This window comes from Vogesella sp. EB (genome assembly GCF_001037925.1).
GTDB lineage: Bacteria > Pseudomonadota > Gammaproteobacteria > Burkholderiales > Chromobacteriaceae > Vogesella > Vogesella indigofera.
Genome location: NZ_LFDT01000013.1, coordinates 1 through 83,979, shown reverse-complemented (window position 1 = coordinate 83,979; position 83,979 = coordinate 1). Strand labels below are relative to the sequence as shown.

At 64.3% G+C, this 83,979-nt stretch carries 77 protein-coding genes, 2 tRNA genes and 1 pseudogene; 56 read left to right on the top strand and 24 right to left on the bottom strand.

What is annotated here, in order from left to right; genetic code table 11:
- On the bottom strand, positions 1-814 hold an 814-nt coding region (locus tag ACG97_RS09660; RefSeq protein WP_047967145.1), incomplete at its 3' end, for an AAA family ATPase.
- A 139-nt stretch (positions 815-953) separates the two neighbouring features.
- Between ACG97_RS09660 and ACG97_RS09655 the strand changes: the two genes are divergently transcribed.
- Positions 954-1,628, top strand: coding sequence for a MarC family protein (locus ACG97_RS09655; protein ID WP_053068126.1), 675 nt, complete (start codon positions 954-956; stop codon positions 1,626-1,628).
- 30 nt (positions 1,629-1,658) lie between these two features.
- Here the strand turns inward: ACG97_RS09655 and ACG97_RS09650 are convergent, their stop codons facing one another.
- Complete coding sequence (locus ACG97_RS09650; RefSeq protein WP_047967143.1) at positions 1,659-1,940, bottom strand: SemiSWEET transporter; 282 nt, start codon at positions 1,938-1,940, stop codon at positions 1,659-1,661.
- A 173-nt stretch (positions 1,941-2,113) separates the two neighbouring features.
- Here ACG97_RS09650 and ACG97_RS09645 point away from each other — a divergent pair, with 173 nt between their 5' ends.
- Positions 2,114-2,872 carry a TSUP family transporter gene (locus ACG97_RS09645; RefSeq protein ID WP_047967142.1) on the top strand — a complete coding sequence of 253 codons (759 nt, stop codon included), beginning with the start codon at positions 2,114-2,116 and terminating at the stop codon, positions 2,870-2,872.
- Positions 2,873-2,876: 4 nt separating this feature from the next.
- Here the strand turns inward: ACG97_RS09645 and ACG97_RS09640 are convergent, their stop codons facing one another.
- Together ACG97_RS09640 and ACG97_RS09635 are read right to left on the bottom strand one after the other, a co-directional pair.
- The gene (locus ACG97_RS09640; RefSeq protein WP_238377305.1) at positions 2,877-3,215 is read right to left on the bottom strand and encodes a cysteine-rich CWC family protein; all 339 of its coding nucleotides are present in this window, start codon (positions 3,213-3,215) and stop codon (positions 2,877-2,879) included.
- A complete protein-coding gene (locus ACG97_RS09635; RefSeq protein WP_053068124.1) occupies positions 3,208-3,807 on the bottom strand; it encodes a HutD family protein in 600 nt (199 codons plus the stop codon). Before ACG97_RS09635 ends, ACG97_RS09640 begins: the two co-directional genes overlap by 8 nt.
- Positions 3,808-4,190: 383 nt before the next feature.
- On the opposite strand from ACG97_RS09635, the gene ACG97_RS09630 reads away from it, so the two are divergent.
- Positions 4,191-5,399 (top strand): amino acid aminotransferase, encoded by a 1,209-nt coding sequence (locus tag ACG97_RS09630; protein WP_047967153.1) that lies wholly within the window; start codon positions 4,191-4,193, stop codon positions 5,397-5,399.
- 76 nt (positions 5,400-5,475) lie between these two features.
- On the opposite strand, the gene ACG97_RS09625 is transcribed toward ACG97_RS09630, so the two are convergent.
- The 4 genes from ACG97_RS09625 to ACG97_RS09610 all read right to left on the bottom strand — a co-directional run bounded on the left by ACG97_RS09625 (position 5,476) and on the right by ACG97_RS09610 (position 11,362).
- The gene (locus ACG97_RS09625; protein WP_047967140.1) at positions 5,476-6,243 is read right to left on the bottom strand and encodes an ABC transporter substrate-binding protein; all 768 of its coding nucleotides are present in this window, start codon (positions 6,241-6,243) and stop codon (positions 5,476-5,478) included.
- A gap of 129 nt (positions 6,244-6,372) precedes the next feature.
- Complete coding sequence (locus tag ACG97_RS09620; protein WP_047967139.1) at positions 6,373-8,163, bottom strand: aminopeptidase P family protein; 1,791 nt, start codon at positions 8,161-8,163, stop codon at positions 6,373-6,375.
- A 155-nt stretch (positions 8,164-8,318) separates the two neighbouring features.
- Positions 8,319-9,500, bottom strand: a complete 1,182-nt coding sequence (locus tag ACG97_RS09615; RefSeq protein ID WP_047967138.1) for an acetyl-CoA C-acetyltransferase — start codon at positions 9,498-9,500, stop codon at positions 8,319-8,321.
- Positions 9,501-9,595: 95 nt separating this feature from the next.
- Entirely contained in the window at positions 9,596-11,362 is a 1,767-nt protein-coding gene (locus ACG97_RS09610) for an alpha/beta hydrolase (RefSeq protein ID WP_047967137.1), read from the bottom strand.
- 444 nt (positions 11,363-11,806) lie between these two features.
- Between ACG97_RS09610 and ACG97_RS09605 the strand changes: the two genes are divergently transcribed.
- The 3 genes from ACG97_RS09605 to ACG97_RS09595 all read left to right on the top strand — a co-directional run bounded on the left by ACG97_RS09605 (position 11,807) and on the right by ACG97_RS09595 (position 14,106).
- Positions 11,807-12,457 (top strand): fumarylacetoacetate hydrolase family protein, encoded by a 651-nt coding sequence (locus tag ACG97_RS09605; RefSeq protein ID WP_047967136.1) that lies wholly within the window; start codon positions 11,807-11,809, stop codon positions 12,455-12,457.
- Positions 12,454-12,867 (top strand): RNA-binding S4 domain-containing protein, encoded by a 414-nt coding sequence (locus ACG97_RS09600; protein WP_047967135.1) that lies wholly within the window; start codon positions 12,454-12,456, stop codon positions 12,865-12,867. The genes ACG97_RS09605 and ACG97_RS09600 overlap by 4 nt, the downstream gene beginning before the upstream one ends.
- A 78-nt stretch (positions 12,868-12,945) precedes the next feature.
- Positions 12,946-14,106 (top strand): MFS transporter, encoded by a 1,161-nt coding sequence (locus ACG97_RS09595; protein ID WP_047967134.1) that lies wholly within the window; start codon positions 12,946-12,948, stop codon positions 14,104-14,106.
- Positions 14,107-14,138: 32 nt separating this feature from the next.
- Here ACG97_RS09595 and ACG97_RS09590 read toward each other — a convergent pair whose 3' ends face one another.
- Complete coding sequence (locus tag ACG97_RS09590) at positions 14,139-14,924, bottom strand: helix-turn-helix transcriptional regulator (protein ID WP_082133712.1); 786 nt, start codon at positions 14,922-14,924, stop codon at positions 14,139-14,141.
- A gap of 211 nt (positions 14,925-15,135) precedes the next feature.
- Here ACG97_RS09590 and leuC point away from each other — a divergent pair, with 211 nt between their 5' ends.
- From leuC to accD, 14 genes are all read left to right on the top strand, one after another.
- Positions 15,136-16,542: a 3-isopropylmalate dehydratase large subunit gene (gene leuC, locus ACG97_RS09585; protein ID WP_047967133.1), complete on the top strand. Its 1,407-nt coding sequence runs from the start codon at positions 15,136-15,138 to the stop codon at positions 16,540-16,542.
- Between the two features lie 25 nt (positions 16,543-16,567).
- Entirely contained in the window at positions 16,568-16,690 is a 123-nt protein-coding gene (locus ACG97_RS17265) for an entericidin A/B family lipoprotein (protein WP_082133711.1), read from the top strand.
- Positions 16,687-17,325: a 3-isopropylmalate dehydratase small subunit gene (gene leuD / locus ACG97_RS09580; RefSeq protein WP_047967132.1), complete on the top strand. Its 639-nt coding sequence runs from the start codon at positions 16,687-16,689 to the stop codon at positions 17,323-17,325. The genes ACG97_RS17265 and leuD overlap by 4 nt, the downstream gene beginning before the upstream one ends.
- A gap of 64 nt (positions 17,326-17,389) precedes the next feature.
- A complete protein-coding gene (leuB, locus tag ACG97_RS09575; RefSeq protein WP_047967131.1) occupies positions 17,390-18,454 on the top strand; it encodes a 3-isopropylmalate dehydrogenase in 1,065 nt (354 codons plus the stop codon).
- Between the two features lie 156 nt (positions 18,455-18,610).
- Positions 18,611-19,717 carry an aspartate-semialdehyde dehydrogenase gene (gene asd, locus ACG97_RS09570; RefSeq protein ID WP_202902735.1) on the top strand — a complete coding sequence of 369 codons (1,107 nt, stop codon included), beginning with the start codon at positions 18,611-18,613 and terminating at the stop codon, positions 19,715-19,717.
- A 67-nt stretch (positions 19,718-19,784) separates the two neighbouring features.
- The gene (locus tag ACG97_RS09565; protein ID WP_047967129.1) at positions 19,785-20,801 is read left to right on the top strand and encodes an aspartate-semialdehyde dehydrogenase; all 1,017 of its coding nucleotides are present in this window, start codon (positions 19,785-19,787) and stop codon (positions 20,799-20,801) included.
- A 195-nt stretch (positions 20,802-20,996) separates the two neighbouring features.
- Positions 20,997-23,126, top strand: coding sequence for a FimV/HubP family polar landmark protein (locus ACG97_RS09560; RefSeq protein WP_162199004.1), 2,130 nt, complete (start codon positions 20,997-20,999; stop codon positions 23,124-23,126).
- 21 nt (positions 23,127-23,147) lie between these two features.
- Positions 23,148-25,289, top strand: a complete 2,142-nt coding sequence (locus tag ACG97_RS09555) for a FimV family protein (protein ID WP_047967127.1) — start codon at positions 23,148-23,150, stop codon at positions 25,287-25,289.
- 2 nt (positions 25,290-25,291) lie between these two features.
- Complete coding sequence (locus ACG97_RS09550; RefSeq protein WP_053068122.1) at positions 25,292-25,903, top strand: hypothetical protein; 612 nt, start codon at positions 25,292-25,294, stop codon at positions 25,901-25,903.
- Positions 25,900-26,688: a tRNA pseudouridine(38-40) synthase TruA gene (gene truA, locus ACG97_RS09545; RefSeq protein ID WP_047967126.1), complete on the top strand. Its 789-nt coding sequence runs from the start codon at positions 25,900-25,902 to the stop codon at positions 26,686-26,688. The genes ACG97_RS09550 and truA overlap by 4 nt, the downstream gene beginning before the upstream one ends.
- 1 nt (position 26,689) lies before the next feature.
- On the top strand, positions 26,690-27,313 hold the full coding sequence (locus tag ACG97_RS09540) for a phosphoribosylanthranilate isomerase (RefSeq protein WP_047967125.1): 624 nt from the start codon (positions 26,690-26,692) through the stop codon (positions 27,311-27,313).
- 52 nt (positions 27,314-27,365) lie between these two features.
- Positions 27,366-28,565, top strand: coding sequence for a tryptophan synthase subunit beta (trpB, locus tag ACG97_RS09535; RefSeq protein ID WP_047967124.1), 1,200 nt, complete (start codon positions 27,366-27,368; stop codon positions 28,563-28,565).
- 94 nt (positions 28,566-28,659) lie between these two features.
- On the top strand, positions 28,660-29,454 hold the full coding sequence (trpA, locus tag ACG97_RS09530) for a tryptophan synthase subunit alpha (protein WP_047967123.1): 795 nt from the start codon (positions 28,660-28,662) through the stop codon (positions 29,452-29,454).
- 79 nt (positions 29,455-29,533) lie between these two features.
- Positions 29,534-30,409 (top strand): acetyl-CoA carboxylase, carboxyltransferase subunit beta, encoded by an 876-nt coding sequence (gene accD / locus ACG97_RS09525; protein WP_047967122.1) that lies wholly within the window; start codon positions 29,534-29,536, stop codon positions 30,407-30,409.
- Between the two features lie 82 nt (positions 30,410-30,491).
- Here accD and serA read toward each other — a convergent pair whose 3' ends face one another.
- On the bottom strand, positions 30,492-31,721 hold the full coding sequence (gene serA / locus ACG97_RS09520; RefSeq protein WP_047967121.1) for a phosphoglycerate dehydrogenase: 1,230 nt from the start codon (positions 31,719-31,721) through the stop codon (positions 30,492-30,494).
- 79 nt (positions 31,722-31,800) lie between these two features.
- On the opposite strand from serA, the gene ACG97_RS09515 reads away from it, so the two are divergent.
- On the top strand, positions 31,801-33,189 hold the full coding sequence (locus ACG97_RS09515; RefSeq protein WP_047967120.1) for an FAD-binding oxidoreductase: 1,389 nt from the start codon (positions 31,801-31,803) through the stop codon (positions 33,187-33,189).
- Between the two features lie 117 nt (positions 33,190-33,306).
- Here ACG97_RS09515 and astE read toward each other — a convergent pair whose 3' ends face one another.
- Together astE and ACG97_RS09505 are read right to left on the bottom strand one after the other, a co-directional pair.
- The gene (gene astE / locus ACG97_RS09510; RefSeq protein ID WP_047967119.1) at positions 33,307-34,320 is read right to left on the bottom strand and encodes a succinylglutamate desuccinylase; all 1,014 of its coding nucleotides are present in this window, start codon (positions 34,318-34,320) and stop codon (positions 33,307-33,309) included.
- Between the two features lie 263 nt (positions 34,321-34,583).
- On the bottom strand, positions 34,584-35,372 hold the full coding sequence (locus ACG97_RS09505) for an alpha/beta fold hydrolase (protein WP_047967118.1): 789 nt from the start codon (positions 35,370-35,372) through the stop codon (positions 34,584-34,586).
- A gap of 136 nt (positions 35,373-35,508) precedes the next feature.
- Between ACG97_RS09505 and ACG97_RS09500 the strand changes: the two genes are divergently transcribed.
- From ACG97_RS09500 to speA, 6 genes are all read left to right on the top strand, one after another.
- Positions 35,509-37,314: a GGDEF domain-containing protein gene (locus tag ACG97_RS09500; RefSeq protein ID WP_082133710.1), complete on the top strand. Its 1,806-nt coding sequence runs from the start codon at positions 35,509-35,511 to the stop codon at positions 37,312-37,314.
- A 487-nt stretch (positions 37,315-37,801) separates the two neighbouring features.
- Positions 37,802-38,926, top strand: coding sequence for an ABC transporter ATP-binding protein (locus tag ACG97_RS09495; RefSeq protein WP_047967117.1), 1,125 nt, complete (start codon positions 37,802-37,804; stop codon positions 38,924-38,926).
- Between the two features lie 11 nt (positions 38,927-38,937).
- Positions 38,938-39,855, top strand: a complete 918-nt coding sequence (locus tag ACG97_RS09490) for an ABC transporter permease subunit (protein ID WP_047967116.1) — start codon at positions 38,938-38,940, stop codon at positions 39,853-39,855.
- The gene (locus tag ACG97_RS09485) at positions 39,848-40,699 is read left to right on the top strand and encodes an ABC transporter permease subunit (protein ID WP_047967115.1); all 852 of its coding nucleotides are present in this window, start codon (positions 39,848-39,850) and stop codon (positions 40,697-40,699) included. The genes ACG97_RS09490 and ACG97_RS09485 overlap by 8 nt, the downstream gene beginning before the upstream one ends.
- A gap of 145 nt (positions 40,700-40,844) precedes the next feature.
- On the top strand, positions 40,845-42,146 hold the full coding sequence (locus ACG97_RS09480; protein WP_047967150.1) for an FAD-binding oxidoreductase: 1,302 nt from the start codon (positions 40,845-40,847) through the stop codon (positions 42,144-42,146).
- Between the two features lie 498 nt (positions 42,147-42,644).
- The gene (gene speA, locus ACG97_RS09475; protein ID WP_047967114.1) at positions 42,645-44,525 is read left to right on the top strand and encodes an arginine decarboxylase; all 1,881 of its coding nucleotides are present in this window, start codon (positions 42,645-42,647) and stop codon (positions 44,523-44,525) included.
- Positions 44,526-44,650: 125 nt separating this feature from the next.
- Here speA and ACG97_RS09470 read toward each other — a convergent pair whose 3' ends face one another.
- Positions 44,651-45,841 (bottom strand): NnrS family protein, encoded by a 1,191-nt coding sequence (locus ACG97_RS09470; RefSeq protein WP_047967113.1) that lies wholly within the window; start codon positions 45,839-45,841, stop codon positions 44,651-44,653.
- A 334-nt stretch (positions 45,842-46,175) separates the two neighbouring features.
- Here ACG97_RS09470 and ACG97_RS09465 point away from each other — a divergent pair, with 334 nt between their 5' ends.
- The 11 genes from ACG97_RS09465 (at position 46,176) to ACG97_RS09415 (ending at position 58,022) form a co-directional block, all read left to right on the top strand.
- A complete protein-coding gene (locus ACG97_RS09465) occupies positions 46,176-47,396 on the top strand; it encodes an aspartate aminotransferase family protein (protein ID WP_047967112.1) in 1,221 nt (406 codons plus the stop codon).
- A gap of 114 nt (positions 47,397-47,510) precedes the next feature.
- Positions 47,511-48,551 (top strand): arginine/ornithine succinyltransferase subunit alpha, encoded by a 1,041-nt coding sequence (gene aruF, locus ACG97_RS09460; protein WP_047967111.1) that lies wholly within the window; start codon positions 47,511-47,513, stop codon positions 48,549-48,551.
- Positions 48,548-49,582, top strand: coding sequence for an arginine N-succinyltransferase (astA, locus tag ACG97_RS09455; RefSeq protein ID WP_047967110.1), 1,035 nt, complete (start codon positions 48,548-48,550; stop codon positions 49,580-49,582). Before aruF ends, astA begins: the two co-directional genes overlap by 4 nt.
- Complete coding sequence (gene astD / locus ACG97_RS09450) at positions 49,583-51,043, top strand: succinylglutamate-semialdehyde dehydrogenase (protein ID WP_047967109.1); 1,461 nt, start codon at positions 49,583-49,585, stop codon at positions 51,041-51,043.
- Positions 51,040-52,389 (top strand): N-succinylarginine dihydrolase, encoded by a 1,350-nt coding sequence (astB, locus tag ACG97_RS09445; RefSeq protein WP_082133709.1) that lies wholly within the window; start codon positions 51,040-51,042, stop codon positions 52,387-52,389. Before astD ends, astB begins: the two co-directional genes overlap by 4 nt.
- 511 nt (positions 52,390-52,900) lie before the next feature.
- Positions 52,901-53,830, top strand: coding sequence for a branched-chain amino acid ABC transporter permease (locus ACG97_RS09440; RefSeq protein WP_047967107.1), 930 nt, complete (start codon positions 52,901-52,903; stop codon positions 53,828-53,830).
- Positions 53,831-53,849: 19 nt separating this feature from the next.
- Positions 53,850-54,914, top strand: a complete 1,065-nt coding sequence (locus ACG97_RS09435; RefSeq protein ID WP_047967106.1) for an ABC transporter ATP-binding protein — start codon at positions 53,850-53,852, stop codon at positions 54,912-54,914.
- Positions 54,915-54,917: 3 nt separating this feature from the next.
- Positions 54,918-55,688: an ABC transporter ATP-binding protein gene (locus ACG97_RS09430; protein WP_047967105.1), complete on the top strand. Its 771-nt coding sequence runs from the start codon at positions 54,918-54,920 to the stop codon at positions 55,686-55,688.
- Positions 55,685-56,395, top strand: coding sequence for an ABC transporter ATP-binding protein (locus ACG97_RS09425; protein ID WP_047967104.1), 711 nt, complete (start codon positions 55,685-55,687; stop codon positions 56,393-56,395). The genes ACG97_RS09430 and ACG97_RS09425 overlap by 4 nt, the downstream gene beginning before the upstream one ends.
- A gap of 89 nt (positions 56,396-56,484) precedes the next feature.
- Positions 56,485-57,267: a YdcF family protein gene (locus tag ACG97_RS09420; protein ID WP_047967103.1), complete on the top strand. Its 783-nt coding sequence runs from the start codon at positions 56,485-56,487 to the stop codon at positions 57,265-57,267.
- Positions 57,264-58,022, top strand: a complete 759-nt coding sequence (locus ACG97_RS09415) for a molybdopterin-binding protein (protein WP_047967102.1) — start codon at positions 57,264-57,266, stop codon at positions 58,020-58,022. The genes ACG97_RS09420 and ACG97_RS09415 overlap by 4 nt, the downstream gene beginning before the upstream one ends.
- Positions 58,023-58,183: 161 nt before the next feature.
- Here ACG97_RS09415 and nadC read toward each other — a convergent pair whose 3' ends face one another.
- Entirely contained in the window at positions 58,184-59,023 is an 840-nt protein-coding gene (nadC, locus tag ACG97_RS09410; protein ID WP_047967101.1) for a carboxylating nicotinate-nucleotide diphosphorylase, read from the bottom strand.
- 102 nt (positions 59,024-59,125) lie between these two features.
- On the opposite strand from nadC, the gene ACG97_RS09405 reads away from it, so the two are divergent.
- Together ACG97_RS09405 and ACG97_RS09400 are read left to right on the top strand one after the other, a co-directional pair.
- A complete protein-coding gene (locus tag ACG97_RS09405) occupies positions 59,126-59,785 on the top strand; it encodes an energy-coupling factor ABC transporter permease (protein ID WP_053068121.1) in 660 nt (219 codons plus the stop codon).
- Between the two features lie 16 nt (positions 59,786-59,801).
- Positions 59,802-60,182, top strand: coding sequence for an MAPEG family protein (locus ACG97_RS09400; protein ID WP_047967100.1), 381 nt, complete (start codon positions 59,802-59,804; stop codon positions 60,180-60,182).
- 76 nt (positions 60,183-60,258) lie between these two features.
- Here ACG97_RS09400 and murB read toward each other — a convergent pair whose 3' ends face one another.
- The 3 genes from murB to ACG97_RS09385 all read right to left on the bottom strand — a co-directional run bounded on the left by murB (position 60,259) and on the right by ACG97_RS09385 (position 63,035).
- Positions 60,259-61,275, bottom strand: coding sequence for a UDP-N-acetylmuramate dehydrogenase (gene murB / locus ACG97_RS09395; protein WP_047967099.1), 1,017 nt, complete (start codon positions 61,273-61,275; stop codon positions 60,259-60,261).
- 10 nt (positions 61,276-61,285) lie between these two features.
- Positions 61,286-62,674, bottom strand: a complete 1,389-nt coding sequence (locus ACG97_RS09390; RefSeq protein WP_047967098.1) for an MATE family efflux transporter — start codon at positions 62,672-62,674, stop codon at positions 61,286-61,288.
- A gap of 73 nt (positions 62,675-62,747) precedes the next feature.
- Complete coding sequence (locus ACG97_RS09385; protein ID WP_047967097.1) at positions 62,748-63,035, bottom strand: hypothetical protein; 288 nt, start codon at positions 63,033-63,035, stop codon at positions 62,748-62,750.
- Positions 63,036-63,435: 400 nt separating this feature from the next.
- On the opposite strand from ACG97_RS09385, the gene pcnB reads away from it, so the two are divergent.
- From pcnB to rraA, 7 genes are all read left to right on the top strand, one after another.
- Positions 63,436-64,794 (top strand): polynucleotide adenylyltransferase PcnB, encoded by a 1,359-nt coding sequence (gene pcnB, locus ACG97_RS09380; protein ID WP_047967096.1) that lies wholly within the window; start codon positions 63,436-63,438, stop codon positions 64,792-64,794.
- Positions 64,791-65,276, top strand: a complete 486-nt coding sequence (gene folK / locus ACG97_RS09375; protein WP_047967095.1) for a 2-amino-4-hydroxy-6-hydroxymethyldihydropteridine diphosphokinase — start codon at positions 64,791-64,793, stop codon at positions 65,274-65,276. The genes pcnB and folK overlap by 4 nt, the downstream gene beginning before the upstream one ends.
- Before the next feature lie 37 nt (positions 65,277-65,313).
- Positions 65,314-65,952, top strand: coding sequence for a deoxynucleoside kinase (locus ACG97_RS09370; RefSeq protein ID WP_047967094.1), 639 nt, complete (start codon positions 65,314-65,316; stop codon positions 65,950-65,952).
- A 113-nt stretch (positions 65,953-66,065) separates the two neighbouring features.
- On the top strand, positions 66,066-66,857 hold the full coding sequence (gene panB, locus ACG97_RS09365) for a 3-methyl-2-oxobutanoate hydroxymethyltransferase (RefSeq protein ID WP_047967093.1): 792 nt from the start codon (positions 66,066-66,068) through the stop codon (positions 66,855-66,857).
- Between the two features lie 9 nt (positions 66,858-66,866).
- Positions 66,867-67,700: a pantoate--beta-alanine ligase gene (gene panC, locus ACG97_RS09360; protein WP_047967092.1), complete on the top strand. Its 834-nt coding sequence runs from the start codon at positions 66,867-66,869 to the stop codon at positions 67,698-67,700.
- Between the two features lie 37 nt (positions 67,701-67,737).
- The gene (gene panD, locus ACG97_RS09355; RefSeq protein WP_047967091.1) at positions 67,738-68,118 is read left to right on the top strand and encodes an aspartate 1-decarboxylase; all 381 of its coding nucleotides are present in this window, start codon (positions 67,738-67,740) and stop codon (positions 68,116-68,118) included.
- A gap of 83 nt (positions 68,119-68,201) precedes the next feature.
- Entirely contained in the window at positions 68,202-68,681 is a 480-nt protein-coding gene (gene rraA, locus ACG97_RS09350; protein ID WP_047967090.1) for a ribonuclease E activity regulator RraA, read from the top strand.
- A 75-nt stretch (positions 68,682-68,756) separates the two neighbouring features.
- Here rraA and lolA read toward each other — a convergent pair whose 3' ends face one another.
- A complete protein-coding gene (lolA, locus tag ACG97_RS09345; RefSeq protein ID WP_047967089.1) occupies positions 68,757-69,359 on the bottom strand; it encodes an outer membrane lipoprotein chaperone LolA in 603 nt (200 codons plus the stop codon).
- 63 nt (positions 69,360-69,422) lie between these two features.
- Positions 69,423-71,015, bottom strand: a complete 1,593-nt coding sequence (locus ACG97_RS09340) for an NAD+ synthase (RefSeq protein WP_047967088.1) — start codon at positions 71,013-71,015, stop codon at positions 69,423-69,425.
- A gap of 145 nt (positions 71,016-71,160) precedes the next feature.
- On the opposite strand from ACG97_RS09340, the gene ACG97_RS09335 reads away from it, so the two are divergent.
- A tRNA-Ser gene (locus ACG97_RS09335) sits at positions 71,161-71,251 on the top strand.
- A 48-nt stretch (positions 71,252-71,299) separates the two neighbouring features.
- Positions 71,300-71,390 (top strand) — tRNA-Ser (locus tag ACG97_RS09330).
- 46 nt (positions 71,391-71,436) lie between these two features.
- On the opposite strand, the gene ACG97_RS09325 is transcribed toward ACG97_RS09330, so the two are convergent.
- Complete coding sequence (locus tag ACG97_RS09325) at positions 71,437-71,886, bottom strand: LEA type 2 family protein (protein WP_238377304.1); 450 nt, start codon at positions 71,884-71,886, stop codon at positions 71,437-71,439.
- 147 nt (positions 71,887-72,033) lie between these two features.
- On the opposite strand from ACG97_RS09325, the gene ACG97_RS09320 reads away from it, so the two are divergent.
- Entirely contained in the window at positions 72,034-72,384 is a 351-nt protein-coding gene (locus ACG97_RS09320) for a hypothetical protein (protein ID WP_156168006.1), read from the top strand.
- A gap of 96 nt (positions 72,385-72,480) precedes the next feature.
- Here the strand turns inward: ACG97_RS09320 and ACG97_RS09315 are convergent, their stop codons facing one another.
- Together ACG97_RS09315 and ACG97_RS09310 are read right to left on the bottom strand one after the other, a co-directional pair.
- The gene (locus tag ACG97_RS09315) at positions 72,481-73,071 is read right to left on the bottom strand and encodes a YigZ family protein (RefSeq protein WP_047967087.1); all 591 of its coding nucleotides are present in this window, start codon (positions 73,069-73,071) and stop codon (positions 72,481-72,483) included.
- Positions 73,072-73,385: 314 nt separating this feature from the next.
- Positions 73,386-74,003, bottom strand: coding sequence for a LysE family translocator (locus tag ACG97_RS09310; RefSeq protein ID WP_047967086.1), 618 nt, complete (start codon positions 74,001-74,003; stop codon positions 73,386-73,388).
- 232 nt (positions 74,004-74,235) lie between these two features.
- Between ACG97_RS09310 and putA the strand changes: the two genes are divergently transcribed.
- Positions 74,236-77,850 (top strand): trifunctional transcriptional regulator/proline dehydrogenase/L-glutamate gamma-semialdehyde dehydrogenase, encoded by a 3,615-nt coding sequence (putA, locus tag ACG97_RS09305; protein ID WP_047967085.1) that lies wholly within the window; start codon positions 74,236-74,238, stop codon positions 77,848-77,850.
- A gap of 114 nt (positions 77,851-77,964) precedes the next feature.
- Positions 77,965-79,191 carry a branched-chain amino acid ABC transporter substrate-binding protein gene (locus ACG97_RS09300; RefSeq protein ID WP_047967084.1) on the top strand — a complete coding sequence of 409 codons (1,227 nt, stop codon included), beginning with the start codon at positions 77,965-77,967 and terminating at the stop codon, positions 79,189-79,191.
- Positions 79,192-79,608: 417 nt separating this feature from the next.
- Here the strand turns inward: ACG97_RS09300 and fabI are convergent, their stop codons facing one another.
- Positions 79,609-80,397: an enoyl-ACP reductase FabI gene (fabI, locus tag ACG97_RS09295; protein ID WP_047967083.1), complete on the bottom strand. Its 789-nt coding sequence runs from the start codon at positions 80,395-80,397 to the stop codon at positions 79,609-79,611.
- 186 nt (positions 80,398-80,583) lie between these two features.
- On the opposite strand from fabI, the gene trxA reads away from it, so the two are divergent.
- From trxA to ACG97_RS09275, 4 genes are all read left to right on the top strand, one after another.
- Positions 80,584-80,913 (top strand): thioredoxin TrxA, encoded by a 330-nt coding sequence (trxA, locus tag ACG97_RS09290; protein ID WP_047967082.1) that lies wholly within the window; start codon positions 80,584-80,586, stop codon positions 80,911-80,913.
- Positions 80,914-81,070: 157 nt separating this feature from the next.
- Positions 81,071-82,327, top strand: a complete 1,257-nt coding sequence (gene rho / locus ACG97_RS09285; RefSeq protein ID WP_047967081.1) for a transcription termination factor Rho — start codon at positions 81,071-81,073, stop codon at positions 82,325-82,327.
- A gap of 64 nt (positions 82,328-82,391) precedes the next feature.
- A complete protein-coding gene (locus ACG97_RS09280; RefSeq protein WP_202902734.1) occupies positions 82,392-83,042 on the top strand; it encodes a trimeric intracellular cation channel family protein in 651 nt (216 codons plus the stop codon).
- Entirely contained in the window at positions 83,042-83,647 is a 606-nt protein-coding gene (locus ACG97_RS09275; protein ID WP_047967080.1) for a CoA pyrophosphatase, read from the top strand. The genes ACG97_RS09280 and ACG97_RS09275 overlap by 1 nt, the downstream gene beginning before the upstream one ends.
- Before the next feature lie 73 nt (positions 83,648-83,720).
- Here the strand turns inward: ACG97_RS09275 and ACG97_RS17765 are convergent.
- Positions 83,721-83,979: pseudogene (locus ACG97_RS17765) on the bottom strand (hypothetical protein); the annotation flags it as partial.

The window sequence follows — 83,979 nt, the reverse complement described above, 5'->3', positions numbered from 1 at the left end:
GGGAAAGCCAGTACAGTGCGGCGTCGGGGTTGGAGCCACGCACCGATTTATGCAGCGCGGAGATCTGGTCGTAGAAGGCGTCGCCACCCTTGTCGAAGCGGCGCGCGTTGACGCTGAGCACCTCGCCGAGAAAGGCGCTGTCGATGCGGCCAACCTTGCGTGCCAGTGCCGCGGTGCGGGTCTGTTCCAGCAGGTTGAGGAAGCGGCGCGCGTCACCGTCGGCGTAGCCGGCCAGTGCGTCGCGGGCGTCGTCGTCAAACTGCAGTCCGTCCAGCGCGCCCTGCGCCGAGGCGCGACGGAACAGCGCCAGCAGCTCGTCCCGGCTCAACGATTGCAGCACGTACACCTGCGCCCGCGACAGCAGCGCGGCGTTGACCTCGAACGACGGGTTTTCGGTGGTGGCGCCGATGAAGGTCAGCAGCCCGGATTCGACGAAGGGCAGGAAGGCATCCTGCTGGCTCTTGTTGAAGCGGTGCACCTCGTCAACAAACAGGATGGTGCGGCGGTCGCTGCGCTGTAGTGTGGCATGGGCGCGTTCCACCGCCTCGCGGATGTCCTTGACGCCGGACAGCACCGCCGACAGCGGGATGAAGTCGGCGTCGAAGGCGCCGGCGAGGATGCGCGCCAGCGTGGTCTTGCCGACGCCGGGCGGCCCCCACAGGATCATCGAATGCGGCACTTGCGCCTCGATCGCCATGCGCAGCGGCTTGCCGCTGCCGATCAGGTGTTGCTGGCCGATGACGTCGTCGAGCGAGCTTGGGCGCAGCGCTTCGGCCAGCGGCTTGTGGGGTTCTTTGGCAAACAGGTCGTTCATACGCTGATTTTACGTGCAAACCGCTATTTGTGCCGCGCTGATCGCGTGGTCATGCACGCCGCTGGCATGGCGGTGGGCAAGCAATGCTAGAATCCGGCGACTGTACCCCCACCCTGCGAGTTTTCCGGCCATGACCCCGATGTTGTCCCTGTTTGTGAGCAAATACCTGTTTGTGCTGGCGGCGCTGCTGCCGATCATCAATCCGCCCGGTCTGGTGCCGTTTTTCATCTCGCTGACCTCGCACAACAGCAATGCGCAGCGCGCATTCTTGGCGCGGCGGATTGCGATCTACTGCTTCCTGCTGCTGCTGGGCAGCATGTATATCGGTGGCGTGGTGCTGGAATTCTTCGGCGTGTCGCTGCCGGTGGTGCAGGTGTCCGGCGGCCTGCTGATCACCATCGCCGCCTGGCGCATGCTCAACGACGCGCCGGCGGAGGCATCGCCGCAGCTGGCGCAGGGCGAGCATCGCGAGGCGCTGAAGCAGCGCGCGTTCTATCCGCTGACCTTCCCGCTGACGGTGGGGCCGGGCTCGATTTCGGTGGCGATCACCATTGGCGCCTCGCTGACCGGCACCGGTTCCGCGCTGGCGCGCTACACCATCGCGCCGGTGGCCAGCCTGGCGGCGGTAGCCACCATTTGCCTCGCGATCTGGGTGTGCCTGCGCAATGCCGACAAGCTGTTCCGCTATCTGGGGCAGACCGGCTCGGTGGTGTTCCTGCGCCTGACCGCCTTCATCCTGCTGTGTCTGGGGGTGCAGATCATCTGGATGGGGCTCAGCGGCCTGCTGGAGCCATTGCTGGCGGTGCGGCGCTAAAGCTTGGCCGCACGGTGACGACAAGGCGCGCTACGGCGCGCTTTTTGCTGTGCGGGTGCGCACTACCTCGTGCAGCTTCATGACCAGAATCACCGACGACAGCAGCATCGACAGCGCGTTGGCGAGCACCACCGGCAGCGCCGCGATGGAGAGCCCGTACAGCAGCCAAGTGCCGGTGCCGCACACCAACATCAGGTACATCGACAATGAAATACTGCGCGTGTCGCGGGTGCGCAGGGTGTGCAGTACCTGCGGCAAAAAGCTGCCGGTGGTGAGAAGGGCGGCGAGGTAGCCCAGTTGCGTGGTATCCATGGCGTGCTACCGGAGAGATCGGGAGGTGAGTGAAGGCTTGCCGTCCATTCTGCGGCAGTGGGCGTTGGAAGCGAAGCACTATATCGCCACGGCATATCCGGAACAGGCTGTTCTGTTGCGGCGCCGGCAGCAAGGCGTACAATGCGCGGCTTGCCTCGTCCGGAATGCTATTGATGTTGACTTTGTCGTTTTTGTGCGCGTTTGCGTTTCTTGCCGGCCTGATCGACGCCGCCGTCGGCGGTGGCGGCCTGATCCAGATCCCGGCGCTGTTCAATGCGCTGCCGAATGCCTCGGTGCCGGCGCTGTTCGGTACCAACAAGATGGCCTCGGCGATGGGCACGCTGTCGGCGGCCCGTTCCTACCTGCGCCAGGTCACCATTCCGTGGCGGCTGGTGCTGCCGGCGGCGGCGGCGGCGTTCGTGATGTCGTTTGCTGGTGCGGCGGCGGTGAGCCTGATCCCGGCTTCGGTGATGCGGCCGCTGGTGCTGGTGTTGCTGATCGTGATGGCGGTGTACACCTTCCGTAAGAAGACCCTAGGCGCGGTGCACGCGCCGGTGGCGATCGGTCGTCGCGAGCTGGTGGTCGGTGTGCTGATCGGCGCCGCCATCGGCTTTTACGACGGTCTGTTCGGGCCGGGTACCGGCAGCTTCCTGATGTTCCTGTTCGTGCGCTTTTTCGCGTTTGATTTCCTGCACGCGTCAGCCTCGGCCAAGGTGGTCAACCTGTCGACCAATATCGCGGCGCTGAGCTTCTTCATCCCGACCGGCAACGTGCTGTTCGGCTATGCGCTGCCGATGGCGGTGTGCAATGTCGCCGGCGCCATGGTCGGTTCGCACATCGCGATGCGCAAAGGCGCCGGCTTCGTGCGCATCCTGTTCCTGCTGCTGGTCAGCGTGCTGATCCTAAAACTGGCCTACGACATGCTGAAGTAAGCGGTTAGCGCGGGGCGGCCAACTGCTGCAGGCAGGTCGGGCACAGGCAGTCGCCGCCGCCGTCGGCGCTGGCAAGCGGCGGCAGGGTCATGCACCAGCAGCCGCCGTTGTCGCCGCCGCTGCCGCACTGGAAAGGTTGGCCGCAACGGCGGCAGTTCAGCTCGCGCAGCGGCAAGGGCTGGCGCAGGCTGGCGATGCGCTGCAAGGCCGCCTGTTTCTGTGCGTTGCTGGCCGCTGCCCAGCCGCTGATCTCCGCCAGCGTGCGCAGGCAGCCGGTGCAGTAGCGGCCGCTGGCATCTAGCTGGCATTGCTTGACGCAGGGCGAGGCGATGTCGTCAGGCATCGCCGTTGCTCCTCTCTCCAGCAAACACGACATGCGCCAGCAACAGCTGGCAGGCGCTGTCGCTGTGCAGTTGCAGCGTGCCGGCGTGCTCCAGCCACAGCAGGTCGAACTGCTGCAGCGTGTCGCTGGCCCCGTCGCTACTCACCGTCACCGCGTCCCCCTGTGCCACGAACAGCAGCAGCGGGCCGGCGTGCGCCAGTGTCAGGCTGCCGTCGAGTGACAGCCGTTCGGCACGGTGGTGGCACTGGCTGCGACGGGTCATGATGTTGAAATCACGCACCTTGCCGGCCAGGCGCTGGCTGCTGATCGGCCATTCGCCGGCAAAATGCAGTAGCGGGCTGTCCGCTTGCAGTGTGGCCAGTGGCGCACCGTCGCGCTGCAATTGCAGGCCGCCGCCTTCCAGCAGCGTCAGGGAGCGGTCGATGCCGTCAAAGCGCGAGAACGGGCCGTCGCTGTCGACATCGGCGACGCTGACGCGCAGCGCAAAGTCGTCAAGGTTGGCCGCAGCGGGGCGGATCAGCAGCTGGCGGGTGACGCCGCCGCCGTTCTTCCACGGGCTGGGCTGGCAGGCGGCAAAGCGTACGATGTGCATGAGGGTCGGGGCCGGACAGGGAAAGGCGCGATGGTAGCACGCGTTCACCGCCGGCCGCAGCGGGCAGGGTGCCGCCGCGCAAGGTTGGCCGCAACGGTCGCCGCGCCGGCTGGCATCGCCCCGACCGGGCGGAATTGACACAATGCTGCCCCGCTGTGGCTATCGGCTGCGCGCGGCCGGCCGGCATCGCCGCCATCATGGCAGGATGTGCCGCCATGACGCGTATCGGCGCAAGCCTGCCGCACAAACGTCAAGCTGCTTGCCGCAGCGCGGCGCGATGCCTCGTGATAGACTTCTGCATCCGGATTTTGTCACCCTGTCTGCCGGCCGGTGGCTACCCGTACACCGCCGGCAGCAAGCAATTCAACACTTTGGAGCCCCGCATGTCCTCTTCGATCTTCGCCGCCGTGGAAATGGCGCCGCGCGACCCGATTCTTGGCCTGAACGAAGCCTTCAACGCCGATACCCGTCCGACGAAAGTCAACCTGGGTGTCGGCGTTTATTACGACGACAACGGCAAGATCCCGCTGCTGGCTGCCGTGAAGGCCGCCGAAAAGGTGCGCCTGGAAGCGATGCCGCCGCGCGGCTACCAGCCGATCGAAGGCCCGGCCACGTATACCTCCGCGGTACAGAACCTGCTGTTCGGCGCCGACAGCGCGCTGACCGCCGCCGGCCGCGTGGTGACTGCCGAAGCGCTGGGTGGTACCGGTGCGCTGAAGATCGGTGCCGACTTCCTCAAGCGCCTGAATGCCGATGCCAAGGTCTACATCAGCGACCCGTCGTGGGAAAACCACCGCGCGCTGTTCGAATCCGCCGGCTTCATCGTGGAAAACTATCCGTACTACGATGCCGCCACCCGTGGTGTGAACTTCGAGGCGATGAAAGCCTTCTTGCTGGGCCTGGACGCCGGTTCCGTGATCGTGCTGCACGCCTGCTGCCACAACCCGACCGGTGCCGACATGTCCGACGCCCAGTGGGCGGAAGTGGTGGAAGCCTGCCGCAGCCGCGGTCTGGTGCCGTTCCTCGACATGGCCTACCAGGGCTTTGCCGACGGCATCGAGCCTGATGCCGTCGCGGTACGCCTGTTCTCCGCCTCCGGCCTGCAGTTCTTCGTGTCCAGCTCCTTCTCCAAGAGCTTCTCGCTGTACGGCGAACGCGTCGGCGCGCTGTCGATCGTGACCGACAGCAAGGAAGAGTCGGCCCGCGTGCTGTCGCAGCTGAAGCGCGTGATCCGTACCAACTACTCCAACCCGCCTATCCACGGTGGTGCGGTAGTGGCGGCGGTGCTGTCCAGCCCGGAACTGCGCCAGCAGTGGGAAGACGAACTGGCCGGCATGCGCGAGCGCATCCGCGCCATGCGCGTGGCACTGGTGGAAGCGATCCAGGCCCAGGGCGTGGAGCAGGACTTCAGCTTCGTGATCAAGCAGCGCGGCATGTTCTCCTACACCGGCCTGACCGTGGCCCAGGTCGAGCGCCTGAAGGAAGAGTTCGGCATCTACGCCGTCTCCACCGGCCGTATCTGCCTGGCGGCACTGAACAGCAAGAACATCGGCTACGTCGCCGAAGCGATTGCCAAGGTGGTCAAGGCCTGATCACGCCGGCCGGCATCGCCACAAAAAACCCCGCGGTCTGACCGCGGGGTTTTTTCATGGCTGTTGCGTGGCGGGCCTACGGTTCCAGCCCGACACGCAGCACCTCCAGTGGCGGTGCGCTGAGCGGGAACCAGCGCTTGTGGATGGCCTGGAAGCTGCCGTCACGCTTCATGTCGCGCAGCGCCTGCTCCCATGCCAGCACCTGCTGCCGCGATGTGCCCTTGGAGAAGGCGAGGTACAGCGCCAGCGATTCCAGCGTGGCGATGCGCTCCACCGCGCTGTCGGCCACTCCCAGCCGCTGCAGCACCTGCGGCACCACGATATTGCCCTCCGCCCACAGCCGCACGCGGCCGGCCAGCAGCATCTTGGCCGAATGCTGCGGGTCGGTGGTGGCGGTGACGTTGTAGCCGTGCGCCCGCGCGGTGCTCTCGAAAATGCTGCCGCGATAGGCCGCGGTCGGCAGCCGCCGCCTGACGTCGCCCATGTCACGCAGCTGCTGCGCCTGTTCGCGCAGCGCAAACACGTCGGTGCTGGAGATCGCTACCGGCCCTAGCAGCGTCATCTTTCCTTCGCGCTCGGCATTGCGGCCCACGGTGAACAGCAGCACGTCTGGTTCGCTCAGCAGGTGGTGATAGGCGCGCGCCCATGGCTGCACCTGGATGACGCTGCGGTTGCCGGTGCGCTTTTGCAGCGCCTGCACCACTTCCACCGCCATGCCGGCGGCACCGTCCTGGCTGTTGCGGAAGCTGAGCGGCGGCCAGTCTTCGGTGTAGATCGCCAGCGCGCGGCTCAGCTGGCTGCAGCCTGCCAGCAGCAGGAACAGCACAAGGAGGGGGTATCGCATATGAATATCCTGACGGGCTGGAGCGCCAGTTTACTACAGCCGGTGCCGGGGATGGCGCTACGGCTTGTGCCGGAAACAAGGTTGGCCGCAGTGTTGCGGCCAAGCTTGGACGGCAGGGGGCTGCTGCTGTTACAGCGCGTGGGTGTGCTGCTGCAGCCAGGCCAGTGCCGCGCCGTCCAGCTGTGGTGCCAGCTGTTCGCGCACGCGGCGGTGGTAGTCGTTGAGCCAGTCGATTTCTTCCTGATTCAGCAGCGTGCGCTCGATGCAGCGCAGGTCGATCGGGCACAGGGTCAGCGTTTCGAAGCAGAGGAAGTCGCCGAATTCGTTGCTGGTGGCGGCCACGTTCAGCAGCAGGTTCTCGATGCGCACCCCCCACTGTCCGGGGCGGTAGATGCCCGGCTCGTTGGAGGTGATCATGCCGGGCAGCATCGCCATGGTCGCGTCCGGCTGCGAGCGCGAGATGCTTTGCGGGCCTTCGTGCACGTTGAGGAAATAGCCGACGCCGTGGCCGACGCCGTGGCCGAAGTCGATGCCGTGCTGCCAGATCGGCGCCCGTGCCAGCGCGTCCAGCATCGGCGACAGCGTGCCCTGCGGAAACTGCGCGCGCGACAGCGCGATCATGCCCTTCAGCACCAGCGTGAAGTCGCGTTTCTGTTCGGCGCTGGGCTGGCCCACCGCCACCACGCGGGTGATGTCGGTGGTGCCGCCCAGGTACTGGCCGCCGGAGTCGATCAGCAGCAGGCCGTCGCCCTCGATCGCGGCGTGGTGCGCCTCGGTGGCGCGGTAGTGCGGCAGCGCGCCGTTGGCGTTGAAACCGGCGATGGTGGCAAAGCTGGGCGACACGAAGCCGGGGCGGCGCGCGCGTGCGGCGGTGATCTGCTCGTCGATGGTCAGCTCGGTGATGGTTTCGCGGTTGACCGCGCCCTCGAACCAGGCAAAGAACTCGGCCAGCGCCACCCCGTCCTGCACCATGGTGTCGCGCACGTGCTGCGCCTCGGCCTCGCTCTTGCGCGACTTGAGCAGGGTGCTGGGGTTGATGGTCTCGAGCACGGCAACGTTGGCCGCGACCGCGGCGCGCAGGCCGAGAGTGACGCGGCGCGGGTCCAGCAGCAGGCGGCTGTCTGCCGGCAGCGCCGTCAGCGCGGCCTTGGCCTGCTCGTAGCCGGCGACGGCGATGCCGTCTGCGGCCAACCTTTGCACCAGCGCGGCGTCGACCTTGCCGTCACCGACGAACAGGGTGCCGCCGCTGCCGTTCAGCAGCAGGTGGCTGATGAACACCGGGTTGTAGTTGACGTCGCCGCCGCGCAGGTTCAGCAGCCAGGCGATGTCGTCCAGTGTGGAGATGAAATGGTGGCTGGCGCCGTGCTGCTGCATCGCGTGGCGCACCGCGGCCAGCTTGTCGGCGCGGGGAGTGGCGGCGAATGGCGGCAGGTGCTCGTACACCGGCTGGCTCGGCAGCGGCGGGCGCTCAGGCCACACCGCCTGCAGCAGGTCGAGGTTGCTGCGCAGCGTGATGCCGGCGGCGAGGAGCTTGTCCTGCAGCGCGCGGGCGCTGGCCAGGCCGAGCACGTCGCCATCCACCGCCAGTACGTCGCCGGCGCTAAGGTTGGCCGCAAGCCAGTCCAGATGCAGCGGCTGCGCCACGGTCTGGATCTTCATCAGCGCGATGCCACTGCCGGCCAGCTCCTGTTCCGCCTGCACCCAGTAGCGGCTGTCGGCCCACAGGCCGGCAAAATCGGCGGTGACGATCAGGGTGCCGACCGAGCCGTGAAAGCCGGACAGCCAGCGCCGGCCCTGCCAGTAGGATGGCAGGTACTCGGACAGGTGCGGATCGGAGGACGGAATCAGGCAGGCGGCGATGCCTTGCTGTTGCATGTGGCGGCGTAGTGCGGCCAGGCGGGTAGGGATGGAGTGCGTCATCGTGCTTCTCGGTGGGAGATTGTATGCATTCTGCGATGGCGGGGTTTTTTGTGCAAATTATTTTGCCAATTGGCGCAATAGTCTGTCTTTTTGTAAATGAATAGGGCATGAAAAAAGCCGGAGCAGGCTCCGGCTTGGTTTTGCGTGCGGCAGGCTTACTTGCGTTCTACCGCCAGCGCCACGCCCATGCCGCCACCGATGCACAGTGTCGCCAGGCCTTTCTTGGCATCGCGACGCTGCATTTCGTGCAGCAGGGTGACCAGCACGCGGCAGCCGGAAGCGCCGATCGGGTGACCCAGCGCAATGGCGCCGCCGTTGACGTTGACCTTGTCGGCACCCCAGCCCAGCTCTTTTGCCACGCCCAGTGCCTGTGCGGCGAAGGCTTCATTGGCTTCCACCAGGTCGAGGTCTTCCACTTTCCAGCCGGCCTTGTCCAGCGCCTTGCGGGTGGCGGCTACCGGGCCGATGCCCATGATTTCCGGCGCGCAGCCGGTCAGTGCGTAGGACTTGATGGTCGCCAGTGGCGTCAGGCCTAGTTCGGCGGCCTTGGCGGCGGTCATCAGCATCACCGCGGCGGCGCCGTCGTTGATGCCGGAGGCGTTACCGGCGGTCACGGAACCGTCTTTCTTGAACGCCGGGCGCAGCTTGGCCAGCGATTCGGCGGTGGTGCCAACCTTGATGTATTCGTCGCTGGCGAAGGCAACCGGATCGCCCTTGCGCTGCGGTACCAGCACCGGCACGATTTCGTCGGCAAACTTGCCGGCTTTTTGTGCTGCTTCGGCGCGGTTCTGCGACGCCAGTGCCAGCGCATCCTGCTCGTCACGACTGATCTCGTACTTGGCTGCCACGTTTTCGGCGGTGATGCCCATGTGGTACTGGTTGTAGACGTCGGTGAGGCCGTCGGCGACCATGGTGTCCACCAGTTGGGCGTTGCCCATGCGGAAACCGTCACGCGAGCCCGGCAGGATGTGCGGCGACAGCGACATGCTTTCCTGGCCACCGGCGATCACGATTTCGGCATCGCCGTTGGCAATGGCCTGGGTACCCAGGTGCACGGCGCGCAGGCCGGAGCCGCACACCACGTTGAGGGTGGAGGCCGGGGTCGACACCGGCAGGCCGGCCTTGATCAGTGCCTGGCGCGCCGGGTTCTGGCCGGCGCCGGCGGTCAGCACCTGACCGAGGATCACTTCGCTCACTGCTTCCGGCTGCACGCCGGTCTTTGCCAGCAAACCCTTGATAACGGTTGCACCCAGCTCCGGCGCCGGGATTTTGGACAGCGAACCACCAAAGCTGCCGACAGCGGTACGCAGGGCGGCAACGATCACGATATCTTGCATGAGAGTTTCTCCACGAGTGTGTTTGCTTATTATTGGCTACAGTGCTGTTGTGCGACGCACAAGAAACACTGTAGCACAATCATGAACCGGGTTGATTACTGCATGGCCGCCAGTTGCGGCATGGCTTTGGCCTGCACGTACAGACCCGGTGCCGGGCACAGCGGCGGCAATTCCTTGCTGCCCATTGCCTTCGGTGCGGCCACCTTCTTGCCGGACTGCGGTGCCAGCCAGCCGTCCCAGTCTTTCCACCAGCTGCCGGGCATGCTCTGCGCGGTTTCCAGCCAGGTATCGGCATCGGCGGCCAGGGTTTCATTGACCCAGTAGTTGCGCTTGTCCTTGGTCACCGGGTTGATGGAGCCGGCGATGTGGCCGGAAGCGCCGAGGATGAAGCGGCGCGAGGCGGCGCCTTCCAGGAACTTGACGCCGTCGAAGGCCGATTTCCACGGCACGATGTGGTCTTCACGCGCGGCGAAGATGTACACCGGCACCTTGATCTTGCGCACGTCGATGCTGACGCCGCACAGCGTGATGCTGTCCGGCTTGGTCAGCGCGTTGCGGTCGTAGAACTCGCGCAGGAAGAAGGTGTGCATCGGCATCGGCAGATCCACCGCGTCGTTGTTCCAGTACAAGAGGTCGAACGGTGGCGGCGTCTTGCCCAGCAGGTAGTTGTTGACCACGTAGTTCCACACCAGGTCGTTGGCGCGCAGGCTGGCAAAGGTACGGCCCAGCTCCTTGCCGCTGACGATGCCGCCGTTGCCGGCGGCCAGTTTGGCGGCGCGGCCCTTGAAGAAGTTGTCATCGAGGAACACCTTGATCTCGCCCGGATCGGTGTGGTCGATCAGCGAGGTCATGAAGGTGGCGGAATCGATGTAGTTCAGACCGCGCGCTTCCATCACGCACAGCGCGGTGGTGAGAATCACGCCACCGATGCAGAAGCCCAGCGCGTTCATGCTGCTCTGCTTGGTGATTTTGCGCACCGCTTCGGCCGCGGCGATCACGCCTTCCTCGATGTAGTTGTCCCACTGGTACTGCCGCATCTCCGGCGTCGCGGATTTCCAGCTGACCAGGAACACGCGGTAACCCTGGGCCACGAAGTGGCGCACCATGGAGTTGTCCGGCTGCAGGTCCATCAGGTAGTACTTGTTGACGCACGGCGGCACGATCAGCAGCGGCTTTTCGTACACTTCGCCGGTGGTCGGCGTGTACTGGATCAGCTCCATCAGGTCGTTGCGGAACACCACTTCGCCCGGGGTGCAGGCGATGTTCTTGCCGATCTCGAACTTGGTTTCGTCCGACATCGAGATGTGACCCTTCTGGATGTCTTCCATCATGTTCTTCATGCCTTCGACCAGGCTCTCGCCCTTGGTCTCGATGGCCTGCTTGATCACTTCCGGATTGGTCAGCATGAAGTTGGTCGGCGCCATGGCGTCGACGTACTGGCGGGTAATGAACGCCAGCCGTTCCTTGTCTTCGCCTTCCAGATGGGTCTGGTCGGCGAGGTCGGTCATCCATTTCGAGGTCAGCAGGTAGCTTTGCTTGATGAAGCTGTAGAACGGATGCTCGTTCCATTCCGGTGCCGAGAAACGGCGGTCAGTGCTCGCCGCCGGGGCAGCGGCAGCACCGTTCTGGCCCAGGAACTGCATCCACAGGTTCATCTGCTGCTGGTACAGGTTGTTCTGCATCGCGATGAACTGGGTGGCGTTGTTGACCATCTGGTTCCAGGCGCCGGCCATCGGGTTGGCGGCATCTTGCGGCGTCAGGCCGCTGCTCATGGAGTTGACGAACTGCTGCATCCACTTTTGATTGGCCTCGGACAGATTGGCAAAAAAGCTGTCCAGCGGGTTGGGGGTTTCCTGGCTCATTGGTTCTCCTTCGAAAGTGGAAAGACGATCAAGCACCATCCCGCCCTGCATGCAGGCTGTTTTCTTGCTGGCACTGTCGGTAGATGGTTACGACTGTACCACCGCTTTATGACAAAACACAGCGCCTTATTGTTGCAGCGCAGGAATATCGTTGCGGGCTCGCAAACGCCATGCCAGCAGCGGCAAGGGCAGCCGTCTGGGCGGGTGGTGCGGATGATGGCAGCAGTATAACTTGTCTCATGCTTTTGGTATGTTGCGATGCATCAATCGCTGGCCCAAGGCGAGCTGGCGAGGTTGGCCGCAGTGGCGGCAAGGTTGCCCTGTGGCGACAGGAAAATCATACTGCAACCGTGGCTGTGCTTTGCCTGTCGCTGGCCCGTTCTGCATGGCGGCATTACCGCTGCCGGCAGGCCACCCATACCCATTTCAGAAAAGGAAACATTCATGCACGTGCAGCTGTCGGGGACCGCGCAGCGGGTGAATACGGTGTTCTGCATCGGGCGCAATTACGCCGCCCATGCCGCCGAGCTTGGCAATGCGGTGGAAAGCGAACCGGTGGTGTTCCTGAAGCCGAACGCGGCGCTGCTGCACGAGGGCAGCCCCATCGTGCTGCCGGACTACTCGCAGGAGGTGCACTACGAGTGCGAGCTGGTGCTGCTGATCGGCAAGGACGCCGACCACGTCGACGAAGCCGACGCGCTGTCCTGCATCGCCGGCTACGGCCTCGGCCTGGACCTGACCGCGCGCGACGTGCAGTCGGAGGTGAAGGCCAAGGGACTGCCGTGGACCAAGGCCAAGGGCTTTCGCGGCGCCGCCTGTGTGTCGGATTTCGTTGCGGCCAACCTGGTTGCCGATCCGGCGCGGCTGCAGTTCAGCCTCCACATCAACGGCGAGTTGCGCCAGCACGGCGATAGCGCGCTGATGCAGTTCCCGGTGGCAACCATCGTCAGCTACCTGTCGCGCATCTACGGCCTGCGTGCCGGTGATCTGGTGTTTACCGGTACGCCGGAAGGGGTGGGTCGGTTGCAGGGCGGTGATCGGCTGCAGCTGGAACTGCCGGGGCTGCTGCAGGCGGCGTGGCAGGTGGCGCCATGAGCAAGGCAAGGTTGGCCGCAGGTGCGGATGACGACAAGGTGCGGCTGGACAAGTGGCTGTGGGCGGCGCGCTTTTACAAGACGCGGCAGCTGGCGCACGAGGCGCTGGAGCTGGGGCGGGTGCTGGTCGGCGGCGAGCGGGTCAAGGGCTCGCGGGTGGCGAAGGAGGGCGACCAGCTGCTGATCCGCATCGAGCGGCTGGAGTACAAGGTCACCATCTTGGCCTTGGCGACGCAGCGACGGCCGGCCAGGGAGGCGCAGCTGCTGTACAGCGAGAGCGCAGAGTCGGTGACCGCGCGCGAACACCAGATCGCGCTGCAAAAGGCCGAACACGCCAGCTACCCGCACGGCGACGGCCGGCCGACGAAAAAGGCGCGCCGCGACATCTCCCGTTTCAAGGACAGCTGGTGAGCGATAGGCGGGGGCCGGCAATGGCGCTATCATGCCGCCCCGCGCCTGTTTTTGCCCTTGCCTGAAAGAAAATCCGCCATGCCCGCCGTTGCCGACCTGCGTCCTTTCGCCGCGTTCTACTTCAGCTATTTCGCCTTCCAGGGGCTGTTCGGCCCGTTCTGGGGGCTGTACCTCGAATCGCTGTCGTTCAGCACTGTGCAGATCTCGGTGCTGATGGCGCTGTCGACGCTGGCACGCATCGTGGCGCCGGGGCTGTGGGGCTGGCTGGCCGACAGGCGTGGCCGGCGGCGCAGTATCATCCTGTCGACCTCGCTGCTGTCGGCGCTGGCGTTTGCCTTTGTCGGGCTGGACAACGGCTTCTGGTGGGTGTTCGTCAGCCTGGCGGTGTCGCACTTCTTCTGGGCGGCGGCGCTGCCACTGGTGGAGGCCAGCACCGCGCACCTGACGCGCGCCACACCGGGGCGCTACAGCCGGGTGCGGGTGTGGGGCTCGATCGGTTTTGTCACGCTGTCGCTGGTCGGTGGTGCCTTGCTGGAGCTGCTCGGGCTGGCCAACCTGCCGTGGGCGGTACTGACGCTGCTGCTGCTGATCGCGCTGGCGGCCTGGTTCGTGCCGGAGGTGCACGCCGCGCCGCGCAGTACATCGCGACAGTCGATTGCCGGCACCCTGCGGCGGCCGCAGGTGCTGGCGCTGTTTGCCTGCTGCTTCCTGCTCGCCTTCGGCATGGGGCCGTACTACACCTTCTATTCGATCGGCCTGCAGCAGGCTGGCTACGGCAAGAGTGCCATCGGCTGGCTGTGGTCGGTGGGGGTGATCTGCGAGATCGGCGTCTTCCTGCTGATGCCGCGGCTGATGGCGCGCTTCACGCTGGAGCAGCTGATGCTGGCATCCTTGCTGGTGACCGCGCTGCGCTTCGTGCTGATTGCGCTGCTGCTGGCGCAGCCGGCGGTGGCGGTGTTCGCGCAGACGCTGCACGCCTTCACCTTCGGCGTGCACCACGCGGCGGCGGTGGGGCTGATCCACCGCTACTTTGCCGAGCAGCACCAGGCGCGCGGCCAGGGGCTGTACGTGATTGCCTCCTTCGGCATCGGCGGCAGCGCCGGCGGCCTGCTCGGCGGCGTGCTGTGGCCGTATGGCGGGGTGACGCTGACCTTTGCCGTGTCCGCGGTGGTGACCTTCATCGGCGTGCTGGTGAGCTGGCGCTGGCTGCGCACGCCGTCTGCAATGGCGCATGGCTGAGCAAGGTTGGCCGCAGTCGCCGTGCGGCGTGCTTACGCCGACAGCAGCATCACCAGCTTCAGTCCCGGCGCGTTGGCCAGCCGCAGCGTCAGCTGCTGGTAACTGACCCGTCCCAGCTGTGCGTGGTTGAACGCGCGCTCGCCGCCTTCGCGGCCCTGAACGTCCTGCTGCCGCCACAGGCTGTCGAAGTCGCCGCTCTGCCGGCGCAGGCCGTCGAGCAGGGCGCCGACTTCGCCGTCATCACGACGGGCGCTGATCTCGGCGCGGAATTCCGCCACCATGCGGCGCGCCCGCGTCGGCCAGTCGTCGACTAGCTGCGGCGCCAGCGGGTGCAGGAACATGAAGTGCAGCAGGTTGTGGCGCGGCTCCGGCTGGTCCAGCCAGCCGCGGAACAGGGTAGCGGCCTGCGCGTTCCATGCCGGCACGAACCATAGCCCGTCCAGCACATAGGCCGGGCCGTCGATTTTTCCGACCGCCAGCGCCAGTGCCTGCTGTGCCTCCGGATCGCTGGCGAGGTGGGCGTCGTCCGGGTTCTTCTGCCCGGCGAGGTTGAACAGGTAGTCGCGTTCGGCGCGGCTCAGCAACAGCGCGTCGGCCAGCCGTGCCAGCGTGGCGGCCGATACCGACTGGGTGCGACCCTGCTCGATCCAGGTCAGCCAGGTGGGGCTGATGCCGCACAGCGCGGCGACTTCCTCGCGGCGCAGGCCCTTGGCGCGGCGGCGGCTGCCGGCGGGCAGGCCGGCCTGCTGCGGAGAGACGCGCTCGCGGTGGCTGCGGATGAATTCGCCCAGCGGGCTGGTGTTGCGCTCGTCGTTCATGGTGCGATCGGCTTATCTTGGTAGTGTCACTACTAGTATAAATGCTTATCTTGTACTAGGAACCGGCTTGGTCAATGATAGGGCCACTATTCACGGTCGGCGGCCTGTCCAAGGTTGGCCGCAACGGCTTGTTCCGCCCCCGGCGGACGTGACAGAATGACCGGATCCACTGCCGGAATGTTGTCGGCAAACTCATCGGGAAAACAGAACCATGACCGCACAGACCCTCTACGACAAGCTGTGGAGCAGCCACGTGGTGCACGAAGAAGCAGACGGCACCGTATTGCTCTATATTGACCGTCACCTGGTCCACGAAGTGACCAGCCCGCAAGCCTTCGAAGGCCTGAAGCTGGCCAATCGTCCGCTGTGGCGCGTCGATTCGGTGGTGTCGACCGCCGACCACAATACGCCGACCGACCACTGGGACGAGGGCATCAAGGACCCGATCTCGCGCCAGCAGGTGGAAACGCTGGACGCCAATATCAAGGCCTTCGGCGCGCTGGCCTACTTCCCGTTCAAGGACAAGGGCCAGGGCATCGTGCACGTGATGGGGCCGGAGCAGGGCGCCACCCTGCCTGGCATGACCGTGGTCTGTGGTGACAGCCATACCTCCACCCACGGTGCTTTCGGCGCACTGGCACACGGCATCGGCACCTCTGAGGTCGAGCACGTGATGGCGACCCAGACGCTGGTGGCGAAGAAATCCAAGAACATGCTGGTGCGTGTCGACGGCAAGCTGCCGGCCGGCATTACCGGCAAGGACGTGGCGCTGGCGATCATCGGCAAGATCGGCACCGCCGGCGGCACCGGCTACGCCATCGAGTTCGGCGGCGAAGCGATCCGCGAGCTGTCGATGGAAGGCCGCATGAGCCTGTGCAATATGGCGATCGAAGCCGGTGCCCGCTCCGGCCTGGTGGCGGTGGACCAGAAAACCATCGACTACGTGAAGGGTCGTCCGTTCGCGCCGAAGGCCGAGCAGTGGGACGCCGCCGTGGCGTACTGGAACACCTTGCACAGCGACGACGGCGCGCAGTTTGACGAAGTGGTGGTGCTCGATGCCGCCGCCATCCAGCCGCAGGTGACCTGGGGCACCTCGCCGGAAATGGTAACCGACATCAACGGCCGCGTGCCGGACCCGGCGCAGGAAAGCGATCCGGTGAAGAAGGGCTCCATGGAGCGCGCGCTGGCCTATATGGGCCTGCAGGCCAATACCCCGATCAACGAGATTCCGGTGGACATCGTGTTCATCGGCTCCTGTACCAACAGCCGTATCGAAGACCTGCGCGAAGCCGCCGCGGTGGCCAAGGGCCGCAGCAAGGCGGCCAACGTCAAGCAGGTGTTGGTGGTGCCGGGCTCTGGTCTGGTCAAGGCGCAGGCCGAGGCCGAGGGGCTGGACAAGGTATTTGTCGCCGCCGGTTTCGAATGGCGCGAGCCGGGCTGCTCGATGTGTCTGGCGATGAACGCCGACCGCCTGCAGCCGGGCGAACGTTGCGCGTCCACCTCCAACCGCAACTTCGAAGGCCGTCAGGGCCAGGGCGGCCGTACCCACCTGGTCAGCCCGGCGATGGCCGCGGCCGCCGCGGTGGCCGGCCACTTCGTCGACATTCGCGCGCTGTAAGCGGGCCAGAGCTAGGAGAACAGACATGACAATGCGACTTCTGACTGCGCTGGCCTTGCTGGCGGCAGTCACCGGATGCAATACCGTGGCCGGTGTCGGCCAGGATCTCAGAAACGCAGGTTCCGCCATCGAAAGGGCAGCACAATGAAGGCATTTACCACCCTTGACGGCCTCGTGTGCCCGCTGGACCGCGCCAACGTCGATACCGACGCCATCATTCCCAAGCAATTCCTGAAGTCGATCAAGCGTTCCGGCTTCGGTCCCAACCTGTTCGACGAATGGCGCTACCTCGATCACGGCGAGCCGGGCATGGACAACAGCCAGCGGCCGCTGAACCCGGACTTCGTGCTCAACTTCCCACGCTACGCCGGTGCGCAAGTACTGCTGGCGCGGGAGAACTTCGGTTGCGGCTCTTCGCGTGAGCACGCGCCGTGGGCACTGGAAGACCAGGGCTTCCGCGTGGTGATTGCGCCGTCGTTTGCCGACATCTTCTTCAACAACTGCTACAAGAACGGCCTGTTGCCCATCGTGCAGCCGGCGGAAGTGGTCGACCAGCTGTTCCGCGAGTGCGAAGCGGCCGAAGGCTATACGCTGCAGGTGGATCTGCCGACGCAGACCATCACCACGCCGTCCGGCAAGGTGTTTGCCTTCGACATCACCGAGCATCGCAAGCATTGCCTGCTCGGCGGTCTGGACGAGATCGGCCTGACGTTGAAGCACGAAGCCGAGATCAAGGCTTTTGAAAGCAAGCACCGCGCGGCGCAGCCGTGGCTGTTTGCCTGAACCCACTATCCAAGGTTGGCCGCAATGCGGCCAACCTTGTCCTCCACGCTACGGGATAAAGATCATGAAAATTGCAGTCTTGCCAGGTGACGGCATCGGTCCGGAAATCATTGCCCAGGCGCAGCGCGTGCTGGAAGTGTTGCGCAGCGACGGCCTGCCGATCGAGATGGAGCAGGCGCCGCTGGGTGGCGCCGCCTACGACGAGTTCGGCCATCCCTACCCGTCGTTCACGCAGAACCTGTGTCGCGATGCCGACGCGGTGCTGCTCGGCGCCGTCGGCGGTCCGCAGTACGACAACCTGGAGCGCGCGCTGCGTCCGGAACGTGGCCTGCTGGCGATCCGCAAGGATCTCAACCTGTTCGCCAACCTGCGTCCGGCGATCCTGTACCCGGAGCTGGCCAACGCGTCGACGCTGAAGCCGGAAGTGGTGTCCGGCCTCGACATCATGATCGTGCGCGAACTGACCGGTGACATCTACTTCGGCCAGCCGCGCGGCATCGCCGTCAACGAGCTGGGCGAGCGCGAGGCGTACAACACCATGCGCTACAGCGAGGGCGAAATCCGCCGCATCGCCCACGTCGCCTTCGGCATCGCGATGAAGCGCGGCAAGAAGCTGTGCTCGGTGGACAAGGCCAACGTGCTGGAGACCACCGAGTTCTGGAAAGAAATCATGATCGACGTGGCGCGCGAGTACCCGCAGGTGGAGTTGTCGCACATGTACGTCGACAACGCCGCGATGCAGCTGGTGCGCAACCCGAAGCAGTTCGACGTGATGGTGACCGGCAACATCTTCGGCGACATCCTGTCCGACGAGGCCTCGATGCTCACCGGCTCCATCGGCATGCTGCCGTCGGCGTCGCTGGACCAGAACAACAAGGGCCTGTACGAGCCTAGCCACGGCTCGGCGCCGGACATCGCTGGCAAGGACCTGGCCAACCCGCTGGCCACCATCCTGTCGGCGGCGATGATGCTGCGCTACACCTTCAACCAGGAAGCCGCCGCCCAGCGCGTGGAAAACGCGGTGAAAACGGTGCTGGCGCAGGGCTATCGCACCGCCGATATCTTCGAGACCGGTTGCGAGAAAGTCAGCTGCTCCGGCATGGGCAATGCGGTGGTTGCGGCCTTGTAATTTGCATCTTTAATGTTGTTTGAATAAAAAACGTCAGCCCCATTGTGCGTGCCGCTGTTGCCCTGCACAATGGGGCTGATCACTACATAAAGCCGGTCTGTCAAGAGATGGCTGGCGAGACAGTTTCAAACACCCAAGACATTCAGGAGAATTATCGTGCGAGTAGGTTTTGTTGGCTGGCGCGGCATGGTCGGTTCCGTGCTGATGCAGCGCATGCTGGAAGAGAATGATTTTGCCGTTATCGACGAACCGGTGTTTTTCACGACCTCCAATGTCGGTGGTACCGCCCCCAACGTTGGCCGCGACGTACCGCCGCTGAAAGACGCGCGCAATATCGACGAGCTGAAGGCGATGGACGCCATCGTCACCTGCCAGGGCGGTGACTACACCACCGAGGTGTACGCCAAGCTGCGCGCCGCCGGCTGGAACGGCTACTGGATCGACGCCGCCTCCACGCTGCGCATGGAAGACAACGCCATCATCGTGCTCGACCCGGTCAACAACAACGTGATCGAAGCCGGCCTCGCCAATGGCGTCAAGGATTTCATCGGCGGCAACTGCACCAACTCCATCATGCTGATGGGTATGGGCGGGCTGTTCCGCGAAGGCTTGGTAGAGTGGGTGTCCTCGATGACCTACCAGGCGGCCTCCGGCGGCGGTGCCAACCACATGCGCGAACTGCTGAAGGGCATGGGCGTGGTGCACGCCGCGGTGGCCGACGAGCTGGCCACGCCATCGTCCGCCATCCTCGACATCGACCGCAAGGTTGCCGCCACCATCCGTGAAGACGTACCGACCGAGTTCTTCGGCGCGCCACTCGCCGGCGGCCTGATCCCGTGGATCGACAAGCAGCTCGACAACGGCCAGTCCAAGGAAGAGTGGAAGGGCCAGGCCGAGGTCAACAAGATCCTCGGCAATACGGAGATCATCCCGGTCGACGGCCTGTGCGTGCGCATCGGCGCCATGCGCTGCCATAGCCTGGCGCTGACCGTGAAGCTGAAAAAAGACCTGCCGCTGGAAGAGATCGAGGCCATCATCAAGTCCGGCAACGACTGGGTGAAGTGGGTGCCGAACGACCGCGACATCACCGTCAAGGAATTGACACCAGCCGCCATCACCGGCGGTCTGCAGATCGGCGTCGGTCGCGTGCGCAAGCTGAACATGGGCGGCGAGTACCTGTCGGCCTTCGTGATCGGCGATCAGCTGCTGTGGGGTGCGGCCGAACCGCTGCGCCGTATGTTGCGGATCCTGATTGAACGCTAAAATAGTGCGATACTGTTAGCCAAGGGCGCCAACGGCGCCCTTTTCGTTTTCTAGAACTGGATAAAGAATGTCTGAAACCCTGCGTATTGCTGTTGTTGGTGCCACCTCGCTGGTTGGCGAGGCCGTGCTTGAATTGCTGGCCGAACGTGCATTGCCGATCGGCCGCGTGTTTGCGCTGGATGTGGCGGAAAAGGACGGCGAAACCGTGTCGCTGGGCAATCTCGAGCTGGATGTGGCCACGGTGGATGACTTTGACTTTGCCAATGCCTCGCTGGCGATCTTTGTCGGCGGCAGTGAACTGTCGCGCCGCTTCGTGCCGGAAGCACGCAACGCCGGTTGTGCCGTGATCGACTTCAGTTCGGTATACCGGCTGTCCGAGGACGTGCCGCTGGTGGTGCCCGGCATCAACGACGCCGCGCTGGATGATCTCGGCGAAGGCCTGCTGCTGGCGGTGCCGAACTGTACTGTGACACCGGTCGCCAAGGCGTTGGCCGCACTGCAGGCCAGCGGTCTGGAGCGGGTCACCATCGCCAGCTACCAGTCGGTCTCCGGTACCGGCCGCGCCGCACTGGAAGAGCTGGCCAACCAGACCACCGCGCTGTTTGGCGCCCGTGACATCGAGCTGGAGGTCTACCAGAAGCGCATCTCCTTCAACGTGCTGCCGCTGATCGGCGACGTCGACGAGCAGGGCAGCAGCGAAGAAGAACAGTCGCTGGTCGACGAGCTGCACAAGGTGCTGGCCGAGCCACAGCTGCGGGTCGAAGCCAGCTGCGTGCGGGTGCCGGTCTTCTTCGGTCACGGCTGGGCGGTGACACTGCAGACCCGCGACCCGTTGAATGCGGACAAGGCGCGCGAACTGCTGGCCGCCGGCGGTCTGCAAATCGTTGACGATCCGCGTGGCGAACTGCCATATGTCACACCACTGGAAGCGTCCGGCAACGAGGCGGTCTGGGTCAGCCGCGTGCGGCAGACGGCGGGTGGTACCGTGTCGTTCTGGCTGGCGGCCGACAATGTCCGCGCCGGTGCCGCAGAGCCTTGCGTGGCGCTGGCCGCAGCCCTGATGAAGCGTGGCTATTTTGCCTGAGCCGGAATCTCAAGGTACTATGTCGCTATACTGATTTGGCTATTCGCTTGCAAGATTTATCAGACCGGTTTAAAAATCGGCCGTCACCACGCTTATGCAAATGGTGGATAAATGAGCGGCAACGGCGCTAGAGCAAAACAACACACCGAAAGGTAGCAAAAAAGAATGCTGGCCAAGAAAAAACTGAGCGTATTAATGCTGTCAGTGGCATTTTCTTCTGCAGCCTGGGCGGGTTTGGGGGGGGTCGTCGTCAAGTCCAATCTTGGCGAACCGTTGCGTGCCGAAATCGAGCTGAGCAGCTCGGATGGCGATGTGCAGCGGGTTGGCCTGGCCACCCTGGATACCTTTCGCGAGTTGAAAGTCGATTACGCGCCGCTGCTGAGCAGCTTGCGCTTCACGCTGGCCCAGCGTGCCAACGGCCGGCCGTATATCCGGGTCACGTCGCTGGCGCCGATCAGCGAGCCTTATCTGCGCTTTGTGGTGGAAGCGAAAATGCCGAGCAGCCGTTCGGTGCGCGAATATACCGTGCTGCTGGATCCGGTCGATTATGCGTTGCCGGCCAATCCGGCACCGGCACCGGTTGCGGCCCGTCCGCCGAGCGAGCGGCTGGCACCGGCGCCAAGGCTACCGTCTCCGCCGCGTGCCGCGCGCGAAATCGTCAATCGTGCGCCGCCGGACCGTATCAGCGTGCGCTCGGGGCAGACCCTGCACCAGCTGGCGGCGTCATTGGCGCTGCCCAATGTTTCGCTGCGCCAGGTGATGGCTGCACTGCTGGAGGCCAATCCGCAAGCCTTCGTCGCCGGCAATCCCGACCAGTTGCGTGCCGGTGCCCGCCTGAAGGTGCCGCCACTGTCACAAATCCGTGCCCTCGGGCGTGAGCGCAGCAACAGCCTTCTCGCCGCCGATCGTGCCCCGCAGCTTACTGCGGCAGCACCCGTTGCCGCCGCAGCGGCTGTGGCGCCGGCAGTGGCACCCGCCAAACCGGCTGCCCCTACGGAACAGCTGGTGAAGCTGGAGCCTGTGACCGCTCCCGCCTCGGCGCCAGCGGTTGACGCCTCCGCCGTGGTCTCCGAACAGGCGCTGCAACTGCAGCAGGCGCAACAAAAAATCACCGAACTGGAAAAACGCCTCAATGCGCTGCAGGCGGCGGCGTCGCCGCAACCGGCACCGGCCGCCGAGGAGCGCGGCGAGCCGTTGCTGGACCAGATCATGGCCTATCTGCCGCTGATTGGCGGTGCGCTGGCCGCGGTCTTGCTGGGGTTGGCGGCCATCATCATGCTGCGCCGCCGTCGTGCCGCGGGTTCGGGCCACGCTGGCGTGGCCAGCACCCTGCGCAAGCAGTCGCTGCACCAGCCCAATACCGAGCCGATGACCGCCGGCAATACCTTCCTCACCGACTTCACCCGTAGCGGTACCGGCGGCGCCGAGGCCGGCGATGTCGACCCGATCGCCGAAGCCGAGGTCTACCTCGCCTACGGCCGCGACCAGCAGGCCGAGGAAATCCTGAAAGAAGCACTGGCGAAAGACCCGACCCTGCACGAGGTGCGCGCCAAGCTGCTGGAAATCTACGCGTCACGCCAGGATCGGGTCGCCTTCGAACCGCACGCCAGAGCGCTGCACGACGCGCTGGACGGGCAGGGCACGCTGTGGGACAAGATCGCCAAACTGGGTCGCGGCATCGATCCCGCCAATGCCCTGTATGGCGGTGTTGCCGTCGCCGGCGAGGCGGTGGCCGACAGTGCCTTCACTGCGTCACCTATGGACATCGACCTCGACAACGAACTGATGGGTAGTATACCGGCCGCCGCTGCGGCAGTGGCAGAACCGGTCGCGCCGGCCGTGGATGATGATCCACTGCGTGCGGCCCTGCTCGGCGACGATCCGTTCGCCGTGGATGCGCCACCCAAGGCGCTGGCGCCGGAGCTGGATATCGAAAGCCTGCTGGCCAGCGCCGAGCAGGTGGTGGCGGAACCGGCACCGCCCGAACCGGAGCCGGAGGAGAACAAGCACATGCTGGACTTCGATTTCCAGCTGGACGAGCCGGTGAACACCGCGAGTCCGCTGGAAACGTTGGCCGCAGCCGAGCCGGATGCCAATAGCGTCGATTTCGACTTCGGTCTGGACAGCCTGGGCGCGGAAACGCCGGCAGTCAGCACCGAAGGCATGTCGGTGTCGGACGATCCGCTGTCGACCAAGCTGGATCTGGCACGTGTCTATCTGGACATGGGGGACAAGGATGGCGCGCGCGAAGTGCTGGAAGAGCTGGTGGCCGAGGCTGGCGGTTCGCTGAAGCAGGAAGCCGCCAACCTGCTGTCCTCGCTTTGATGCCAGCGCTGGCCTTCGCCGATGAAAACCAACGCTAGTCACCCACGTTTTGCCCTGCGCCCGGTGCTGGCCGGCCTGCTGACCGCCTGCGCGGTGTTGCCGGCCTGGGCCGGCCTCGGCGCGCTGCGGGTGCTGTCGGTAGCCGACGAGGCGTTTTATGCCGAGGTGGCGGTCGAGCCGGAGGCCGGGCTCAGCGCGCCGACGGCGTCGCTGGCGTCGCTGGAGCGTTATCCGATGCTGGGGCCTTACGCCGAAGCGGTGCGCCAGCTGGCGATCCGCACCAGCGAGGTGTCGCCCGGCCGCTACCTGATTACCTTGTCCGGGCCGGTGCTGCCCCGTGAACAGGGCCTGCATTTTGCCCTTGAGCTGTCATGGCCTTCCGGCCGTGCCATTCGCGAATACCACCTGCCGGCGTCCGGGCAGTGGCCGGTGACGCCCGACAAGAAACCTTCGCCGCACAGTGCCTTGCCGGCGGAAAAACCGAGTTTCATCACTGGTGCTGCCACGCCCGCCTTCGGTGCTGGGCGTTTGCTGTCGGTACGCGGGCTGCCGCTGCGCATGGAAGTCGAGCTGCTGGGCGACTGGCCGGCGGCCGATCACGCCAGCCAGTTCCAGCTGGCGGCGCTGCACGGGCTGGGCGATGCGCAAGCGGTACGCTTTGCGCTGCGCAGCCGTGGCGGGCGTCAGTTCTTGCGGTTGCATCATCCTCAGTTGGTGACCAGCAGCCGCATCGGTTTTGAATTACAGGCCCGGCTGGGCGAGGCCGAGGTGGTGCGCCGTTTCAGTGTTGCCGTGCCGAAGGCCGGCCAGCGCTATCGCAAGCACGTAGCCCCGTCGGCGCAGGCGCTGCCGGTGGACGGCTATCGCGTCAAGGCGGGGGACAGCCTTAATCGGCTGGCGCAGCGCTACGCCCCGGCGGCGCGGCAGTCCTGGATGGCTGCGGTGCTGGCACGCAACCCGCAGGCCTTTGCCGGCGGTGACCGCGACCTGTTGTTTGCCGGTGCCTGGCTGGTGTTCCCGGAACACAAGTCGGCGCCCACTGCCAGCACGCACGACTCGTCGGTGACCGCCCCGGCCAAGGCTGCGGCGACACCTCCGGCTTCAGTCGCGCCGCCGGTCCCGGGCGCCTCTGCGCCGTCAGTCGCAGCGGCGGTGCCGTCCGAGCAGATCGGCCAGCAGTTGAAGGCGGCGCAGCAGCGAATGAAATGGCTGGAAGCGGAAATCAGCCGGCTGGAGGCCAGCCCGGCGCCCGCGGTGGCGGTCAGTGCCGCACCGGCCATGCCGCCGTTGTCGGACAGCGAAGCGGCGTTTCTTGATGGCCGCTTGACGGAATGGGTGCTGACCGGTGTCGGCGGTATTTCCGTGGCCAGCCTGCTGGCGTGGATGCTGCTACGGCGCCGCAAGCAGAAACCGGCGGACAGCGCTGCGGAAACCGGCCAGACACCGGCCGCGACGCCGCCCGTGGTGGCGGTAGCGTCCGCGCTCGTGCCGCCGCCCGCGCCGGCCGAGGAGATCCGGCTCGATACGGTCGACGTACTGGCCGAGGCGGACGTGCTGCTGGCTTATGGCCGCAGCGAGGCGGCCGAGAGTTTGCTGCGCAATGCCCTGCGCGCCGAGCCGGAGCGCGAGGATCTGCGCATCAAATTGCTCGATCTGATCGCCGCGCAGGGCAATCGCGGCGAGTTCGAGGCGGTGGCGCTGGATGTGCTGGCGGTGTTCGGTCCGCTGAGTGGGCTGTGGACGCGGGTGCAGCAGCTGGGCGCCACGCTGGACGCGGACAACCCGCTGTATCGCGCCATCGAACGCCCGATGAGCGAGCCCGTGGTGCTGGCATCCGCGCCGGCCGAGGTCGAGGCGCCCGAGGTGCCGTTGCCGGCGGCCGCTGCGGCGATTGCAGAGCCTCTGCCGCCGTCGGCGCCAGTGGCGCCGGAGCCGGAGTTTCCTGAGTTCGCGGCGCCTGAGCCGGTGGTAGCGCGCCGTGTCACCGACTTCGCCGCCAATGACCGGCAGCCGGTATCGGTGGCCGGTGAGCTGTCGGAGCAGGCGGCGATTGCCGAGCTGGCGCAGCTGTATCGCGAGATGGGTGACAGCGAGATGGCCGATACCCTGCTGCGTGATGCCGGGCTGCTGGAAGCGCCCAAAGAAGCGGTGGACGGTTCCTGATCGTGCGCGGCCATCCCGCGCTGGCGCTGGTAGCGTGGTTGCTGCTGGCGCTGGTGCTGCAAACCTGGTCCTGGCCGGCGCTTTCCCTGTTGTTCCTGTTCTGCCTCCCCCTGTTATGGCGCCAGCTGTGCCTGGCGTTGCGGCGCATGCGCTGGCTGCTGCTGACCCTGCTGCTGGTTACCGCCTGGTCGGTGCCGGGTGATGCGCTGCTCGCCGCCACGTGGTCGCCGTCGCGGCAGGGGCTGACCCTGGCACTGCAGCAGCAGTTGCGGCTGCTGTTGCTGATGGCGAGCCTGCGCTGCGTCTGGCTGCAATTGGGGCAGCAGGGCATGCTGCAGGCGCTGGCGTGGCTGCTGCAGCCGTTGGCGCGGCTCGGCCTGCCGCTGGAGCGCGTGCTGCTGCGGCTGGGGCTGACGCTGTTTTATGCCGAGCACTGGTTGCAGCATCCACCGGCGCTGAGCCTGGCGGCGTGGCGTACGGCGCTGGCGGCGCAACTGACACAAGCCCCGACGGATGAGGTAAAGTTAGGCTTTTCGCCGTGGACCATGCGTGACACGTTGGCCTTGTTGCTGCTGTTGCTGTTGTCCGGCTTACTCGTGAAAGTGGGACAATGAGAGTTGCGTTGGGTGTGGAGTATGACGGCCGTGCGTTTTCCGGCTGGCAGACGCAACCCGGTGGTAACACCGTGCAGGACAAACTGAACCAGGCGCTGTCGCGCATTGCCGGCCATCCGGTGACGACCCTCGCCGCCGGCCGTACCGATGCCGGCGTGCATGCGCTGATGCAGGTAGTGCACTTTGACAGTGATGCCATCCGCCCGCTCAATGCCTGGGTGCGAGGCGTCAATGCCCACCTGCCACCCGAGATCGCCGTGGTGTGGGCGCGGGAAGTCAGTGACGAATTTCATGCGCGCTTTTCCGCGTTTTCCCGCTCTTACCGTTATTTCCTGCTGACGCACCCGGTGCGCCCCGGGCTGACCGCCGGCCGCGTCGGCTGGTACCACCAGCCGCTGGACGTGGCCGCGATGCGCGCGGCGGCGGCGGTACTGCTGGGGCGACACGATTTTTCCAGCTTCCGCGCGGCGGAGTGCCAGGCCAAGTCGCCGCTGAAAGACCTGCAGCAGCTGGACATCAGCGAAGTCGACGGCCTGCTGCGCTTCGACCTCACCGCCGACGCCTTCCTGCACCACATGGTGCGCAATATCGTCGGCGCGCTGCTGTATGTCGGCAGGGGCAAGCTCGATACTGCCGGCATGGCGGCCTTGCTGGCGGCGACGGACCGTACCAAGGCGCCGCCGACCTTCATGCCCGATGGCCTGTACCTGACCGGTGTCGGCTACCCGGCGCAGTTCGAACTGCCGTCGCAGGCCCAGGCCGCGCGCCTGACCCTGTGGAGATAAGATGAGCGTTCGTATCAAAGTCTGTGGCTTTACCCGTGTCGAGGATGCGGTAGCTGCGGCCAACCTTGGCATCGACGCCATCGGCTTGGTGTTCTACGACAAAAGCCCGCGCCACGTCGGCATCGCGCAGGCGCAGGCCATCATCGCCGCGCTGCCGCCGTTCGTGACCGTGGTGGCGCTGTTCGTCAACGCCACGCGCGAGGAAATCGAAGCCGTGCTGGCGCAGTGTGCCATCGACGTGCTGCAGTTCCACGGTGAAGAATCGCCGGCGTTCTGCCGCAGCTTCCACCGTCCGTACCTGAAAGCGGTGCGGGTGCAGCCGGGTACCGATCTGCAAACGTTGGCCGCACAGTACCATGACGCGCGCGGCCTGCTGACCGATGCCTTTGTCGAGGGCGCGCACGGCGGCACCGGCAAGACCTTCGACTGGACGCTGATCCCGGCGCAGCTGCCCTTGCCGCTGATCCTGTCCGGTGGCCTGGACGAGCACAATGTTGCCGATGCCGTGCGTCGCGTACGCCCGGCGGCGGTCGATGTCTCCAGCGGTGTCGAGGCCGGCAAGGGCATCAAGAGCCCGCAGCGGGTGGCGGATTTCGTCGCCGCGGTGCGGGCGGCACAGAATTAACACGGCGCGCCACCGCGTGCCGCTACCATCATCAAACCATCAGGAGCATTCCATGAGCAGTTATGACTTCCCCGATGCACGCGGTCACTTCGGCCCGTACGGCGGTGTCTATGTAGCGGAAACATTGATGGCAGCACTGGACGAGCTGAATGCCGAGTATGCCCGTGCCAAGGCTGATCCGGCGTTCTGGCAGGAATATCACTACGAACTGAAACACTTTGTCGGCCGCCCGAGCCCGATCTACCACGCCAAGCGCTGGTCGGAGCAGCTCGGCGGCGCGCAGATCTACTTCAAGCGCGAAGACCTCAATCACACCGGTGCGCACAAGGTCAACAACACCATCGGCCAGGCGCTGCTGGCGCGGCGCATGGGCAAGAAGCGCGTGATCGCCGAGACCGGCGCCGGCCAGCACGGCGTGGCCTCGGCCACCGTCGCCGCCCGCTACGGCATGGAGTGCGTGGTGTACATGGGCTCGGAAGACGTGAAGCGCCAGGCGCCGAACGTGTTCCGCATGAAGCTGCTCGGCGCCACCGTGGTGCCGGTGGAGTCCGGCTCCAAGACGCTGAAGGATGCGCTCAACGAGGCGATGCGCGACTGGGTGACCAATATCGACAGCACCTTCTACATCCTCGGCACCGCCGCCGGCCCGCATCCGTACCCGATGCTGGTGCGCGACTTCCAGCGCATCATCGGCATCGAGGCCAAGGAGCAGATGCAGGAGATGGTTGGTCGCCAGCCGGACATGGTGGTGGCCTGCGTCGGTGGCGGCTCCAACGCCATCGGCATTTTCCATCCCTATGTCGAGGTGGACGGCGTGCGCCTGGTCGGCGTGGAAGCCGGTGGTGACGGGGTGGCCACCGGCCGCCACGCGGCACCGTTGTCGGCAGGCAAGCCGGGCGTGCTGCACGGCTTCCGCAGCTACCTGATGCAGGACGAGAACGGCCAGATCATCGAGACCCACTCGGTGTCCGCCGGCCTCGACTACCCGGGCGTCGGCCCGGAGCACAGCCTGCTGAAGGACATCGGTCGCGCCGAATACGTGGCCATCAACGACGACGAGGCACTGAAGGCGTTCGAGGACTGCTGCCACCTGGAAGGCATCATCCCGGCGCTGGAATCCAGCCACGCGCTGGCCTATGCTGCCAAGATCGCGCCGACCATGGCCAAGGATCAGATCATTCTGGTCAACCTGTCCGGCCGTGGTGACAAGGACATCAACACTGTCGCCGGTCTGATGGGCCTGACCCTGTAAGGTGGCCAGGGTTGGCCGCACTGCGGCCAACCTTTGCCGCTCCCCGATGATACCGGCCTGACTGATTGTCAGGCCGGCTGCAAGGAAACGCGTGATGAGCCGTATTGCTGAAACCTTTACCCGCCTGCAAGCCGCCGGCGAAAAAGCCCTGATCCCGTTCATCACCGCCGGCGATCCCGATCCCGGCCTGACCGTCAGCCTGATGCACGGTCTGGTGGAGGGTGGTGCCGACGTGATCGAACTGGGCATCCCGTTCTCCGATCCGATGGCCGACGGCCCGGTGATCCAGCGTGCCAGCGAGCGCGCGCTGCTGCACAAGGTCGGCCTGCGCAACGTGCTGGACATGGTGCGCGAATTCCGCCGCAGCAACCAGCAGACCCCGGTGGTGCTGATGGGCTACCTCAACCCGGTACACGTGCTGGGCTACGAGGTGTTTGCGCAGGAAGCCGCCGTCGCCGGTGTCGACGGCGTGCTGACCGTGGACTGCCCGCCGGAAGAAGCGGCCGAGCTGTCGGCAGCGCTGATCGCCGCCAAACTGGATCCGGTATTCCTGATTGCACCGACCACGCCGATGGCGCGGGTCAAGCAAATCGCCGCGCTGGCACGTGGTTATGTCTACTATGTGTCACTTAAAGGCGTGACCGGTGCCGGAAATCTGGACATTGACGACGTAGCGCGTAAAATTGCCGCCCTTAGAGAATTTATTGATGTGCCGATCGGTGTCGGCTTCGGAATCCGCGATGCCGAAACGGCGCGCGCCATCTCCACCGCCGCGGATGCGGTAGTGGTCGGTAGCCGTCTGGTGCAGGAAATCGAAGCGGCGACCCCCGAAACTGCCAAAGAGCAGCTTACCCGTCTGGTGGCATCGCTGAAGGATGCCATCCGTTAGAACAATGCTGGTCACCCGTGCCAGCACCCTGCGGCCAACGTTACCGTTGGCCGCAACGTATTGATTCAAGGAGTCAGCAATGAGCTGGTTGAATAAACTCCTGCCGCCGAAGATCAAGCGCGATCCGCGCACGAGCAAGGCGTCGGCGGTACCGGAAGGTTTGTGGAGCAAGTGCCCCGCTTGTGAGGCGGTGCTGTACCACACTGACCTGCAGGCCAATTTGCAGGTATGTCCCAAGTGTGACCATCACCACTCGCTGAATGCCCGCGAGCGGCTGGACATGCTGCTGGATGCGGAAGGCCGTCGCGAGATCGGCGCCGAGGTCAAGCCGATTGACATCCTGAAGTTCAAGGACAGCAAGAAGTACCCTGACCGTCTGGTTGCCGCGGCGGAAAGCACCGGCGAGGACGACGCGCTGGTAGTGATGCAGGGCAGTATCCACAATATGCCGGCGGTGGTCGCCGCCTTCGAGTTCCGCTTCATCGGCGGCTCGATGGGTTCGGTGGTCGGCGAGCGCTTCGTGCGCGGCGTGCAGGCTGCGGTCGAAGCGCGTGCGCCGTTCATCTGTGTCGCCGCCTCCGGTGGTGCGCGGATGCAGGAAGGCCTCAACTCGCTGATGCAGATGGCGAAGACCTCCGCCGCGCTGCAGCTGCTGTCCGACTACCAGCTGCCGTTCATCTCCATCCTCACCGACCCGACCATGGGCGGCGTGTCCGCCTCGTTCGCCTTCCTCGGCGACGTGGTGATCGGTGAGCCGGGTGCGCTGATCGGCTTTGCCGGCCCGCGCGTGATCGAGCAGACCGTGCGCGAGACACTGCCGGAGGGCTTCCAGCGCTCCGAGTTCCTGATCGAGAAGGGCGCACTGGACATGATCGTCGACCGCCGCGAGCTGAAGCTGCGCGTGGCGACGCTGGTGGCGCTGCTGATGAAGGAAGCGCAGCCGGTCAGCGCCTGACCTTCGCTGCGGCCAAACAAAACGCCACGGCTAGCCGTGGCGTTTTTGCGTTTGCGGCCAACGTTGGCCGCAGCGGGTGGTCCTAGTACAACACGCGGCAGCGCAGGGTGCCGGGAATCTGCTGCAGTGCCTCCAGCGCCGGCTGGCTGGCGGCGCTGTCGGTCTCGATCACCACGTAGCCGATCTCGTCGCTGGTCTGCAGGTACTGTGCGGCGATGTTGATGCCGAGCTTGGAGAAGGCGTCGTTGATACGCGCCAGCACACCGGGCTGGTTCTTGTGGATGTGCAGCAGGCGGCACTTGCCGGGGTGGGCCGGCAGCGAGGCCTCGGGGAAGTTGACCGCGGTCAGCGTCGAGCCGTTGTCGCTGTACTTCACCAGCTTGGCGGCGACTTCACCGCCGATATTGGCCTGCGCCTCCAGCGTGCTGCCGCCGATGTGCGGCGTCAGGATCACGTTGTCGAATTCGCGTAGCGGCGAGAGGAATTCCTCGCCGTTGCCCTCCGGCTCCACCGGGAACACGTCGATGGCGGCACCGGCCAGGTGCTTGCTGGCCAGCGCGGCGGCCAGCGCCTCGATCACCACCACCGTGCCGCGCGACGCGTTGATCAGGTGGCTGCCGGCCTTCATCGCCGCCAGCTCGGCGGCGCCGAACATGTCCTTGGTCTGCGCCGTTTCCGGCACGTGCAGGGTGACCACGTCGGATTCGGCCAGCAGATCGTGCAGCTTGCCGATCTGGCGCGCGTTGCCCAGCGGCAGCTTGTTCTCGATGTCGTAGAACACCACCTTCAGGCCCAGGCTTTCCGCCAGCACGCCGACCTGGGTGCCGATGTGGCCGTAGCCGACGATGCCCAGCGTCTTGCCGCGCACTTCGAAGCTACCTTCTGCCGATTTCAGCCAGCCGCCGCGATGGGCGAGGGCGTTTTTTTCCGGAATGCCGCGCAACAGCATGATGGTCTCGGCGATTACCAGCTCGGCCACCGAGCGGGTGTTGGAGAACGGCGCGTTGAAGACCGGGATGCCGCGGCGGGTGGCGGCGGCGAGGTCGACCTGGTTGGTGCCGATGCAGAAGCAGCCGACGGTGATCAGCTTTTTCGCCGCCTCCAGCACGTCATCGGTGAGCTGGCTGCGCGAACGGATGCCGACGATGTGGGCATCGGCAATGCGCTCCTTCAGCTCGCTATCGGCCAGCGCCTTCTTGTGATACTCGATGTTGTGGTAACCATTGTCACGGAAGGTGTCGAGTGCACTCTGGTGCACACCTTCCAGCAGCAATACCTTGATCTTGTCCTTGGCGAGCGATACGGTTTGCATGATACGAATGGCCCTTTGTTGACTAAATTTATCGGGTATTATGACTCCGATTGCCGTTTTTTGACTAGAGAGAGCGCACATGCTTGCACCGCAACAGCTGGCCGAACTGGGCCGCCTGCTGGCCGCCGACCGCGTGGCCACCGATACCGATACCCTGACGCGCTATGGCCTAGACTGGACGCGCTATTTCACGCCCGATGCCGCCGCGGTGCTGTTCCCGAAAACGGTGGAGGAGGTGGTGGCGCTGGTGCGCTGGGCGCAGCGCGAGCAGTTTGCGCTGGTGCCGTCCGGCGGCCGTACCGGCCTGTCTGGCGGCGCGGTAGCGCGCAACGGCGAGCTGGTGGTGTCGTTCGAGCGCATGAACGCGATCCTGGAGCTGGACAAGGTTGGCCGCACCGTGCGCTGCCAGGCGGGGGTGATCACCAAGACGCTGCAGGAGTTCGCGTTGGCCAACGGCCTGTACTACCCGGTGGATTTTGCCTCCAGCGGCAGCAGCCAGATCGGCGGCAATATCGCCACCAACGCCGGCGGCATCAAGGTCGTGCGCTACGGCATGACCCGCGAATGGGTGGTCGGGCTGAAGGTGGTCACCGGCGAGGGCGAGGTGCTGGAGCTGAACCACGGTCTGGCCAAGAACAATACCGGCTATGACTTCCGCCACCTGTTCATCGGCTCGGAGGGTACGCTCGGCTTCATCGTCGAGGCCACGCTGCGGCTGGCGCGGCCGCCGGCGGAGCTGGCGGTGATGGTGCTGGCGGTGCCGAATCTTGCCGACATCATGAATATTTTCAACGCCTACCGCGACAAGCTGGACCTGACCGCATTCGAGTTCTTCTCCGAGCAGGCGCTGCGCCACGTGCTGGCACGCGGCACGGTGCAGCGGCCGTTTGACGAGGCCGCCGACTACTACGTGCTGCTGGAGTTCGAGAAGATCGCGCCGGACACCGAGACGCAGGCGCTGGCGCTGTTCGAATACTGCGCCGAGCAGGGCTGGCTGGTCGACGGCGTGCTGTCGCAGTCGCAGCAGCAGGCGGCGGAGCTGTGGCGCCTGCGCGAGGACATCAGCGAGTCGATTACCCCGTACAAGCCGTACAAGAACGACATCGCGGTGGTGGTCAGCAAGGTACCGGCTTTTGTCGCGCAGCTGGACGAGATCCTGGCGCGCGAGTACCCGCAGTTCGAGGTGGTATGGTTCGGCCACATCGGCGACGGCAACCTGCACATCAACGTGCTGAAGCCGGAGGCGCTGGCCATCGACGACTTCCGCCGCGCCTGCGAGCAGGTCAACAAGCACGTGTTCGAGCTGGTGCGCGACTTCAACGGCAGCATGTCGGCGGAGCACGGCGTCGGCCTGCTCAAGCATGACTATCTTGACGTAAGCCGCAGTCATGCCGAAATCCGGCTGATGAAAGCGGTGAAATCACTTTTTGACCCGGATGGCATTATGAACCCGGGCAAGCTGGTGTAAGCGGCAGACGATGCCCGAAAAATGCGCGGCGTCAGCAAACTGCTGACGCCGCGCTGTTTTTTTTGGCTTTCAACAGCTTATCCACAGCTTTTTCCCTGTTTTGCTGTGGATAAGCGTCTAATCCAGTTGGCAGGGGCTGATCACGATGCCGGCGCGCAGGCCGATGCCGACCTTGGGGTTGGGGAACAGGATGCGTTCTTCGCCACCGTCGGCGACATAACGGATATCGCCATCTTCGGCAATTGTCATGCCATGCGGAAGGGCGGTGAAGTTCTCCACGCTATCGGCCAGGTGCAGCTTGAACTGCTCGCTGTGCTTCACCAGATCGTACTTGGCGTGGAACACCGCGAAGCGGCTGGCGTCGTAGGCCGGCAGCGGCGGGGTGCTGCCGGAGACCAGGCGTCGCAGCGCGCGGTCGATGCCGGCGAAGCGGGCGAGGTCGTTGTCGCCGAACGGCCGCGCCTTGCCCAGCTCCAGCGTCAGCGCGTCGGCGTGGAAATGGTGGCTGGTGTAGTAGCTGAAGGTGGCTGCCGGCTTGCTGTGCAGCAGCAGGGTGCTGACGTCGGCGCTTTCCAGCCACAGCAGCTGTTCGCGCTTGTGCGGCCGGCCGTCGGTGTACGGGTAGATGGCGAACTTCTCGAACACCGAGCCGCGGATGGCGGTGTGCAGGTCGTAGTGCAGACGCTGCACGCCGGCCGGCGCGGCGCGGAAGAAGTCGGCGGCCAGCTGTTCCAGCTCGGCGGCGCGGCGCGCCTCCTGTGCCTGCGGCTGGCTGATGTGGGTGCCGTTGAACAGCCGGTTCATGTCGTAATCGGTAAAGCGCGCGCCGCTGCGCATCGCCACCGGGTTGCCCAGCATCACCAGCAGCCGGCAGCGCAGCGGCATGGCGCCGGCGAGCAGGTCGTTGACAATGCTGTTGACCACCTCGATCGGGGCGGTCTCGTTGCCGTGGATGCCGGTGGACAGCAGCACGTGGTCCAGCGTGTCGGTGGCGTCCAGCGGCGCCAGCGCCAGCACGCCTTCGGCCAGCCACTGCAGGCTCAGGGTCGCGGTCTGCCAGTGGCGGGGGCCGGCAAAGCGGCCTTCCAGCGTGGCGTGCAGAAAATCACGGGCGGGAGCAAACGGCGTCATGGGGTGTCCTGTGCTTGTGGTGTTGCCCCATTCTAATCAAATGCCAGTCAGCGCCAACGCGGCTGTCACCGCCCTGTCCGAATGTGGCGCAAACCGGACATTCTCCACCTTAGAACCTGTTCACGATCTGCTGCGACTGATATCAATCGGGCGATGCCGCGTTAAACACGGCTTCGGCATGCTTGTTTATGTCTGGATAAACGTCGCTTCCTCAGCCGTTTTCGCCTTGTCTCGCGTGAGCGTGCGAGATCGTGAACACGTGCTCAGGCGTCGGCGAAGCGGCTGATCTGCTGCGCGAAGGCGGCCGGCGCCTCGAGGTGGATGGCGTGGCCGGCGCCGGGCAGAACCGTCAGCGTCGAGCCGGCGATGCCCTGGTGCAGCAGTTCCGACTGGTACAGCGGGGTGAGGCGGTCTTCGCTGCCGACGATGATGTGGCTCGGTACCCTGATCTCATCCAGCCAGCTGCGCGCGTCGTGTTCACGGATGCCGGCCAGAATGCGTTCCACCCCCGGCCAGTCCACGGTGGCGGCGATGGTGCGCAGGTCCGGCAGCATCTGCGCGCTGCTGACGAAGAAGCGGCTGGAAAACAGCCACGGCAGGCTGATGTCGAAGCGCAGTCCGGGGCCGCCGGCCTGTTGTGCCGCGCTCCAGCTCTGCGCGATGTAAACGTTGGCCGCATCCGACCACGCCAGCGTCGAGGCCAGCAGTAGCCGCGACAGCCGCGCCGGATGGCGGCGGGCGAAGTGCTGCGCCACCATGCCGCCATAGGACAGGCCGGCGAGGTAGCACTGCTCGATGCCGAGGTGGTCGAGCAACGCGGCGGCGTCGTCGGCCTGCTGCGTCAGCGGGTAGCTGTCCTGCACCCGCCGCTCGCTCTGGCCCTGGCCCTGGAAATCGAGGCGGATCAGCTTGAAGCGCGGCTCCAGCAAGGGCGCCATCAGCGTCCAGGCGGCGGTGCTCATGGTCAGGCCATTGAACAGCAGTAGCGGCTGTTCGCCGTGGCCACTGACTTCGTAATACAGCTGGCGTCCGTCGTGTTGCAGCATGGGCATGGCGTCTTCCTTGTCGGATACGGTTAATGTCAGTGTGGTGCAGGAAGCGGCGGCCCGCAATAGCGGCCACCGCCGTCATCGCCGATTTGTCATATTGTTGCGCTAGCCTTTCCGCTCTTGGAAACGGACTTGTGCAATGGAAACCATGCTGGAAACCGTCACGATCAGCGTCGCGCCGGGCTTGGCGCATCAGGCGCTGCTGGAACAGATCATTCGTCAGGGCCAGGTGCAGGTGGTGTTCCAGCCCATCGTGCAGCTGGCCGACGGCGAGCTGTACGGCTACGAGGCCCTGGTGCGTGGGCCGTCCGATTCCATCCTGCATTCGCCGGTGATGCTGTTCGAGCAGGCGGCGCGCGCCGGCCTGTCCGGGGTGCTGGACCAGGTCTGCATCGCCGCAATCCTGCGCCAGTTTGCGCTGCGCCAGCTGCCCGGCATCCTGTTCATCAATGTCATTCCCGATACCCTGCTCAGTGCCGATGTCTCGGTCGAGGCGCTGCTCGGCCTGTTGCAGCTGAACGGGCTGCCGCCGCAGCGGGTGGTGCTGGAACTGACCGAAACCCGCCCCAATGCCGGCTACCCGGTGCTGCGCCAGTTGGTGGACGAGCTGCGCCGCACCGGCCTGCGGCTGGCACTGGATGACCTCGGCGAGGGTTTTTCCAATCTGCGGCTGTGGTCGGAGCTGCGTCCGGACGTGGTCAAGCTGGACAAGTATTTCGTGCAGAACATCCACGCTGACCCGCTGAAGGCGCAGTTCGTGCGTTCGCTGGTGGACATGGCGCGCGCCTCGGGCGCGCTACTGGTGGCGGAAGGGGTGGAACAGGCGGAAGAGTTGCGCGTGCTGCGCGAGCTGGGGGTGGCGATGGGGCAGGGCTACCTGATCGCACGGCCGCAGGCCGATCCGGCGCTCGTGCACCACTACCCGTTGCCGCGCGCGCCGCAGCACGCCGGAAACCGGTGCCGGCCAGTGGCGCGCGACCTGTTGCAGGAGGTGCCGTACCTGACGACCGCGCACAGCTGCGAGCAGGCCTACCAGATGTTTGCCGCCTCGCTGCAGCGTTTTGCCATTCCGGTGTTGCACGAGCGGCGTCCGGTGGGGCTGCTGACCCGGCACCATGTGCTGGAAACCTTCGCCAAGCCGTTCAACCGCGAGCTGTTTGCCAAGAAGCCGTGCATGGCGCTGGCCGATGCCAGGCCGCTGCTGGTGTCGGCGGAGATGGACATCCAGTCGCTGTCCGGGCGGGTGGTGGAAGCGGAGCAGCGCTACCTGGTCGACGGTTTCATCATCGTCGAGGAGGGTGCCTATCTCGGCATGGGCACCGGCTACGACCTGATGCGCCTGATCAGCGAGATGCAGCTGTCGGCGGCGCGCTACGCCAACCCGCTGACCGGGCTGCCGGGCAATGTGCCGATCGGCGAGGAGGTGCAGCGGCTGCTGGAGGGCGAGCGCCCGTTCGTGGTGGCCTATGTCGATCTCGACCACTTCAAGCCGTTCAACGACCACTACGGCTATGGCGCCGGCGACGACCTGATCCGCGAACTGGGGCGGATTCTGCTGTCGCAGCTGGACATGACGCTGGATTTTGTCGGTCACATCGGCGGCGATGACTTCGTGTTGTTGTTGCAGAGTTGCAACTGGCGGCGTCAGCTGCAGGCCATCATCCAGTTGTTCGATCAGCGGGTGCAGGCGTTCTTTTGTGCCGCAGCGCGCCATGCCGGTGGCTATCACATCGCCGATCGTGGCGGGCAGATGCAGTTCTTCCCGCTGACCAGCGTGTCCATCGGGGTGCTGCCGGTGTTGCCGGGGCGCTTCCGTTCGCACTACGAAGTGGCAGCGGCGGCGACGCAGGCCAAAAAAATGGCGAAAAAACAGGAGGGTAGCAGCCTGTTTGTCGAAGCGCGCGAATTCCCCGTTTTGGTGCGGCCAACGGCGCTGGCCGTTTGAGGAATTAAACAGTTTTTGCCGTTATTGCTGCCGGCGCCGACGTTCATGCTGCAGGGCAGCATGAGCGTGATAGCTAAGTACATGATTCACGTCCGTTTTTTATTTCGCCGCTTTTCTTGCCGTGCTCCCGTTTTTCCTTGTCAATTTTATTAAACGTGCGCTACTCTTTTTTCGACGGGTGGCGGCGTTTGTGCGTACAACGTGGCGGGCGACGGTCGTCTGTGGCGTTCCGTGTTGCGGCGGGTAGGGCACTTGCCGCGGCAGCTGGCGGTGTCTGCCATGCCGTGAACGGCGCCGCCGCGGGCGCAAAAAATCCCGTTTTGGCGGTGCTTGCCGGCAAATGCCAGTGGCTGCGGATATTGCCTGCAAGGTTGGCCACAAGTAGGGTGTCGGTTTATGTTGAACGGCGCTACGTCCACCGCGTCATGATGACGAAGACGTACGAAAATATCACAGGGACGAACCACGTCCTTCAGGGGAAACAATCATGGTTGATGCTGCAAAGCAGTCTGCTAGCGAAAAGCCTTATTTGTCGATTGCCAATATCGTCAAGAAATTCGGGGACACCACCGCCGTCGACGGCGTGACACTGGACATCCAGCGCAAGGAAATTTTTGCCCTGCTCGGCAGCTCCGGCTGCGGCAAATCCACCCTGCTGCGCATGCTGGCGGGCATGGAGCGGCCTTCTTCCGGCCAGATCATTCTCGATGGCCAGGACATCACCAAGCTGGCGCCGTACGACCGCCCGATCAACATGATGTTCCAGAGCTACGCGCTGTTCCCGCACATGTCGGTGGCGGACAACATCGCCTTCGGCCTGAAGCAGGACAAGATGCCCAAGGGCGAGATCGACGCCCGCGTGGCGGAGATGCTGGATCTGGTGCAGATGCGCAAGTACGCCAACCGCAAGCCGTACCAGCTGTCCGGTGGCCAGCAGCAGCGTGTCGCGCTGGCACGCAGCCTGGCCAAGCGCCCGAAGCTGCTGCTGCTGGACGAGCCGCTGGGCGCACTGGACAAGAAGCTGCGCCAGCAGACGCAGCTGGAGCTGGTCAACACCCTGGAGAGCGTCGGCGTGACCTGCATCATGGTGACCCATGACCAGGAAGAAGCGATGACCATGGCCACCCGCATCGGCATCATGAGCGAGGGCCAGCTGCTGCAGGTGGGTACCCCGGCAGAAATCTACGACTACCCCAACTGCCGCTTCACCGCCGAATTCATCGGCGACACCAACCTGTTCACCGGCCCGGTGGTGGTCGACGAGCCGGACCGTGTCGAGATCGAGGCCGCCGAGCTGGGCGGACGCATCTGGATCGACCACGGCATCACCGGCCCGAAAGGCATGCAGGTGTGGGCCAGCATCCGGCCGGAAGACGTGCGCGTCGACCGTGACCCGGTGGCCGCCGGCCCCAACGCCGCCAAGGGCTCGGTGGCGGAAATCGCCTACTTCGGCAGCTATTCCGTCTATCACGTCAAGCTCGGCAGCGGCAAGGTGCTGAAGGCAATGGTGCCGGTCAACCGCTGGCACGAGGCCAATCTGGAGCCGCCGACCTGGGGTGATCAGGTTTACGTCAGCTGGCGCGCCGACATGCCGGTTGTGCTCACCCGTTAAGGAGCTGTGACATGAATATCCAGCGCCTCTTCAAGCGCCTCAAGCCCGGTCGCGGTGCGGTGATCTCGATCCCGTACTTCTGGCTGCTGCTGTTTTTCCTGGTGCCGTTCTTCATCGTGCTGAAGATCAGCTTCGCCGAGCAGGATCTCGCCATTCCACCGTTCACCAGCCTGATGAACCTGGAGGAGGGCGGGCTGCTGCACCTCACGCTCAACCTCGGCAACTTCGACTTCATCCTCAGCGATGACTTCTACGCCAAAACCTACCTGTCCTCGCTGCAAACCGCGCTGTTCACCACGCTGATGTGCCTGCTGCTGGGCTACCCGATCGCCTACGCCATTGCGCGTACCGATCCGGCGCGCCGCAACGTGCTGCTGATGCTGGTGATGCTGCCGTTCTGGACCTCGTTCCTGCTGCGCGTCTACGCCTGGATGGGCCTGCTCAACGAAAACGGCCTCATCAACAGCTTCCTGCTGGGGATCGGCCTCATCGACGAGCCGCTGCAGCTGTTCCACAACGATTTCTCGCTGTATCTGGTGATGGTGTACGCCTACCTGCCATTCATGATCCTGCCGCTGTTCTCGCACCTGGTGAAAATGGACGGCCGCCTGCTGGAAGCGGCCAGCGATCTTGGTGCCGGCCCGATCAAGGCCTTCTTCACCATCACGCTGCCGCTGTCCAAGAACGGCATCATCGCCGGTTCGATGATGGTATTCATCCCGGCGGTCGGCGAGTTCGTGATTCCGGAGCTGGTCGGTGGCCCGGATACGCTGATGATCGGCAAGGTGCTGTGGAACGAGTTCTTCGACAACAACAACTGGCCGATGGCCGCCGCGGTGGCGACGGTGATGGTGCTGTTGCTGATCGTGCCGATCGCGTTCCTGCACCGCTTCGAAACCCGCCAGCTGGAAGGAAAAGGCAATGAATAATCAAAAACTGTCCCCCTTCCTCAAGGGCATGCTGCTGCTGGGGCTGCTGTTCCTGTACATCCCCATCGTCAGCCTGGTGGTGTACTCGTTCAACGACTCCAAGCTGGTGACGGTGTGGGGCGGCTTCTCCACCAAGTGGTACGCGTCGCTGTTCCAGAACGAGCAGATCATCTCGGCGGTGGAACTGTCGGTGCAGATCGCATTGGCCAGCGCCACCGCGGCGGTGACGCTGGGCACCATCGCCGGCTTCGTGCTGGCACGTTTCAAGCGCTTTCCGGGCAGTTCGCTGTTCGCCGGCATGATGACGGCGCCGATGGTGATGCCGGAGGTGATTACCGGCCTGTCGATGCTGCTGCTGTTCATCTCGATGCAGCAGCTGATCGGCGTGCCGGCCGAGCGCGGCTTCTTCACCATCTGGGTCGGCCATACCACGCTGTGCATGGCCTACGTGTCGGTGGTGGTACGCTCGCGGCTGCTGGAAATCGACCAGTCGCTGGAAGACGCGGCGATGGATCTGGGCGCGCGTCCGCTGAAGATCTTCTTCGTGATCACGCTGCCGCTGGTGGCGCAGGCGATTGCCTCCGGCTTCCTGCTGTCGGTGACGCTGTCGCTGGACGACCTGGTGATGACCGCCTTCCTGTCCGGCCCCGGCTCCACCACGCTGCCGCAGGTGATCTTCTCCAAGGTGCGTCTCGGCCTCAATCCGGAGATCAACGCGCTGGCGTCGATTACCGTGCTGGTGGTCGGCGTGCTGGTGATCGTGGCCAACTACCTGATGCTGAATTCGCAGCGCAAGCGCGAACGTGCGCTGGCGGCGGCGATGCGCGAAAGCAGCGCCAGCTGACCATGACGGGTGCCGCCCGGCGCCCCCGGACGGCGGAGTTGCCCGACTCCGCCGTTTTTCTTGCCTGTCACGGGTGATTTTTTGCCAAAAAGGGATGGATCTTGCCGTTTGCCCTGCCGTTTTCCTGACCACCAACGAGGACTTTATGCTCAATTACGCCCACCAGCCGCATGCCCCATCCTATTACGCCGCCACCGCCGTGCCGTGGGAGCCCGGGGCCGCGCTGCAAGGGCGAGTGGACTGCGACGTGTGCGTGATTGGCGGCGGCCTGACCGGGGTCTCCACCGCGCTCAATCTGGCCGAACGCGGCCTGCGCGTGGTGCTGCTGGAAGGCTCGCAGATCGGCTTTGGCGCCTCCGGCCGCAACGGCGGCCAGGTCATCGCCGGTTACGCCTGCGAAATGGACACCATCCGCCAGCAGCTGGGCGACGAGCTGGCCAAGGCGTTCTGGCAGATGTCGCTGGAAGCGATCGACATCATCGAGCAGCGGGTGCAGCGGCACGGCATCGCCTGCGACTGGACGCGCGGCTACTGCACCGCCGCGGTGAAGCCGGCACACCTCGACGACCTGCTGGCGTGGCAGCACGAGGCGGAAAGCTTCTACGGCTATCGCCACTACACGCTGTGGGACAAGGAAACGTTGGCCGCCAACCTCGCCTCCGATCGCTACCAGGGCGGCCTGTTCGATCCGCTGGCCGGGCATATCCATCCGCTGAACTACCTGCTGGGACTGGCCGCCGCCGCGCGCGCCGCCGGGGTGACGCTGCATGAAAACTCGCCGGTCACCAGCATCGATACAGGTATCGGCACTGGCGGCCGGCCGCTGGTGCGTACCGCGCAGGGCGAGGTGCACTGCCGGCAGCTGGTGCTGGCCTGCAATGCCTTCGTCGGCCAGCTGGTGCCGGCGCTTAATCGCCGCATCATGCCGGTCGGCACCTATGTCATCGCCACCCAGCCGCTAGGCGAGGAGCGCGCGCGCGGCCTGATCGCCAACAATATGGCGGTGTGCGACACCAATTTCGTGCTCGACTACTACCGCCTGTCCGCCGACCAGCGCCTGCTGTTCGGCGGCAAGGTCAGCTACTCCGGGCGCGAGCCGCGCGATCTGGCCGGCAGCATGCGCGCCGACATGCTGCGGGTGTTCCCGCAACTGGCTGACGTGCAGATCGACTACGCCTGGGGCGGCTTCTGCGACATCACCATGAACCGGGCGCCGGACTTCGGCCGCATTGCGGCCAACGTTTACTACGCGCAGGGCTTCTCCGGCCACGGCGTGGCCATTACCGGGCTGGCCGGCAAGGTGCTGGCCGAGGCGATCAGCGGCGACGACAGCCGCCTGAAACTGTTCGAGCGGCTGCGCCATCGTCGCTTCCCTGGCGGCGAGCTGCTGCGTACCCCGGCGCTGGTGCTGGGCATGGCCTGGTACCGGCTGCAGGATCATTTCTGAGCCGGTCGCCGGCGCGCTGACCAGGGCGGGTTTCGCGCTGGCCAGCCGTCATTGCGCCGGTATTCGCGGGGCGCCCCGACTATATTGAGGCAACGGTGCCTCGTCCTCGCGTGGCGCGCCCCGCAACGGTGCGCCGGCCTTGCCATTTTTCATCATGTTGCGGTGCGACATCAGGCTGTAGCCGTGGTGTTGAATATCATGGACGCGCCGCGTGCTGAATGTCGTCGCTGCATGGTGGCGGAACGGTTAAAAAACATTCACATGACGCCGCTACACTGGGCTGTCGGCAACAGGGGTGGCCGGTGTCGTGTTGATTAAAATGGACGGCCCAAAATTGTGCTTGTCACAGCGCGTGATGTTGCTAAAATCCGCGCTCATTTTGCGGCGATCAGCCGTTTATTGCGCGCTCCGACATCCCAGGCCCACATGAAGCTTTCTTAGCCCGAAAGCCGCGCACTAAGGAGCAGTTTTTCCAAATTTTTAGCAGGAAATCCTTTCATGGCTTGGACTGTGGCAGATAGCCGGAGCCTTTACGGCATTCGGCATTGGGGGGCTGGCTATTTCAACGTCGGCGAGAGCGGTTGCGTCAAGGTACGTCCTAACGCCAACCATCAGCGCGAAATCAATCTGTACGAACTGGCACACACGCTGTCGGACAAGGGTCTCGACATGCCGCTGCTGGTACGTTTTCCGGACATCCTGCAAGACCGCGTCACCCGCCTGTGCCGCGCGTTCGACAACGCCATCGCCGGCATCGGCTACGACAACCAGTACACCGCGATCTACCCGATCAAGGTCAACCAGCAGGAGGCGGTGGTCAAAAGCATCATCGCCACCCCGGACGTGTCCATCGGCCTGGAAGCCGGCTCCAAGCCGGAGCTGATGGCGGTACTGGCGCTGGCGCCCAAGGGTTGCACCATCATCTGCAACGGCTACAAGGATCGCGACTACATCCGTCTGGCGCTGATCGGCCAGCGGCTGGGGCACCAGGTATTCCTGGTGATCGAGAAGGAATCCGAAGTCGACCTGCTGATCGAGGAAAGCCACAAGCTGGGCGTGAAGGCCAATATCGGCCTGCGCGTGCGACTGTCGTCGCTGGCATCCAGCAAGTGGGCGGACACCGGTGGCGACAAGGGCAAGTTCGGTCTCTCCGCCGGCCAGCTGATCTCGGCGGTGGACAAGCTGGTGGCCGCCGGCCACGGTGACACCGTGCGCCTGATGCACTTCCACATGGGCTCGCAGATTGCCAACATCGCCGACTACCGTGCCGGCTTCCGCGAGGCGATCCGCTATTTCTCCGAGCTGCGCGCACTGGGCCTGCCGGTCGATCACGTCGATGTCGGTGGCGGTCTGGGCGTCGATTACGACGGCACCCACTCGCGCAACGCCAGCTCCATCAACTACGACATGGACGAATACGCGCAGGTCATCGTGTCGATGCTGCACGAATTCTGCGCCGAGAACGACATCCCGCATCCGCGCATCCTGTCCGAATCCGGCCGCGCGATGACCGCGCACCACGCGGTGCTGATGATGAACGTCACCGACGTCGAGCGCCTGCCGGACACCATGCCGCAGATCGACGACGCCAGCCTGCTGGCCAAGCCGGTGGCCAAGCTGTTCGAGCTGATGAGCCTCACCGATGCCGAAATGGTGACCGAGACCTACTACCGCGCCAGCCATCTGGCGTCGGAAGTGTCGGACATGTACGCCGAAGGCCGCCTGACGCTGAAGGAAAAAGCCGTCGCCGAGCAGCTGCACGCCGCGCTGTGCCGCCGCCTGCTGTCGCAGCTGACCGCCAGCCAGCGCTCGCAGCGCCAGGTGTTCGACGACCTGACCGACCGTCTGGCCGACAAGTACTTCTGCAACTTCTCGGTGTTCCAGAGCCTGCCGGATACCTGGGCCATCGACCAGGTGCTGCCCATCATGCCGATTCACCGCCTCAACGAGCAGCCAACGCGCCGCGCCGTGCTGCAGGACCTGACCTGCGATTCCGACGGCAAGGTCAAGCAGTACGTGGACGAGCAGAGTATCGAGTCCAGCATGCCGGTGCACGAGGTGAAGCCGGGCGAGGAGTACCTGATCGCGGTGTTCCTGGTCGGCGCCTACCAGGAAATCCTGGGCGACATGCACAACCTGTTCGGCGATACCGACTCGGTCAACGTCTACGTGCGCGAAGGCGGCCGCCTGTCGTACGAGGGCGTGGAAGAGCACGACACCATCGAGGACATGCTGCGCTACGTGCACCTGTCACCGGAGGAAATCCTCAACTGCTACGAAGCCAAGGCGCGTACCGCCGGGCTGAGTGCGGAAGAGCGCTCCAGCTACTTCGCCGAGTTCTGCCGCGGCCTGAAGCAGTCGTCGTATCTGAACGTGTGAGCGCGGGCATGAGCCGCGTCGCCTGACGCGGCACGGCCGCACACAAAAGGTTGGCAGCAAGCCTTGTGCTTGCGGCCAACCTTTTTTCATTCAGGCGTGCTGCGGTTCAGCCCTGCTTGGCTGCTTCAGCCCGGCTTGCCGTCGGCACGCTTTTTCGCCAGCAACGGCAGGCCGAACCATGCCCAGCCGAGCAGGCCCAGCAGCAGGCTCAGCGCCGCCAGCACATAGCCGCGCAGCGCGAACGCCGGCAGCAGATCGGCGCTGACGCGCAGCAGCGCCACGCCGTGCAGCAGCAGGTACAGCCACCACAGGCCGCGGCTGGCCTGCAGCGGATGGCCGGCATGGCCCAGCATCACCCGCGAGGCGAAGCCGACCAGCATGGTGATGAAGAAGCCGACCGTTACCGCGTGCAGCCCAGCCAGCGACGACACCAGGCCGAAATCCGCCAGCGTCAGCAGCAGGAAGGCCAGCGGCAGCCAGGCGAAGGCGAGGTGCAGCATGGCCAGCAGGGGCACGCTGCGGCTACACCACGACTGCCAGCGATAGAGGCAGGTGGCGCTGAGGCCGCACAGCAGCAGGCTGGCCGGCCACAGCGGCAACTGGGCAATGGCGAGCGCGCCGTACAGCCAGCTGCCGCCCAGCAACGCCAGCAGCAGCCAGCGCGGCCGCCACACCTGGTAGGGCGCAATCACGCTCTGGGTGAAGAACGGCAGCATGCGGTGGCTGACGGCGAGGAAAACCGGCAGCAAGAAGCCCCACAGCGCCAGATTGCGCATCCACCACCACGCTGTCGCCACGTCGGCCAGCAGCCAGTACAGCATCGCCAGCAGTCCGCCGCAGCCGGCCAGCAGCGCAGCCAGCACCGCCTGCGCGTGCAGGCGGTCGGTCACCGTGCTTTGACTCAGCAGTTGCTGCATGGTCTGCGCCAGCAGCGCCAGCGCCGCCAGCCACAGCAGTGCGGCGGCCGCCAGCCAGTAGTGCGAGCCCGGCAGTGCCGCCAGTGCGCAGAGCAGGGCGGTAAATAACAGCAGCGGGATCAGTACGCAGCGCCAGCGTGCCGGCGAGGTGGCGTTCAGCCAGCGCGGCGCGGCGGTCAGGATGAAGCCGGTCATGAAAAACGGAAACAGGCCGTACAGCATCAGCGCCGCGTGCGCCTGCAGCGGGCTGAGCTCGCGGTGCAGGCTGGCGCCTTGCTGGCGCAGCAGCAATTCGCTGCTCCATACCGCCAGCAGCAGCAGGGCGGCAAGCAGGCCGGGCAAGAATGCCGCGCGATGGGGTGTGGCGGCCAACCTTTGTAGTAGGGGGTGGGTGGTCATGTTGGCAATCCTGGCTTGGTGCAAAGCACAAGTGTCGGTAATCTTGACGCCCCTGCCAATGACGCGAATCAAGCGCACAGGCCACGCCGGCAGATCGGCGCCGGCGGCGGGAAGCGGCGAAATTCCGGACAAATCCGGCGCCTATCTATAAAAATATTTCTAACCATCTGATTTTAGAGGGATTTATTGCGTTTGCACATTGTTGGACATTTCAGGGAAATGTGTAAGCGGATGTCGCAAAGAGGATATGGTCTGTTTCCATGATTGGATTAGAATCGGTAACAGACGCTGTTCACACAATAAATCCAGTACAGATTGCAATAAGGAACTATCAATGAGCACCAACGTTACCCGCGATACCTTTGATCAGGTCATGGTCCCGAACTACGCGCCGGCCGGTTTCATCCCGGTCAAGGCTGCCGGCTCCCGCGTGTGGGATCAACAAGGTCGTGAATTCATCGATTTTGCTGGCGGTATTGCGGTTAACTCGCTGGGGCATTGCCATCCGGAGCTGGTCGCCACACTGACTGAGCAGGCCAACAAGGTCTGGCACCTGTCCAACGTGTTCACCAACGAGCCGGCGCTGGAACTGGCCTCGCTGCTGACCGAAACCACCTTTGCCGAGCGCGTGTTCCTGTGCAACTCCGGCGCCGAGGCCAACGAGGCCGCGTTCAAGCTGGCGCGCAAATACGCCGCCGACCACTACAGCGCCGACAAGCACGAGATCATCTCCTGCACCAATTCCTTCCACGGCCGTACCGTGTTCACTGTCAACGTCGGTGGCCAGCCGAAGTACACCGAAGGCTTCGGCCCGAACCCGGCCGGCATCACCCACGTGCCGTTCAACGACATCGACGCGCTGAAGGCCGCCATTTCCGACAAGACCTGCGCGGTGGTGATCGAGCCGGTACAGGGTGAGGGCGGCGTACTGCCGGCAACCCAGGCCTACCTGGATGCGGCGCGCGAACTGTGCAACCAGCACAATGCGCTGCTGGTGTTCGATGAAGTGCAGACCGGCGTCGGCCGTACCGGCTCGCTGTACGCTTACCAGGAATACAACGTTACTCCGGACATCCTGTCCTCGGCCAAGGGCCTGGGCGGTGGCTTCCCGGTGGGCGCGATCCTGACCACCAGCGCGATCGCCAAGAGCTTTGGCGTCGGCACCCACGGCACCACCTACGGCGGCAACCCGCTGGCATCGGCGGTGGCCAAGAAAGTGGTCGAGATCGTCAGCCGTCCGGAAGTGCTGGCCGGCGTGCGCGCCAAGCACCAGCGTTTCGTTGACGGCCTGAACGCGATCAACGCCAAGTACAACGTGTTCAAGGAAATCCGCGGCATGGGCCTGCTGATCGGCGCCGTGGTCTCCGACGAATTTGCCGGCCGCGCCCGTGAATTCCTGAAAGCCGCCGAAGCCAAACAGCTGATGGTGCTGGTCGCCGGCCTGTCGGTGGTGCGTTTTGCACCGTCGCTGGTGATCGAAGACAAAGACATCGACGAAGGTCTGGCACGTTTCGATGCCGCCATCGCCGAACTGGTTGCTGCCAACCGCGCCTGATTTCCGTTTCCGGAACCTAATCAAATCCGCATTCTGGGGAACTCCGCTGCCGCCACGGCAGCGGAGCGGGGCTTGCTGCGCCCGGTTCCGGAACGCCACGAGGGAGAAATAACCATGTTGATCGTGCGTCCAGTACGCATTTCCGATCTGCCAGTCATTGAAACAATGGCGGTGGACAGCGGGATTGGCGTCACCAGCTTGCCGAACAATCGGGAAAAGCTCTACGAAAAAATCCAGACCTCGCTCGGTGCCTTCGAGCACGAGGCGGTAGCCGGCACCGGCCGCGAATACTATATGTTCGTGCTGGAAGACGACGGCCAGGTGGTCGGCACCGCGTCGATCAGCGCCTCCGCCGGCTTTGAAGAGCCGTTCTACAGCTACCGCAGTGAAACCATGGTGCACGCCTCGCGCGCACTGAAGGTGAACAACCGCATCCACGTGCTGAACATGTGCCATGACCTGACCGGCATGGTGCAGCTGTGCGGCTTCTACTGCATGCCGAACCTGTCGCTGCGCGCGCTGGAACTGCTGTCGCGTGCCCGACTCCTCTATATGGCCGCCGCGCGCGAACGTTTCGGTCGCCGCATCCTGGTCGAGATGCAGGGCATTCTCGACGCCAACGCGCAGTCGCCGTTCTGGGACGCTATTGGTCGCCGTTTCTTCAATATGGACTTCCCGCAGGTGGAGCAGGCCTTCGCCCAACGCAGCAAGACCTTTATTGCCGAGCTGATGCCGACCTACCCGATCTACGTGCCGCTGCTGCCGGATCAGGCGCAAAACGCCATCGGCCAGATTCACCCCGATTTCGAGCGTCCGTTCAACATCCTCAGTCGCGAAGGCTTCGAGGCCGACAACTACATCGACATCTTTGACGGTGGCGCGGTGCTGACCGCCGAGGTCGACCAGTTGTTCAGCATGCGCCAGCAGCTGCGGGCGCAGGTTGAAGTGGCGCCGGTGCTGCCGGAAGGCGCCGAAGAGATGGTGATTTCCAACCATCGCAGCGACCAGTTCGCCCTGGCGCAGGCGCATGCCAGCCTGGTGGACGACGTGCTGTTCATCACACCGGATACCGCGCGCGCGCTGTCGCTCGCCAGTGGCCAGATCGCCTGTGTCGCGCCGCTATTGCAAGCAGAACAAGGGAGGGTTGCAGCATGATGGTGATTCGCCCGGTCAAGGCGTCCGACCTGGACGGCCTGATGGAGCTGGCGCGCAGCGCCGGCGTGGGTTTGACCTCGTTGCCGGTGAACGAAGAGCGCCTCAGCGCCCGTATTGCCCGCTCCGAGAAAAGCTTCAGCGGCGAGGCCGATCTGGCCGAGCGCGGCTACGTGTTCGTGCTGGAAGACACCGCCAGCGGCCGTGTCGGCGGCATCTGCGCGCTGGAAGCGGCGGTCGGCCTGAAAGAGCCTTGGTACAACTACCGTGTCGGCACCATCGTCCACGCCTCGGAAGAGCTGGACGTCTACACCCGTCACGAAACGCTGTTCCTGTCCAACGACCACACCGGCTACTCCGAGCTGTGCACGCTGTTCCTGCACCCGGATTTCCGCGTCAACAAGAACGGTGGCCTGCTGTCCAAGAGCCGCTTCCTGTTCCTGGCGCAGTTCCCGGAAATGTTCGGCAAGGTGGTGGTGGCGGAGATGCGCGGCGTGTCCGACGCCGCCGGCAACTCGCCATTCTGGGAGGCGCTCGGCCGCCACTTCTTCTCGATGGAGTTCGCGCAGGCCGACTACCTGACCGGCGTCGGCCAGAAGGCTTTCGTCGCCGAGCTGATGCCGAAATTCCCGGTCTACATCGACTTCCTGCCGCAGGACGCGCAGGCGGTGATCGGCCAGACCCACGACAACACCCGCCCGGCGGTGGCAATGCTGCACAGCGAAGGCTTCCGCTATGAAGGCTACGTCGACATTTTCGACGCTGGCCCGACGGTACAGGCCTACACCCGCGACATCCGCGCGGTGCGCGACAGCCGCCTGCTTGCGGCCAACGTTGGCGACAGTGCAGACGGCACGGCAACCGGCTTCTATCTGGTGTCCAACACCGGCTTTGACGGCTTCCGCGTGCTGCTGGCCGAGCTGGCGCCGGGCGCGGACAGCGTCAAGCTGAGCGCGGAACAGGCGGCAACACTGAATATCAAGCAGGGCGATGTGGTGCGCGTGGTGGCACTGTCGCCGAAGGAGACTGCATAAATGGCAACGCAATTCATCAATGGCAGCTGGTTGTCCGGTAGCGGCGAGCAGCTGAACAAGAACAACCCGGCCACCGGCATCCTGATCTGGCAAGGCCAGGCCGCCGATGCGCAGCAAGTCGACGCCGCCGTGCGCGCCGCGCGTGCCGCATTCAAGGGCTGGGCGCGCACCGCGCTGGACGAGCGTCTGGCCGTCATCCGCCGCTTTGGCGAACTGCTGAACAGCAACAAGGCCGCGCTGGCGGAGATCATCGCCAAGGAAACCGGCAAGCCGATGTGGGAAGCGCAGACCGAAGTCACCACCATGGTGAACAAGGTCGAGATCTCGATCAAAGCCTATAACGAGCGCACCGGCGAGCGTAGCGCGGCGATGGGCGACGCGCAGGCGGTATTGCGCCACAAGCCGCACGGCGTGGTGGCGGTATTCGGGCCGTACAACTTCCCCGGTCACTTGCCGAACGGCCACATCGTGCCGGCGCTGATCGCGGGCAACACCGTGATCTTCAAGCCGTCCGAGCTGACACCGTGGACGGCGCAGGAAACCGTACGCCTGTGGCACGAGGCCGGCTTGCCGGCCGGGGTGATCAACCTGACCCAGGGCGCCAAGGAAACCGGCATCGCGCTGGCCAATCACGACGGTATCGATGGCCTGTTCTTTACCGGCAGCTCCGGCACCGGCAACCTGCTGCACAAGGCCTTCGGCGGCCAGCCGGAGAAAATCCTGGCGCTGGAAATGGGCGGCAACAATCCGCTGATCGTCGGCACGGTCGCCGATGTTGATGCCGCCGTGCATCACGTGATCCAGTCTGCCTTCGTCTCCGCCGGCCAGCGCTGCACCTGCGCCCGCCGCCTGCTGGTGGCCGAGGGCGCCGAAGGCGATGCCTTCATCGCGCGGCTGGTACAGGTTGCGGCCAACCTTAAGGTGGGTCTGTACAACGACGAGCCGCAGCCGTTCATGGGCTCGGTGATTTCCAATGCCGCTGCCGACGCGCTGCTGGCAGCGCAGGCCAGCCTGGCCGCCACTGGCGGCAAGGTGCTGCTGGAGATGAAGCGACTGTCCGAAGTCGGCGCCATCCTGTCGCCGGGCATCATCGACACCACCCACGCGCAGCGTCCGGACGACGAGTTCTTCGGCCCGCTGCTGCAGATCATCCGTTACCGCGATTTTGACCAAGCGATCGAACTGGCCAACGACACCCGCTTCGGCCTGGCCGGCGGTGTACTGTCCGACGATCGCGGCCAGTACGAGCAGTACCTGCTGGAAAGCCGTGCCGGGGTGGTGAACTGGAACAAGCCGCTGACCGGCGCCTCCAGCGCTGCACCATTTGGTGGCATTGGCGCCTCCGGCAATCACCGTCCTAGTGCCTATTACGCCGCCGACTACTGCGCGTGGCCGGTTGCGTCGCTGGAATGCGACAGCCTGACCGTTCCGTCTCAACTTTCTCCGGGGATCGTACTGTGAGCAACGCTTTTGAAGTGAACTTCGACGGCCTGGTGGGGCCGACGCACAACTACAGCGGCCTGTCCTACGGCAACGTCGCCTCCACCGGCAACCAGAATGCCGCCTCCAACCCGAAGCTGGCCGCCAAGCAGGGCCTGGCCAAGATGAAGGCGCTGCACGACCTCGGCTTCAAGCAGGGCGTGCTGGCCCCGCACGAGCGTCCGGATGTGGCCTCGCTGCGGCTGCTGGGATTTGGCGGCAGCGACGCGCAGGTGATTGCCCGCGCCGCGAAAGAGGCGCCGGCGATCCTGGCGGCCGCCACCTCGGCGTCGTGCATGTGGACCGCCAACGCGGCCACCGTTAGCCCGTCCGGTGACACCGCCGACGGTCGCGTGCACTTCACGCCGGCCAACCTGAACAACAAGTTCCACCGCTCCATCGAGCATCCGACCACCCGTCGCATCCTGCAGGCGATGTTCGCCGACGAGGCCCGTTTCGCGGTGCACCCGGCGCTGCCGGCGCAGATGCACTTCGGTGACGAGGGCGCGGCCAACCATACCCGCTTCTGCCATGAATACGATGGCGCTGGCGTCGAGTTCTTCGTGTTTGGTGCCGCCGCCTTTGACAGGCGTTACCCGAAGCCGGCGCGTTTCCCGGCGCGGCAGACGCTGGAAGCCTGCCAGGCGGTGGCCCGCCTGCACGGTCTGAAGGAAGCGGGCGTGGTCTACGCGCAGCAGGATCCGGATACCATCGACGCCGGCGTGTTCCATAACGACGTGATCTCGGTCGGGAACCGCAATGTGCTGTTCCACCACGAGAAGTCCTTCCTGCACCAGGCCGAGGTGCTGGCCGAACTGGATCGCAAGTTGGCCGCGGCCGGCGGCAACTTCATCGCCATCGAGGTGCCACTGGCAGAAGTCAGCGTCGAAGAGGCGGTAAAAAGCTACCTGTTCAATAGCCAGCTGCTGTCGAAGCCGGACGGCAAGATGATCATCGTGGTGCCGGAAGAGTGCCGCAACATCGAGCGGGTGTGGACTTACCTGCAGAAGATGAGCAGTTCCGGCGGCCCGATCGACGAGGTGCGCGTGTTCGACCTGAAGCAGAGCATGCAGAATGGCGGCGGCCCGGCCTGCCTGCGCCTGCGTGTGGCGCTGTCGGCGGCGGAGATTGCGGCGGTCAATCCGAACGTAATGATGAGTGATGCATTATTTGGCACGCTTAATGCTTGGGTAGACCGGCATTATCGCGACCGCCTGTCACCGGACGATCTGGCCGATCCGCAACTGCTTGTCGAGTGCCGTACCGCACTGGACGAACTGAGCGGCATCCTGGCCCTGGGCTCGGTGTATCCTTTCCAAATGGTGTAATTAAACCCATCTGGAAAATGCATTTGCATATAGGCCATCTGCGATCATGTCGCAGGTGGCTTTTTTGTTGTGTGAGTGCAAAAGCAAATAAAATCGATTGTATCCATAATCGGTTTTTTGCTTTTGCGCGGATTTGGTGCATCGGCGGCGTATTTGTGATTCGAATTGAAACAAATTTGGTTCGTTTGCGAAAAGAAAGGAAAATTTTTAAAAATAATACGCGCGAAAAAGAACATCAAAAAAAGCCTTTGGTTGCAACGCAACATTGAATTGCGGCCAGTATTTTTTGCTTGTTTTTTTTAATTAAATCAATGACTTGCATTGTGTTAAAAAAATCGCAAAAAAACCTTAATTTCTCAAGTTTTTGCGATTGACAGTCGATTGGATACGCTATCATAATCCGCTCGGCTTGTCGGACAGAAACCCAACTGCCGACCTTTGCACAGAAGACGGTAAAAGAGGGTAAACCCCGCATAAATCGTCGGGACAATCATCCTTAGGAGATCCCACCGTGGACATTTTTCTGCAACAGATCCTGAACGGCCTCGTGCTGGGCAGCATTTATGCCCTGATCGCACTTGGTTACACCATGGTGTACGGGATCATGGGCCTCATCAACTTCGCGCATGGCGAAGTCGTGATGTTTGGCGCCATGGTTACCATCACCGTTGTTACTTCCCTGATGAATGCCGGTGTCGGTCTGCCGGGTCCGATGCTGGTACTGATCGGCCTGCTGGTCGCCATTCCCGCCTGCATGCTGCTGGGCTACTCCATCGAGCGCGTAGCTTACCGCCCGCTGCGTGGCGCACCCAAGCTGGCACCGCTGATCACCGCGATCGGCCTGTCCATCGTGCTGCAGCAGGTTGCCATCCTGATCTGGGGTCGTAACTACATCCCGTTCCCGGCCATCCTGGATCACGAAACCATCGAGATCTTCGGTGCCACCATCACCAAGCTGCAACTGGGTATCGTTGCCCTGTGCCTGCTGCTGATGATCGGCCTGCTGGTCGTGGTCGAGAAGACCAAACTGGGTCGCGCGATGCGCGCCACCAGCCAGAACCCGGCAGTTGCCAGCCTGATGGGTGTCAACGTCAATACCATCATCTCCGCGACCTTCGTGATGGGTTCGGCGCTGGGTGCCATCGCTGGTGTGATGGTTGCCACCAACTATGACCAGGCTCACTACTATATGGGCTTCATGATCGGCCTGAAGGCGTTTACCGCCGCGGTGCTGGGTGGTATCGGCAACCTGGGTGGCGCCGTCGCCGGTGGCATCCTGCTGGGCATTATCGAAAGTTTGGGTGCCGGCTATATTGGTGACCTGACCGGTGGTTTCCTGGGTTCGCACTATCAGGACATCTTTGCCTTCGCTGTGCTGATCGTCGTTCTGATCTTCCGTCCTTCTGGCCTGCTGGGCGAGAAAATGGCCGATCGCGCCTAATAGGGAGAGACAAGTGAGCATGACTATGGATACCAACAAAAAACTGGCGGTCTTTATTGCCTCCGCCATCGTGCTGGCCGTGCTGCCGTTCGTGGTCGGCAATACCCTGGGTAACTCCTGGGTGCGCACCATCGACTTCGCGCTGCTGTATGTAATGCTGGCGCTGGGTCTGAACATCGTGGTCGGCTTTGCCGGTCTGCTGGACCTGGGTTTCATCGCCTTCTACGCCGTCGGTGCCTACACCTTCGCGCTGCTGGGCTCGCCGCACTTCGATATTCACCTGCCGTTCTACATCTCGATCCCGCTGGGCGCCGGTCTGGCCGCGATGTTCGGCTTGCTGCTGGGTACTCCGGTACTGAAGCTGAAGGGCGACTATCTGGCGATCGTGACGCTGGGCTTCGGTGAAATCGTACGGATCTTCATGAACAACCTGAACGCCCCGGTGAACATCACCAACGGGCCGCAGGGTATCAACCTGATCGATCCGATCCAGATCGGCGGCGTGTCGCTGGGCAAGGCCATCGAGGTATTCGGTTTCAGCCTGAACCCGGTGCACATGTACTACTACGTGTTCCTGTTCCTGACCGTGGTGGTGGTGATCATGGTTTACCGCCTGCAACACTCCCGTATCGGTCGTGCATGGGTGGCGATGCGTGAAGACTCGATCGCCGCGGCGGCAATGGGCCTCAACATCCGCAACATCAAGCTGCTGGCCTTTGCGCTGGGCGCGCTGTCCGGTGGTGTGGCCGGTGGCCTGTTCGCGACCTTCCAGGGCTTTATCTCGCCGGAATCGTTCGGCCTGCTGGAATCGATCATGATCCTGGCAATGGTGGTACTGGGCGGTATGGGTCACATCCCTGGCGTGATCCTGGGTGCCGTGGTGCTGACCATTGCGCCGGAAGTCCTGCGTGACGTGATCGGTCCGCTGCAGATGCATACCTTCGGCAAAATGATTGTCGACCCGGAAAACGCCCGTATGCTGCTGTTCGGTGCAGCGATGGTGATCATGATGCTGGTACGTCCTGAAGGTATGTGGCCGTCCAAGCGTCGTGCGGCCGAATTCAAAGATGCGAAGAAAGGTTAAGCCATGTCTGAAGTTTTGCTGAAAATCGAAGGCATCAACAAGCGTTTTGGCGGCCTTCACGCACTGAGTAATGTCAGCCTGCACATCAACAAGGGCGAGATTTACGGCCTGATCGGTCCTAACGGCGCCGGCAAGACCACCATGTTCAACGTGCTGACCGGCCTGTACACCCCGGACGAAGGCTCCTTTACCTTTGACGGCAACGACCTGTTCCGTGCGCCACCGCACGTGGTGGTGAATACCGGTATCGCCCGTACCTTCCAGAACATCCGTCTGTTCCACGAGATGACGGCGCTGGAAAACGTGATGGTTGGCCGTCACATCCGCTCCAAGGCCAATGCGCTGGGTGCGGTGCTGCGCAACAAGGCCACCCGCGACGAGGAAGCCGAGATCGAGGCCAAGGCCTGGGAACTGCTGCGCTATGTCGGCATCGAGGATGTCGCCTACGAGCGTGCCAAGAACCTGTCCTACGGTCACCAGCGTCGTCTGGAAATCGCCCGTGCGCTGGCCACCGAGCCGAAGCTGCTGGCGCTGGATGAACCGGCCGCCGGCATGAACCCGAGCGAGACCGAATCGCTGAAGGCGTTGATGGAAAAGATCCGCGACGGTGGTGTCACCGTGCTGCTGATCGAACACGACGTGAAGCTGATGATGGGCCTGTGCGATCGTATCGCCGTGCTCGACTATGGCAAGAAAATTGCGGAAGGTGTGCCCGAAGTGGTACGTAAAGATCCGAAAGTGATCGAGGCTTATCTGGGAGTGGCACACGAATGAGCATTCTAGACGTCAAGAACCTGCAGGTTTCCTACGGTGGCATTCAGGCCGTCAAGGGCATCGACTTCCACATCAACAAGGGCGAGCTGGTGACCCTGATCGGTGCCAACGGCGCCGGCAAGACCACCACGCTGAAAACCCTGGTCGGCATGGTCAAGATCGCCGGCGGCAGCATCAACTTTGATGGCAAGGACACCACCAGCATCGCCACCCACGATTTCGTGCGTAACGGTCTGGTGATGGTGCCGGAAGGTCGTGGCATCTTCGGCAAGCTGACGGTGGAAGAAAACCTGCAAATGGGTGGTTTCCATCGCAACGACAAGGACGGCATCCAGCGCGACATCGAGCGCGGCTACGAGCTGTTCCCGCGCCTGAAGGAGCGCCAGAAGCAGCTGGCCGGTACCCTGTCCGGCGGTGAGCAGCAGATGGTGGCGATGGCGCGTGCGATCATCTCGCAGCCGAAGCTGTTGCTGCTGGACGAACCGTCGATGGGTCTGGCACCGCTGATCGTGGAAAAGATCTTCGAGATCATCCAGATGGTGGCGGCCGAAGGCGTGACCATGTTGCTGGTGGAACAGAACGCCAAGCTGGCGCTGCAGGTATCGCAGCGCGGCTATGTGATGGAAAGCGGCAAGATCAGCATGAGCGGCCCGGCGAAGGAACTGCTGGACGACGAGCGCGTGCGTAACGCCTACCTCGGCGGTTAATTCCGTCCGGTCACGGGTGCGGCCTGCCGGCCGCCCTGTGTGTGCTTGCCCGAGGCGGATATAGCCGCCGTGTCGCGAGAACAATCACCATGCTTGACACTCTCAGCCCCGATGTCCTGCTCCGCCAGGCACTCGGGGCTTTGTTTTTTCCGCCGCTGAACGGGTTGTTGCTGCTGCTGATCGGCGGCTACTGGCAGCGGCGGGCACCGGCGGCGGGCCGCTTGCTGTTGCTGCTGGCACTGCTGTTGAGTTATCTGCAGGCGACGCCGTGGCTGGCGATGCGGCTTAACGGCGCGCTGGAAACGTTTGCGCCGGCCACGCTGGCGCAGGTGCGCACGACCGGCGCCATCGTGGTGCTCGGCGGCGGCCAGCGCCCGGCGCCGGAGTATGCGGCCAACGTGCCGTCCGGCGACAGCCTGGCGCGACTGCGCTATGGCGCCTATCTGGCGCGGGCCAGCGGCCTGCCGCTGCTGCTGACCGGTGGCGCCCCCAACGGCGGCGAGGCCGAGGCGGTGGTGATGGCACGCGTGCTGCAGCAGGATTACGGCATCACCCCACGCTGGGTGGAGGCCGCTGCGGAAACCACCGCCGACAATGCCAGCCTGTCTGCCGCGCTGCTGCGCGAGGCCAAGGTTGGCCGCATCACGCTGGTGACACAGGCGTGGCACATGCCGCGCGCGCTGCCGCCGTTCCGTGCCGCCGGCCTACAGGTGCTGGCGGCGCCGACCGGCTATAGTCGTTATGACGGCATCTGGCTGCAGCACTGGCTGCCGAGCGGGCGTGCGATGCAGGAGGTGTATCAGGCGGAGCGCGAATGGCTGGGGCTGCTGTATTATCGCTTGCGTTCCCTCATCACAGGATTAAGCACATGAACACCGGCGCGCTGATCATCGGAGACGAACTGTTGTCCGGCAAACGCCAGGACAAGCACATGCCGGCGCTGATCCGCCTGCTGGCGGAGCGCGGCATGAAGCTGGCCTGGGTCGAGCACCTCGGTGACGATCCGGCTCGCATCGAAGCGGCGCTGCGGCGCGCCTTTGCCAGTGGCGATCTGGTGTTCAGCTTTGGCGGCATCGGCGCCACGCCGGACGACTACACCCGTGCCTGTGCCGCGCGGGCGCTGGACGAGGCGCTGGAGATTCACCCCGAGGCGAAGCAGCTGATCGAAGGTCGCTTTGGCGTCGACGCCTATCCGCACCGCATCAATATGGGCCGGCTGCCGGTCAGCGCGCGGCTGATCCCCAATCCGGTCAACCAGATGCCGGGCTTTTCCTGTCGCGACGTGCACTTCGTGCCCGGTTTTCCCAATATGGCGTGGCCGATGGTGGCGTGGGTACTGGACACACAGTACCGGGCGCTGTTTTCCGAGCACCCGGACGTGGAGCAGGGCTGCATCGCCATCGAGGCGCGTGAGGGCGACCTGATCACGCTGATGCAGGAATTCGTGGCGCGCTATCCGGCGCTGCGTTTTTCCAGCCTGCCCAATTTCGGCACCGACGCCATTCCGCAGATGCACATCGAATTCGGTTTCAGTGGCCAGCCGGCGCTGGTGGCGATGGCGCTGGACGAGTGGCGCAAGGCGCTGCTGGCCAAGGGCTACGAGGTGCGCGACAAGCCGGCGAGCTAGCTGCTGCGGTGCTGGCCGGCTAACGGCCGATGCGGATAACGCGGGGCGGCGCCATTCGCCGTGCTCAAGTACCGTGACAGACAAAAGGTTGGCCGCAAGCGGTGATGCTTGCGGCCAACCTTTTGTCGTTGTGGCGTAGGGCGCCGGCAGGCGCCGGTAGCTTAGTTGACGAAGCGCATCGAGAAGTCGATGGCGCGTACGTCCTTGGTCAGCTTGCCGATGGAAATGCGGTCGACGCCGGTGTCGGCGATGGCGCGCACGCTGTCCAGATCGACACCACCGGAGGCTTCCAGCTGCGCACGGCCGGCATTGCGGCGTACCGCCTCGCGCATCTCGTTCAGCGACATGTTGTCGAGCAGGATCAGCGGGCAGGCCGCGGCCAGCGCCTCGTCCAGCTCGGCCAGGTTTTCCACTTCCACCTGCAGCGTCACATGCGGCGGGGCGATGGCGCGCGCGGCTTTGAGCGCCGCGGTGATGCTGCCGTTGGCGATGATGTGGTTTTCCTTGATCAGGATGCCGTCGTAGAGGCCGACGCGCTGGTTGGCGCCACCACCGACGGTGACGGCGTACTTCTGCGCCAGGCGCAGGCCGGGTACCGTCTTGCGGGTGTCGTGGATCACGGCGCGGCTACCGGCGACGGCATCGACGTAACGACGCGTTTCGGTGGCGACGCCGGACAGCGTCTGCAGGAAGTTCAGGCCGCTGCGTTCGGCGGTGAGTAGCGCCTGCGCCGGGCCGTTGATGGTGCACACCACGTCACCGTTGCCGATGCGGGCGCCTTCTGCGACGTGCCACTGCACCCGGCAGCGCGCGTCGATCTGGCGATAGCACTCTTCCAGCCACGCCTGGCCGCAAAGTACCGCCGCTTCGCGCGCCACGATGCGCGCTTCACCCGGCTGGTTCGGGCACAGGGCGGCAGTCCAGTCCTTGTCGCCGATGTCTTCGGCTAGGGCAAGGCTGACGGAGTGGGCGATCAGGTGCTGGGCGGGCAAGGTCGGCATGATGGTCGGAGTCCGGGGCAAAGAGCGCGATTTTACCCCGCTTTGGCGTGGCGGTGGGGTGCTCTGCTATGATGAAGTTCTGTCGCCCGTCCCGATCCGCCGATGAATTTTCCCGATACGCTGTTTTCCCCGCCACTGTTGTGGGCTGCCACCGGCCTGATGTTGCTGCTGCTGTCGCTGGCGGCGTGGCGCGTGCCGTGGCGCACGCTGCCATCCGGCGCGGTCAGTGCCTGGGCGGCGGCCTGTGTGTTGCTGGCCGCGATGTGGCTGGTCAAGGCCGGCTTGCAGCCGGGGCTGTCGTTTCACCTGCTGGGGGCGGCGATCTTCACCCTGCTGATGGGGCCAGAGCTGGCGTTGCTGGCCCTGGCGCTGGTGCTGCTGTTGCAGGTGGCGGCAGGGCAACTGGGCTGGCTGGCGCTGGGGCTGAATTTCTGCGTCACGCTGTTGCCGGCGGTGGCGGTGACCGCGCTGGCCCTGCGTCTGGCGCAGCGTTATCTGCCGGCACACCTGTTCGTCTATGTCTTCGTCAACGCCTTTCTCGCCGGCGGCTTGAGCCTGATAGTCGCCGCCGCCAGCGGCATGGCGCTGCTGTGGCTGCAGGGCGTATACGACTGGCCCTACCTGCTGGATAACGCGCTGCCGTTCTATTTTTTGCTGTCGTGGTCGGAGGCGTTCACCAGCGGGCTGGTGCTGTCGATCATGGTGGTGTACCGGCCGCAGTGGGTGCGCAGTTTTGATGATGCGCGCTATCTGGTGCGCTGACTGAAAGGGGAGTGTGATGCAGTTTGCGTTCTGGGCCATCCTGCTGGCTGCGGCGATGCCGCTACTATGGGCGGTGCTGGCCAAAAGCGGGCCGGGTTTCGATAATCATCAGCCGCGGCGCTATCTCGCCGGGCTGCAGGGCTGGCGCCAGCGTGCACAGTGGGCGCAGCAGAATTCCTGGGAGGCGTTCGCGCCGTTTGCCGCCGCCGTCATCGTCGCCTACCTGATGATGGTGACCCCGCTGCAGCTGGATGCAGCGGCCGCTGTCTTCATCGTGGCACGGCTCGGCTATGGCGTGTGCTATGTCGCCGACTGGGCCACGTTGCGCTCGCTGTGCTGGACGGTGGGCTTTGGCGCGGTGGTGTACCTGTTCCTGGCGGCCGCGCATTTGCTGTGATGCCGGAGGCTGGAAAGCAATGCGGCCAACCTTGTCCAAGGTTGGCCGCATTGCATTGCTGCTTGTCTGTTGCCAGTTACAGCATGATCGGTTCGGCTTCCAGCGCCACGCCATAGCGGTCCAGCACCGTGGTCTGTACCTTGGCCGCCAGCGCAGCGATTTGCCGGCCGCTGGCGTGGCCGTAGTTGACCAGTACCAGCGCCTGCTTGGCGTGCACGCCGGCGTCGCCGTCGCGGTAGCCCTTCAGCCCTGCCTGGTCGATCAGCCAGCCGGCCGCCAGCTTCACCTTGCCTTCGCCGGCCGGATAGTGCGGCAGCGCCGGAAAGCGCGCCAGCAGCGCGGCGGCCTGCTCGTTGTCGACGATCGGATTCTTGAAGAAGCTGCCGGCATTGCCCAGCTGCGCCGGATCCGGCAGCTTGCTCTGGCGGATGGCGATCACCGCGCGGCTGACCTCCTGCGCACTCGGCGTGCCGCTGATGCCCATTGCCAGCAGTTGCTGTGCGATGTCGCCGTAGCCGGTCTTGCTGTGCGCATGGCGCGACAGGCGAAAGCGCACCGCGGTCACCAGATAGCGGCCGGCGTGCTGCTTGAACACGCTGTCGCGGTAGGCAAAGCGGCAGTCGGCATTGGCCAGCGTCACCGCCGCGCCGCCGTGCTGCAGGTCGGCGCACACCACTTCCGTGATGCAGTCCTTCACTTCCACGCCGTAGGCGCCGATGTTCTGGATCGGGCTGGCGCCGACGGTGCCGGGGATCAGGCTGAGATTTTCCAGCCCGCACCAGCCCTGCTGCAGGGTATGGCAGACGAAGTCGTGCCAGTTTTCGCCGGCGGCGGCCTCGATGACCACGCTGTCGCCGTCGTCGGCCAGCAGGCGGATGCCCTTTAGCAGGATGCGTACCACGGTGCCGGGGTAGTCGTCGCGCAGCAGCAGGTTGCTGCCGCCGCCCAGCCACAGCACCGGGCCGTCCAGCTCGGTCAGCAGGGCCGGCAGATGGCTCAGCTGCTGCAGCTCGGTGTAGCGGCGTGCGCTGGCGGCAATGCCGAAGGTGTTGAACGGTCGCAGCGAAACGTGTTGCTGGAAGGTGATGGTCACGAAGCGGGCCTCACAAGGTTTGACGATGCAGGCGCTGCCTGCTGATATGGGAAAGGTAGCCGACCAGGGTCAGCCCCGCCACGCTGAGGCTGACCACCAGTGCCGCCCAGAAGCCGTGCACGCCCATGCGCGGCACCAGCCAGTCGGTCAGTCCCAGCACCATGCCCAGCCCGAGGCCGAGACCCCAGAACGACACGATGTGGATTGCCATCGGCAGGGTGGTGATCTTGTAGCCGCGCAGCGCACCGGAGGCTACCGTCTGCATCGCGTCGGTCAGCTGGTAAAAGGCGGCGAACAGCATCAGCGTGCTGCCCAGCGCCACCACCGCCGGGTCCGGGCTGTACATGGCGATGATCTGGTGGCGGAACAGCAGCACCAGCAGCATGGTCAGCACCGCGGCGGCGATACTGAGCGCAATACCGAGGCCGCTGATCAGCCGCGCCTGCTGGTAGTCGCCGCTGCCGATACTCTGGCCGACGCGGATGGTCAGTGCGGTGGCGATGCTCTGCGGGATCATGTAGATCAGGCTGGAGAAATTCAGCACCGCCTGGTGGCTGGCCACTACCAGGGTGCCCAGCTGCGCGATCAGCAGCGCGATGAAGGAAAACAGGCTGACCTCGACGAAGAACGACAGTCCGATCGGCAGCCCCAGCTTCAGCATCGCCGGAAAGCGCGACCATTGCGGCCAGCTGAATTGCTGCGTCAGGCCGTAGTCGGCCAGTGCCCGGTTGCGGGCGAGGTAGACGAACAGCGTGATGGCGTTGAACCACATCACCATGCCGGTGGCCCAGCCGCAGCCGGCACCGCCCAGTTGCGGCAGGCCGAACAGGCCGTGGATCAGCATGTAGTTGAGCGGAATGTTCAGTAGCAGCGCGATCAGGCTCACCACCATGATCGGGCGCGGGCGGTTGAGGCTGGAGGCAAAGGCGTGCAGCGCACGGTGCATCATCGCCGCCGGCATGCCGATGGCGGTGCCGCTGATGAACAGCATCACCTTGTCCTCCACCGTGTCCGGTAGGCTCAGCCACTGGCGCAACAGTGGCTGGATCGCCAGCATCAGCAGCGCGCCGAGGCAGCCGAGCAGCAGCCCGAACCACAGGCCCTGGCGCGCGGTTTCTCCGATGCTGCGGGTTTCGCCGGCACCGAACTGGTGCGACAGGATAGGGTTCAGCGCGCTGACGATGCCCATCAGCGTGACATAGACGGTGATGAAGATGCTGGCGCCCAGCGATACCGCCGCCAGATCGTCGGTGCTGACGCGGCCGGCCATCACCGTGTCGACAAAACCGGTCGCGACCTGGGCGATCTGCGCCACCATCATCGGCAGCGCCAGATGGCTCAGGGTGCGGGTTTCTTCGCGGATGCGCGGCCAGCCAGCCTTATCAAGGTGAAACAGCATGTCAATCCAGCTCGGGAGCAAACCGCCGATTATAGCCGGATCGGCCGCGCGGCGTCCGTGCCGCGCAGCGGGCTCAGGCGATGCCCGGGCGGCGCAGGTGGCAGCTGATGATCAGCGCGTTGCCGAACAGGCGGTTGATCTGCAGCGCCTGGTCGACATCGACATCCTGCAGTAGTAGTTTGCCCTGTTGCAGGCTGGCGGCCAGGCCGCGTTCGCTGGCCCAGGCCAGCAGTGAGGTCAGCTGGCGGGCGCCGGCATTGTCGCCGAGGTGGATGGCGCGCAGCTCGCCGCGCAGCGATGGGGTGGAACGGGCAGGGGTGGTGGCAAACTCGGTGTAACGGTCTTGTTCGCAGTCGTACATGGTCTCGGTCTTCCTTGTCGGTCGCCCGGACTATCCGAGCGACGCTTTAGCAGAGTTGGTTTAACGGCGCCCTGCAAGTTGTCGATTAACTCGGCGCCATGCGTTTTCACGCGGGGTACGGCTTTTCGGCAGCAGAAAACAAAAAATCCGCTGGCCAGTGGCTGCAGCGGATCGCTTGATCTGACGCTTTAGCTGGCATTTATAATGCGCCCGCAAGCTGATATCAAATCGGCGCAGGAACAACGTTACGACAGGCCGGCGCCGCTTGTCAAGCTGGCGCGGCGTGCGGCTGCCGGTGGTGGTATTGGCAGGCAGGTGGAGCCAGTTTTGCGAATCGCGCTATAATCCGCCGCCTGAACGCGGACTTTGTGTCCTTTTTTTCTTTCTCAGTGTAGCCCCGATGATCCGTAAACTCATCAGTCGAATCTTCGACTTGCCTGCCAGCCTGGCCGGCAACAAGAGCAAGCCGCGTGTGCTTGCCCTGGCCCAGCACGGCGTGCGCCGTGACGCACTCAGCCATGCCGCCCTGCGTGTGGTATCGCGGCTGCAGGACGCCGGTTTCGCCGCCTATGTCGTCGGTGGCGCGGTGCGGGACCTGCTGCTGGGAGTCACGCCCAAGGATTTCGACGTGGCCACCAGTGCCACGCCGGAGCAGGTGCACCACCTGTTCCGCCGCTCGCGCATCATCGGCCGCCGCTTCCGCATCGTGCACGTGATGATGGGGCCGGAAACCATCGAGGTGACCACCTTCCGTGGCGGCGAAGTCGCCAACAAGAACGAAACCGGTCGCGTGATGGCGGACAACACCTACGGCAACCAGGTCGAGGACGCGCTGCGTCGCGACTTCACCGTCAATGCGCTGTTCTACAACCCGACCGATGAAACCATCATCGACTATCACCACGGCGTAAAAGACCTGCGCGCCAGGAAGCTGGTGATGATCGGCCAGCCGGCGCGCCGTTACCAGGAAGACCCGGTGCGCATGCTGCGTGCGGTTCGCCTGGCCGCCAAGCTGGATTTCACCATCGACGAACATACCCGCAAGCCGATTGCGGCCAACGCTGCGCTGCTGCGCAACGAGCCGCCGGCGCGGTTGTTCGACGAGCTGCTGAAGCTGCTGCACTCCGGCCACGCCTACGCCTGCCTGAAGATGCTGCGCGACGAAGGCCTGTCGCAGGGGACCTTCCCGCTGCTGGATGCGGTGATGGACGAGCCGGGTGGCGAGACCTTCCTCAAGAACGCGCTGGCCAATACCGACGAGCGCGTGCGCGCCGACAAGCCGGTTTCGGTCGGCTTCATGCTGGCGGCGATGCTGTGGGCGCAGGTGCGCAACCGCTGGCAGCAGCGCCTGCAGCAGGGTGAGCGCGACATCGCGGCACTGGTCGAGGCGATGGCGGAAGTGGAAACGCTGCAGGACAACGACTTTGCCATCCCGAAGCGCTTCTCTGCCACCATGCGCGAGATCTGGTTCCTGCAGCCGCGCTTCGAGAGCCGTGCCGGGCAGCGCCCGTTCCGCTTTGTCGAGCAGCCGCGCTTCCGCGCCGCCTATGACTTCTTCTGCCTGCGCGCCGATGCCGGCGAGGTGCCGCGCGAGCTGCAGCAGTGGTGGGAAGACTTCCAGAACGGCGATACCGCCGAGCGCCAGCAGCTGGTCGACGACGTGCGCAACAGCGGTGGCGAAGCCGCCAATCCGGAGCGCAAGAAGCGCCGTCGCCGGCGCAAGCCGGCTGCCGCCGCGGGTGGCGGGGAGCCGGCGTGACCCTGGCGGTGATTGCGCTGGGCAGCAATCTGGAAAATCCGGTGCAACAGGTGGAGGCGGCGCTGCAAAGGTTGGCCGCATTGCCGTCCACGCGGCTGGTGCGCCGTTCCGCCTGCTACCGCACCGCCCCGGTCGGTTTCGCCGATCAACCCGATTTCATCAACGCGGTGTGCGAAGTCGACACCACGCTGGACGCCGAAGCGCTGCTGGCGCAGCTGCTGCAGCTGGAGCAGGACTTCGGCCGCGTGCGCAGCTTCCGCAACGCGCCGCGGGTGCTGGACCTCGATCTGCTGCTGATGGACGGTGTCACGCGCGACAGCGAGTTTTTGACGCTGCCACACCCGCGCATGCACGAGCGTGCCTTCGTGATGCTGCCGCTGGCGGAAATGGCGCCCGAGCGGCAGTTGCCGCAGGGCCGGGTCAGCGACATTGCCGCCGCGCTCGATGGCAGCGGTGTCAGCCGCCTGCCGCGCAGTAAATAACCCCCGGCAGCAGCGGCTGCCTCCCAAGGAGTACGTGATGACGCAACTGCGCTATGTCGTGGTGGAAGGCCCCATTGCTTCCGGCAAGGCCGCCCTGGCGCGCCGGCTGGCGGATCACTGGGCGGTGCGCCTGCTGGCGGAAGCCGCGGAGCAGAACCCGTTTCTCGAGCGTTTCTACCGCAATCCCCCGTATCACGGTCTGGCCACCCAGCTGTCCTTCCTGTTGCAGCGTGCCGACGCCGCGCGCGCGATGCTGGAAGGCGAGCTGCTGGCGACGCCGCTGGTGTCCGACTTCCTGTTCGAGAAGGACGCGCTGTTTGCCGAGCTGGCGCTGGAAGACGACGAGCTGGCGCTGTACCGCCGTATCGCGCCGGCGGTGTTGCGCGCCCACCCGGTGCCGGACCTGGTGATCTACCTGCAGGCGTCGCCGGAAACGGTGCAGCAGCGGCTGGAGCGGGCGGTGGCCAGTGGCGCGATGTCGCCGCTGCCGGCAGGCTATGTCCAGCGCGTACACGCCGCCTACAGCACGTTTTTCCATGCCTACGCGGGCGCGCCGCTGTTGATCGTCAACACCGATCATCTTGATTTGGTTGAAGGTGATGATGATTTCGGGCTATTGTTGCGCTGCATCAGCGAGATGCGAGGCCAACGCAGTTACTTCAACAAGGGTATCTGAACCCTGCCCGGCCGGAAGGCGGAGCCATCAGTTCCGCACCGCGGCCGCCCCTGCGTATCCGGGTGGTCACCCGCACCCCGGTCGCAGCTGCACGCAACGAGGAAATACAGAATATGAAAATAACCGTTAATACTTTGCAGACCATGGCCGCCGAAGGCCGCAAGATCAGCATGCTGACCTGTTACGACGCCAGCTTCGCCAGCCTGCTGGATGGCGCCGGTGTCGACATCCTGCTGATCGGCGATTCGCTGGGCATGGTGATGCAGGGGCGGGATTCGACGCTGCCGGTGACCATGGAACAGATGGAATACCATACCCGCTGTGTCGCGCAGGGCAGCAAGAACGCGATGGTGCTCGGCGACATGCCGTTCGGCAGCTACCAGGAAAGTCCGGCACAGGCGTTTGCCAATGCCGCGCGCCTGATGCAGGCAGGCGCACACATGGTCAAGATCGAGGGTGGCGCCTTCATGGCGGAAACCGTGCGCTTCCTGGTGCAGCGCGGCGTGCCGGTGTGCGCCCATATCGGCCTCACCCCGCAGTTCGTCAACACCTTCGGCGGCTACAAGGTGCAGGGCAAGAGCGAATCCGATGCCGAGCGCATCATGGCTGACGCCCGCGCGCTGGCCGACGCCGGTGCCAGCATGGTGCTGATGGAGTGTGTGCCGGCGGTGCTGGCGAAGAAGATCACCGAAGCGATCAGCGTGCCGACCATCGGCATCGGTGCCGGTCTCGACGTCTCCGGCCAGGTGCTGGTGTTGTACGACGTGCTCGGCGTGTATCCGGGCAAGAAAGCGCGTTTCGTCAAGGACTTCATGGCCGAGGCGCAAAGCATCCAGGGCGCGGTCAGCGCCTATGTCGCCGCGGTGAAAGCACAGACTTTCCCGGCGCCCGAACACTGTTTCTGAGTCCGTCCCATGCAAATCATCCGTAGCATTGCCGAGCTGCGCGCCTGGCGCAAAACCGCCGGCCGCGTCGCCTTCGTCCCGACCATGGGCAACCTGCACGAAGGCCATCTGGCGCTGGTTGCCACCGCGCGGCAGCACGCCGAACAGGTGGTGGTCAGCATCTTCGTCAACCGCCTGCAGTTCGGCCAGGGCGAGGATTTCGACGCCTACCCGCGCACCTTCGAGGCCGATGGCGACAAGCTGCGCGCCGCCGGCGTCGCGGTGCTGTTCTTCCCCGACGAGCGTGAGCTGTATCCGCGCATCAAGCAGGACTTCAACGTCGAGCCGCCGCATATCCAGAACGAGCTGTGCGGTGCCTTCCGCCCCGGCCACTTCCGCGGCGTGGCCACCGTGGTCGCCAAGCTGTTCAACATCGTGCAGCCGGACGTCGCCTGCTTCGGCAAGAAGGACTTCCAGCAACTGCACGTGATCCGCGCCATGGTCGACGACCTCAACATGCCGATCGAGATCGTGCCGGTGGATACCGGCCGCGCCGATGACGGCTTGGCGCTGTCGTCACGCAATGGCTACCTCAGCAGTGACGAGCGCGCCGAGGCGCCGCGGCTGTACCGCCAGCTGTCCGCCATCCGCGCGGCGCTGCAGGCCGGTGACAGCAATTATGCGGCGCTGGAAAAGGCCGCCTGCGACGAGCTGAACGGCCACGGCTGGCGCGTGGACTATGTCGAGATCCGCCAGGCCGACACGCTGGAGATCGCCCACGTCGGCGAGGCGCGGCTGGTGGTGCTGGCGGCGGCGCGTCTGGGCCGCACCCGGCTGATTGACAATATCGAAGTGGCGCGCTGACCCGCCGCGCCGCAAGCAACAACAGGAAGACCGAACCATGCAGCGTTCCATGCTGAAATCCAAGCTTCACCGCGTCACCACCACCCACGCCGAACTGCACTACATCGGCTCCTGCGCCATTGATGAAAACCTGCTGGAAGCGGCCGACATCAAGGAATACGAAGAAGTGCAGATCTGGAACGTGACCAACGGCGAGCGTTTCGCCACCTACGCCATCCGCGCCGAGCGCGGTTCCGGCGTGATCTCGGTCAACGGTTCCGCCGCGCGCCGCGCCGCCCCCGGCGACCTGCTGATCATCGCCTCGTTCGCCGCCTACGAAGACAGCGAACTGGCCAGCCACACGCCGAAGCTGGTGTTCGTTGACGAGCGCAACCAGATGACCGAGCTGGCGTCGCTGACGCCGGTACAACCGGCCTGATTGCCGAGGTAACCCGTTTCAAGCAAGCCGCCCGCAGAGGCGGCTTTTTATTGCCTGAGCACAACCGAGAAAAGGAGAAATTGATGAGTTTTCTGACAACTGACCTCTATGACGTCAACGAGGGCCGCGTGGCGGTGGTGGAGCCGATGTTCCGTGCCTACGGCGGCCGCGCCCGCTTTGCCGGCCAGGTGGTGACGCTGAAGGTGTACGAGGACAATACCCGCGTGCGCGAAGTGCTGGCCGAGCCGGGGAAGGGCAAGATCCTGGTGGTCGATGGCGGTGGCTCCAAACGCTGTGCGTTGCTGGGCGACCAGATTGCCGAGCTGGCGGTGAAGAACGGCTGGGAAGGGGTGGTGGTTTATGGCTGCATCCGCGATTCGGTGGCCATCAACGCGCTGGATATCGGTGTGCGTGCGCTGGATACCAACCCGAAGAAAACCGTGAAGCGCAATGAAGGGCAGCGCGATCTGGTGCTGGCCTTTGGCGCGGTGGAGTTCGTACCCGGCCACTGGCTGTATGTCGACGAGGACGGTCTGCTGCTGTCGGCGACGCCGCTGCTGTAAGCCCTTGCGGCCAACGTTGGCCGCAGGCGCAAAAAAAGCCGGACCATGCGGTCCGGCTTTTTTGCGGTTGGCGTCTTACTCGCCGACCACGTCGACACCGGCGGGCGGGGTGAAGCGGAACTGTGCCGGGTTGACCTTGGCGTTGCGCTGCAGGTTCTTGAACTGGATGCGGGTGATATTGCCGAAGCTGTCGGCCAGCTCCATTTCCACCAGCTGGTTGGCGGTGAAGCCCATCTTGATCGATTCAAACGTGTTGTCGGCCTTTTTCGGGCTGGCGGCCAGCCATTCCACCTTGCCGGTCTTGCCGACTTCGCGCAGCTGGTAGTCGCGCTCGATGGCGTTGCTGCCGGCCAGCAGCGCCGCCGGCGAATTGCCCAGCGCGCCGGCCTGGTCACGGCGGGTGACCTGGGCTAGCTCCTTGTCGTACAGCCACAGCGTCTTGCCGTCGCCGACGATCAGCTGCTCGAACGGCTGGGCGTAGGTCCAGCGCAGCTTGCCGGGGCGCTGGATCTGCATGGTGCCGTGTGCGGTTTCCTGGCGCTGCTTGCCGCTCACCGTCTGGGTGAAATCGGCGGCCAGGGTCCTGGTGCCTGCGATAAAGGCCTTGAACTGTGGCAGCGCGGCGGCGTGTGCCGGCAGCGTGGCGGCCAGCAGCAGGCCGAGTAGGGCTTGTTTCATGCGTATCCTTAACTGGCGCGGGCGGTTGTCCCTGTTGCTATGACCCGCCCGGCGGGGCCGCGTTCAGCTGAAGCGGTTGGTAATCGGGTAGCGCCAGTCCTTGCCGAAGCCGCGATGGGTGATGCGCGGTCCGACCGGCGCCTGGCGGCGCTTGTATTCGTTGATCTTCAGCAGGCGCACCACCTTGGCCACGTCGGCCTCGGCAAAGCCGGCCTTGACGATGTCGGCGGCGGACTGGTTGTGCTCGACGTAGCGTTCCATGATCGCGTCCAGCACGTCGTACGGTGGCAGACTGTCTTGGTCTTTCTGGTCGGGGCGAAGTTCCGCCGACGGCGGCCGGGTGATGATGCGTTCCGGAATTATCTCGCCCTGGGTATTGCGCCAGCGGCACAGCGCGAATACCAGCGTCTTGGCCACATCCTTCAGCACCGCGAAGCCGCCGGCCATGTCGCCGTACAGCGTGCAGTAGCCGGTGGTCATCTCCGACTTGTTGCCGGTGGTCAGCACCAGCTTGCCGGACTTGTTGGACAGCGCCATCAGCAGCGTACCGCGGATGCGTGCCTGCAGGTTTTCCTCGGTGGTGTCGGCTGGGAGGCCGGCAAACGACGGCGCCAGCGCGTTCATGAAGCTTTCGTACATCGGCCAGATTTCGATCTCGTCGTACTTCACGCCGACGCGCTGCACCATGTCGCGGCTGTCGTCGACGCTGATGTCGGCGGTGTAGCGTGACGGCATCATTACCGCGTGTACCTTGTCGGCGCCCAGCGCGTCCACCGCAATGGCCAGCGTCAGCGCGGAGTCGATGCCGCCGGACAGGCCCAGCAGGGCGCCGGGGAAGCCGTTCTTGGTGATGTAGTCGCGCACGCCGACCACCAGGGCGCGGTACGCGCTCTCCAGTTCGTCCGGCAGCGGCGCAAGGTTGGCCGCAACGATGTCGCCATCCACCACATCCAGCAGCAGCAGTTCGTCGTCGTAGGCGGCGGCCTGCGCCACCACTTCGCCGGCTTTGTTCAGCGCGAAGGAGGCGCCGTCGAACACCAGTTCATCCTGGCCGCCGGTGAGGTTGACGTAGGCCATCGGCAGGCCGGTTTCCTGCACCCGGTAGCGCATCACCTCGTGGCGGGTGGCGATCTTGTTGCGGTGGAACGGCGACGCGTTCAGCGACACGATGACCTCGGCGCCGGCATCGGCGGCTTCGGCCGCCGGCTCTACCGACCAGCCGTCCTCGCAGATGATGATGCCGACCTTGACGCCGTTCTGCTCGAACACCAGTGGCGCGGCGCCGGGAGTGAAGTAGCGGCACTCGTCGAACACTTCGTTATTGGGCAGCAGCATCTTGTGGTACTGGCCCAATCTATGGCCATCCCGCAGCACGGTGGCGGCGTTGAAGCGCTCGTGGCCGAGGCGGGCAGGGTGGCCGATCACCAGCGTGATGCCGTCCAGCATTTCCAGTTCGTCGAGGCCGGCGTAGATGGCGCGGTAGAAGTGTTCGCGCAGCAGCAGGTCTTCCGGGCTGTAGCCGGTCAGTGCCAGCTCCGGCGTGACCAGTACGTCGGCACCCTGTGCCATGGCCGTCTTGGCCAGCTCGAGGATTTTGCGGGTGTTGCCGGCGATGTCGCCGACAACCGGGTTGAACTGGGCAAGTGCAATGCGCATCGGGAGAACCACCAGTAGAGAATCGATCGGCCAATTTTAGCGTTGTCTCGCCCGTACCGCATAAAAAACTTGCGCAACGGCCGACTCGCTTATACAATGCGCCTCCTCTGTTGCTTGAGCGGAAACGCCGGTGATAGGCCATCTAGGAGAGGTGGATGAGTGGTTGAAGTCGCACGCCTGGAAAGCGTGTTCAGGGTAATACCCTGACGGGGGTTCGAATCCCCCTCTCTCCGCCAGATTTCCATCGTGCCGCTGTGGCGGTGCGATATTGCAGTACGCCTCACGGAGAGGTGGATGAGTGGTTGAAGTCGCACGCCTGGAAAGCGTGTTCAGGGTAATACCCTGACGGGGGTTCGAATCCCCCTCTCTCCGCCAGTATTGAAAAAGCCAGCTGCCTGCAGCTGGCTTTTTTGCGTTTGTGCTACTGCCCCGGCAGCTGCCAGTCGCCCTTGCTGCGGAACGGCATGTCCCCTAGCCCGCCGACGCCGAACACGGTGCCGTCAATCTCGTAGCGTAGCGCCGTATGGTTGCCCGCCAGTTTGCCCAGCTGCTTCAGCCAGCCGGAGAGCGAGGTGTGCAGCAGCACCTTGACGGTATCGTTGCCCAGTGCCGGGATGCTGAACGGCTGGCTGCTGGCGCCGCGGGCAAAGTTATCGCCGTCGAGGCTGACATTGAAGCGCAGCCCCTGCGCGCTGAGCGGCTGCTGGTTCGGGTTGCTGATGCGTAGCGTGACCTCGAACTCCTGCTCGAACAGCGTGGCCTTGCCGGTGGGCTGAATGTCGGCCAGTTGCACTTCCGGCTGTGGTCGCGACAGGCTGGCGCAGCCGCTGAGCAGTGCCGCCAGCAGCAGCGGGGTCAGATATTTCAGCATCGGTGCCTCCATTAATGGCGTGGTGGACAATACTCAGTGTATCTGCCCGCTTGTGACCGTGCGTTGCTGTTTTATCGATATCTGTTGCGTCAAGGTTGCAAGCGCTGACGCTTTGTTTCATATTGATGTGCTATTCGTTCAGGATAAATGACGGTTCATATTGCGCCAGTGTGGCTGGCGCGGACGGTCATGGTGGTGGCGAGGAGCAAGATGAACGCAGCAAAGAAAATCCGTTTGTACCTGCAGTCCGGGCAGGATGCGGCCCAGGTCGAAATCCTGCTGCAGCTGGCGTTCAGCCTGCAGACCGGCAAGCCGTTCCAGTTGCAGCCGCTGCATGATCTGGGCGAGCCGTATTTCGATACCGCGCTGCAACTGATCCGCGAGTGGCATCTGGATCACCACATCGCCTCGCGCAGCAAGTTGCTGGAAATGATCTACGCCCGCGGCCAGCGTGTGGCCGCGCGCAATGCACCGTCACCGGCTGTCACGGAACATTAATCTTGCGGGACTAAGCTTGCCTTGTTGCATCCTGTTTCGCTGATAGTCCCTGCAATCCTGTCGCAATTTGGCCCGCCACTGCGGGCCGTTTTCTTTTCAGTCCGCGCCCGGCCACTGCAGCTGGCCGTGGCAGGCCTCGTTGAGGCTGGCGATCAGTGCCGCGCTCTGTGACTCGGCAATGCTGAAGCTGAGCAGCACTGCCGCGCCATGCTCTACCGCCAGCAATTGCGCATCAGCCGCCTGCAGCAGGCGGCGCAGCCTGCCTTCCAGCGGGTAGGGCGCGAGGCACTGCAGCTGCTGCTGGCGGATCAGTGGCAGCCGCACCGCCTGTCCCAGCGCGCTGGCGACGCTGTCGGTGTAGGTGCGCACCAGGCCGCCGGCGCCGAGCTTCACGCCGCCGTAGTAGCGCACCACGCTGGCCAGCACGCCCTCCAGCTGCTGGTGGCGCAGCACCTCCAGCATCGGCCGACCGGCAGTGCCGGACGGTTCGCCGTCGTCGTTGGCCGCGGAGTGGCCGCCGGCCATCAGCGCCCAGCAGACATGCGCTGCCGCCGGGTGTGCCGCTTTCAGCGCCGCGATGCGTGCCAGCGCGGCTTCGCGGTCCGCCATCGGCTCGACACAGCCGAGGAAGCGGCTTTTCTTGATCTCGATCTCGCTATGGACCGCGTGTTGCAGGGTGAAGGGCATGCTGGTTCGACAGGTAAGGATCGGATGGTTGCGGCCAACCTTGATGCGGTGGCGGCAAGGTTGGCTGCAAGTGGAGAGCTTGCTTCAGTTGCAGAACATGAAATCGTTCGGCTGGTCATGCAGTAGCCGGCCCGGGCAGGGCGCCACTTGCATGGCTACACCATATATAGGGTGGCAAACGATGCGAGCAGTGACAGCGAGGTCGCCTGCGGGACGGCTGCAGTTGCGCCAAGCGCATCACGCCAAGGCCGATGCGCTTGACGGACGGGCATGGCCACGATTGTCGCAGTTTTGCCGGCTGTGGACGAGGGCGGCTAGCGGTTCAGCGCCATACGCAGGCCAAAGCCGACGAAGGCGAGGCCGAGCACGCGGTCGAGCAGGCGCTGCAGTCGTGGCGAGCGCAGCCAGGCGCCGGCGCGTGCCGCCACTAGCGCCAGCACGCCGAACCACAGTACCCCCATCAATGCGTGGATCAGCGCCATCAGCACGCTGAGGGTAAACACGTCCTCGCCGGGGGTGATGAACTGCGGCAGAAAGGTGACGTAGAACAGGCCGACCTTGGGGTTGAGCAGGTTGGTTAGCACGCCGCGCCACAGCCATTGCCAGCCGCTGGCCGCCGTGCGCTGCACGTCCGGCTCGCCCAGTGAGGAGTTGCGGCCACGTAGCAGTTGCCAGCCCAGCCACAGTAGCCACAGCGCGCCGCCAAGGCGTAGCGCGGTATAGGCGGTTTCCGATGCCGCCAGCAGTGCACCGAGGCCAATGGCCACCAGCAGCCCCCACAACAGCACGCCGCCGCAGATGCCGATGCCGGCCAGCCAGGCGGTGCGACGCCCTTCGTTGATCGCGGTGCGCAACACCAGTGCGGTATCAAGGCCGGGGGTGACGGTGAGGACGGCGGCGGCGAGGCTGAATAGCAGCAGGGCGTTGCTCATGGCGGGGTTTTCCGGGCGGGTGCGGGATGATGATCTTGCCATGAATGGGTAAGGGCAGGGAGGGGCAGTGTTGCGTTGCTGTTGCGGTCGCCGAAGGGTGGGCTATATTTTTGTTGCGTTTCGATCGCAGGCGAAAACGTTCTTGCGTTATATTTTATATTGTCCAACAAGTTAATTTTAGATTGTATACAATAGGCAAGTTGGCAAATAAAATTGATAGAGGTGAGTTCTCATGCAGTTTCAGGCATTCGCGCGCAAACAAACCGCACTCCGTGACGCCATTACGGCAGCCTATCGCCGTGACGAGCAGGCTTGCGTCAAGACACTGACCGCCGAGGCGCAGATGTCGTCCGAGCAGGTGACCTCGGTCAAGACCCTGGCCGCCAAACTGGTTTCGAAAGTGCGCAGCGAGCGCACCAAATCCAGCGGTGTTGACGCGCTGATGCATGAGTTCTCTCTCTCCAGCCAGGAAGGCGTGGCGCTGATGTGCCTGGCCGAAGCGCTGCTGCGCATCCCGGACCGCGTTACCGCCGATCGCCTGATCCGCGACAAGATTTCCGGCGGCGACTGGAAATCCCATCTGGGCAACAGTTCCTCGCTGTTCGTCAACGCCGCCGCTTGGGGCCTGCTGGTCACCGGCAAGCTGGTGTCGTCGCACAGTGCACACGGCCTGTCCTCGGCCCTGACCCGCCTGATCGCCAAGGGTGGCGAGCCGCTGATCCGCAAGGGTGTCGATCTGGCGATGCGCATGCTGGGCAAGCAGTTCGTGACCGGCGAGACCATCGACGAGGCACTGGTCAATGGCCGTGAGCGCGAAGCCAAGGGCTACCGCTTCAGCTACGACATGCTGGGCGAAGCGGCGATGACCGAGGCCGACGCACAGCGTTACCTGCGTGACTACGAAGTCGCCATCCACGCCATCGGCAAGGAATCCAACGGTCGCGGCATTTACCAGGGCCCCGGCATCTCGGTGAAGCTGTCGGCGATCCACCCGCGTTACGCACGCATGAAACACGAGCGGATGATGGCGGAACTGCTGCCACGTCTGAAACAGCTGTTCCTGCTGGCCAAGCAGTACGACATCGGCCTTAACATCGACGCCGAAGAAGCCGATCGTCTGGAGATCTCGCTCGACCTGATCGAAGCGCTGGCCAATGATCCGGATCTGGACGGTTTCGAAGGTATCGGCATCGTGGTGCAGGCCTACCAGAAGCGCTGTCCGTACGTGATCGACTACCTGATCGACCTCGCCCGTCGCAGCAAGCACCGCTTCATGGTGCGGCTGGTGAAGGGCGCCTACTGGGATGCCGAGATCAAGCGCGCCCAGGTCGACGGCCTCGACGGCTACCCGGTGTACACCCGCAAGGTCTACACCGACGTGTCCTACCTCGCCTGCGCCAAGCGCCTGCTGGCGGCACAGGACGCGATCTATCCGCAGTTTGCCTCGCACAACGCCTACACCCTGTCCGCGGTGTACCACCTTGCCGCCGGCAAGGACTACGAATTCCAGTGCCTGCACGGCATGGGCGAGAGCCTGTACGACCAGGTGGTCGGTGCCGACAACCTCGACAAGCCGTGCCGCATCTACGCGCCGGTCGGTTCGCACGAAACCCTGCTCGCCTATCTGGTGCGCCGCCTGCTCGAGAACGGGGCCAACTCCTCGTTCGTGAACCGCATCGTTGACGAGAGCGTGTCCATCGACGAGCTGGTGGAAGACCCGGTCGCCGAAGCGCTGCGCCAGGGCGGCGAGCCGCATCGCAAGATCACCCTGCCACGTACCCTGTACGGTGCCGAGCGTCTCAACTCGCTGGGCATGGACCTGTCCAACGAGCATGTGCTGCAACAACTGAACGACGCGCTGAATGCCGGTGCCGCGCAGAGCCTGCACCTGAAGCCGATGTTGGCCGCAGGCCCGCTGAGTGAAGGCGTGGCGCAGAACGTGCTGAACCCGGCCAACCTGCAGGACGTGGTCGGCACCATCCAGGAAGCCAGCGCCGCCGATGTCGAGCTGGCCTTGCAGCAGGCAGTATTGGCTGCGCCGCAATGGGCCGCCACCGCGCCGGCCGAGCGCGCCGCCTGCCTGGAACGCATGGCTGACCTGATGGAACAGCATATGGCCACCCTGATGGGGCTGGCCGTGCGCGAAGCGGGCAAGACCTTTGCCAACGCCATCGCCGAAGTGCGCGAGGCGGTCGATTTCTGCCGTTACTACGCGGCACAGGTGCGTCGCGAATTCGACAACCAGACCCACCCGGCACTGGGCCCGGTGGTGTGCATCAGCCCGTGGAACTTCCCGCTGGCGATCTTCATCGGCGAAGTGGTGGCCTCGCTGGCCGCCGGCAACGTGGTACTGGCCAAACCGGCCGAGCAGACCGCGCTGATCGCCGGTTTGGCCGTGCAGCTGCTGCATCAGGCTGGCGTGCCGGCCGGTGCGCTGCAGTTCCTGCCGGGCCGTGGCGAAGTGGTCGGCGCCGCGCTGACCCGCGACGAGCGCGTCAAGGGCGTGATCTTTACCGGCTCCACCGAGGTGGCACAGCTGATCAACCGTACCCTGGCCAAGCGCAGCGGCGAAGTGCCGCTGGTCGCCGAAACCGGCGGCCAGAATGCGATGATCGTCGACAGCTCGGCGCTGCCGGAGCAGGTGGTGGCCGACGTGATGTCGTCCGCCTTCGACTCCGCCGGCCAGCGCTGCTCGGCACTGCGCGTGCTGTACCTGCAGCAGGACATCGCCGACAAGGTCATCACCATGATCAAGGGCGCGATGGACGAGCTGCGTGTCGGCAACCCGGCGCTGCTGGAAACCGATATCGGCCCGGTGATCGACGCCGAAGCGCAGCAGGGCCTGCTGCGTCACATCGACAGCATGAAAACCAAGGCGCGCGACTGCTACCAGGCGCGGCTGACGCCGGAGTGTGCCGACGGCACCTTCGTGGCGCCGACCCTGTTCGAGATCGACAGCGTCAGCCTGCTGCAACGCGAGGTGTTCGGCCCGGTGCTGCACGTGATCCGCTTCTCGGCGCAGGATATCGACCGCGTGGTGGATGAAATCAATGCCACCGGCTACGGCCTGACCCACGGCATCCACAGCCGTATCGACGAATCCATCGACAACATCGTCGCCCGCATCAAGGTCGGCAACGTCTACGTCAACCGCAACATCGTTGGCGCCGTGGTCGGTGTGCAGCCGTTCGGTGGTGAAGGCAAGTCCGGTACCGGTCCGAAGGCCGGCGGCCCGTTCTATGTCTACCGCCTCAGCGGCGCCAGCTGGAATCCGGAACTGGCGGCCAACCCGGTGGTGCCGGCGCTGTCCGAGCTGGACCGCCTGCAGGGCGTGCTGGGTCAGGTACTGCCTGACGCGACCGCCCAGACCCGTCTGCGCGAAGCCATCGCCTATGCCCGCCGCCACACGCCGCTGGCGAATATGGTGACGCTGCCAGGCCCGACCGGCGAGCGCAACAGCCTGCACTTCGCCGCCCGCGGCCGCGTCGGTTGCCTGGCGCTGACGCTGGAAGGCCTGCTGCAGCAACTGGTGGCGGTGTTTGCCACCGGCAACAGCGCAGTGCTGCTGGACGGTGCGCTGACCGCCGCCTTGCCGGCGACGCTGGCCGGCTTCTTCGTGGCCAAGGGCGGCGATGTCGCCAGCGCCGACGTGACGGCCGTGCTGTACGAGGGCGATGCCGCCGACCGCCTGCGCCAGACCCTGGCGCAGCGTGACGGTGCGCTGATCCCGTTGCTGACAGCGGATGAGGACGGCTACAACCTGCATCGCCTGGTTGTGGAGCGCGCAGTGAGCGTAAACACCACAGCTGCAGGCGGTAATGCCAGCCTGATGAGCATTGGTGACTAATCAGACTTGCCTGAGGTTGGCCGCATTGGAATAATGCGGCCAACCTTGGCATTTTGCCTTGGAGCGGCACAATCGTTCCGATGTCTTTCCCTGACATAACTAGAGAAGAGAAACATGCAACTGACCAAAATGACCCGCCTTTCCCTCGCTGTTGCTGCTGCGCTGACTTTGGCTGCGTGCGGCAATAAAGAAGAAGCCCCGGCCGACGCATCTGCCGCTCAATCCGGCGCTGCTGCTGGTGAAGTCGTGAAGCTCGGCTTTGCCGCGCCACTGACCGGCCCACAGTCGCACTACGGTGAAGAGTACAAAAACGGCGTGACCCTGGCGATCGAAGATGCCAACGCCGAGAAGCCAACCATCGGCGGTAAGCCGGTGACCTTCGAACTGGTGGCAGAAGACGACCAGGCCGACCCGAAAACTGCGACCCAGCTGGCGCAGAAATTCGTCGACAACCAGGTAAGCGGCATTGTTGGTCACTTCAACTCCGGTACCTCGATCCCGGCGTCCAAGATCTACTCCGACGCAGGCCTGCCACAAGTGGCCATGGCGACTGCCCCGGCTTTCACCCAGCAAGGTTACAAGACCACTTTCCGCTCCATGACCTCCGATACCCAGCAGGGTTCGGTAATGGGCAAGTTCGTGGTTGAGAAGCTGGCCGCCAAGAAGATCGTCATCGTTGACGACCGTACCGCTTATGGCCAGGGTCTGGCTGACGAATTCGAGAAGGCAGTCAAGGCCGCTGGTGGCGAAGTCGTGAAGCGCGAGTTCACCAACGACAAGGCAACCGACTTTGCCGCCATCATCACCTCGATCAAGGGCACTGCACCTGACGAGGTGTTCTTCGGTGGCGCCGATGCGCAGTCTGCCCCGATGGCCAAGCAGATGAAGCGTCTGGGCCTGAAGGCACCGCTGGTATCCGGCGAAATGACCAAGACCCCGACCTTCCTGAAGCTGGCTGGCAAGGAAGCCGAAGGCACCATCGCCTCGCTGGCTGGCCTGCCGCTGGAAAAAATGCCTAAGGGCGGCGACTACGCCACCCGTTACAAGGCTCGCTTCAACGCTGACGTGGCAACCTACTCGCCATACGGCTACGACGCGACTCGCGTGATCATTGCGGCGATGAAAGAAGCGGATTCGGTCAAGCCGGCTGACTACCTGCCGAAACTGGCCGCGATCAACTACTCCGGCGTGACTTCCGCAGCCTGGTCCTACGACCAGAACGGCGACCTGAAAGACGGCGGTATCACCGTGTACAAGGTTGAAGGCGGTGAGTGGAAAGTTATGGAAACAATTGGTGGTGCCGGTGCTGCCGCCGCCCCTGCTGCTTCCGCTGCCCAGTAAGTTTCAGCTGGCAGGACAAAAAACCGGCACAGGTTTCTGTGCCGGTTTTTTTATGGGTGTTATTCAGTTGCAGGCAAGTGACAGCTGTCGCCGCTGTTGTGTCGTTGCGGGGTGTGGCAACTGAATGGCGTTGGCGGCAGGCGCGGCGGCGAGAGCGGGTGCGGGCGATGGCTGGTCCGCTGCCTGCCGGCGATGCTCAGCAGGCGTGTTGCTGTGGGGGGGGGGCGAGGGCGGGTTGGATGCGACAAGAGGCATCACTACCGGGGTAGTTGATGCCTCCTGTTTTTCGCGCGTGTCCTTGAAAAGCGTATGCTCTGCAAGGCGGGGCGATGACGCTGCTGCGGCACTCATCGCGCCATCGACTGCGATTTCATTGCCGGCGAGCAGTGCTGTCTCGCACCGCCTGCCGGCGTCTGCTTATGCGTCCGGTACGTTCAGCGAGTTGATGCTGAAACCGCCATCGACATAGGTGATTTCACCAGTGATGCCCGACGCCAGGTCGGACAGCATGAAGGCAGCGGTGTTGCCGACTTCTTCTGTGGTCACGTTGCGGCGCAGGCAGGACTGGTTGGCCGCCATCGACAGCAGCTTGCCGAAGCCGGAGATGCCGGCTGCGGCCAGGGTCTTGATCGGGCCGGCGGAAATGGCGTTCACGCGGATGCCGTCCTTGCCCAGGCTAGCTGCCATGAAGCGGACCGAAGCCTCCAGGCTGGCCTTGGCCAGACCCATCACGTTGTAGTTCGGGATCGCACGCACCGCGCCGAGGTAGGACAGGGTCAGCAGCGCGCCGTTGCGGCCCTGCATCATCGGACGGGCGGCCTTGGCCAGCGCCGGGAAGCTGTAGGCCGACACGTCGTGTGCGGTCTGGAATGCTTCGCGGGTCAGTGCGTCGAGAAAATCGCCTTCCAGCGACTCGCGCGGGGCGAATGCAATGGCGTGTACCAGGCCGTCGAGGCCGTCCCATTCCTTGCCAAGGTCAGCAAACAGCTGCTCGATTTCCTGATCGTTCTGTACGTCGCAGCGGAATACCTGTGTGCTGCCGAAGTCGGCGGCCATTTCGCGGACGCGGTCTTCCAGTTTGTCTACGACATAAGTGAACGCCAGTTCCGCGCCCTCACGGTGACAGGCCTGCGCGATACCGTAGGCAATCGACCGGTTAGAAATCATGCCGGTAATCAGGATCTTTTTACCCTGCAAGAAACCCATGTTGAATCCTTCGTTATTTTCAAGCAAGCGCGCATTATAACCGCCTATTGTCCGACAGTGTTTGTTCTCTCTGTGCTTGTCGTGCGCGGTGTGTTGAAACAGCCCCTGTCAAGGCTTGCTGCCTGTGCCGGGTATTGCTACCATCGCCCATCAAACCTGAAATTGACAGACTTCGAGAGGAAGACGATGAGCGACCTGATCCTGCATGTGACTGATGATTCTTTCGAACAAGAAGTACTTAAGTCCGAGCAGCCGGTGCTGGTGGATTACTGGGCCGAGTGGTGCGGTCCCTGCAAGATGATTGCACCGATCCTGGATGATGTTGCCAAGGAATATCAGGGCCGTCTGACCGTTGCCAAGCTGAATATCGACCAGAACGAAGCCACTCCGCCGAAGTTCGGCATCCGTGGCATCCCGACGCTGATGCTGTTCAAGGGCGGCGAAGTGGCCGCAACCAAGGTTGGCGCTTTGTCCAAAACGCAACTGGTTGAATTCCTGAACAATAACCTGGCCTGATTGAATTGACACGCCTGTACTGATCGGCTATCTTCAAGCCAGATCTTCAAAAGTCGAGCGACCTGACACGGTCGCTCGATTCTCATCTGATTTCCCCCGTACTCACTAGCAGCGCATCCCGTTTTTTGTCCCGTTACCGGTCGACGCCACACATACCATGCATTTATCCGATCTCAAGCATCAGCACGTCAGCGAACTCGTAGAAATGGCCATCGCCAACGAGATCGACGGTGCCAACCGCCTGCGCAAGCAGGATCTCATCTTTGCCATCCTGAAGCATCAGGCCAAAAAAGGCGAAAGCATCTTCGGTGAGGGCACCCTGGAAGTGCTGCCTGACGGTTTCGGCTTTCTGCGCAGCCCTGAAGCATCCTATCTGGCCGGTCCTGACGATATCTATGTCAGTCCGTCGCAGATCCGCCGCTTCAACCTGCATACCGGCGACACCATCGACGGCGAAATCCGCACGCCGAAAGAGGGCGAGCGTTACTTTGCCCTGGTCAAGGTGGACAAGGTCAACGGCGGCCCGCCGGAAGCGGCCAAGCACAAGATCCTGTTCGAAAACCTGACGCCGCTGTTCCCGACCGAACGTCTGGTGCTGGAACGCGACATCAAGGCCGAAGAAAACATCACCAGCCGCATCATCGACCTGATCGCGCCGATCGGCAAAGGCCAGCGTGCCTTGCTGGTGGCGCCGCCAAAGTCTGGCAAGACGGTGATGCTGACCCACATCGCGCACGCCATTACCACCAACCATCCGGAAGTGGAAATGATCGTGCTGCTGATCGACGAGCGTCCGGAAGAAGTGACCGAGATGCAGCGTTCGGTGAAGGGCGAAGTGGTGTCCTCGACCTTCGACGAACCGGCCACCCGTCACGTGCAGGTTGCCGAAATGGTGATCGAGAAGGCGAAACGTCTGGTCGAGCACAAGAAGGACGTGGTGATCCTGCTGGACTCCATTACCCGTCTGGCTCGCGCCTACAACACCGTGATCCCGTCCTCCGGCAAGGTGCTGACCGGCGGTGTCGACGCCAACGCGCTGCAGCGTCCGAAGCGTTTCTTCGGTGCGGCACGTAATATCGAAGAAGGCGGCTCGCTGACCATCATCGCTACCGCCTTGGTGGATACCGGTTCGCGCATGGACGACGTGATCTTCGAGGAGTTCAAGGGTACCGGCAACATGGAACTGCACCTCGACCGCCGCATGGCGGAGAAGCGCACCTTCCCGGCGATCAACATCAACCGCTCCGGCACCCGCCGCGAAGAGCTGCTGATCCAGCAGGACCAGCTGCAGCGTATCTGGGTGTTGCGCAAGCTGCTGTACCCGATGGACGATCTGGAGGCGATGGAGTTCTTGCTGGGCAAGATCAAGGCCACCAAGACCAACCTGGCTTTCTTTGATTCGATGCGTCGCTAAGACGCCAGGCATGACTGTTCAAACGCCAGGTTTCCCTGGCGTTTTTCTTTGCAGAAGCGAAATAATGAACTGGATGGATTTGCTGCTGGATCTGGACGGCTATTCGATCATCGGCACGGTGGCGTTTGCCGTTTCCGGCTATCTGCTGGGGGTGCGCAAGCATCTCGACCTGCTGGGGGTGGTGATTGTCACGCTGCTGACCGCGATTGGCGGTGGCATCATCCGCGACATGCTGGTTGGTCGCATGCCGATGGTTTTCCTGGATAACACCAATCTGGTGGTGATCGCGCTGACGGTGCTGCTGGCGTGGCTGGTGCGCCTGCACAAGCGCGAGAACGAGGTGCTGACCACGCTGTTCATCATCGCCGACTCCATCGGCCTGGTGGCGTTCAGCCTGGCCGGGGCCAAGCTGGGAGTGGAGTTCCATCTCAATGCCTTCGGCGTGATCCTGCTCGGCTTTGTGACCGCGGTCGGCGGCGGCATCGTGCGCGACATGATGGTCAACGACGTGCCGTTTATCCTGCACAAGGATTTTTACGGTACGGTGTCGATCGTGGTGGCGGCACTGCTGTTCGTGCTTAGTCGCTTCGGCTGGGATCATCTGCTGGCGGTGCAACTGGTATTCGTCGCCGGCGTGGCGCTGCGCCTGCTGGCGCACTGGGGCGAGCTGTCGCTGCCCAAGCTGGCGGCGCAACGGAAAGGACGGGATAACTGATGTGGCCTGCCGAGTTCGAGCGTGCCCACGCCTGGTTTGCCGCGGCACTGGCGCAGATGCCGGCGGCGGTGGATGACGAGGGTCTGTTGCCGCGGCCGCAGGCGCGCAGCCAGGCGGCGGTATTGTTGGCCATCGTCTGGCAGCAGGGTGAGCCCAGCGTGTTGCTGACGCGGCGTACCGCGCACCTGCGCAGTCATGGCGGCCAGATCAGCCTGCCCGGCGGCAAACTGGAACCGCAGGACGCGGACGCGGCCAGTGCCGCCTTGCGCGAGGCGGAGGAAGAGGTCGGCCTCTCGCCGGCGCTGGTGCAGCTGGCCGGGGTGATGCCGCCCTACGTCACCATCACCGGCTACGAGGTGACGCCGGTACTGGGCCTGCTGGCGCAGCCGTTCCAGCCGGTGCCGGCACCGGACGAGGTCGACGAGGTGTTCTTCGTGCCGCTGGCGCACCTGATGGATGTCGCCGCCTACCAGCGCCATGCGGTGCAACGCGATGGCTTCAGCGGCCACTACTATGCGATCAGCTACGGCGACTACTTCATCTGGGGTGCCACGGCGGCGATGTTGCGGCGGCTGGCGCTGCACCTGGCGGCGTGGTCGCGCTGAGGCTGTCGGCAGTCGCGAAACGAAAAAAACCACCGCATTGCGGTGGTTTTTTGTTTGCGGCCAACCTTGGCGCTTAGCGCTTCGGCGGGCTGAACAGCGCCGAGGTCTGGCGCGGCTTGCCGCTGCCGCCCTGGCGTGGCTTGCCACCACCGCCGGCCGGTTTGCCGCTGCCGCCGTTGCGCGGCTGGCCCGCCGGCTTGCGCAGCGGGGCATCTTCGGTCGGCGAAATGCCCAGTGCGTGCAGTGTCAGCGTTGGCTGGCGCGGGCCGTCGTCATGGAAGTAGTTGCCGTTCGGCTCCTGCTGCGGATTGCGTTTGGGCGCGTTGTTGCGC

Excerpts from the sequence above, each read along its gene's own strand:
- ACG97_RS09655 (WP_053068126.1), top strand. The coding sequence starts at position 954 with ATGTTGTCCCTGTTTGTGAGCAAATACCTGTTTGTGCTGGCGGCGCTG.
- ACG97_RS09650 (WP_047967143.1), bottom strand. The coding sequence starts at position 1,940 with ATGGATACCACGCAACTGGGCTACCTCGCCGCCCTTCTCACCACCGGC.
- ACG97_RS09645 (WP_047967142.1), top strand. The coding sequence starts at position 2,114 with ATGTTGACTTTGTCGTTTTTGTGCGCGTTTGCGTTTCTTGCCGGCCTG.
- ACG97_RS09640 (WP_238377305.1), bottom strand. The coding sequence starts at position 3,215 with ATGCCTGACGACATCGCCTCGCCCTGCGTCAAGCAATGCCAGCTAGAT.
- ACG97_RS09635 (WP_053068124.1), bottom strand. The coding sequence starts at position 3,807 with ATGCACATCGTACGCTTTGCCGCCTGCCAGCCCAGCCCGTGGAAGAAC.
- ACG97_RS09630 (WP_047967153.1), top strand. The coding sequence starts at position 4,191 with ATGTCCTCTTCGATCTTCGCCGCCGTGGAAATGGCGCCGCGCGACCCG.
- ACG97_RS09625 (WP_047967140.1), bottom strand. The coding sequence starts at position 6,243 with ATGCGATACCCCCTCCTTGTGCTGTTCCTGCTGCTGGCAGGCTGCAGC.
- ACG97_RS09620 (WP_047967139.1), bottom strand. The coding sequence starts at position 8,163 with ATGACGCACTCCATCCCTACCCGCCTGGCCGCACTACGCCGCCACATG.
- ACG97_RS09615 (WP_047967138.1), bottom strand. The coding sequence starts at position 9,500 with ATGCAAGATATCGTGATCGTTGCCGCCCTGCGTACCGCTGTCGGCAGC.
- ACG97_RS09610 (WP_047967137.1), bottom strand. The coding sequence starts at position 11,362 with ATGAGCCAGGAAACCCCCAACCCGCTGGACAGCTTTTTTGCCAATCTG.
- ACG97_RS09605 (WP_047967136.1), top strand. The coding sequence starts at position 11,807 with ATGCACGTGCAGCTGTCGGGGACCGCGCAGCGGGTGAATACGGTGTTC.
- ACG97_RS09600 (WP_047967135.1), top strand. The coding sequence starts at position 12,454 with ATGAGCAAGGCAAGGTTGGCCGCAGGTGCGGATGACGACAAGGTGCGG.
- ACG97_RS09595 (WP_047967134.1), top strand. The coding sequence starts at position 12,946 with ATGCCCGCCGTTGCCGACCTGCGTCCTTTCGCCGCGTTCTACTTCAGC.
- ACG97_RS09590 (WP_082133712.1), bottom strand. The coding sequence starts at position 14,924 with ATGAACGACGAGCGCAACACCAGCCCGCTGGGCGAATTCATCCGCAGC.
- leuC (WP_047967133.1), top strand. The coding sequence starts at position 15,136 with ATGACCGCACAGACCCTCTACGACAAGCTGTGGAGCAGCCACGTGGTG.
- ACG97_RS17265 (WP_082133711.1), top strand. The coding sequence starts at position 16,568 with ATGACAATGCGACTTCTGACTGCGCTGGCCTTGCTGGCGGCAGTCACC.
- leuD (WP_047967132.1), top strand. The coding sequence starts at position 16,687 with ATGAAGGCATTTACCACCCTTGACGGCCTCGTGTGCCCGCTGGACCGC.
- leuB (WP_047967131.1), top strand. The coding sequence starts at position 17,390 with ATGAAAATTGCAGTCTTGCCAGGTGACGGCATCGGTCCGGAAATCATT.
- ACG97_RS09565 (WP_047967129.1), top strand. The coding sequence starts at position 19,785 with ATGTCTGAAACCCTGCGTATTGCTGTTGTTGGTGCCACCTCGCTGGTT.
- ACG97_RS09560 (WP_162199004.1), top strand. The coding sequence starts at position 20,997 with ATGCTGTCAGTGGCATTTTCTTCTGCAGCCTGGGCGGGTTTGGGGGGG.
- ACG97_RS09555 (WP_047967127.1), top strand. The coding sequence starts at position 23,148 with ATGAAAACCAACGCTAGTCACCCACGTTTTGCCCTGCGCCCGGTGCTG.
- truA (WP_047967126.1), top strand. The coding sequence starts at position 25,900 with ATGAGAGTTGCGTTGGGTGTGGAGTATGACGGCCGTGCGTTTTCCGGC.
- ACG97_RS09540 (WP_047967125.1), top strand. The coding sequence starts at position 26,690 with ATGAGCGTTCGTATCAAAGTCTGTGGCTTTACCCGTGTCGAGGATGCG.
- trpB (WP_047967124.1), top strand. The coding sequence starts at position 27,366 with ATGAGCAGTTATGACTTCCCCGATGCACGCGGTCACTTCGGCCCGTAC.
- trpA (WP_047967123.1), top strand. The coding sequence starts at position 28,660 with ATGAGCCGTATTGCTGAAACCTTTACCCGCCTGCAAGCCGCCGGCGAA.
- accD (WP_047967122.1), top strand. The coding sequence starts at position 29,534 with ATGAGCTGGTTGAATAAACTCCTGCCGCCGAAGATCAAGCGCGATCCG.
- serA (WP_047967121.1), bottom strand. The coding sequence starts at position 31,721 with ATGCAAACCGTATCGCTCGCCAAGGACAAGATCAAGGTATTGCTGCTG.
- ACG97_RS09515 (WP_047967120.1), top strand. The coding sequence starts at position 31,801 with ATGCTTGCACCGCAACAGCTGGCCGAACTGGGCCGCCTGCTGGCCGCC.
- astE (WP_047967119.1), bottom strand. The coding sequence starts at position 34,320 with ATGACGCCGTTTGCTCCCGCCCGTGATTTTCTGCACGCCACGCTGGAA.
- ACG97_RS09505 (WP_047967118.1), bottom strand. The coding sequence starts at position 35,372 with ATGCCCATGCTGCAACACGACGGACGCCAGCTGTATTACGAAGTCAGT.
- ACG97_RS09500 (WP_082133710.1), top strand. The coding sequence starts at position 35,509 with ATGGAAACCATGCTGGAAACCGTCACGATCAGCGTCGCGCCGGGCTTG.
- ACG97_RS09495 (WP_047967117.1), top strand. The coding sequence starts at position 37,802 with ATGGTTGATGCTGCAAAGCAGTCTGCTAGCGAAAAGCCTTATTTGTCG.
- ACG97_RS09490 (WP_047967116.1), top strand. The coding sequence starts at position 38,938 with ATGAATATCCAGCGCCTCTTCAAGCGCCTCAAGCCCGGTCGCGGTGCG.
- ACG97_RS09485 (WP_047967115.1), top strand. The coding sequence starts at position 39,848 with ATGAATAATCAAAAACTGTCCCCCTTCCTCAAGGGCATGCTGCTGCTG.
- ACG97_RS09480 (WP_047967150.1), top strand. The coding sequence starts at position 40,845 with ATGCTCAATTACGCCCACCAGCCGCATGCCCCATCCTATTACGCCGCC.
- speA (WP_047967114.1), top strand. The coding sequence starts at position 42,645 with ATGGCTTGGACTGTGGCAGATAGCCGGAGCCTTTACGGCATTCGGCAT.
- ACG97_RS09470 (WP_047967113.1), bottom strand. The coding sequence starts at position 45,841 with ATGACCACCCACCCCCTACTACAAAGGTTGGCCGCCACACCCCATCGC.
- ACG97_RS09465 (WP_047967112.1), top strand. The coding sequence starts at position 46,176 with ATGAGCACCAACGTTACCCGCGATACCTTTGATCAGGTCATGGTCCCG.
- aruF (WP_047967111.1), top strand. The coding sequence starts at position 47,511 with ATGTTGATCGTGCGTCCAGTACGCATTTCCGATCTGCCAGTCATTGAA.
- astA (WP_047967110.1), top strand. The coding sequence starts at position 48,548 with ATGATGGTGATTCGCCCGGTCAAGGCGTCCGACCTGGACGGCCTGATG.
- astD (WP_047967109.1), top strand. The coding sequence starts at position 49,583 with ATGGCAACGCAATTCATCAATGGCAGCTGGTTGTCCGGTAGCGGCGAG.
- ACG97_RS09435 (WP_047967106.1), top strand. The coding sequence starts at position 53,850 with ATGACTATGGATACCAACAAAAAACTGGCGGTCTTTATTGCCTCCGCC.
- ACG97_RS09430 (WP_047967105.1), top strand. The coding sequence starts at position 54,918 with ATGTCTGAAGTTTTGCTGAAAATCGAAGGCATCAACAAGCGTTTTGGC.
- ACG97_RS09425 (WP_047967104.1), top strand. The coding sequence starts at position 55,685 with ATGAGCATTCTAGACGTCAAGAACCTGCAGGTTTCCTACGGTGGCATT.
- ACG97_RS09420 (WP_047967103.1), top strand. The coding sequence starts at position 56,485 with ATGCTTGACACTCTCAGCCCCGATGTCCTGCTCCGCCAGGCACTCGGG.
- ACG97_RS09415 (WP_047967102.1), top strand. The coding sequence starts at position 57,264 with ATGAACACCGGCGCGCTGATCATCGGAGACGAACTGTTGTCCGGCAAA.
- nadC (WP_047967101.1), bottom strand. The coding sequence starts at position 59,023 with ATGCCGACCTTGCCCGCCCAGCACCTGATCGCCCACTCCGTCAGCCTT.
- ACG97_RS09405 (WP_053068121.1), top strand. The coding sequence starts at position 59,126 with ATGAATTTTCCCGATACGCTGTTTTCCCCGCCACTGTTGTGGGCTGCC.
- ACG97_RS09400 (WP_047967100.1), top strand. The coding sequence starts at position 59,802 with ATGCAGTTTGCGTTCTGGGCCATCCTGCTGGCTGCGGCGATGCCGCTA.
- ACG97_RS09390 (WP_047967098.1), bottom strand. The coding sequence starts at position 62,674 with ATGCTGTTTCACCTTGATAAGGCTGGCTGGCCGCGCATCCGCGAAGAA.
- ACG97_RS09385 (WP_047967097.1), bottom strand. The coding sequence starts at position 63,035 with ATGTACGACTGCGAACAAGACCGTTACACCGAGTTTGCCACCACCCCT.
- pcnB (WP_047967096.1), top strand. The coding sequence starts at position 63,436 with ATGATCCGTAAACTCATCAGTCGAATCTTCGACTTGCCTGCCAGCCTG.
- ACG97_RS09370 (WP_047967094.1), top strand. The coding sequence starts at position 65,314 with ATGACGCAACTGCGCTATGTCGTGGTGGAAGGCCCCATTGCTTCCGGC.
- panB (WP_047967093.1), top strand. The coding sequence starts at position 66,066 with ATGAAAATAACCGTTAATACTTTGCAGACCATGGCCGCCGAAGGCCGC.
- panC (WP_047967092.1), top strand. The coding sequence starts at position 66,867 with ATGCAAATCATCCGTAGCATTGCCGAGCTGCGCGCCTGGCGCAAAACC.
- panD (WP_047967091.1), top strand. The coding sequence starts at position 67,738 with ATGCAGCGTTCCATGCTGAAATCCAAGCTTCACCGCGTCACCACCACC.
- rraA (WP_047967090.1), top strand. The coding sequence starts at position 68,202 with ATGAGTTTTCTGACAACTGACCTCTATGACGTCAACGAGGGCCGCGTG.
- lolA (WP_047967089.1), bottom strand. The coding sequence starts at position 69,359 with ATGAAACAAGCCCTACTCGGCCTGCTGCTGGCCGCCACGCTGCCGGCA.
- ACG97_RS09340 (WP_047967088.1), bottom strand. The coding sequence starts at position 71,015 with ATGCGCATTGCACTTGCCCAGTTCAACCCGGTTGTCGGCGACATCGCC.
- ACG97_RS09325 (WP_238377304.1), bottom strand. The coding sequence starts at position 71,886 with ATGCTGAAATATCTGACCCCGCTGCTGCTGGCGGCACTGCTCAGCGGC.
- ACG97_RS09320 (WP_156168006.1), top strand. The coding sequence starts at position 72,034 with ATGACGGTTCATATTGCGCCAGTGTGGCTGGCGCGGACGGTCATGGTG.
- ACG97_RS09315 (WP_047967087.1), bottom strand. The coding sequence starts at position 73,071 with ATGCCCTTCACCCTGCAACACGCGGTCCATAGCGAGATCGAGATCAAG.
- ACG97_RS09310 (WP_047967086.1), bottom strand. The coding sequence starts at position 74,003 with ATGAGCAACGCCCTGCTGCTATTCAGCCTCGCCGCCGCCGTCCTCACC.
- putA (WP_047967085.1), top strand. The coding sequence starts at position 74,236 with ATGCAGTTTCAGGCATTCGCGCGCAAACAAACCGCACTCCGTGACGCC.
- ACG97_RS09300 (WP_047967084.1), top strand. The coding sequence starts at position 77,965 with ATGCAACTGACCAAAATGACCCGCCTTTCCCTCGCTGTTGCTGCTGCG.
- fabI (WP_047967083.1), bottom strand. The coding sequence starts at position 80,397 with ATGGGTTTCTTGCAGGGTAAAAAGATCCTGATTACCGGCATGATTTCT.
- trxA (WP_047967082.1), top strand. The coding sequence starts at position 80,584 with ATGAGCGACCTGATCCTGCATGTGACTGATGATTCTTTCGAACAAGAA.
- rho (WP_047967081.1), top strand. The coding sequence starts at position 81,071 with ATGCATTTATCCGATCTCAAGCATCAGCACGTCAGCGAACTCGTAGAA.
- ACG97_RS09280 (WP_202902734.1), top strand. The coding sequence starts at position 82,392 with ATGAACTGGATGGATTTGCTGCTGGATCTGGACGGCTATTCGATCATC.
- ACG97_RS09275 (WP_047967080.1), top strand. The coding sequence starts at position 83,042 with ATGTGGCCTGCCGAGTTCGAGCGTGCCCACGCCTGGTTTGCCGCGGCA.